The sequence below is a fragment of the Streptomyces sp. NBC_00631 genome, assembly GCF_045206895.1.
In the GTDB taxonomy this organism is placed as follows: Bacteria; Actinomycetota; Actinomycetes; order Streptomycetales; family Streptomycetaceae; genus Streptomyces.
This window is the reverse complement of record NZ_CP107734.1, coordinates 3,029,483-3,143,081: the sequence shown is the minus strand read 5'-3', so window position 1 is coordinate 3,143,081 and position 113,599 is coordinate 3,029,483. Positions and strand designations below refer to the sequence as shown.

Sequence of the window (113,599 nt, the reverse complement as noted above, 5' to 3'; positions counted from 1 at the left end):
CGTCCTCGACCTCCTCGGCGCCTCCAGCCTGGACGCCGAGGAACTCACCCCCCTCCCCGGCGCCGAGGAGCTCTCCTTCCTCCGCGCCCTGCGCGACGCCGCCCTCTGCGAGCGGTACGAGCTGCTGGTCGTGGACCTGCCGCCCGCCCCCCAGGCACTCGGCCTGCTCTCCCTCGCCGAGGAGCTCCGCCGCTACCTGCGCCGCCTGCTCCCGTCCGAGCGGCAGGCGGCCCGCGCCCTGCGCCCCGTCCTCGGCCGCCTCGCCGGCGTCCCGATGCCCGCCGACTGGCTCTACGAGACCGCCGCCCGCTGGGACGCCGAGCTGGCCGCCGTGGAGGCCGTCCTCGCCGACCGCCGCACCGCCGTACGCCTGGTCGCCGAACCCGGCCCGGCCGGCGCCGACGCCGTGCGCGCCGCCCGCCTCGGCCTCGCCCTGCGCGGCCTGCCCGCCGCGACCCTGGTCGCCAACCGCGTGCTGCCCGAGGCCACCCCTCTGCACGCCCTCGTCGCCCAGCAGCGCAAAGCCCTCGCGGAGTGGGGGGAGGCGTACGACGTCACCCCCGTCGCCCACCTCGGCCACGACCCGCGCGGCACCGACGACCTCGCCGCGCTCGCCGTGCCCGGTGTCAACACCACGCCCGCCCCGGTCGAGTGGCCCGTCGCCGACCGGATCGAGGCGGACGGCGTCCTCGTCTGGCACATCCCGCTGCCCGGCGCGATACGGGACGACCTCGACCTCGTCCGCCGCGGCGACGAGGTCGTCATCACCGTGGGCGGCTTCCGCCGGATCGTCGCCCTCCCGTCGGCCCTGCGCCGCTGCACCGTCGCGGGGGCCGCCCTGCGCGACGGCGAGCTGCGGCTGCGGTTCGCGCCGGACCCGGCGCTGTGGCCGCGCTGACGGTGAAACCGGTACGCCCGTTCGGGTAACGTCGTAGAGACGAACCGTAGTCAGGAGTCCGTCATGAGCGAAGAGCGCCCCACAGCTGACGCCTCCGAGGCCGCGGACGAGGTACGGGCGACGGACGACGACGCCTGGGCCACCGCCTGCGCCGAGGACCTGGAGGCCGAGAAGGCCCGCCGCCGCGCCCAGTACGGCCCGCCCCCCGGGTCGGCCGCCGAGGAGCTGCGCAGACTCGTCGACGCCGTCGCCGACAAGCTCTCCGGCATCCAGACCCCGCTGCTCGGGGCGGTCGCCGGACCCGCCGCCCAGCAGGTGGTCCGGCAGGTCGTGCAGCAGGCGAAGAACGCCGTCGAGCCCGTCATAGAGCGCAACCCGGACGTCTTCGACCACCTGGCCGCGGCCGGCAGCGAACTCCTCGCCGCCTACCGTTCCGCGGTCCAGACCGCGGAGACCCGCTGGACCTCCGGCGGCGACGACAAGGGCGAGGGCACCGGCCCGGGCGAGCGCATCGATCTCGACTGAATGCCCTCCTGAGGTCCTGTCGCCGGGTTCCCGCCTGCCGGGCTCCGGGCGGACGACGGGAACCCGACGACAGGGGCTCGGGTACGGTTGGCCGTAGCGGGGCTCGACCGAAACTGAGGGATTCATGGGACTCACCATCGGCGTCGACATCGGCGGCACGAAGATCGCGGCCGGCGTGGTCGATGAGGAAGGCAACATCCTCTCGACCCACAAGGTGCCGACCCCGGGCACGCCCGAGGGCATCGTGGACGCCATTGCTTCCGCCGTAGAGGGCGCCCGCGCCGGGCACGAGATCGTCGGCGTGGGCATCGGAGCCGCCGGTTACGTGAACCGGCAGCGCTCCACGGTCTACTTCGCGCCCAACATCGACTGGCGCCAGGAGCCGTTGAAGGAGGAGGTCGAGGCCCGCGTCGGCCTCCCCGTGGTCGTGGAGAACGACGCCAACGCCGCCGCCTGGGGCGAGTACAAGTTCGGCGCCGGCAAGGGCCACCGCAACGTCATCTGCATCACCCTCGGCACCGGCCTCGGCGGCGGCATCATCATCGGCAACAAGCTGCGCCGCGGGCATTTCGGGGTCGCCGCCGAGTTCGGGCACATCCGCATGGTCCCCGACGGGCTGCTGTGCGGCTGCGGCTCGCAGGGCTGCTGGGAGCAGTACGCCTCCGGCCGCGCCCTGGTCAGGTACGCCAAGCAGCGCGCCAACGCCACCCCCGAGCACGCGGAGATCCTGCTCGGCCTCGGTGACGGCACCCCCGACGGCATCGAGGGCAAGCACATCTCCATGGCCGCCCGCCAGGGCGACCCGGTCGCCGTCGACTCCTACCGCGAGCTCGCCCGCTGGGCCGGCGCCGGCCTCGCCGACCTGGCCTCCCTCTTCGACCCCTCCGCGTTCATCGTCGGCGGTGGCCTCTCGGACGAGGGCGAACTGGTCCTGGACCCGATCCGCAAGTCCTACAAGCGCTGGCTGGTAGGCGGCAACTGGCGCCCGGTGGCCGACGTCATCGCGGCCCAGCTGGGCAACGAGGCCGGCCTGGTGGGCGCGGCCGACCTGGCGAGAGAGCCCGACCCGATCATGTAACGCCGTGCGCTTTCGGGATGCGGCAACCGCAACCCCCCCAGGGGCGCGGGGAACTGCGCGACAAGCCACACACAACCGGCAGTCGCGCACAAACCTCGCGCCCCGAGGTATTGGGCGCGCGGTCCTTTCCCGCGCCGCGTACATTGATCCACATGGCGTCGCTCCCCAACTCCCACACCGAGCCCGACGGTTCCGCCGTCATCCGCGTCCTCAGCTACAACATCCGCTCGATGCGGGACGACACCGAGGCCCTGGCGAGGGTGATCACCGCCTGCGCCCCCGACCTGGTCCTGGTCCAGGAAGCACCCCGCTTCTTCCGCTGGCGCAAGAAGCTCGCCCGCCTCGCCTCGGCATCCGGGCTGGTGATCCTCACCGGGGGCGCCACCGCGGCGGGCCCGGCGATCCTCTGCGATCTGCGCGCCACCGTCGAGCGCACCGAGGACGTCCTCCTCCCCCTCACCCCCGGCCTGCACCGCCGCGGCCTCGCGACCGCCGTCGTCCGATTCGGCGGTGCCCGCCTCGGCGTCACCAGCTTCCACCTCAGCCTCCAGCAGGAGGAGCGCTACGAGCAGGGCGGCATGCTCCTCGACCGGGTCGCCGGCATGGGCGTGGAGCACGCCATCGCCGGCGGCGACCTCAACGACCTTCCCGACGGCCGTACCTTCCGCCGCCTGGCCGACGCCTTCCAGGACTGCCGTGCCGCGGCCCCCTGGGGCGGCGAGCACACCTGGATCCGCGACGCGCCCCACCGCCGTATCGACGCCGTCTTCGCGACGAAGGGCATCGAGGTACTCGGCTGCGGCGTGCCCCTGGACCAGCCAGGCGTGGCCGAAGCGGACCTCGCGCGGGCGACGGACCACCTGCCCGTGCTGGCCGCACTTCGGGTGCCCGCGGCCTGACGGCGTCGAGAGGCACCGCCCTCAGGGTCCCCGCCGTCCCCCGCCCCCGCCGCCGGCCGCGGCCCCTCCCATCCCGGCATCACCGGACCGGCTTCAGCAGCCCGGCGAGGCCGAGAGCGCGCCGGGCAACGCGAAGGCCCGTCCGGCAGTGGTTCCGGACGGGCCCTCGGGCGGCAGCGGACCGGTCAGACGACGGCTCCCCGCCCGGGGTCGCCGTCCTCGTCGTCGTCGGTCTTCATTCTCGTCACCAGGGTCACGAACCCGCCGAGGAAGCCGCCGATGCCCAGCGTCGCCAGCCACCAGGTCATGTCCCAGCCCAGCAGCACCGCGAGCAGCAGCAGGACCGGCCCGCCCGCCACGCCCAGCCAGGCGAACTTGGCCGTGGTGTCGGCCTCCGGCAGCGGCGGCGGCTCGGGCGGCACGAAGTGCCCCTCGTCGTCCTCGTCGAAGTCATCCTCGGACGGCTCCGGCGCCGTGTAGTCACGCGGGCCGCCCACGCCGGGCGCGAAGGAGACGGAACTGCCCAGCGGCCGCACGGGCCGCTGCTCCTCGGCCGCCCCGGCTCCGGTCCCGGCGGCCTCGGCGGCCGGATCGGTCTCGTCCTCCTCCATCGCCGGCAGCGCGAGATCCTTCACCGGCTTGTAGGGCGACGTGCCCGGCGGGTCCGGCGGTTCGTCGCCGTACCCGGCGACGATCGCCGCCCAGGCGGCCTCCTCGTCGAAGGGCACCCCCGTCTCGTCCGGCTCGCGGTCCTCGCGGTCGGAGTCGTGCTCAGCCAACTGCGGCCGTCCCTTCCTTGCCGACACTGGGTGCGAGCCGGCCGATGAAGGCGAGGCTCTCCTCGAAGATCCGGTCCGCGTCATGGTCCAACGTCGCCACGTGGTAACTCTGTTCCAGCACGACCTCCGTTACGTCCGTGGAGGACACCCGGCTCAGGATGCGGGCGGAATCGACCGCCGGAACCACGTGGTCCCGGGTGCTGCGCAGGAGCAGCAGCGGCTGGGTCACCTGCGGCAGTTCCTTGTCCACCTGGCGGAAGAAGTTCCGCAGCGAGTGCGCGCAGTGCAGCGGCACCCGGTCGTACCCGGTCTCCGCGGCGCCCGGCTTGGCGATGTCGCTGGCGATGCCCCTCGTCGTGCGCACGAGATGCCGGGCCACCGGAAGGGCGTACGCCGACAGGCCGTGCACCTTGTTCGCCGGGTTGACGATCACCACGCCCTCCACACCCGTACCGTTTCTCGCGGCCAGCCGCAGGGCCAGGGTGCCGCCCATGGACAGGCCGGCCACGAACACCCGGGAGCAGCGCTCGCGCAGCAGCCGCAGCTCGCGGTCCACCTCCGCGTACCAGTCCTGCCAGCCGGTGACCTGCATGTCCTCCCAGCGGGTGCCGTGCCCGGGCAGCAGGGGCACGGAGACGGTCAGGCCGTGTGCCGCGTGGTGCTCGGCCCAGGGGCGCAGCGACTGGGGCGAGCCGGTGAAACCATGACAGAGCAGGACGCCGACCTCCCCGCCGTCATGGCGGAACGGCTCGGCTCCGGGGAGAACCGGCACCTTCGGTCTCCAATTCATGAGAGGGGGCGGAACTGAGTGAGGCACGGACGACGACTTCGGTTGTGCTTCACCGTACGCGACGGCACTGACACCGACCAGGGTCGTCGGGCCCATTCCCGGCGCTCCGGGTTAAGGTCTGATCCACGGAAACAGGAGGCACTCGGTTGTTGTACGGCGCGATGAAGGTCGCTATCGGGGGACCGCTGAAGGTCACCTTCAGGCCCTGGGTGGAGGGCCTGGAGAACGTCCCGGCCGAGGGCCCGGCGATCCTGGCGAGTAACCACCTGTCCTTCTCGGACTCGTTCTTCCTGCCCGCGGTGCTGGACCGCAAGGTCACCTTCATCGCGAAGGCCGAGTACTTCACCACGCCCGGCGTGAAGGGCCGCCTCACGGCCGCCTTCTTCAAGGGCGTCGGCCAGCTCCCGGTGGACCGCTCCGGCGCGCGCGGCGCCGGCGAGGCCGCGGTGCAGAGCGGCATAGACGTGCTGGAGCGCGGCGAGTTGTTCGGCATCTACCCGGAGGGCACCCGCTCGCCCGACGGCCGTCTCTACCGGGGCAAGCCCGGCGGCCTCGCGCGCGTGGCGCTCGCGACCGGCGCCCCGGTGATCCCGGTCGCCATGATCGACACGGAGAAGATCCAGCCGCCGGGGCAGGTGATGCCCAAGCTGATGCGGCCGGGCATCCGGATCGGCAGGCCGCTGGACTTCAGCCGTTACCAGGGCATGGAGCACGACCGGTTCGTGCTGCGCGCGGTGACCGACGAGGTCATGTACGAGATCATGAAACTCTCCGGCCAGGAGTACGTGGACATCTACGCGACGGCCGCCAAACGGCAGATCGCGGAGGCCGCCAAGGCCGAGAAGGACGCGGCGAGGGCCGAGAAGAAGGCCGCCGAGTCCTAGACCGGCGACCGGGGGACGAGCAGGGGGACCGGGGGGACATGAGCAAGCGGGAACGCGTCATACGGATGTCGGTCGAGCAGCCCCTGTGGCGTGCCCTCACCGGCTACCGCGTGCTGACGCTGCTGTACGCGATCGGCCTGTTCGCCTCGGCCTACGACGAGTACGACCGGGTGGGCGCCGCCATCGCCTACTACGCCGTCCTGACCGTCTGGACCCTGGCGACCCTGCCCCGCGTGCAGAGCGCGGCGGCCTGCACCAAGCGCTTCCTCGCCGTCGACCTCGCCATCGCGCTCACCGGCATCCTGCTGACCCCCTGGGTGGTCACCCAGGGCCACATCGACCGGGGTGGCCCGACCCTGCCGTCGATATGGACCGCCGGCTCGGTCCTCGCCTACGCCCTCAAGGGCGGCTGGCGCTGGGCCGCGTTCGCCTCCACGCCGGTCGCCGCCGCCAACCTGGCCGAGCGGGGCCACCCGGCCCGCGACACCGTCCACAACGTGATCCTGGTCTGGGTCGCCTCCATCGCCATCGGGTACGTCGTCGAGGTCGCCCGCGCCTCCGAGCGCACCCTCGCCCGCGCCCTGGAGATCGAGGCGGCCACCCGGGAACGCGAGCGGCTCGCCCGGGACATCCACGACAGCGTGCTCCAGGTGCTCGCCATGGTGCAGCGGCGCGGCGCGGTCCTCGGCGGCGAGGCGGGGGAGCTGGGCCGGCTGGCCGGGGAGCAGGAGGTGGCCCTGCGGATGCTGGTCTCCGGCGGCCTGGTGCCCCCTTCAAGGCTCTCGGAGGACGAGGCCCAGGGCGCCGTCGTGCGCCTGGTCGAGGAGCCGGACGACAGCGGCCCGGTCGACCTGCGCGCCCTGCTCGCGCCGTATGCCGGGTCCCGGGTCAGCCTCGCCGAGCCCGGCGCGCCGGTGGAGCTGCCACCGGGCGCCGCGCGGGAACTCGCCGCCGCTGTCGGTGCCGTCCTGGACAATGTGCGCAGGCACGCGGGGGACGGGGCACGGGCCTGGATCCTGGTCGAGGACGAGCCCGGCGAGGTCGTGGTGACGGTACGGGACGACGGCCCCGGCATCCCGGAGGGGCGGCTCGCCCAGGCCGAGGGGGAGGGGCGGCTCGGGGTGGCCCAGTCGATCCGGGGGCGGCTGCGCGACCTCGGCGGCAGCGCCGAGCTGCTCTCGGTCCCCGGGCAGGGCACGGAAGTGGAGCTGACGGTACCGAGGGTCTCCCCGGGGAAGGCGGAGCGGCGATGAGCATCAAGGTCATGGTGGTCGACGACCACCCCATGTGGCGGGACGCGGTCGCCCGGGACCTGGCCGAGTCCGGGTTCGAGGTGGTCGCCACCGCCGGGGACGGCGACCAGGCGGTGCGCCGCGCCAAGGCCGCCGCGCCCGACGTCCTCGTCCTGGACCTCAACCTGCCGGCCAAGCCCGGCGTCCAGGTCTGCAAGGAACTCGTCGGCCACAACCCGGCGTTGCGGGTCCTGGTCCTGTCGGCGAGCGGGGAGCACGCCGACGTCCTGGAGGCGGTGAAGTCCGGCGCCACCGGCTATCTGCTGAAGTCCGCCTCGACCGAGGAACTGCTCGACGCGGTCCGGCGTACCGCCGTCGGCGACCCGGTGTTCACGCCCGGCCTCGCCGGACTGGTCCTCGGCGAGTACCGCCGGCTGGCCTCCGAGCCCGCCCCGGCCGCGGACGCCGACCGGCCCGACGCGCCCCGGCTCACCGACCGCGAGACCGAGGTGCTGCGCCTCGTCGCCAAGGGCCTGAGCTACAAGCAGATCGCCGAGCGCCTGGTCATCTCCCACCGCACGGTCCAGAACCACGTGCAGAACACCCTCGGCAAGCTCCAGCTGCACAACAGGGTGGAGCTGGTGCGGTACGCGATAGAGGCCGGGCTCGACGACGACTGAGACGACGACTGATCTGATCTGATCTTCGGGCGGCGCGTAAACCAACCGCCCGACAATTCACCGGAATTGCCCTTCCCGCCCATCCCTGTGTGACCTGGATCACCACTAGCGTGACCCTCACCAGGCAACCGCGGCGAAGGGACATTTCCATGCGGGTCGGAGTACTGACCGGAGGCGGCGACTGCCCCGGGCTCAACGCCGTCATCCGGGGCATCGTCCGCAAGGGCGTGCAGGAGTACGGCTATGACTTCGTCGGCTTCCGGGACGGCTGGCGCGGACCCCTCGAAGGCGACACCGTCCGCCTCGACATCCCCGCCGTACGCGGCATCCTGCCCCGCGGCGGCACCATCCTCGGCTCCTCGCGCACCAATCCGCTCAAGCAGGAGAACGGCATCCGCCGGATCAAGGACAACCTCGCCAAACTGGAGGTCGACGCGCTGATCGCGATCGGCGGCGAGGACACCCTCGGCGTCGCCGCGCGCCTCACCGACGAGTACGGCGTCCCCGTCGTCGGCGTCCCGAAGACCATCGACAACGACCTGTCCGCCACCGACTACACCTTCGGCTTCGACACCGCGGTCGGCATCGCCACCGAGGCCATCGACCGGCTGCACACCACCGCCGAGTCCCACATGCGGGTCCTGGTCTGCGAGGTGATGGGCCGGCACGCCGGCTGGATCGCCATCCACTCCGGCCTCGCCGGCGGCGCCAACGTCATCCTCATCCCCGAGCAGCGCTTCGACGTCGACCAGGTGTGCGCCTGGGTCACCTCCCGCTTCAAGGCGTCGTACGCGCCGATCGTGGTCGTCGCCGAGGGCGCCATGCCCAAGGACGGGGAGGTCGTCCTCAAGGACGGGTCCCTCGACTCCTTCGGGCACGTCCGGCTCTCCGGGGTCGGCGAGTGGCTGGCCAAGGAGATCGAGAAGCGCACCGGCAAGGAGGCCCGGACCACCGTCCTCGGGCACATCCAGCGCGGCGGCACGCCCAGCGCCTTCGACCGCTGGCTGGCCACCCGCTTCGGCCTGCACGCCGTCGACGCCGTCCGCGACGGGGACTTCGGCAAGATGGTCGCGCTGCGCGGCACCGACATCGTCCGGGTACCGATCGCGGAGGCCACGGCCAAGCTGAAGACCGTCGACCTGAAGCTCTACGAGGAGGTCGGGGTGTTCTTCGGCTGACAGCCGTCGGCCGCCTCTCCTCGGCCCGCGCGCCGTCACGGTCACCGTGACGGCGCGCGGGGCCGTGTTCGACATGCGGCTCCGCCGCGTGGGCGCGACCAGCCCCCGCCGGCCGCACCCGAAACTCAAGCCGGAACCGTGCCGGTACCACGCAGCTGTCCCACCAACTCCCGTACGATCGCGGCCCCGTTCAGGGTCAGGACCGACTCGGGATGGAACTGCACCCCGGCGAACCCGGGGCCCCTGAGGGCGTGCACCTCGCCGTTGTCCGCCCGGCTCACCTGCACGCCGTGCGCGGCCAGCTCCCGGGCCGCCTCCCCGTCGCAGCGGGCCACGAAGCTGTTGTAGAAGCCGACCGTCTCCGGGCGCCCGAACAGGTCAACGGCCGTCTGCGTCCCCTGGTAGGGGACCTGCTTGCGGACGATGTCCAGCCCCAGCTCCGCCGCGATCAGCTCGTGCCCGAGGCAGACGCCGAGCACCCCGTGCCGGTGCTCCCGGATCACGGTCGCCGTCAGCTCCCGCAGGAACCGCATCCTCGGATCGTCCAGGTCGGACGGGTCACCGGGCCCGGGGCCGAGCACCACCGGCCCCTCGTGCGCGAGCACGGCCGCCCGCAGCCCCGGCTCGTCGTAGCGCCGGACGGTGACGTCGAGTCCGCCGGCCCGCAGCACATGCGCGAGCATCGCCGTGAACGTGTCCTCCGCGTCCACCACGAGCGCGTGCCCGGCCAGTTCGCCGGTCCGCTCCTGCATCCGCAGCCAGAACGGCGCCAGCGCGGCCCGCCGCCCGTCCAGCGCGGCCCGCACCCGCGGGTCGTCCGCCAGCCGGGGCCGCGTCTCCTCGCCCCGCGGCCGTGACGGTCGTACCCCCAGCGCCGCCAGCACACCCGCCGCCTTGGCGTGCGTCTCCGCGACCTCGCTCGCCGGGTCCGAGCCGCGCACCAGCGTGGCGCCGACGGGAACCCGCAGCCGGCCGTCCGCGTCGATGTCGGCGGTGCGGATCAGGATGGGGGAGTCCAGGGTCTGGGCGCCGGCAGGTTCTTCCCGCCCGCCACCCGCGTACCGGCCGAGCAGGGCCAGCGCACCCGCGTAGTAACCCCGGCCGCCCACCTCGTGCCGTTCGATCACCCGGCAGGCGTTCTGCACCGGGGACCCGGTGACGGTCGCGGCGAACATGGTCTCCTTCAGGACCTCCCGCACGTCCAGCGAGGACCGGCCGCGCAGCTCGTACTCGGTGTGCGCGAGGTGCGCCATCTCCTTCAGCCGCGGGCCGACCACCACTCCGCCCATGTCGCCCACCGTGCACATCATCTTGAGCTCCTCGTCGACGACCATCGACAGCTCCTCGATCTCCTTGCCGTCGGCGAGGAAGCCGAGCAGATGTTCGGGGGTGGGGCCCTCGGCGGGATAGCGGTACGTGCCGCTGATCGGGTTCATGACCACCGTGCCGCCGGACACCCGGACGTGCACCTCCGGGCTCGCGCCGACCAGGGTCCGGTCCCCGGTGTGCACGACGAACGTCCAGTACGCGCCCCGCTCGCCCTCCAGGAGCCGCCGGAACAGGGCCAGCGCGTCGGCGCGTCCGAAGCCCGGGATCTCGCCCTCGTACGTCCGCCGGATCACGAAGTTCGCGCCCTCGCCCCGGCCGATCTCCTCGCGCAGCACCCGGCCGACGATCCGCGCGTACGCGTCGTCGTCGACGTCGAAGCCCCCGGCCTCGACGCGGACGTCGTGGGCGGGGAGGGTCGCGAGGGCCTCGTCCAGTGGAATGTGACCTACCACCGTCGGGGTCAGCGCCAGCAGCGGCGTCCCGTCGTCCCGCACGTCGAACCCCCGCTCCCGGATCTGCCGGTACGGGATCAGGGCGAGCGCCTCCTCGGGCAGGTCGGCGAGCCGGTCGTGGGCGGTGACCGGACCGACCAGGACCTCCACCGTGCTCTCGTCGTGGCCAGGGGTGCGGCGCCGGAGCAGGGCGAAGGGTCGGTCGTCGGCGAGCAGCTGTTGCAGGTCCATGGTTCCTCTGCGTCCTTTGTCAGGTGAGACAGGTGGGAGAGGAACGGCCCCGGGAACGCCGAAGGCCGCCCCTCCGGGCGGCCTTCGCGAAGTCTTGCGTACGCGCAGTCAGTGGGCCGCCGGAGAAGCGGTCCACCACCAGTTCTGGGTCGAATGCGCGAACATGCGGAAAACCCTACCCCACCAACCGCCCTGTCCACAGGACAATCGCTGTGTCTCACCAGTCGAGCCGGAGGAAAATATGGCGACACGACCCCGTAATGTTTACGAGGTGACCGTGAACGCTAAGACCAGCCTTGGCGCTGGCAACACCTGGCGAAACCTGCCCGCGGCGCAGCAGCCCGAGTACCCCGACCCCGAGGCTCTGCGCGCAGTCGTTGCGGAGCTGGAGTCGTATCCGCCGCTCGTCTTCGCGGGCGAGTGCGACCAGCTGCGCGCCCGGATGGCGGCCGTCGCCAAGGGAGAGGCGTTCCTTCTCCAGGGCGGCGACTGCGCCGAGGCCTTCGACGCGGTGTCCGCCGACCACATCCGCAACAAGCTCAAGACGCTCCTCCAGATGGGTGCGGTGCTCACGTACGCCGCGTCGGTGCCCGTCGTGAAGGTGGGGCGGATCGCCGGCCAGTACAGCAAGCCGCGCTCCAAGCCGACCGAGACCCGCGACGGGGTGACACTGCCGACCTACCGCGGCGACTCCGTCAACGGCTTCGACTTCGACGAGGCCTCGCGCATCCCGGACCCCGAGCGGCTGAAGCGGATGTACAACGCCTCCGCCTCGACGCTGAACCTGGTGCGCGCCTTCACCACCGGCGGCTACGCGGACCTGCGCCAGGTGCACGCCTGGAACCAGGACTTCGTGAAGTCCTCTCCGTCGGGCCAGCGCTACGAGCAGCTCGCCCGAGAGATCGACAACGCGCTGAACTTCATGCGGGCCTGCGGCGCGGAGCCGGAGGAGTTCAAGACGGTCGAGTTCTTCTCCTCGCACGAGGCGCTGCTGCTGGACTACGAGTCCGCCCTGACCAGGGTCGACTCGCGCACCGGCAAGCTGTACGACGTCTCGGCGCACATGGTGTGGATCGGTGAGCGCACCCGGCAGCTGGACGGGGCGCACATCGAGTTCGCCTCGAAGATCCGCAACCCGATCGGTCTCAAGCTCGGTCCGACGACGACCGCCGAGGACGCGCTCAGGTACATCGACCGCCTCGACCCGGACCGCGAGCCGGGCCGGCTGACCTTCGTCGTCCGGATGGGCGCGGACAAGGTCCGCGACCACCTCCCCGAGCTGGTCGAGAAGGTCACCGCCTCGGGTGCCACCGTGGCCTGGGTGACCGACCCGATGCACGGCAACACCTTCGAGGCGGCCTCGGGCCACAAGACCCGCCGCTTCGACGACGTGCTCGACGAGGTCAAGGGCTTCTTCGAGGTCCACAAGACCCTCGGCACCCACCCGGGCGGCATCCACGTGGAGCTCACCGGTGACGACGTCACCGAGTGCGTGGGCGGCGGCGACGAGATCTTCGTCGACGACCTGCACCAGCGCTACGAGACGGCCTGCGACCCGCGGCTGAACCGCAGCCAGTCCCTCGACCTGGCCTTCCTGGTCGCGGAGATGTACCGGGACCAGTAGGGCTCCCGGCAGTGCTCTGGGGCGCGGATCACACCGGATCCGCGCCCCTCGCACTTTTGCGGTTCCCCAGGGATGGGTAAGGTTAGGTTTGCCTCACCGGAAAACGGGATGGCAGCAGTGAAGAGACCCATCCTGTCGGGAGGTGAACCGCGTGTACGTCTGCAGCTGCTTCGGCATCACCGAGAGCCAGGTCAAGCGGCACGCCGCGGACGGCGCCTGCACCCCCCGCCAGATAGCGTCCGCCTGCAAGGCGGGCACGGACTGCGGTTCGTGCGTCCGTCGCATCCAGGCGATTCTGGGCCGGGGCGCCTGCCCCCGCCGAGAGCCGGCCGACCAGGGCCGCCCGGTGCTCGCCGCGGTCGACGCCGGCGAGGCGGCCTCCGCGCTCGACGAAGCGGCCTGAGGCCCGGCGCTCAGCTGCTCTCGGGCTGCTCGATGAGCTGCGAGATGTAGAGCGCCTCGCCGAGCTTCTCCACCAGCTCCAGCTGGGTGTCGAGGTAGTCGATGTGGTGCTCCTCGTCCTTCAGGATGTCCTCGAAGATGTTCGCGGACGTGATGTCGCCCTTGTCGCGCATCACCTTGGTCCCGCGCTTGAGGCGGTCGATCGCCTCCACCTCGATCTGCCGGTCGGCCTCGAACATCTCCTTCACGGTCTGCCCCACACGGACGTGGAACAGCCGCTGGTAGTTGGGCAGCCCCTCCAGGAACAGGATCCGGTCGGTGAGCACCTCGGCGTGCTTCATCTCGTCGAACGACTCGTGCCGGGTGTACTTCGCGAGCTTGTACCAGCCGAAGTTCTCCTGCATCTTCGCGTGCAGGAAGTACTGGTTGATCGCGGTGAGCTCGCCGGTGAGCTGCTCGTTGAGGAATTCGATGACCTCGGGGTCGCCCTGCATCGCAGAGGCTCCTTCCGCGTGGGTTCCGTACCGGACGGATGGGACGTCTGCGGCGCATGATTGCACCGGCACCGAAGATCGTCCAGTAAGTGCGGACTTAGTAAGTAAGTGCATGCCTGGTGCCAGTTGAGCGATTTGCAGATCTTTGTGTGGTCTGCCTGGTCAGGTGCACTGCCCGTGGTCTGTCAGGATGGAAGGCATGGGTCATCCGGTGGAACACGCGTCTCGGGAAACCGCGGGAGCCGGGCTTCCGCCGGGGCAGCGGTTGCAGCGCGGCTGGCCGGTCACGCACTACGGCCCGGTGCCCAGGTTCCGGCCCGAGCGCTGGGAGTTCCGGGTCTTCGGCGCCACCGCCGACGGGGGCGCGCGCATCTGGAACCACGAGCAGTTCACGGCCCTGCCGTACGCCACCGTGGTCGCCGACCTGCACTGCGTGACGAAGTTCAGCATGCTCGGCGCGGAGTGGGGCGGGATCCCGGCGCGGACCGTCCTGGAGCTCGCGCCACCCGCCCCCGAGGTCACCCATGTGATGGTCTGGGCGGAGTACGGCTTCAGCTCCAACCTGCGCCTCGCGGACTTCGCCGCCGAGGGCACCGTCTTCGCCACCCACAAGGACGGCGAACTCCTCACCGCCGAGCACGGTTTCCCGGTCCGCCTGGTCGTGCCCCACCTGTACGCCTGGAAGGGCCCCAAGTGGGCCCGCGGCGTCGAGTACATGACCGCCGACCGCCGCGGCTTCTGGGAGGAGCGCGGCTACCACAACATCGGCGACCCCTGGCGGGAGCAGCGCTACTCCTACCAGGAGGGCCCGGGGGACGGCCCGGAACTCTGAGCCGACCGTGGCGGGTGTCAGCCGTCCCGGAGCCGCTTGAGGCGCTCGACGTCCGCCGCGTGCCCCTCCTTGCCGCCGGGCGTCTCGATGACCAGCGGTACGCCCGCGGTCGCCGGGTGGGTCATCAGCGCACGGAACGGGTCCTCGCCGATGTGCCCGGCGCCGATGTTCTCGTGCCGGTCCTTGTGCGCGCCGACGACGTCCTTCGAGTCGTTGGCGTGGATCAGCTTCAGCCGCCCCTCGCCGACGGTCGCCACCAGCAGGTCCAGGGTCTGGTGCATCCCGCTCGGCCCGGTCAGGTCGTGCCCGGCGGCGAAGATGTGGCAGGTGTCCAGGCAGACACCCAGCTTCGGATGGGCGTCCAGCGCCTCGAAGTAGGGGCCGAAGTCCCAGGTCCGCGAGCAGAGCGAGGCGCCCTGCCCGGCGGTGGACTCCAGGAGCAGGAACGGGTCGTCGTCGTGGGTCAGCTCGTCGAGGAGCGGCAGCAGATGCGTCCGTACCTGCTTCAGCGCCACGTCCCGGGCCCGGCCGCCGGTCGCGCTCCCGGTGTGCACCACCACCCCGAGCGCCCCGATCTCCCGGCCGCGCCGCAGCGAGTGCCGCAGCGACTCCACCGACCTCTCCACCGTCGCCTCGGTGTGCGAGCCGAAGTTGATCAGATAGGGGGCATGCACGTACGCCGGGATCGAACCCTCCGCGCAGGCCGCGCGGAACGCCTCGTCCTGCTTCGGGCTGCCCGCCGGGGTGGCCCAGCCGCGCGGGTTGGCGACGAAGACCTGCACGGTCTCGGCCCGCAGCTCACGGGCGTACGACAGCCCCACCGAGTGCAGCCCGCCGGCCACCGGGACATGGCCGCCGACGGGGTTGCGGGCGGGGCCTGACTGCTGACTCTTCACCCGTCAAGGGTGTCACGGCGCGGCCGGCACCCCGTCACCGGATGGTGATGGTGATCGTCGACCCCTTGGGCGCCTGCTCCCCGGCGTCCACCGACTGCTTCTTCACGGTGTCGCCGAACAGCCCGAGCAGCCCGCGGTTCTCCCTGACCTGGAAACCGGACTGCTCCAGCAGCTTGGTCGCGGCGTCGACGCTCGCCCCGACCACGTTCGGCACCTCGACCAGCTCGGGGCCCTTGGACAGGGTCAGCGTCACCGTGTCGCCCTCGGCGGCCTGCGCGTCGCCGGCCGGGGTCTGCCGGGCGACCTGCCCCTGGTCGTACTCGGAGTTGATCTCGGTGGCGGAGACCGTCACCTTCAGCCCGGCCTCCTGAAGCTCCTGCCGGGCGTCCTCCAGGTCGTCGCCGGTGACGTCCGGGACGTCGACCGGGGCACCCTTGCTGACGACGAGCGCGATCGCGGCCCCCGCGTGCCGCTTGGTGCCCGCCCCCGGATCAGTGGAGATGACCGACCCCTTGGGCACGCTCTCGCTGAACTCCCGGGTCACCATGCCCGGTTCGAGCCCGTCGGCGGTCAGCAGCGCCTTCGCCCCGGCCAGCGTCCGGCCCTGCGTGTCCGGCACGTTCACCGTCTCGGGGCCGTCCGAGATGGTGAGCGCCACCGAGTCGTTGCTGCGGATCCGCTCGCCGGCCGCCGGGTCGGTGCTGATCACGGTGCCCCGCTTCACCGTGTCGCTGTAGGCGTGCTCGACCGATCCGACGTCGAGCCCGGCCGCCTTCAGCCGCGCGGTGGCCTGGGCCTCGCTCTTCGACAGCAGCGGCGGGACCTTGGTGAACTGCCCGGAGTTGATGTACCAGACGCCGGCGCCGGCGCCGAAGACGATCAGCACGGCGATGACGAGCGTCACCAGCCCGCGCCGGGACCGGCGTCCTCCGCGTCGCCGGTCAGGAACGGGCGGCGCCTCGAACCTGCTGGTCCGCAGTACCCCCTCGTCCTCCTCGTTGACCGGCAGAGGCCGGGGCACTGTCAGCGACCGGGGTATGACACTGGTCCGGTCCCCGGCGATGTCATGCGCCTGAGCCAGCGCCTGCGGTGGTACGGCGTCCAGCTGCTCGGCACCGAGCGCGTCGCGCGTCTCCCGCAGCAGGGCGAGCAGCGCGACCGCGTCGTACGGCCGGACCTCGGGATTGCGGGCGGTCCCGAGCGCGACCAGCTCGTCCAGCTCATAGGCCAGCCCCGGCACGACGGCGGACGGCGCCGGCACGTCCTCGTGCAGATGCTTGTACAGGACGACCGCGGGCGAGTCCCCGTCGTGCGGCTTCTGCCCGGTGAGCATCTCGTACAGCACGACACCGCACGCGTACACGTCGACACGCGGGTCGGCGGCTCCGCTCTCGACCTGCTCGGGCGCGAGGTACGACACGGTGCCGAGCACGGCGCCGGTCGTGCTGGTCACGGAGTCCACCGACCGCACCAGCCCGAAGTCGGCGACCTTGACCCGCCCGTCGTCCCCTATCAGCACGTTCTCGGGCTTCATGTCCCGGTGCACGAACCCGGCGCGGTGCGCGGCGCCCAGCGCGGCCAGCACCGGCTCCAGGATGTCCAGCGCGGCCCGCGGCTGCAGCGCGCCGCGCTCGCGCAGCACGTCACGCAGGGTGCAGCCGGCCACGTACTCCATGGCGAGATACACATACGACCGGTCGGCCCCCTGGTCGAAGACCTGGACGACATTGGGGTGGGCCAGCCGGGCGACCGACTTGGCCTCCCGGATGAACCTGTCGACGAAGGACGCGTCGGCGGCGAGCGCCGGGTGCATCACCTTCAGCGCGAGGACCCGGTCCAGCCGGATGTCCAGGGCCCGGTACACCGTGGCCATCCCGCCGACGGCGATCCGCGCGTCGACGCGATAACGGCCGTCGAGCACCTGCCCGACGAGGGGGTCCTGAAGGGTCGTATCCACGCAGCGAGTGTACGAGCACCGGCTGACACCCCCACTGGTGAGACCGCTTACCCCGGAGGACTGCAGCGCACCTGTGACGCTTCACACCCGGCTGAAATACGCACCCACCCGCAGGCGCCGATGGTGATCACCCCCGGGCGTGCTTTCTCCCCCTTCCCGCAGCCGCCGACGGCGATCGGCCCCCACGGGAGAGTCCGGCCCTCCAACGAACCGTTTCGGGCGGTGCGTGGGTGGGAGAGCAGACGGGAGCGGACCGGCGCTCAGAACGCGGGGCGCTCGGGGTCCAGCACGGCCAGGCCCTCCGCCGGAGACGACGCCTCCGCGAGGTACCGGCGGGGAATCCGGCCCGCCAGCCGGGCCAGCCGCCCCGCCTCCACCCCGGCCCGCATGGCGAACGCCATCCGCTCGGGATCCTGCGCCCGGGTCACCGCCGACGCCAGCATCACCCCGGCGCACCCCAGCTCCATCGCCAGCGCCGCGTCCGACGCCGTACCGGCTCCCGCGTCCAGAATCACCGGCACCCGGGCGTGCTCGACGATCAGCTGGAAGTTGTGCGGGTTGCGGATCCCGAGCCCGGAGCCGATCGGCGACCCGAGCGGCATCACCGCCGCGCACCCCACGTCCTCCAGCTTCCGGGCCAGCACCGGATCGTCGTTCGTGTACGGCAGCACCGTGAACCCGTCGTCCACCAGCGTCTCCGCCGCGTCCAGCAGCTCCACCGGATCCGGCAGCAGCGTCCGCTCGTCGGCGATGACCTCCAGCTTGATCAGGGAGGTTCCCAGCGCCTCCCGCGCCAGCCGGGCGGTCAGCACGGCCTCCCCGGCGGTGTAGCACCCCGCCGTGTTCGGCAGCACCCGGATCCCCAGCCGATCGAGGACCGACAGCACGGAGCCCCGTACCCCCGGATCCACCCGCCGCATCGCCACCGTGGTCAGCTCGGTGCCGGACGCGACGAGCGCCCGTTCCAGCACCTCCAGGCTGGGCGCACCCCCGGTCCCCATGATCAGCCGGGAGGAGAACGTCGTACCCCCGAGGACGAACGGATCGTCGGCCATGGCTCAGCCTCCCTGCACGGCGGTGAGAACTTCCACGCGGTCACCTTCGGCGAGCCCGGTCGCCGCCCACTGACCGCGCGGCACGACGGTCTCGTTGACGGCCGCGGCCACGCCGGACGGCGCCGCCGTGAGGGACCGTACGAGGGTGTCGAGCGCGGTGCCCGGGGCGATCTCCCGGCGCTCCCCGTTGACGGAGATGGTGACGGAGATGTTCATACGGTCTGCTCCACGAGTACGGCGGGGACGGGGTCGAACCGCTTCGGCGTGAACGGACGGGCCTCCGGCGGCAGCTCGCCGCCGGCCAGCAGCTCCGCCATCACGTCCCCCGTGACCGGTGTGAGCAGCACCCCGTTGCGGTAGTGCCCGGTGGCCAGCAGCAGCCCGTCGAGGCGGGTCGGCCCGAGCAGCGGCGCGTTGTCGGGGGAGCCGGGGCGCAGTCCGGCCCGGGTCTCGGTCAGGGGCAGCTCGGTGATGCCGGGCACCAGCTCGTGCGCGTCGCGCAGCAGCTCGTACACGCCGCCCGCCGTGACCGTCGTGTCCCAGCCCAGCTCCTCGCTGGTCGCGCCGACGACCAGTTCGCCGTTCTCCCGGGGCACCAGGTAGACGTTCCCGCCGCGCACCACGGCCCGTACGGTCCGGCTGAGGAACGGCGCGTACCGCGCGGGCACGGTCAGCCGCAGCACCTGCCCCTTCACCGGCCGCACCGGCGGCCGCACCTCGTCGGGGACGCCCGCCAGCCTCCCGCTCAGGCTTCCGCCGGCGAGTACCACCTGATCCGCGCCCAGCGCCTCACCCGCGCGGGTGACGACACCGGCGGCCCGCTCCCTGACCACCTCCAGCCGCTCCGCCCAGTCGCGGTGGAACACCACCCCGGCCCGCTCGCCCGCGGCCACCAGCGCGGCCGCCAGCCGACGCGGGTCGATCTGGTGGTCGCCGTCCACCCGCAGCCCGCCGCGCACGCCCGGCGCGAGCATCGGCTCCAGGCGCCGGCACTCCCGCCCGGACAGCCATTCGGACTCCAGGCCCGACTGCTGCTGGAGGGCGTGCAGCTCGCGCAGATGGGCCCGGTCGTCGGCGTCCAGCGCGACCGCGAGGGTGCCGCAGCGCCGGTAGCCGAGGTCGTGGCCGGTGAGTTCGGTCAGCTCGGCGGCGAAGCCGGGATAGCGGTGGGCCGAGGCCAGGTTGAGCCCCAGCAGGGTCTGCTCGCCGTAGTGCAGTTCGGTGACCGCGGCCAGCATCCCGGCCGCCACCTGCGCGGCCCCGCCGCCGGGCCCGGGGTCGACCACGGTGACGGCGAGCCCGCGCTGAGCCGTTCGCCAGGCCGTGACCAGGCCGATGATCCCGCCCCCGATGACGAGGACGTCGGACGTACGTGAGGACATGGGCGTCCAGCCCCTCCCTTCGCCGGCATGACCCGGATCAGGTTCGTACGGTCGGAGGCCGCCAGCCTCCCTCTCAGCCCGGTGCGTCCGGGCTCCCGCGTGTGCTTCCCCGCCACCCTAGCCCGCGCGGCTCCACCCTTGTAAGACGGCCTCGGACGGCGCTGTGCAACAGGTCACTCGCCACGACCCCTGACTGACTCTTTGTCAGTTGTCTATCGTTCTTGTCTATGGTGATCAGGTGAGCGAGCAGACGCAGCGACGGGGCACGTCACAGGCACGGCGCGTGGTCGTCGTGGGCGCGGGCATGGCCGGGGTGCAGACCGCCGTCGCCCTGCGCGAGCAGGGATTCACCGGCACCGTCACACTGATCGGCGCCGAGCCGCACCAGCCGTACGACCGGCCGCCGCTCTCCAAGGCCGTGCTGCTCGGCAAGTCGGAGGGCTCCGCCTTCGAGGTCGACTTCGAGGCGCTCGGCATCGAGCTGGCGCTCGGCCGCGAGGCGCTGGGCGTGCGCACCGCCGACCACGAGCTGGACACCGAGGCCGGACCGGTGCCCTACGACGTCCTGGTCCTTGCCACCGGTGCCGAGCCGATCACGCTGCCCGGCACCGAGGGCGTGCCCGGCGTCCACTTGCTGCGCACCCTGGACGACGCCGAGCGGCTGCGGCCCGTACTCGCCCGGCAGCACGACATCGTGGTCGTCGGTGCGGGCTGGATCGGCGCCGAGTTCGCCACCGCGGCCCGCGAGGCCGGCTGCGCGGTGACCGTCGTGGAGGCCGCCGACCGCCCGCTCGCGGGAGCGCTTCCCGCCGAGGTCGCCGCGCCGATGGCCGCCTGGTACGCGGACAGCGGCACCGCACTGCGCACGCACGCGCGCGTGGCGCGCGTCGAGCCCGGCGCTGTGGTGCTCGACGACGGCTCGCGGCTGCCCGCGGGCGCCGTCGTGGTGGGCATCGGCGCCCGCCCCGCCACGGCCTGGCTGACCGGCTCCGGCATCGAGCTGGGCGCGCATCGCGAGGTGCTGGCCGACGACCGCCTGCGCACCACCGCCCCCGAGGTCTACGCGGTCGGCGACTGCGCCTCCTTCCCGTCCGGCCGCTACGGCGAGCGCCTGCTGGTCCACCACTGGGACAACGCCCTCCAGGGCCCCCGCACGGTCGCCGCCAACATCCTCGGCGAGACCGACGCCGTCTACGACCCGGTCCCGTACTTCTGGTCCGAACAGTTCGGCCGCTTCGTCCAGTACGCCGGCCACCACGCCGCGGCCGACCGCATGGTCTGGCGCGGCGACCCGACCGGCCCGTCCTGGAGCGTCTGCTGGCTGCGCGAGGACCGCCTGGTAGCCCTGTTGGCGGTAGGCCGCCCCCGGGACCTGGCCCAGGGCCGCCGCCTGATCGAGGCGGGTACCCGTATGGACGCCGAGGCCCTGTCCGACCCGGCCCGCCCTTTGAAGAACGCGACTACAGCGCCCCGATAGGGGCGGGGCCGTGACATGTGCGGCTCCGCCGCGTGGGCGCGACCAGCCCCCGTGGCGCCGCACCCGAACCACGACCCGTCCCGGCACTGCCATCGCGGCCCGCTCGTCGGAGCGCCTACCCTAGATCCCGTGACCGAGATTGACGCAAAGATCGATGCTCTCGTCCCCGCCTGGCTCAACCTCCCCGACATCGCGGAAATGATGGACGTCGAGGTGACCCGCGTGCGGCAGCTGGTCAAGGAGGGCCAGCTCATCGCCGTCCGCCGCGGTGAGAACAGGGCGCTGCACGTCCCCGCCGCCTTCATCGACGGGGACAAGGTCGTCAAGGGCCTGTCCGGGACCCTGACGCTCCTGCGGGACGACGGCTTCACGGACGAAGAGATGCTGGAGTGGCTCTTCACCCCCGACGCCACCCTGCCCGGCACCCCCGCGCAGGCGCTCAGCGAGAATCGCGGCACGGAGGTGAAGCGCCGCGCCCAGGCGCTCGCCGTCTGAGGCGACCAGTACTGACACAACGGGGGATAACCGATGACCGACACCGCCCGCGCCCAGCTGGCCGACGCCCGGCTCTACCTGTGCACGGACGCCCGCAAGGAGCAGGGCGACCTCGCCGGGTTCCTGGACGCGGTCCTGGCGGGCGGTGTCGACATCGTGCAGTTGCGCGACAAGGGCCTGGAGGCCGGCGAGGAGCTGGAGCACCTCGCCGTGTTCGCCGACGCCTGCGCCCGGCACGGCAAGCTGCTCGCGGTCAACGACCGCGCGGACGTGGCCCACGCGGCCGGCGCCGACGTGCTCCACCTCGGCCAGGGTGACCTGCCGGTCCCGGCCGCCCGCGCGATCCTCGGCCCGGACGTCCTGATCGGCCGCTCCACGCACGCCGAGCCGGAGGCCGCCGCGGCCGCCGTGCAGGACGGTGTGGACTACTTCTGCACCGGCCCCTGCTGGCCCACCCCCACCAAGCCCGGCCGCCCCGCCCCCGGCCTCGGCCTGGTGCGGTACACCGCCGCCCTGGGTACCGACCGCCCCTGGTTCGCCATCGGCGGCATCGACCTCGGCAACCTCGACCAGGTGCTGGACGCGGGCGCCCGCCGGGTGGTCGTGGTCCGCGCGCTCACCGCCGCCGGCGACCCGGGCGCGGCGGCGGCCGAGTTCGCCGAGCGGCTGCGCTCGCGGTAGCGCGCAGGGGGGCGCTGTCCGGAAACTTGTCCAGTATCCGGACGCGAGGTCGACAATTCGGGCAAATATCCCGAGTTCGGTTGGGTGACCGTCCACCCCTGACTAACCTGCGGGTATGGCCCTCGGAACCGCATCCACCAGGACTGACCGCGCACGCACCGTGCGCGACATGCTCGCCACCGGCAAGATCACGTACTCGTTCGAGTTCTCGGCGCCGAAGACCCCCAAGGGTGAGCGGAACCTGTGGAGCGCGCTCCGGCGGGTCGAGGCGGTCGCTCCCGACTTCGTCTCCGTGACCTACGGCGCCGGCGGCTCCACCCGCGCGGGCACCGTCAAGGAGACCGAGCAGATCGTCGCCGACACCACGCTCACCCCGGTCGCCCACCTCACCGCGGTCGACCACTCGCTGGCCGAGCTGCGGAACATCATCGGCCAGTACGCGGACGCCGGGATCCGCAACATGCTCGCGGTGCGCGGCGACCCGCCCGGCGACCCGATGGGCGAGTGGGTGGCGCACCCGCGAGGGCTGACCTACGCGGCCGAACTCGTCCGGCTCATCAAGGAGTCGGGCGACTTCTGCGTGGGCGTCGCCGCGTTCCCGGAGATGCACCCGCGCTCCGACGACTGGGACACCGACGTCCGGCACTTCGTCGACAAGTGCCGCGCGGGCGCCGACTACGCCATCACGCAGATGTTCTTCCAGCCCGAGTCGTATCTTCGCCTTCGCGACTCGGTCGCCGCGGCCGGCTGTGAAACTCCGGTCATCCCGGAAATTCTGCCGGTCACCAGTGTGAAGATGCTGGAACGGCTGCCCAAACTCAGCAACGCGGCCTTCCCGGACGCCCTGAAAGAGCGGATCCTCACAGCCAAAGACGATCCGGCGGCGGTACGCTCCATTGGCATCGAACACGCCACGGAGTTCTGCGCCCGGCTGCTGGCCGAGGGAGTGCCCGGACTGCACTTCATCACGTTGAACAGCTCCACGGCGACGCTGGAGATCTACGAGAACCTGGGCCTGCACCATCCCCCGCAGGCCTAGACCGGCCGCACCGGAGTACGACACACTGCGTAGCGGTCACTGGAGGAGGGGCGTACATGGGCTGGACGGTCCTCTACGTAGCGTTCGGCATCGTCGCACTGTGGTTGCTCGGCGAGGTACTGCTGCAGTACAAGGCGCGGCTGCGCTGGCGGCTGCTCGCCTTCGTGGGCTTCCTCGGGGTCGTCTTCGGTGTCCTGATCCCGTCTGTGATCGTCATCGGCGTGGGCGCGATCGCCTTCGCGGTCGGCCAGACCTACGTCACGCTGTCGTTCCGCCGCGGCTTCGAGGCGGGCTGGGCCGTCAAGCGCCCGGGTGCGGAGGGTGACGGCGGCGGCCTGACCAAGCGCCGCCGCGGCGAGCCGGACCAGGACCCGGGCCTGGAAGCCACCGACCCGGACGCGGCCGACGCCGCCTACGCCGAGCAGCAGGGCGGCTACGCCACGGGCGGCACGCCGTCCTACGGCGGTGACGACTACGACCGTGACGACGTCTTCACCCCGGCGGCCCGCACCATGGAGCCCGGCGCGGCCGAGTCGACCGCGGTGTACGAGCCGCAGCCGTTGCCCGACGACACCGGCTCCTACGGCGTCTACCGCGACTCCGGCTACGCCGCCGGCGACCAGCAGGCCGCCTACGCGACCGCCGGCCAGGACCAGGCGTACGCCGCCCAGGGCACCGACCAGAACTACGCCTACGACTACTCCGGTTACGGCCAGCAGCAGTACGGCTACGACACGAGCGGCGGCCAGCAGCAGTACGCCAACTACTCCGACCCGTACATCGGCAACCAGACCTACGGCGGCGAGGGGTACGACCAGTCGTCGTACGGCACCCAGCAGTACGACCAGCAGGGGTACGCCCAGGGCCAGTACGGCACCGGCGGCTTCGGCGAGACCCCGGCCGGTGGTGTCTGGGTCCCGCAGCAGCGCGCCGACGAGACGTACGGCGGCGAACTCCCGCAGGAGCAGCCGTACCCCTACCAGGGCGACGGACAGGGCCAGGAGAGCCAGCAGGGCAACGGGTACGACGAGCAGCAGTACCGTTTCTGAAGCCGTCCCGAGGAGCCCGGCTCACTGCGAGCCGCGGAACTCCGGCCCCTCCACGATCAGTCCGGCCACCAGCGCCCCCGACATGCCGGCGTGCGCGAGCCCGCCACCGGGGTGTGACCAGCCGCCCACCCGGTACAACCCCGGGAGCCGAGTGGTGTTGGCCGGATGCAGGAAACGTCCCTTGCCGGCGGCGAGGGCGGGAGCCGAGACCTCCCCGAACTCCGGGGTGCCCGTGGCGTGTTCCGGCAGCCGCGTCTCGTGCCAGAGCAGGCGCTCCCGGAGCCCCGGGACGGCGGCTTCGGCGGCTTCGAGGAGGAAGTCCGTGCAGGCCCGGGCCGTGCCGTCCTTCTCCCAGCCGGCCTCGGCCGACAGCACCGCCGACAACACCACGGACTCGTGGTCGTCGTCCGGTCTGAGCGCCGGGTCGTCGGGGCGCAGCACCGTCACCGTGGGGCGCACCGGCCGGTCGCCGCCGGGCGCGGTCAGCAGGTCCAGCTCGGTCTCGCCGTCCGGGGCGTGCACGATCGTGCGGTGCGCGGTACCGGCCCCGGGCCCGCCACGGAGCGCGAGCAGCACGGTGAGGCGGCCCGGGCGCGCCGGCTTCCTGTCGGCCCGCACATCGCCGTCGGCGTCGAGCCGGCACCCCGTCAGCCGCGTGAGCGCGTCGAGCCGCACCGGATCCACTCCGGCCACCACATGGTCCACGTCGATCACAGAGCCGTCGGCGAGCTCCACCCCCGCCGCGCGGCCGTCCTTCGCCAGCACCGCCGTGACCTCGGCACCGAAGACGAACTCGACCCGCCGCTGCACGCACCGCTCGTACACCGCACGCGCCAACTCCCGCAGCCCGCCGCGCACATACCAGGTGCCGAAGGCGTGCTCCAGGTACGGCAGCACGGCCGCGCTCGCCGGCGTGTCACGGGGGTTGAGGCCGTACGCGAGCGCGTGGCTGTTCAGGAGGGCGGCCAGCCGCTCGTCGCGCAGCTCCCACGCGCCGATCTCGGCCAGCGTCGTGGCCCGGCGCGTGCGCAGCAGCTTCTTGTGCGGGATTGACGGGTACGGCTCGCGCTCGGCCAGCACCTGCCAGTTCGGCCACAGCGGCTCCTCCAGGAGCGGGCGGCGGGTGCGGTCCCAGGCCTCCCGGGCCCGCACCAGGAAGTCGCCCCAGCGCTGCCCGGCACCGGCCCCCAGCGCCTCGTCCAGGGCGGTGACGACGCCCGCGCGGGACGCGTTCGGCAGGGACACCTCCGTGCCGTCCGCGAAGACGTGCCGCACCGACGGGTCCACCTGGACCAGTTCGACGCAGTCCTCCAGCGGCTCCCTGCCGGTCTTGACGAACAGATCGCGGTACACGGCCGGCAGCGGCAGCAGTCCGGGGCCGGTGTCGAAGGCGAACCCGTCCCGCTCGAACCGGCGCACCTGGCCGCCGTACGTCTCCGTACGCTCGTACACCGTCACCCGGTGGCCCGCGACGGCCAGCCGGGCGGCCCCCGCCATGGCGCCCATCCCGGCGCCGATCACCGCAATCCGTCCCATGCCCACGACTTTATCGACCGCCACTGACAGTCCGGCCCGGCGGCCCGTCAGCCGGGTGGCCGCTCCACCTGCGCCGCGAGCCGCCGTTCCTCCCGGCGCTGGGCGCGGCGGCGCCAGAACCGCCGGATCCGGGAGACCAGGAACACCAGCACGATCAGGCCGCTCGCCAGCAGCACCGCAGCGATGATCGCCGCCGCCAGCGGATGGAACATCGCGAACGTCACGATCCCGGCGACCCCGAGATCCTCCGCCAGGCTCACCACGATGTTGCTGAACGGCTCCGGCGAGGTGTTGATCGCCATGCGGGTGCCGGCCTTCACGGTGTGGCTGGCCAGCGCCGTGGAACCGCCCACCAGCCCGGCCGCCACGTCCGGGAGCGAGCCGCTGTGCCCGGCGAGCAGCGCCCCGACCCAGGCGCCCGCCACCGGCCGGATCACCGTGTGCACCGAGTCCCACGCCGAGTCGACGTACGGGATCTTGTCGGCGACCGCCTCGCACAGGAACAGCACGCCCGCGACGATCAGCACCTCGGGGCGCTGCAGCGTCTCGGGGACGTCGTCGCTCAGGCCCGTCGCGCCGAAGAGACCGAGCAGCAGCACCACCGCGTACGCGTTGATTCCGCTGGCCCAGCCGCTGGTGAAGACCAAGGGGAGTACCGACACGGACGCGATCGTAACCAGTGGGCGGCCGTACGTCCTGGGCCTGGGTGCGCACACCTGAGTACGCGTACCTAGGCGCCGAGTTGAGTACGCGCGCGGATGGGCCGCGACCTGCGTGAACGAGACAGTGGAGGCACGGAACAGGGCGCGGGTCCGGCACCGCCGACACGGGGCGGCGGAACGGTGACCGCGCCCTTGACCGCTCCTTCCGCCGATTCGCGTCGGCGGAAGCGAGACACGGGGGAGAGGGGACCCGGGGGAAAACGGGGGCGCACGAAAGGCGGGAAGGGCTCAGCCCTTCCCGCTCACCCGTCCCTGCAGCAGCCGGGACAGGGCCGCGTGGACGTCGTCCAGGGAGCGCTCCGGCTGGAAGGACTTCCAGTCCAGGGCCGCCACCAGCACCATCCCGACCAGCGCGGCCGCCGTCAGCTGGACGTCGATCTCGTCGCTGAACTCGCCGTTCTCCACACCCTCGCGCAGCACGCCCTCGACGACCGCGACGGCCTGCTGCCGGACCACCATCAGCGTCGACTGCCAGGCCCGGTTGGTGCGCCACAGCTCCGCCACGTAGAGCTGCGTGAAGGCCGGGTAGCGGTCGATGAAGACGAGGCCCGCGCGGACCATCGCGTCCAGGGCGTCGACCCGGCTGCCGCCCTCCCGGGCGGTCTGCTCCGCGGCGTCTCTCAGGGACGCGGTGAGCAGGCCCACACCGTGCCGCAGCAACTCCTCGAAGAGGACCGACTTGCTCGCGAAGTTGTAGTAGACGGTGCCCTTCGCGACGCCTGCCCGTTCGGCGATCTCGTCCACCGTGGTGGCGGAGAAGCCCTGCTCGGCGATGAGCGTGACGGCGGCCTCGTAGAGCTTCTGCCGGGTGGCCTCACGACGTGTGCTGCCGCCCGTGGTGCTGCTGCTTTCCATGGTTCCGATTCTCACAGGAACGGCGGCCCGAGCGGGCACGGAAGAGGAGGTCATGGCGGCCTCACAGACTCAGTTCGGGATGGAGGCGGTCCAGCGTCCAGACCTGGCGGCGCCGGGCGGACACCGCGGTGAGCGCCAGGGCACCCGCCGTGAACGCCACCAGGACGGCGCAGGCCTGCCACACCGGCCCCAGCCCGCCGCCCGTGATCAGCCGCCGCAGCGCCGCCACGACGTAGCTCATCGGCAGGAACGGGTGGATCGCGTTGAAGAAGCCCGGACTGGTCTGCACGGGATACGTGCCGCCGGCCGAGGTCAGCTGGAGCATCAGCAGGGCGAGGACCAGGATCCGCCCCGCCGCCCCGAAGCGTGCGTTCAGCCACTGGACGATCGCCGCGAAGCAGGCCGCCACCAGGAACAGGAACCCGACCGTCCCGGCCGCGCGCACCATCTGGAGCCCGATCCCCCAGTGCAGTACGGCCATCAGGGCGGTCGTCTGCAGCACCCCGACCGCGACCACCGGCAGCCAGCCCGCCAGCGCGATCCGCCAGGCCGCCGAACCGGCCGCCAGGGCCCGCCGGTTGAGCGGCTGGATCAGCATGTAGGCGACCATCGCGCCGACCCACAGGGACAGCGGAATGAAGTAAGGGGCGAAGCCGGTGCCGTAGTTGGGCGCCTTGTGCAGGTCCTGCGAGGCGAGCTGGACCGGGTCGGCCATGACCCCGGTGCGCCGGTCGCGGTCCTGCTTGTCGTAGTCGGGGATCTTGCGCGCCCCGTCGTGCAGGCCGCCGGCGAGGGTGTTGGAGCCGTCGACGAGCTTGTAGAGCCCGCCGTCGAGGTCGTAGGCGCCGGCCTTGAGCTTCCCTATGCCCGCGTCGAGGCCGGTGGCGCCGGTGGTGGCGGTGCCGAGGCCGGTGTGCAGCTTCGCGGCGCCCGCGGCGACCTGGGCCGCGCCGTCGTTCAGCTTGTTGATCTTCGTGACGGCGTCGGTGACGTCCTCGGAGAGGTGCGGGGCGCGGTCGGCGAGGGCCTGCGCCTGCGTCTGGAGCGTGCCGAGGTTCGCGTCGAGCGTCCTCAGGTCGCCGTTCTGGTCGGCGATCAGCGTGTTGAGGTCGTCGGCGACCGACGCCACGTCGTCCGCCGCGTCCCTGGCCTTCTTCAGGTCGGGGCAGACCGAGTCGGCCGGCGGCTGCGCCGGGCAGCGAGCCGTGTAGATCCCGTCCAGGGTGTCCGCGGCCGCGTGCGCGGTCTTCGCGGCCGCCGGGGCGGTCTTCACGAGGACACCCAGGTTGTCGCGTACGGTCCCGGCCGAGTCGGCGACCAGCCGGGCGGTGTCACCGATGGTCTTCTCGTTCTTCGCCAGGTACGGGCCGACCTTGCCGTAGACGCCGTTGACCTGGTCCGCCAACACCTGGGTGCCGTCCGCGACCTGCCGCGAGCCGTCCGCCAGCGTCCCCGCGCCCGCGTCGAGCTTCCTGATCCCCTTGGCGAGCTTCCCGCTGCCGGTCTTGGCGTCCGACAGGCCGTCCGCGAGGTCCTTCGACCCCTGCTCGGCCTTCCCGATGCCACCGGCGAGCGTGTCGGCGCCCTCGGCGGCCCGCACGGTCTGCCCGTGGATGTCGGAGAACGAGATGAAGATCCGGTCCAGGAAGGACCGGGACGCCTTGGCGGACGCGGCCGAGCGCACCTCGTTGAAGACCGTGCGGGAGATCTGCCCGACGATGTAGTTGTTCGCGTCGTTCGTGCGCACCTGGAGCGCGCCGGTCTCCGGGGAGTCGCCGGCACTGGAGGCGATGCGCGCGCTGAAGTCGGCGGGCATGGTCAGCGACAGGTAGTACGTGCCGTCCTCGACGCCCCGGCGGGCCTCGGCCGCGCTCACCTCGTGCCAGTCGAAGGTCTTGCTGTCCCTGAGCCCGGCGACGATGTCGTCGCCCGCGGTGATCCGGCTGCCGCTCGCGGTCGCCCCCTTGTCGTCGTTCACGAGCGCCACGGGGACGCGGTCGAGGCGGCCGTACGGATCCCAGAACGACCACAGGTACAGCGCGCCGTACAGCAGCGGCAGCACCAGCAGGGCCACCAGGGCCGCGCGTGGCAGCCTGCCCCGTCCGAAGCGCCTGAGCTCAAGCGCGGCCAGTCGCGGCGAGCGCATCGCCGGCCTCCTCCCCTTGTGATGCCTCCGCGTTCCCGGTGCGGACGACGAGAGCCCCCTCCGGTGCCTCCCCGCACACCGCCACCACCGTCGTCCCGGACGCGGCGATCGACGCCAACAGCGTCCGTATCTTGCCCCGTTCGGCCTGCGACAGCTTCAGGTCGGCGTCGTCCACGGCCAGCAGCCGCGGCTTCCCGACCAGCGCCAGCGCCACGGACAGCCGCAGCTCCTCGATCCGCTCCAGATCCCGTACGGCGGTCCGGGGGCCCTTCGGCAGCGACCGAAGGTCGAGCCCCGCGGCGGCCAGGGCGTCGTCGATCCGCTGCTGCGCCCGCGCCCGCCGCTCCGCGCGAGGCCGCAGCAGCGCGCGCAGGGAGTCGCCGAACCGGCGCTGCAGCAGAGCCTGTTCGCGCAGGTGCTCGCCGACGGTCAGGGCGGGTTCGAGGTCGGTGACTCCGGCCATGTTGGCCACCGCGCTGATCCGCCGTACGGCCGCGAGCTGCTTGGGCAGCCGGGCCCCGCCGACGTTCGCGGTGCCCTCGGTTGCCCGCATCCGGCCGGTGAGCGCGAGCAGCAGACACGTGCGGCCGGAGCCGGACGGCCCTTCCACCACGATCAGCGCGCCCGGCCCGGCGTCCAGGCAGACCCCGCGGAACGGCCAGCCCCGCGGGCCCCTGAGCCCGAGGCGCTCGGCTGTGACAGGTACGCCGTGCACAGGTCCCCCCTGCGGCATCGTTTTTGAACTGACTGGTCAGTGCAAAAACTACCCCGAACTCGCGATCGAGGCAAAAGACCAGGTCAGAACGGATTGTCAGTGCCATACCCCACGATGGGCACATACGGCACCCCGTGTGAGGGCGCCGTCACTGAGACGACAGGAGGTTCGTCATGGCCAACTCGTCAGCGGCGGCCGCCCACCGGCGCCGCGCCACCGGCCCTGCCCCCTCACTGACCGGCCCGGCGAGCGATGTGCACCCCGTGCTCCGCCGGGCCACGGCCCCGCCCGCCGCCCTCGACCTGCTCACCCAGGCCCGCGCCGCGCTGGACGAGGCCGAGCTGCTCGACACCCCCAACGAGCGCTACGCGACCGCCCACCTGGCAGCCCTGCGCACCGCGGCCGCCGTGCTCGCCGCCCGCGCCCGCCCCGAGACCTCGCCCCGGCGCCGGGCCCGGATCCGCAGCGCCTGGGAGGTGCTCCCCGAGGTCGCGCCCGAGCTCACCGAGTGGAGCGCCCTGTTCGCCTCCGGCGCCCGCCGCCGGGCCCGCGCCGAGGCCGGCATCCAGGGTGCGGCCACCCGCCGGGACGCCGACGACCTGATACGCGACGTGGCGATGTTCCTCCGCATCGCCGAACGGATGCTCGTCCTCCAGCCGGTGCTGCCCCAGCCGCGCCGAGAGGACGGCGAGCGGCCGGCCGGCGACCCGGGGAGGGAGCTGCCCGACGCGGGATGACCAGGCAAGGCGGCGGCGGCAATCAGGTGCCGAGGCAATAGGGTGGAGAGCGCCTGAAGCCTTCCTTCCTCCCGCACCCGGGCCGGGGAGGCACCGAGTTCGCGCCGCCGGGCAACAGGCGGTGCCGCGCCGAGGAGTCAACTGCCGTGCCGGACCCCACTCGACCCCGCGCCTCTCTCCGTACCGCCGTGGTCTGGGAGGTCCTCCAGGACGCCCTCGACCGCCGGGTCAAGGCATCCGGCCGGGACGCGCTGGACGTCCTGGACACCGGCGGCGGCAGCGGCAACTTCGCCGTCCCCCTGGCCCGCCTCGGCCACCGCGTCACCGTCGTCGACCCCAGCCCGAACGCGCTGTTCGCGCTGGAGCGCCGCGTCGCCGAGGCGGGCGTGGCCGACCGGGTCAAGGGCGTCCAGGGCGACGTCCTCGGCCTGTTCGACGTGGTCGAGCGCGGCGGCCACGACGTGGTGCTGTGCCACGGCGTCCTGGAGTACGTCGACGACCCGGCCCAGGGCGTGCGCAACACGGTGGCCGCGCTGCGCTCCGAGGGCGTCCTCAGCCTCCTCGCCGCCGGGCTCGGCGGAGCTGTGGTCGCCCGTGCCCTCGCCGGCCACTTCAAGGAGGCCAAGCAGGCCCTGGAGGACCCCGAGGGCCGCTGGGGCGAGGGTGACCCGATGCCGCGCCGCTTCACCGCGGAGCAGCTCACCGGCCTGGTCGAGGGCGCGGGCCTGGCCGTCGCCGCCGTGCACGGCGTGCGGGTCTTCGCCGACCTGGTCCCCGGCGTCCTGGTGGACACCGAGCCCGGCGCCCTCGACGCCCTGCTCAAGCTGGAGGCCGCCGCGGCCGAGCTCCCCGCCTTCCACGCCGTCGCCACCCAGCTCCACGTGCTCGGCGAGACACCGGGTGCCGCCGGGGTCTGAGAGGGTCCTGGGACGAGCCCGCTGATCAGGGGCTCGACAGCGGATGGAGTACGCCACAGGCCCCCCGATCGAGGGGTTTGCGCCGTATGATCGAGGGAGATCGCCCGGCATGACGGGGCGGCTCCTGGGGAATGGAAGCTTCAGCGAGCCGGGACTGTCATGGCGGATTTCGGTTGGCCAATTGGCCTAGAGGGGCGGGTTTCACGGGGGCGATTCCCTGCCTATCCTGAAGGGACCCCCCGAGTCGCCCCGGCGACTGCACGATGAGGAGGACGCCGTGCCGCTCTCGGAGCACGAGCAGCGAATGCTTGAGCAGATGGAGCGAGCGCTGTACGCCGAAGACCCCAAGTTCGCGACAGCGCTTGAGGGAAGCGGCCTGCGGACGTACACCCGGCGACGGGTCTACCAGGCGGTCGCCGGCTTCCTCGTGGGTATCGCGCTCCTCATCGCCGGAATGGTCGTGCAGCAGGTCTGGGTGAGCGTGGTGGGCTTCCTCGTCATGCTGGGCTGCGCGGTCCTCGCCGTGACCGGCTGGCGCAAGGCTCCCAAGCCCGGTGAGCAGCCCGCGGGAGGCCCGCAGGCCCGCCGCCAGAACCGGCCGAAGCGCTCCGTGATGGACCGCATCGAGGAGCGCTGGCAGCGCCGCCGCGACGAACAGGGCCACTGACGGCTTCGCCGGGAGGCCGAACAGAGCGTGACTGAGGGGTGACCGCCACCGGGCGGTCACCCCTCAGTCGTTGCCGGCAGGCCGGTGGGCTGGTCGCGCCCGCTACATGGCTGCGGGCAGTCGTGCCGCTGGGGCGGCACGGGTGGGCGCGGCGGCACCCTGCAAGCGCCGGTAAGCGTCCCCACCCCCGCCGCCCCCCGTCAGCCCTCCTGCCCCGACGGCTTTCGCAGGGTCGGCCGAGCCGCCGCCGCCCGCTCCCGCAGCCGGGCCCACCCCGCCGACGCCGCCCACACCGCGCGCACGGCCGACCGCGGAGCGAACAGCACCCGCAGGCGCACGAGGACCCCGGCCATGCCGTTGAACGCGGCGGAGACCTTGCGGACGTCGTCCGCGAGGCCCGCCGTCAGCCGCGGCCGTGGCGCGTACAGCACCTGTTCGACCGCGTCCGCCACCCGGTGCACCGAAGCCCCCGCGGCCGGATCCAGACGGCCGAGCCGGACGATCCGGGCGGCCGCGTTGCGCGGGGTCTGCGACTCGTCCGGCAGGATGCCGAAGTCCCAGGCGGTGTCGGTGAGTTCCAGCCAGACCGCGAGCGTGTGCGCCGCCACGCCCTCGGGCGTGCGGTCGTGGGCCCCGAGCCGGCCGGCCCGCGCCCGTTGCCGGTACAGCAGCGGCGCCAGCGGCACCGCCAGTACGGCGAGACCGCCGAGCGCCCACAGGGCCAGCTGCCACCACGGCGGGCCGCCGTCGGCGCTCTGCGCCGCGGCCGCCGCCGACGGGCTCGCGCAGGCGTCCAGCTTGCGCAGCTGGGCCGTGCAGCTCTCGCTCGCCGAGGCCGAGGCCGATGGCGCCGTCGAGGCGCCCTTGGACGGCAGGGTCTCGTCCGGGACGGAGGAGCCGGGCGTGTCCGACACCGTGTACGACGGCGTCGTGCCCCGGGTCGGGGTCGGCTCGAAGCGGGTCCAGCCCACGCCCTCGAAGTACAGCTCCGGCCAGGCGTGGGCGTCCTTCAGGCCCACCGACACCGTGCCGTCGGCCTGCGGAGTGCCCGGCGCGAAGCCCACCGCGACCCGGGCCGGAATGCCCAGCGTCCGGGCCATCGCGGCCATCGCGAAGGAGAAGTGCACGCAGAAGCCGCGCTTCTGCTTCAGGAAGTTCGCGATCGCGCCCTCGCCCCGGCCGACCTCCACCTGCGTGTCGTACTGGAAGCCGCCGGACACCGCGAAGTAGTCCTGGAGCTTGACCGCCTGCTCGTAGTGGTTGACCGAGCCGGCGGTGACCTCCTTCGCCGTCTTCGCCACCACCGACGGCAGCGAGGAGGGCACCTTGGTGTACTCCGTCTTCATCGCCGCCGACGGCTCCGGCGCCGCGGCCAGCTGCTCCGCCGTCGGCTGCACGTCCAGGCTGGTGACCTGGTAGGTCTCACCGCGCGTGTTCTGCCCGTGGTCGCCGACGAGGGTCATCCCGACGGGCTCGTAGCGCCAGGTGCCGGCCACCTTCACCCCGCTCGGCGGGTACGGCATCGGCAGCCAGTCCTGGGCGTACCAGTCGGCCGCCGTGATCGTCGACTTCACCGTCGTCCGCTTGACGTCGCCGCCGAGGCCGGCCGGGGTCGGGAACTTGCCCGGCACGCCGGTGATGTGCCGCTGGGCCGGCTTCCAGGTGGTGCCGTCGAAGTCGTCCAGGGAGACGATCCGCAGGTAGAGGTCGGAGACGTCGGCGTTGGCGCTGGTCCGCACGGACAGCACCTGGCGGTCCTCGTCCACGTTGAGGCTGTCCCGCAGCGACACCAGCGGGTTGACCGCGGAGATCGTGCCGCCGTTCCCGTCGCCCACGCCGACACCGGTCCCGGCGCCGTCCAGCAGGCCGCCCTGGATCGAGGGCATCGCGAGCGGCACGAAGAGGGCGACGCTCAGCACGGCGAAGCCGATCCGGCGCCCGGTGCGCACCGGGGCCACCGCACCGCTCTCCTGGCCGCCCGGGGTGCGCGGGGCCCCGCCGAAGACCCGGCCCCACTGCGAGAGCCGGTCCCGGCCCTCGGCGAGCAGCAGCATCAGATAGCCGGCCGCCGCCACCAGGAACCACAGCCAGTCGGTCGGCCCGTCGGACAGGCCCGCCGCCACCGAGTAGAGCGCGAGCAGCGGCAGTCCGGCCGGGGCCGCGCTGCGGAAGGTCACCGCGAGCGTGTCCACGACCAGGCCGACGACCAGCACGCCGCCGATCACCATCAGCCGGATGCCGGGCGTCAGCGGCGCGGGTATCGCATACCGGCTGACGTCCTCCGAGCCCTGCTGGAGCAGATCGCCGAAGTAGCGGAAGGTGTCGGGACCGGGGATCATCCCGGCGAGCGCATGGCCCCGGGCGAAGACCATGGTCAGCGTCAGCAGCGTGACCAGGGCCTGCGCGGCCACGGTGAGCGGCCGGGCCAGCGGCACCCGCCGGGCGGCCGCTCCCACGCCGGTCTGGACCGCGACCAGGAACGCCGCCTGGAACAGCCAGGTCATCGGGGAGACCAGGGGCAGCAGGGCGCAGGACGCCATCAGCGTCGCCGCCGCCGCGGTGAGGGCCAGCCGGGCCCGTCCGCTCATCACCGTGCCTCCCCGCCCAGCGCGGCGAGCCCGCTGCGCTCCCGGTCGGCCTGCCGCCACAGCTCGGTCATCGAGGCGCCGCGCTCCACGCCGAGGGCCGTCCAGCCGGCCTCGCGCAGCATCCGCAGCCGCTCCTCGTGCGCGTTGCCGGGCGCGGGCACGTCGGTCGGCTCCCTGACCCAGGCGTCCGGGTCCAGCACGAAGGCGACGGCACCGCCGCTGCGCTGGCGCATCTTCGCGGCCACCGTCGCCTGTTCCTCGTCGAGGTCGCCCAGGAAGGCCACCAGCAGCCCCTCGTTCCCGCCGCGCAGGACGTCGTAGGCCCGGGACAGGCCGGTGCCGTCCGAGTGGTCGATCACGGCCAGGGTGTCCATCAGCAGCCCGGCCGCCTCCGCCGACTCCTGGCCGAAGCCCGCGAAACCGTCGGCGCCCTCGCTGGGCACCGAGCTGCCGGAGTCCGTCAACAGCCGGACCGAGAAGCCGCGTTCGAGCATGTGGACCAGGACCGAGGCGGCACCGGACACTGCCCATTCGAACGCCGAGTCCGGGCCCGCTCCTTCGTAGGCGCCGCCCCGGGTGTCGAGGAGCACCGTGCAGCGGGCGCGCTGCGGCTGCTCCTCGCGGCGCACCATCAGCTCGCCGTAGCGGGCGGTGGAGCGCCAGTGCACGCGGCGCAGGTCGTCGCCGTGACGGTAGCCGCGGGGGATCACGTCGTCCTCGCCGGCCAGGGCCAGTGAGCGCTGCCGCCCGTCGCCGTACCCCTTCGCCTCGCCGCTGAGCCGGATCGGCGGCAGCGGCTCAACCCGCGGGATGACGGTCAGGGTGTCGAACGTCGAGAAGGCACGGGTCAGTTCGCACATGCCGAACGGGTCGGTCAGGCGCAGCTGGAGCGGACCCAGCGGATAGCGGCCGCGCAGGTCCGAGCGGACCCGGTAGGACACCTCGCGGCGGCCGCCGGGCTCCACCCGGTCCAGGACGAAGCGGGGCCGCGGGCCGAGCACGTAGGGCACCCGGTCCTGGAGCATCAGCAGGCCGGTGGGCAGCCGCGAGACGTTGTCCATCCGCAGGTGGACCCGGGCCTCGCTGCCGGCCGGCACCCGTGCGGGGGAGAGCCGGCGGCTGCCCGCCACCCGGTAGCGGGTGCGGTAGAGCACGGTGGCGCAGATCAGCGGCAGTACCGCGAGCAGCAGCCCGACCCGGCGCAGATCGGCCTGGCCGAGTATGTACGCGCAGATCACCGCCGCGATACCGGCCGCGAGGAAGGACCGGCCGCGGGTGGTCAGCCCGGCCAGGGCCGTGCGGATCCCGCCCGTCTCCTCGCGGCCGGCCTCCGCCGGGGCGCTCATCACAGACTCCGCGGAGGCTGCTGGGGATACGCCGGCACGCCCCGGCCGAGACCGCCGAAGCCGGTCTGCTGCTGGGGGGCCGCGGGCACCGGGGTGGACTGCAGGATCTCCTGGACGACCTGTTCGGCGGTGCGCCGGTTGAGCTGGGCCTGGGCGGTGGGCAGCAGCCGGTGGGCCAGCACCGCGACGGCGAGCGCCTGCACGTCGTCCGGCAGTGCGTACTCCCGGCCGCTCAGGGCGGCGGACGCCTTCGCCGCGCGCAGCAGGTGCAGCGTCGCGCGCGGGGAGGCGCCGAGTCTGAGGTCCGGGTGGGTGCGGGTGGCGGCGACCAGGTCCACCGCGTACCGGCGGACCGGCTCGGCGACATGGACCCCGCGCACGGCCTCGATCAGCTTCACGACGTCATGGGCGTGCGCCACCGGCTGGAGGTCGTCGAGCGGGTTGACCGAGCCGTGGGTGTCGAGCATCTGCAACTCGGCCTCGACGCTGGGGTAGCCGACCGAGACGCGGGCCATGAAGCGGTCGCGCTGGGCCTCGGGCAGCGGGTAGGTGCCCTCCATCTCGACCGGGTTCTGGGTGGCCACCACCATGAACGGGCTGGGCAGTTCATAGGTCTGCCCGTCGATGGTGACCTGCCGCTCCTCCATCGACTCCAGCAGCGCCGACTGGGTCTTGGGGGAGGCGCGGTTGATCTCGTCGCCGATCACGATCTGGGCGAAGATCGCGCCCGGTTTGAACTCGAAGTCCCGGCGCTGCTGGTCCCAGATGGACACACCGGTGATGTCCGAGGGCAGCAGGTCCGGCGTGAACTGGATGCGCCGCACCGAGCAGTCGATGGACCGCGCCAACGCCTTCGCCAGCATCGTCTTGCCCACGCCCGGGACATCCTCGATCAGAAGATGCCCCTCGGCGAGCAGTACGGTCAGCGAAAGCCGTACGACCTCCGGCTTGCCCTCGATCACACCCTCAACCGAACTGCGGACCCGCTCCACAGTGGTGGTCAGATCAGTAAGGCTCGCTCGATCGTCATAGGTCGTCACCCGGCCCTCCTCGGCCCGTTATTGCTCGGGCCGGCGCTCCGTCTCGCATCTCCGGCCCACCCCGAATCACGGACACCACGCGTGAATGGTTCCGCGCGACGTCCCACACCGCATTCTTGCTGCCGTTACCGATTCGTGTCACTCGCCTGTGGACAACTGCCCGCACTATGTCGGTCTTACGGCCTTTCGACCACCTATTCGACAGCGGGTCGACAGCTTACGGCGGGCGCGTTCCGGGGCGCACGGTCTGCTCGACGGTCCGAGGTGCCCGGATCGAGGCGGGGAGAAGCAGGGGAGGAGGACGCGGCCCGGCGGCCCCGAGGGGCGGCCGCGGGCCGCGGGTCGTCCGGGGCCCGGCTGCCGGCGGTCGGCGCCGTCGGGCCGCTCGGCCGGGTGAGGCCTCGCGGGCAGCCGGGCGGGGACCCGGTCAGGCCGGGTCGACCTCGCGCAGGAGGCCGGTGCGGACGTCGAAGACGAAGCCGCGGACGTCGTCGGTGTGCAGCAGGAACGGCGAGGTGCGCACCCGCTGCATGGACTGCCGTACGTCCTGGTCGACGTCCCGGAAGGACTCCACCGCCCACGCCGGGCGCTGGCCGACCTCCATCTCCAGCTCGGTGCGGAAGTCCTCGGTGAGGGCCTCCAGGCCGCAGCCGGTGTGGTGGATCAGTACGATGCTGCGGGTGCCGAGCTTGTGCTGGCTGATGGTGAGGGAGCGGATCACGTCGTCGGTGACCACGCCGCCGGCGTTGCGGATGGTGTGGCAGTCGCCGAGCTGCAGGCCGAGCGCCTTGTGCAGGTCGAGGCGGGCGTCCATGCACGCCACCACGGCCACGTGCAGCACGGGCCGGGCGTCCATGCCGGGGTCGGTGAAGGCGGACGCGTAGGTCCGGTTGGCGTCGACCAGGCGATCCGTCACGGAGCCGTCCGTGGTTATGGCGCCTTCGGATCCAGTGGGAACTGCTGCGGAAGTCGTCATAGTCATGACGTTACTGGTCACGGGTGGTCACGGCCTCCTGTGAGAGGGGACAAAGAACGTCATCGTGGCTTGTTGTGAGCGAACCCACACGGAGGGCAAAGCGGGGCCGCCCGGGTGATTCCCGGTGAATCCCTGCCCCGGCCGGGACGCCGTACGCGCCGCGCAGGCCGGTTGATTGACCGCGCGACACGGTGGACTAAAGTGACGCGAAGCGGGAGGCGAGGCTCTCCCCGCTGGTGAAATCCCCTGGAGACCCCGGCGCGGAGTCCGGGCCGTCTCCCCACGTGCGCGGCGCGCGTACCGAGCGGGCGGGGACCCGGCGGTGCGTCCCCCGTGCCGGAACTGAGAGGCCCCCTTGAGCCAGAGTCGACACGTCCCGGTGATGCTCCAGCGGTGCCTGGATCTGCTGGCACCCGCCCTGGAGCGGCCGGGCAGCGTGGTCGTCGACTGCACCCTCGGCCTCGGCGGCCACAGCGAGGCGCTGCTGACCCGCTTCCCCGAGGCCCGCCTGGTCGCCCTGGACCGCGACAGGGAGGCCCTGCGCCTGTCCGGCGAGCGCCTCGCCCCCTTCGGCGAGCGCGCCACCCTGGTGCACGCCGTTTACGACGAACTCCCCGAGGTACTCGAACGGCTCGGCATCGCGCGCGTGCAGGGCGTGCTCTTCGACCTCGGTGTCTCCTCCATGCAACTCGACGAGGCCGGCCGCGGCTTCGCCTACGCTCAGGACGCACCCCTGGACATGCGCATGGACCAGACGACCGGCATCAGCGCCGCCGAGGTGCTCAACACCTACCCGGCCGGCGACCTCGTCCGCGTCCTGTACGCGTACGGCGAGGAGAAGCAGGCCAAGCGGATCGTCTCGGCGATCGTCCGGGAGCGTGCGAAGGAGCCGTTCAGCAACAGCGCCCGGCTCGTGGAGCTGATCCGGGACGCGCTCCCGCAGGCCGCCAAGCGCACCGGCGGCAACCCGGCCAAGCGCACCTTCCAGGCGCTGCGCATCGAGGTCAACGGCGAACTGGCCGTCCTGGAAAGGGCGATCCCGGCCGCCGTGAAGGCCCTCGCGGTCGGCGGCCGGATCGCCGTACTGTCGTACCACTCGCTCGAAGACCGCCTCGTCAAGCAGGTGTTCGCGGCCGGCGCCGCCATCACCGCGCCGCCCGGGCTGCCGGTCGTGCCCGAGCAGTACCAGCCCCGGCTCAAGCTGCTCACGCGCGGTGCCGAACTTCCCACCGAGGAAGAGGTCGCCGAGAACCGCCGGGCCGCGCCGGCGCGTCTTCGGGGAGCCCAGCGCATCAGGGAGGAAGCCGAGTGAGCGAGCGGGGTTTCCGGACCCACCGGAGGACACGTGAGTAGGAAACCCGAGCTGCGGGGGCGGGCGGCCCGGCTCGCCCGGCTCTTTCCGGCCGGCCGGGCCAACCAGGCCGCCCGCACCCCGTTCGTCCTGCTCGTCGTCCTGCTCCTCGGCGGCGGCCTGATCGGTCTGCTGGTGCTGAACTCGGCGCTCAGCGAGGGCTCGTTCAAACTCGACGACCTGCAGAAGCAGACCAAGAACCTCACCGACGAGGAACAGGCCCTGCAACGGGACATCGACGCCTACTCCGCCCCCGACGCCCTCCAGCGCCGCGCCCGCGAGCTCGGCATGGTCCCCGGCGGCGACCCGGCCTTCCTCGACCCGGACGGCACCGTCAAGGGCGTCCCCGGCCCCGCCGCCCTCCGGGAGACCACCGTGCCCCTCGCCCCCGAGGCCCTCGGCACCCCGTCCGCCGGTGCGACGGCCCCGACGCCCACTGCCGCCGCGCCGGCGACCGACCCGACGGCGACCCTCACGCCGGCCCAGAGTCCCACCCCCGTGACGACCCCGACCCCGACCCCCGGCAGGTGACGGAAGTGCCAGACACTTCTGGAGACAGGCAATCGCCGCGCCGCCGCGTGCCCGGCCCTCCCAAGCCGCCCCGCCCCCGGGACCCCAGAGGCGCCGTCCGGCGGCAGCCGGGCCCCGGCGCCCGCCCGGTCCGCCGCCCGGGCGCCCCGCGCCCCGCGGCCGCGCCCCCGCTGCGCCTCGGCAGCCCCCGCCCCCGGCTGCGCATGGTCGGCCTCGCCCTGACCCTGGTGCTGATGGTCTTCGTCGGGCGGCTGCTCCAGGTCCAGGCCGTCGACGCCAGCGCGTACGCGGCGAAGGCCGAGCAGAACCGGTACGTCGTGCACACGCTGGCCGCCGAGCGGGGCGGGATCACCGACCGCAACGGCGTGGCGCTGGCGATCAGCGAGGACGCGTACGACATCACCGCCGACCCCACGATGTTCACCAGCAAGCAGCTCAAGGTGGCCGACGGCCCCGAGCAGGCGGCCGCGCTGCTCGCCCCGATCCTCGGCAAGAACCAGACCGACCTGGTCAAGCTGCTGCGGCCGGCGAACAAGGAGCTGCGCTACGTCCGGCTCGCCACCCGGCAGACCCCGCAGGTCTGGAAGCAGATCAAGGACCTGAAGGCCGCGCTCACCGCCAAGGCCGGGACCGACGACAACACCGTCAACGTGCTGGCCGGTGTCTTCGCCGACCCCAGCAGCCAGCGGGTCTACCCGAACGGCGACCTGGCCGCCGGGATACTGGGCTGGGTCAACGCCGACGGCAAGGGCGGCGGCGGCATCGAGTCGCAGCTCGACAAGGAGCTGACCGGCAAGGACGGCAAGATCCGCTACGCCCAGTCCGGCGGTCGCGAGGTGCCCACCGCGGGCTCCACCGAGACCCCGGCCGTGGCCGGCTCCGACGTCGAGCTGACCATCGACCGCGACATCCAGTGGGCCGCGCAGAACGCCATCACCGAGCAGGTCAAGAAGTCCAGGGCGGACCGCGGCTACGTGGTCGTCCAGGACACCCGGACCGGGCAGATCCTGGCCATGGCCAACTCACCCGGCTTCGATCCGAACGACCTGTCGACGGCCGACGCCGCCGACCTGGGCAACGCGGCCCTCCAGGACGCCTACGAGCCCGGCTCCACCGCCAAGGTGATGTCCATGGCGGCCGTGCTGGAGCGGAACGCCGCCACCCCGCTCACCCACGTGGTGGTGCCCAACCGGCTGCACCGCGGCGACCGGCTCTTCAAGGACGACGTCGACCACGCCACCTGGTACCTCACGCTCAACGGCGTGCTCGCCAAGTCCAGCAACATCGGCACCATCCTGGCCACCGGCCAGCTCGGCAAGACCCAGGAACAGGCCAACCGGGTCCTCTACTCGTACCTGCGCAAGTTCGGCATCGGCAGCTACTCCGGTCTGGACTTCCCCGGCGAGACCAAGGGCATCCTCGCCGCCCCGGACAAGTGGTCGACGTCGCAGCAGTACACGATTCCTTTCGGCCAGGGCTTCTCCATCAACGCCATGCAGGCGGCCTCCGTCTACTCGACCATCGCCAACGGCGGGGTCCGCGTCGAACCGAGCCTGGTGCGCGGCACCAAGGGCGCCGACGGCCGGTACACGCCGGCCGCCCAGCCCAAGAAGACCCGCGTGATCAGCGCGAAGACAGCCAGGACCCTGGCCGAGATGCTGGAGTCCGTCGTGGACGACGAGCAGGGCACCGGCGCCAAGGCGGCCATTCCCGGCTACAACGTCGCCGGCAAGACCGGCACCGCCAACCGAGTGGATCCGGCCACCGGCAGATACCGCGGCTACACCTCGTCGTTCGCCGGGTTCGCACCCGCGGACAAGCCCCGCATCACCGTCTACTGCGCCATCCAGAACGCCACAGCCGGCAGCTACTTCGGCGGCCAGATCTGCGGCCCGATCTACAAGCAGGTGATGGAGTTCGCCCTCAAGACCCTCCAGATCCCGCCGACCGGCGCCAAGGCGGCCGACCTGCCCGTCGACTACAAGCCCTGATCAGCGCGTCAGCACTTCGTACAGACCACCAGGAACGAGCTCGTGACAACGATCACCCCCGATCCCGGGAACCACGGGACGCCGCGCCCCTCGCTTCGCTCCGAAGCGGGTGCGCCCGGTACGCTCACCGCCGTGCCACACGCTGATCAGTCCCAAACCACCCAGAAGGGCGCTTCCGTGACATATCCGGGGCCGCCCAGGCCGGTTCAGAACTCCGCCACACCCCTCGCGGAGCTCGCCGACCAGCTGGGTGCCGCCGCCCCGGAACCCGCGAACAGCACGGTCGAGGTCACGGGCATCACCCATGACTCGCGCGCGGTCCGTCCCGGCGACCTGTACGCCGCCCTGCCGGGCGCCCGGCTGCACGGCGCCGACTTCGTCGCCCAGGCCGCCGGCCTCGGCGCGGTCGCCGTGCTGACCGACCCGACGGGCGCCGAACGCGCCGCCGCGACCGGCCTGCCGGTCCTGGTGGTCGACGACCCGCGCGCGCTGATGGGCGAACTCGCGGCCACCATCTACGGCCGTCCGGGCCGCGACCTGCTCCAGATCGGCATCACCGGCACCTCGGGCAAGACCACCACGGCCTACCTGGTCGAGGGTGGCCTGAAGTCGACCCGCAACACCGGGCTCATCGGCACGGTCGAGACGCGCATCGGCGACGAGCGCATCAAGTCCGAGCGCACCACCCCCGAGGCCACCGACCTCCAGGCCCTGTTCGCCGTGATGCGCGAGCGCGGGGTCGAGGCGGTCGCCATGGAGGTCTCCAGCCACGCCCTGGTCCTCGGCCGGGTCGACGGCTGCGTCTTCGACATCGCCGTCTTCACCAACCTCAGCCCGGAACACATGGAGTTCCACTCCGACATGGAGGACTACTTCCGGGCCAAGGCACAGCTGTTCACCCCGGAACGCAGCAGACGGGGCGTGGTCAACGTCGACGACGAGTACGGCCGCCGGCTCGCCCGGGAGGCCTCCGTACCGGTCGTCACCTACTCCGCCGAGGGCCACCCGGACGCTGACTGGCGGGCCAGCGACGTCCACATCGGCCCGATGGACTCGACGTTCACCGTCACCGGGCCCGAGGGCGTCCGGGTCGCCGCCAAGTCGCCGCTGCCGGGCCCCTTCAACGTGGCCAACACCCTCGCCGCGATCGTCGCGCTCGCCACCGCGGGGCTCGACCCGCAGACCGCCGCCGACGGCATCGCCGGCGTGCCGGGCGTGCCGGGCCGCCTGGAGCGCGTGGACGCCGGACAGCCCTACCTCGCGGTCGTCGACTACGCCCACAAGACGGACGCCGTCGAGTCGGTCCTCAGGGCCCTGCGCAAGGTCACCAAGGGCCGGCTGCACATCGTCCTCGGCTGCGGCGGCGACCGGGACAGGACCAAGCGCGCCCCGATGGGCGCCGCCGCGGCCCGGCTCGCCGACATCGCCGTACTGACCTCCGACAACCCCCGCTCCGAGGACCCCCTCGCCATCCTCGCGACCATGCTCGAAGGCGCCGCCTCGGTGCCCGTGCACGAGCGCGGCGAGGTGCTCCTCTTCGAGGACCGGGCCGCCGCGATCGAGGCCGCCGTCGCCCGCGCGCACCCGGGCGACACCGTGCTGGTCGCCGGCAAGGGCCACGAGCAGGGCCAGGACATCGCCGGCGTGATCCGTCCCTTCGACGACCGTCAGGTCCTCCGCGAAGCCATCCAGAAAACCCAGGGATGAAAATCCAGAAGACCCAGGGGATGAACTTGTGATCGCCCTCTCTCTCGCCGAGATCGCAGCAGTCGTCGGCGGGCAGACGCACGACATACCGGATCCGTCCGTCCTGGTCACCGGCGAGGTCGTCCGGGACTCCCGCGAGGCGGGGCCGGGCAGTCTGTTCGCCGCCTTCGTGGGCGAGCGCGTGGACGGCCACGACTTCGCCGCCCAGGTCGTCGGGCAGGGCGCGGTCGCCGTACTGGCGTCGCGCCCCGTCGGCGTGCCCGCGATCGTCGTGGACGACGTCCGGACCGCCCTCGGCGCTCTCGCCCGGCACGTCGTACGACGGCTCGGCGCGACCCTCGTGGCGCTGACCGGCTCGGCCGGCAAGACCAGTACCAAGGACCTCATCGCCCAGGTACTGCGCACCAAGGCGCCGACCGTGTTCACGCCCGGCTCGCTCAACAACGAGATCGGGCTGCCGCTGACCGCCCTGTCCGCCACCGAGGAGACGAAGTTCCTGGTGCTGGAGATGGGCGCCCGCGGCATCGGACACATCCGCTACCTCACCGATCTGACGCCCCCGAAGATCGGCCTGGTCCTCAACGTCGGCACCGCCCACATCGGCGAGTTCGGCGGCCGTGAGCAGATCGCCCAGGCGAAGGGCGAGTTGGTGGAGGCGCTGCCCGCCGCGGAGGACGGCGGCGCCGCGATCCTCAACGCCGACGACCCGTTGGTGCGGGCCATGGCCTCCCGTACCAAGGCGAAGGTGGTCCTTTTCGGAGAGTCGGCCGAAGCGGACGTACGGGCCGAGAACGTACGACTCACGGACACGGGACAGCCCGCGTTCAGTCTTCACACACCCTCCGGTGCAAGCGATGTGACCATGCGCCTGTACGGTGAGCACCACGTGTCGAACGCGCTCGCCGCGGCCGCCGTCGCCCATGAGCTGGGCATGTCCGCGGAAGAGATCGCCCTCGCGCTCTCCGAGGCGGGCTCCCTCTCCCGCTGGCGTATGGAGGTCACCGAGCGCCCGGACGGCGTGACCATCGTCAACGACGCCTACAACGCCAACCCCGAGTCCATGCGAGCCGCGCTGCGCGCGCTCGCGGCCATGGGCCAGGGGCGCCGCACGTGGGCGGTGCTCGGCAAGATGGCCGAGCTCGGGGACGAGGCGCTCGCCGAGCACGACGCGGTCGGACGGCTCGCCGTCCGGCTCAATGTCGGCAAGCTCGTCGCCGTCGGGGGAGTGGAAGCCTCCTGGCTGCAACTGGGCGCATATAACGAGGGTTCGTGGGGTGAGGAGTCGGTGCACGTGTCCGACGCACAGGCGGCGGTCGACCTGTTGCGCAGCGAGTTGCGCCCGGGGGACGTCGTCCTCGTGAAGGCGTCACGTTCGGTGGGCCTGGAGAGCGTTGCGCAGGCGCTCCTGGAGCCCGGTGCCGAGGGTGTTGATGCCCGATGATGAAGCAGATCCTCTTCTCGGGCGTCATCGGTCTCTTCCTGACGCTGATCGGCACCCCGCTGCTGATCAAGCTCCTCGCCCGCAAGGGCTACGGCCAGTACATCCGTGACGACGGCCCGCGCGAGCACGCCAGCAAGCGTGGTACGCCCACGATGGGCGGTATCGCCTTCATCCTGGCCACGGTCGCCGCCTACTTCCTGTCCAAGGTGATCACCGGCTACACCCCGACCTACTCGGGCCTGCTGGTGCTCGGCCTGATGTGCGGGATGGGCCTGGTCGGCTTCCTGGACGACTACATCAAGATCGTCAAGCGGCGGTCGCTGGGTCTGCGGGCCAAGGCGAAGATGGCCGGCCAGCTGATCGTCGGCATCTCCTTCGCGGTGCTCTCACTGCAGTTCGCGGACGCCCGCGGCAACACCCCGGCGTCCACCAAGCTGTCGTTCATCACGGACTTCGGCTGGACCATCGGCCCGGTGCTGTTCGTGGTCTGGGCGCTGTTCATGATCCTGGCGATGTCCAACGGCGTGAACCTGACGGACGGTCTGGACGGCCTCGCCACCGGCGCCTCCGTGCTCGTCTTCGGCGCCTACACGTTCATCGGCGTCTGGCAGTTCCAGGAGTCCTGCGCCAACGCCGTCACCCTGACCAACCCCAACGCCTGCTACGAGGTGCGCGATCCGCTGGACCTCGCGGTCATCGCCTCCGCGCTGATGGGTTCCTGCCTGGGCTTCCTGTGGTGGAACACCTCGCCGGCCAAGATCTTCATGGGTGACACCGGTTCGCTCGCGCTCGGCGGTGTCCTCACGGGCCTGGCGATCCTCTCCCGCACCGAACTCCTCGTCGCCATCATGGGCGGTCTGTTCGTCCTCATCACCATGTCGGTCGTCATCCAGGTCGGCTCCTTCCGGCTCACCGGCAAGCGCGTCTTCCGGATGGCACCACTCCAGCACCACTTCGAACTCAAAGGCTGGTCCGAAGTCCTTGTGGTGGTCCGCTTCTGGATCATCCAGGGCATCTGTGTGATCGTCGGACTGGGCCTCTTCTACGCAGGATGGGCAGCGGACAAGTGACCTCCTCGGTGTCCCCGGACTTCCAGGGCATGCACGTCACCGTCGCCGGGCTCGGCGTCTCCGGTGTCCCGGCGGCCAAGGTGCTGCACGCGCGCGGGGCGGTCGTCACGGTCGTCAACGACGGCGACGACGCACGCGCGCGTGAGCAGGCCGCCGAACTGGAGGCGCTCGGCGTCACGGTACGGCTCGGTGACGGCGCGACCCTGCCCGAGGGCACCGAGCTGATCGTCACCGCGCCGGGCTGGCAGCCGGACAAGCCGCTCTTCCAGGCGGCCCGCGCGGCCGGTGTCGACATCTGGGGCGACGTCGAGCTGGCCTGGCGGCTCAGGGGCCCCGAGGCGGCCCCGTGGCTCGCCGTCACGGGCACCAACGGCAAGACCACCACCGTCCAGATGCTGGCGTCGATCCTGAAGGCCGCGGGCCTGCGCACGGCCGCGGTCGGCAACATCGGCGTCTCGCTGCTCGACGCGGTCCTCGGGGACCAGGAGTACGACGTCCTCGCGGTGGAGCTGTCGAGCTACCAGCTGCACTGGGCGCCCTCGCTGCGCGCCCACTCGGCGGCCGTGCTGAACCTCGCCCCCGACCACCTCGACTGGCACGGCTCCATGGAGGCGTACGCCAAGGACAAGGGCCGCGTCTACGAGGGCAACCGGGTCGCCTGCGTCTACAACGTCGCCGACAAGCTCACCGAGGAGCTGGTGCGCGAGGCCGACGTCGAGGAGGGCTGCCGGGCCATCGGCTTCACCCTCGGCACCCCGGGGCCCTCCCAACTCGGCGTCGTGGACGGCATCCTCGTCGACCGTGCCTTCGTCGAGAACCGGCACAAGAACGCCCAGGAGCTGGCCGAGGTCTCCGACGTCCACCCGCCGGCCCCGCACAACATCGCCAACGCCCTTGCCGCGGCGGCCCTCGCGCGCGCCTTCGGGGTCCCCCCCACCGCCGTACGGGACGGGCTGCGGGCCTTCACGCCGGACGCCCACCGCATCGCGCACGTCGCCGACGTGGACGGGGTCGCGTACGTCGACGACTCCAAGGCCACCAACACCCACGCCGCGGAAGCCTCGTTGGCGTCATATGAGTCGATCGTATGGATTGCGGGCGGTCTGGCGAAGGGCGCGACCTTCGACGAGCTGGTCGCCAAGTCGGCAAAGCGGCTTCGCGGTGTGGTGCTCATCGGCGCCGATCGCGCCCTCATCCGGGAGGCCCTCGCGCGACACGCGCCGGAAGTACCCGTCGTCGACCTCGACCGGACCGACACTGGGGCGATGCCCGCGGCGGTCCGCGAGGCGCGGCGACTCGCCGTCGCCGGAGACACGGTGCTGTTGGCACCCGCCTGTGCCTCCATGGACATGTTCGCCAACTACAACAAGCGCGGTGACGCGTTCGCTCAGGCCGTTCGCGAACTCGGCGCCTGACCCGGCCGCCTGCCGGGCGACCTTGGGAGGGACGCGTGGAACGCCCGACGTTCAGCGGAGGCGTTGATGCCCGGTAGCCGCACCGGCCGGCCGCCCGTACAGCGAGCGGTCCGCCGGCCCGCCGCGCCCCGCGCCTCCCGCGACAACCCGCTGCGACGGCTCTACACGCGGGCCAACCGGGCCTGGGACCGGCCGCTGACCGCGTACTACCTGATCCTCGGCGGCAGCCTGCTGATCATCGTGCTGGGTCTGGTGATGGTCTACTCGGCCTCCCAGATCACCGCGCTGCAGATGTCACTGCCCGGCTCGTTCTTCTTCCGCAAACAGTTCCTGGCCGCCTGCATCGGGGGCGTGCTGCTGCTCGTGGCGTCCCGCATGCCGGTGAAACTGCACCGGGCGCTCGCCTACCCGATCCTCGCCGGAGCCGTCTTCATGATGGCGCTCGTGCAGGTGCCGGGGATAGGGATGTCCGTCAACGGCAACCAGAACTGGATCTCCCTCGGCGGCTCCTTCCAGATCCAGCCCAGCGAGTTCGGCAAGCTCGCCCTCGTGCTGTGGGGTGCCGACCTGATGGCGCGCAAACAGGAGAAGCGGCTGCTGACCCAGTGGAAACACATGCTGGTGCCGCTCGTGCCGGTGACTTTCCTGCTGCTCGGGCTGATCATGCTCGGCGGCGACATGGGCACGGCGATCATCCTGACCGCGATCCTGTTCGGCCTGCTGTGGCTGGCGGGGGCGCCGACGCGGCTGTTCGCGGGGGTGCTGTCGATCGCGGGCGTGCTCGGTGTGATCCTCATCAAGACCAGCCCCAACCGGATGGCCCGGCTCGCCTGCATCGGCGCCACCGAGCCGAAGACCGGCGTCGCCGACTGCTGGCAGGCGGTTCATGGCATCTACGCCCTGGCCAGCGGCGGGCTCTTCGGATCCGGACTCGGTGCGAGTGTGGAGAAATGGGGCCAACTCCCCGAAGCCCACACGGACTTCATCTTCGCCGTCACCGGTGAGGAACTGGGCCTGGCGGGCACGCTGTCGGTACTGGCCCTCTTCGCGGCTCTAGGCTATGCGGGTATCCGCGTGGCCGGACGCACGGAGGACCCCTTCGTGAGGTACGCCGCGGGAGGTGTGACCACCTGGATCACCGCCCAGGCGGTGATCAACATCGGTGCGGTGCTCGGTCTGCTGCCGATCGCCGGCGTCCCCCTCCCGCTGTTCTCCTACGGAGGTTCCGCCCTGCTGCCGACCATGTTCGCCATCGGGCTGCTGATCGCCTTCGCGCGCGACGAGCCCGCTGCGCGGGCGGCGCTTGCGATGCGGCAACCTCGCTTTGGTAGAAAGCGGGGAGCCGGGGGCCCTCAGGGGCCTCGGAGATGGAACACGATGCGACGGCGTGCCTCGGTGGCGCGCTCGTCCGGAGAGCGGTGAATTTCGGTGCATGTCGTACTCGCTGGTGGGGGGACCGCCGGCCACATCGAGCCGGCGCTCGCCCTCGCGGACGCCCTGCGCAGGCAGGACCCCACCGTGGGGATCACGGCCCTGGGCACGGAGCGCGGTCTGGAGACCAAGCTCGTCCCGGAGCGCGGCTATGAGCTCGCACTGATCCCGGCGGTGCCGCTGCCCCGCAAGCCCACCCCCGAACTGATCACCGTCCCGGGCCGGCTGCGGGGCACCATCAAGGCCGCCGAGCAGATCCTGGAGCGCACCAAGGCGGACTGCGTCGTCGGCTTCGGCGGCTATGTCGCCCTGCCCGGCTACCTGGCCGCCAAGCGTCTCGGCGTGCCGATCGTGATCCACGAGGCCAACGCCCGCCCCGGTCTCGCCAACAAGATCGGCTCCCGGTACGCCGCCAGGGTCGCGGTCTCCACCCCGGACAGCAAGCTGCGGGACGCCCGCTACATCGGCATCCCGCTGCGCCGCTCCATCTCCGTCCTGGACCGGGCGGCCGCCCGCCCCGAGGCCCGGCACCGCTTCGGCCTCGACCCCAACCTGCCCACGCTGCTGGTCTCGGGCGGCTCCCAGGGCGCCCGCCGCCTCAACGAGGTCGTCCAGCAGGTCGCGCCCTGGCTCCAGCAGGCCGGTATCCAGATCCTGCACGCGGTCGGCCCGAAGAACGAACTGCCGCAGGTGCACCAGATGCCGGGAATGCCGCCCTATATCCCGGTAAGTTACCTGGACCGGATGGACCTCGCGTACGCCGCGGCCGACATGATGCTCTGCCGCGCGGGCGCGATGACCGTCGCCGAACTCTCCGCCGTCGGACTCCCGGCCGCCTATGTCCCGCTGCCCATCGGCAACGGCGAACAGCGGCTGAACGCCCAGCCGGTGGTCAAGGCCGGCGGCGGCCTGCTGGTCGACGACGCGGAACTCACCCCGGAGTGGGTGCAGCAGAACGTCCTGCCCGTACTCGCCGACCCGCACCGGCTGTACGAGATGTCCCGCGCGGCAAGCGAGTTCGGCCGCCGGGACGCCGACGACCTGCTCGTCGGCATGGTGTACGAGGCGATCGCCTCAAGCCGATAGGACCGTATGACGAAAGGCAAGTGAGTAGCGTGGCCGGACCGACCACCACCGCCGAACGCGGTGAACGCCGGCAGGAGTCGTCCGGCCCGCCGCTCGTCCGCCGACTGCGGAACCGCCGCTTTCGTAGGATCGTCATTCTGGGGTTGGCCGTTGTGCTCCTCGGGTCCGGCTCCGGCTGGCTGCTGTACGGCTCCCCGTGGCTGCGGGTGCGCCATGTCTCCGTGTCCGGTACGGCCGTTCTCACCCCCGACCAGGTCCTCGCGGCCGCCGACGTCCCCGTCGGAGCGCCGATGGTCTCGGTCGACACGGACCGGATCGAGGCCCGGCTGCGCCGGAGGCTGCCCCGCATCGACGCGGTGGACGTCGTCCGTTCCTGGCCCCATGGAATCGGGCTGAAAGTGGTCGAGCGCACTCCGGTACTGCTCATTGAAAAGGGCGGAAAATTCACCGAAGTGGACAAGAAAGGCGTCCGTTTCGCCACGGTGCCGCAGGCGCCCGAAGGCGTTCCGGCACTGGAACTGAGTCTGCCCCGGTCGGGTTCGGCCACCGCGAGCCTGCGCCGATTCGGCACCGACCGGCTGGTGCGGGAAGCGGTCGAGGTCGCGCGTGCCCTTCCGGCCGCGGTCCGCCGGGACACCCGAACCCTCAAGGTCCGCTCCTACGACGACATCTCGCTGGAGCTGGGCGGCGACCGCGTCGTCGAGTGGGGCAGTTCCGAGAACGGCGCCGCGAAGGCGCGCACGCTCACCGCGCTCCTGAAAGCCGCTTCCGCCTCCCGGCACTTCGACGTGAGTGTTCCCACCGCCCCTGCGTCATCAGCGAGTTGACGCACATCAGCGCAGGCCAGCACCCTGGTTGGGCACTGCTATGCCTGATCACATAGGGTGAAAAGAAAAACGGGAGGTTCGGCGTGTTCGTTGAACGGGCGCCACTTGTCGACTTAGTGTCCTGTTCAGAAGACTCCAGGGAACAGACACACTGGTAACCCTAAACTTCAGGGTTAGGGTTCGGGTCGGCGCTACGGACCGTCCCAATCGGCATCTGCCGTCCCGCGCGGGGCAACCGCACGTGGACGGCAACGTAATTCGAGGCGAGAGGCCTTCGACGTGGCAGCACCGCAGAACTACCTCGCAGTCATCAAGGTCATCGGTGTCGGCGGCGGTGGTGTCAATGCCATCAACCGGATGATCGAGGTCGGTCTCAAGGGCGTCGAGTTCATCGCCATCAACACCGACGCACAGGCGCTGTTGATGAGCGACGCCGACGTCAAGCTCGACGTCGGCCGTGAACTCACCCGGGGACTCGGCGCCGGCGCCAACCCGGCCGTCGGCCGCAAGGCGGCCGAGGACCACCGCGAGGAGATCGAGGAGGTCCTCAAGGGGGCCGACATGGTCTTCGTGACGGCCGGTGAAGGCGGCGGCACCGGCACCGGCGGCGCGCCCGTCGTGGCCAACATCGCCCGCAACCTGGGCGCCCTCACCATCGGCGTGGTCACCCGCCCGTTCACCTTCGAGGGCCGGCGCCGGGCCAACCAGGCCGAGGACGGCATCGCCGAACTCCGCGAAGAGGTCGACACCCTCATCGTCATCCCCAACGACCGGCTGCTGTCCATCTCGGACCGCCAGGTCTCGGTGCTCGACGCGTTCAAGTCGGCCGACCAGGTCCTGCTCTCCGGTGTCCAGGGCATCACCGACCTCATCACCACCCCCGGCCTGATCAACCTCGACTTCGCCGACGTCAAGTCGGTCATGTCGGAAGCCGGTTCGGCCCTCATGGGCATCGGCTCGGCCCGCGGCGACGACCGCGCGGTGGCCGCCGCCGAGATGGCGATCTCCTCGCCGCTCCTGGAGGCCTCCATCGACGGCGCCCGGGGCGTGCTGCTCTCCATCTCCGGCGGCTCCGACCTCGGCCTGTTCGAGATCAACGAGGCCGCCCAGCTGGTCAGCGAGGCGGCCCACCCCGAGGCCAACATCATCTTCGGCGCGGTCATCGACGACGCCCTCGGCGACGAGGTCCGCGTCACCGTCATCGCGGCCGGGTTCGACGGGGGCCAGCCCCCGGCCCGCCGGGACAACGTCCTCGGCTCGTCCTCGGCCTCCGCCCGCCGCGACGAGCCCGCCCCGGCCCGGCGGGAGGCCGAGCGTCCCTCCTTCGGCTCGCTCGGCAGCGTGACCCCCAAGGAGGAGCCGGAGCCGGCGCCCGAGCCGGTCGCCGACATCCCGGTCGCCCCGCCGGTCCCGCCGTCGCGGACCTACACGGACAGCGCGGCCGAGGAACTGGACGTACCGGACTTCCTCAAGTGATCCTTACGACGTGATAGGACAGCGCGAGACCGTGAGCGGCGCGCACTTCGCCTTCACCGACAGGTGGGGCGGGGTGAGCGCCGCTCCGTACGAGGAGCTCAACCTGGGCGGAGCGGTCGGCGACGACCCCGGCGTGGTACGGACCAACCGGGAGATCGCCGCCAAGTCGCTCGGCCTGGACCCCGGCCGGGTGGTCTGGATGAACCAGGTCCACGGAAACGGCGTGGCCGTCGTGGACGAGCCCTGGGGAGACCGTCCGGTGCCCGAGGTCGACGCGGTGGTCACCGCGCGCCGGGGGCTCGCCCTCGCCGTCCTCACCGCCGACTGCACGCCGGTGCTGCTCGCCGACCCGGTCGCCGGGATCGTGGCCGCCGCCCACGCGGGCCGGCCCGGGATGGTCGCCGGGGTCGTCCCCGCCGCCGTACGCGCGATGGCCGGGCTCGGCGCCGAGCCCGCCCGGATCGTCGCCCGCACCGGCCCGGCCGTCTGCGGCCGGTGCTACGAAGTGCCGGAAGCCATGCGCGCCGAGGTGGCCGCCGTCGAGCCGGCGGCGCACGCCGAGACCAGCTGGGGCACTCCGGCGGTCGACGTGAGCGCGGGAGTGCACGCACAGCTCGCGCGCGCCGGGGTGCTCGACCGGGCGCAGTCGCCGGTGTGCACGCTGGAATCGGGCGATCACTTCTCGTACCGCCGGGACCGCACCACCGGGCGGCTCGCCGGCTATGTGTGGCTGGACTGATGAGACATGACGGACCGTAGGGCCGAACTCGCCGGAAACCTGGCGAAAGTGGAGGAGCGCATCGCCGCCGCCTGTGCGGCGGCGGGGCGCAGGCGGGATGAGGTGACCCTGATCGTGGTCACCAAGACCTACCCGGCGAGCGACGTGCGGATCCTGTCCGGGCTCGGGGTGCGCCATGTCGCCGAGAACCGGGACCAGGACGCGGCCCCCAAGGCCGCCGAATGCTCGGATCTGCCCCTTGACTGGCACTTTGTAGGCCAATTGCAGACCAACAAAGTGCGATCCGTCGTGGGTTATGCGGATCTCGTGCAGTCCGTCGATCGTTCCAAGCTCGTGGACGCACTGTCCAAGGAGGCGGTGCGGGCCGGGCGCGAGATCGGGTGTCTCCTTCAGGTCGCGCTCGACGCGGGTGCGAGCGGAAGGGGGGAGCGCGGCGGCGTCGCGCCGGGCGGAATCGAAGAGTTGGCCGCCCTCGTCGCGGGCTCGCCGGGACTGCGGCTCGACGGACTCATGACCGTCGCTCCGCTCACTGGGGAGTACGCGGGGCGCCAACGCGCGGCGTTCGATCGGTTGATGGATTTGTCGACTGACCTGCGCCGAGCCCATCCGGCTGCGAACATGGTCTCCGCAGGGATGAGTGCGGACCTTGAGGAAGCCGTGGCCGCCGGGGCGACACATGTACGCGTCGGCACTGCGGTACTCGGAGTCCGCCCCAGGCTCGGGTAACGTCGCCAGGAAGTCGGACCACAGCAGAAAATATGGTCAATGCCGCCTTAGGCGGGCGCAACGACCGCGTGGATCGCGGGACTTGGCAGTCGTCACCGATCCACCACAGAGCGGAGGACTCAGAGCATGGCCGGCGCGATGCGCAAGATGGCGGTCTACCTCGGCCTCGTGGAGGACGATGGGTACGACGGCCGCGGATTCGACCCCGATGACGACTTCGAGCCCGAACTGGACCCGGAGCCCGAGCGGGACCATCGACGGCACGAGCCGTCGCACCAGTCCCACGGAGCACACCAGTCCCAAAGGGACGATTCGGTACGAGTGGTACAGCCGTCGCCCCCGCGCGAACCGGTGTCGCATTCCGCTTCGCTACCCGCGGAATCGGGACGCCCGGCGCGCATCGCCCCCGTGGCGTCCATCACACAAGAACGCGCAAGCCTGGAGAAGAACGCACCGGTGATCATGCCCAAGGTCGTGTCGGAACGAGAGCCTTACCGGATCACCACGCTTCACCCCCGGACCTACAACGAGGCCCGTACCATCGGGGAACACTTCCGTGAGGGCACCCCGGTGATCATGAATCTGACTGAGATGGATGACACAGACGCGAAGCGACTTGTCGACTTTGCGGCTGGTTTGGTGTTTGGTCTTCACGGCAGCATCGAGCGGGTGACGCAGAAGGTGTTCCTGTTGTCGCCTGCTAACGTCGATGTCACGGCGGAGGACAAGGCCCGCATCGCAGAGGGCGGGTTCTTCAACCAGAGCTGAGACGCAAGACCGGTACAAGGCACGGAACAGGGGAGAGGGAAAGCACGGATCATGGGCGTGTTCCTGGATGTGATCTACATCGCGCTGATGTGCTTCCTCATCGTGCTCATCTTCCGGTTGGTCATGGACTACGTGTTCCAGTTCGCCCGCTCATGGCAACCCGGCAAGGCGATGGTGGTCGTACTTGAGGCCACCTACACTGTCACCGATCCACCGCTCAAGCTTCTGCGGCGGTTCATCCCGCCGCTGCGTCTCGGGGGCGTGGCGCTCGACCTGTCCTTCTTCGTACTGATGATCATCGTCTACATCCTGATCGCCATCGTTGGTCGGCTGTGATGAGCGATGTGACCTACCGTCTTGCCGAACGCCGACGACTACGTTGAGGTGAAGAGATGCCGTTGACCCCCGAGGACGTGCGGAACAAGCAGTTCACGACCGTCCGCCTCCGAGAAGGCTATGACGAGGACGAGGTCGATGCCTTCCTCGATGAGGTCGAAGCCGAACTGACGCGCCTGCTCCGCGAGAACGAGGACCTGCGCGCCAAGCTGGCCGCGGCCACGCGCGCTGCTGCCCAGAACCAGCAGAACATGCGCAAGCCTCCGGAGCCGCAGGACCAGCAGCAGGGCGGCATGCCTCAGGGTGGAATGCCCCAGCAGGGTGGAATGCCTCAGCAGGGCGGAATGCCCCAGGGCATGCCTCAGCAAGGTGGAATGCCCCAGCAGGGCATGCGAGGTCCCGGCGCTCCGGTGCCCGCCGGCATATCGGGCCCGCCGCAGCAGCAGATGGGTGGCCCCATGGGCGGTCCCCCGCAGCTGCCGAGCGGCGCCCCGCAGCTGCCGGCCGGTCCCAGTGGTCAGGGTGGTCCGCAGGGTCAGGGTCCGATGGGCCAGGGCCCGATGGGTCAGGGCCCGATGGGTCAGGGTCCGATGGGTCAGGGCATGGGCCAGGGTCCCGGTCCGATGGGCCAGGGCATGGGCCCGATGGGCGGCCAGCCGCCCATGCAGCAGCAGATGGGTGGCCCGATGGGCGGCCCCATGGGCGGTCCGATGGGCGGCCCCGGTCAGGGCCCCGGTGGCGACAGCGCCGCCCGTGTCCTCTCGCTGGCCCAGCAGACCGCCGACCAGGCGATCGCCGAGGCCCGCTCCGAGGCCAACAAGATCGTCGGTGAGGCCCGCAGCCGCGCCGAGGGTCTGGAGCGCGACGCCCGTGCCAAGGCCGACGCGCTGGAGCGGGACGCGCAGGAGAAGCACCGCGTCGCCATGGGCTCCCTGGAGTCCGCGCGCGCCACGCTGGAGCGCAAGGTCGAGGACCTGCGCGGCTTCGAGCGCGAGTACCGCACGCGTCTGAAGTCGTACCTGGAGTCGCAGCTGCGTCAGCTGGAGACCCAGGCCGACGACTCCCTGGCGCCGCCGCGCACCCCGGCCGCGGCCTCCCTCCCGCCGTCCCCGGCGCCCTCCATGGCCCCGGCCGGCGCGAGTGCCCCGTCCTACGGCGGCAACCCGCCGATGGGCGGCGGCCCGTCTCCCGCTGCCCCGTCCTACGGCGGCCAGCAGCAGATGACGCCGGCGATGACCCAGCCGATGGCACCGGTACGCCCGCAGGGCCCGTCCCCGATGGGCCAGGCGCCGTCCCCGATGCGCGGCTTCCTCATCGACGAGGACGACAACTGACGGCGGCCGCGTAGTACGCCGTAGTCGTCGGCAGGCGTTCAAAAGGGCGGGCCCCGGATCTCGATCCGGGGCCCGCCCTTTTGACGCGCGTTGCGCCCCCAGGAGCGCGGGGAACCGCGCCCGACAAGGACGCCGACCCGCAGGTACGAGAAGGGGCTTGTAGATCAGGGGCGCGGGGAACCGCCCCCTCAAGGGCTCCGACCCGCGCATATGAGAAAGGGCCCGATCCCACCGTGGAGACCGGGCCCTTCTGGTATGAGCCGGTGCCTACGCCTTCCGCAGCCGGAACGTCAGCGACAGCCCTTCGTCGGTGAAGGGAGCGCCGTAACCGTCATCCCCCTCGCCCTGGGAGAAGTCGGTCGCCAGCACCTCGTCGGCGATCAACGAAGCGTGCTCCGCCAGCGCCGCGATCACCGCAGGGTCGGTCGACACCCACCTGAGCGCGATCCGGTCGGCCACGTCCAGCCCGCTGTTCTTCCGCGCCTCCTGGATCAGCCGGATCGCGTCCCGGGCGAGCCCCGCCTGCCGCAGCTCCTCCGTGATCTCCAGGTCGAGCGCGACGGTCGCCCCGGAGTCCGACGCCACCGACCAGCCCTCACGAGGCGTCTCCGTGATGATCACCTCGTCCGATGCCAGCGTCACGGTCTCGCCCTCGACCTCCACCGACGCCGTGCCCTCGCGCAGCGCCAGCGACAGCGCGGCCGCGTCCGCCACGGCGATCGCCTTGGCGACCTCCTGCACCCGCTTGCCGAACCGCTTGCCCAGCGCCCGGAAGTTGGCCTTGGCCGTGGTGTCCACCAGCGAACCGCCCACCTCGGACAGCGAGGCCAGCGAGGACACGTTCAGCTCGTCGGTGATCTGCGTGTGCAGCTCCGGGTCGAGCGCGTCGAAGCCGACCGCGGCGACCAGCGCCCGGGACAGTGGCTGCCGCGTCTTCACGCCCGACTCCGCGCGCGTGGCCCGGCCCAGCTCGACGAGGCGTCGTACCAGAACCATCTGCTTGGACAGCTCCGGGTCGATCGCTCCCAGGTCGGGCTCCGGCCACGCCGCCAGGTGCACCGACTCGGGGGCGCCCGGGGTCACCGGCGCCACCAGGTCCTGCCACACCCGCTCGGTGATGAACGGGGTCAGCGGGGCCATCAGCTTGGTGACGGTCTCCACGACCTCGTGCAGCGTGCGCAGCGCGGCCTTGTCGCCCTGCCAGAAACGACGCCGCGACCGGCGGACGTACCAGTTGGACAGGTCGTCGACGAACGCCGACAGCAGCTTGCCTGCGCGCTGGGTGTCGTACGCCTCCAGGGACTGCGTCACCTGGTCGGTGAGCGCGTGCAGTTCGGAGAGCAGCCAGCGGTCGAGGAGCGGGCGGTCGGCCGGGGCCGGATCGGCCGCGGACGGCGCCCAGTTCGACGTACGGGCGTACAGCGCCTGGAAGGCGACCGTGTTCCAGTACGTCAGCAGCGTCTTGCGGACGACCTCCTGGATCGTGCCGTGGCCGACCCGGCGGGCCGCCCACGGCGAACCGCCGGCCGCCATGAACCAGCGCACCGCGTCCGCGCCGTGCTGGTCCATCAGCGGGATCGGCTGCAGGATGTTGCCCAGGTGCTTGGACATCTTGCGGCCGTCCTCGGCGAGGATGTGCCCCAGGCAGACCACGTTCTCGTACGACGACTTGTCGAAGACCAGGGTGCCGACGGCCATGAGGGTGTAGAACCACCCGCGCGTCTGGTCGATCGCCTCGGAGATGAACTGCGCCGGGTAACGGCTCTCGAACAGCTCCTTGTTCTTGTACGGGTAGCCCCACTGCGCGAACGGCATCGAGCCCGAGTCGTACCAGGCGTCGATGACCTCCGGCACGCGCGTGGCCGTCCTGGCGCACTGGGGGCAGGCGAAGGTGACGTCGTCGATGAACGGGCGGTGCGGGTCCAGCTCCGACTGGTCGGTGCCGGTCAGCTCGGTGAGCTCCGCGCGGGAGCCGACCACGGTGAGGTGGTCGTCCTCGCAGCGCCAGATCGGCAGCGGGGTGCCCCAGTAGCGGTTGCGGGACAGCGCCCAGTCGATGTTGTTGTTCAGCCAGTCCCCGTACCGGCCGTGCTTGACCGTGTCCGGGAACCAGTTCGTCGTCTCGTTCTCCGCGAGGAGACGGTCCTTGATCGCCGTCGTGCGGATGTACCAGGACGGCTGCGCGTAGTAGAGCAGCGCGGTGTGGCAGCGCCAGCAGTGCGGGTAGCTGTGTTCGTACGGCAGGTGCTTGAAGAGGAGGCCGCGCTGCTTGAGGTCTTCGGTGAGCCGTTCGTCGGCCTTCTTGAAGAAGACGCCGCCGACCAGCGGCACGTCCTCCTCGAAGGTGCCGTCCGGGCGGACCGGGTTCACCACCGGCAGGCCGTAGGCGCGGCAGACCTTGAGGTCCTCCTCACCGAAGGCGGGGGACTGGTGCACCAGACCCGTACCGTCCTCGGTCGTGACGTATTCGGCGTTGACGACATAATGCGCCGGTTGCGGGCCGTGCCCGATGGTTCCCTCGCCGGCGCTCGGGAACTCGACGAGTTCGAACGGACGTTGATAGGTCCAGCGCTCCATCTCGGCGCCGGTGAAGGTCTGGCCCGTGGTCTCCCAGCCCTCGCCGAGCGCCTTGGCGACCAGCGGCTCGGCGACGACGAGCTGCTCCTCGCCGTCGGTGGCGACGACGTAGGTGACCTCCGGGTGCGCGGCGACCGCCGTGTTGGACACCAGGGTCCACGGGGTGGTCGTCCACACCAGGAGCGCGGCCTGGCCGGCGAGCGGACCGGAGGTGAGCGGGAAACGGACGTACACGGAGGGGTCGACGACCGTCTCGTAGCCCTGCGCCAGCTCGTGGTCGGACAGGCCGGTGCCGCAGCGCGGGCACCAGGGGGCGACGCGGTGGTCCTGGACCAGCAGACCCTTGTCGAAGATCGTCTTCAGCGACCACCAGACCGACTCGATGTACTCGGGGTCCATCGTGCGGTAGGCGTCGTCCAGGTCGGTCCAGTACCCCATGCGGGTCGTCAGCGCCTCGAAGGCGTCGGTGTGGCGGGTCACCGACTCACGGCACCTGGCGTTGAACTCGGCGATGCCGTACTTCTCGATGTCCGGCTTGCCGCTGAAGCCCAGCTCCTTCTCGACCGCGAGCTCCACGGGCAGGCCGTGGCAGTCCCAGCCGGCCTTGCGGGCCACGTGGTAGCCGCGCATGGTGCGGAAGCGGGGGAAGACGTCCTTGAAGACGCGCGCCTCGATGTGGTGGGCGCCGGGCATGCCGTTGGCGGTGGGCGGGCCCTCGTAGAACACCCACTCGGGGCGGCCCTCGGACTGCTCCAGGGTCTTGGCGAAGATCTTCTGCTCGCGCCAGAAGTCGAGCACGGCGTGCTCAAGGGCGGGCAGGTCGACCTGTGCGGGCACCTGGCGGTACGTCGGCGCTGTCATCTGCGAGCTTCCTCCAACGGACTTGCTGCCTTCCGTCGGAGGGACGAGAGCCTTGCCTTCCGTACGCCGTGTGCGGCGCGCTCCCGCGGTACCACCCTCCTTGGCTCTCCGGACGCCGTACGCGCCGGTGAGCCCCCTCATTGGGGTCGCGAAGCCGGTTCTACTGGCCCTTGCGGGGCGTTCTTCCGGCGGCTCCGGGGTGATCTTCACGTCGCGCTCGCCCCCGGGCTTCCACCGTCCCCGGGTCGCTCTGGGCTGCGTACGCCGCTACTCGTCCCCATCCACGCTTCTCGCTCCGCCCAGTGTACGGCGCCGCACGGACAGCGGCCGACCCGTTTTCCGGGCGCCGGCGGCGCGGGACCGTCCGTCTGCCGAGATGACCCGAATGGCGCGGTACGCGTGTTCGCATCCTGCGATGTCCGGCTCGGCGGATTACCGCGCGGGGAGCTGGGCACAACGCATGCATACCTGCTGCGTGGGGGGTGCGGGGCAGGCGGATCGGGCGGCGTGCCCCGTTGCCGCGGGACTCAAGTCGATTTATCGTCCCAGCACGATACGCGTGCAAGATCACAATATGTGAAGGGGCCGCGGCCATGGTGGCGAAGAAGACCGCGGGGGACGCCGAAAAGAAGAGCACGCGCGCGACAGCGGCGGCTCCTTCCAGGAAGGCGCCGGGCGAGAAGGGCTCCGCCAGGAAAGAGGCCGCAAAGAAGGCACCGGTGGGGAAGGCGGCCGAGAAGGAGGCCGCTGTGAAGAAGGCCGACGGAACCAGGACGGAGAAGGTCCGGAAGCCGGAGAAGAGCACGTCCGGGGCCGCGGCGACGAAGACCGCGGCGGAGAAGAGCACGGCCAAGAAAAGTACGGCCAAGAAAGCGGGCGCGGCGCGGGCCGCGAAGCAGACGGGAGCCACGACGGTGGTTGCGAAGAAGACTCCTGGCACGGCCACGGCGGCGGAGACCGCCGTCCCCAAGGCGCGGCTCGCCGCGGCGGCTCCGGGTGAGCTCGCGGTGCGCCCCGGCGAGGACCCGTGGACGCCGCAGGAGGTCGAGGAGGCGCGCACCGAGCTGACGACCGAGGCGATGCGGCTGCGTGCCGAGATCGAGGCGTCCGAGAGCGCTCTGGCCGGGCTGATGCGGGACTCCGGCGACGGCGCCGGAGACGACCAGGCCGACACCGGCACCAAGAACATCACCCGCGAGCACGAACTCGCGCTGGCCGCCAACGCGCGCGAGATGCTCGAACAGACCGAGCGCGCCCTGCAGAAGCTGGACGCGGGCACCTACGGCCTCTGCGAGAACTGCGGCAACCCCATCGGCAAGGCCCGGATGCAGGCCTTCCCGAGGGCCACCCTGTGCGTGGAGTGCAAGCAGAAGCAGGAACGCCGTTACTGAGCGTCGGGGGCGCCTGGGGCGTGCCGTAGTCTCGTCCCGAGGCAGGCACCTAGGTTTGAGGGACTCACGTGGCAGAGGCGGAACGCATCATCGGTACGCCGGGCACCCCGGACGACGGCGGCGAGCGGACGGCGGCGCCCGGCGCCTCTGACACGTCCGGTGCGGATCAGCAGTCCACCGCGGGACGGCGGCCCGGGCGCGGGCGCCGGATCGCCGTGCTCTTCGCGGTGGCCGCCTTCGCGTACACCCTCGACCTGGTCAGCAAGATGATCGTGGTCGCGAAGCTGGAGCACCATGCGCCGATCGAGGTCGTCGGCGACTGGCTGGAGTTCCACGCGATCCGCAACCCGGGCGCGGCCTTCGGCTTCGGCGGCGCCTTCACGATCATCTTCACGGTGATCGCGGCGGCCGTGATCGTGGTGATCTTCCGGCTGGCGCGCAAGCTGTACAGCTTCCCGTGGGCGGTCGCGCTCGGCCTGCTGCTCGGCGGCGCGCTCGGCAACCTCACCGACCGGATCTTCCGCTCGCCGGGGATCTTCGAGGGCCAGGTCGTCGACTTCATCGCACCCAAGGGCTTCGCGGTGTTCAACCTGGCCGACTCGGCGATCGTCTGTGGCGGCATCCTGATCGTGCTGCTCTCCTTCCGTGGCCTGGACCCGGACGGGACCGTCCACAAGGACTGACGGGGCCGCACGGACCGCACGGACTTGCGTACGGGGCTGTCGGCGGTGTCCGGCATACTCGACGGGTGAGTACCCTTCCCGAGATCCGAACCCTGCCCGTGCCCGACGGCCTGGAGGGCGAGCGCGTCGACGCCGCCATCTCCCGCATGTTCGGCTTCTCCCGTACCAAGGCGGCCGAGCTGGCCGCGGCGGGCAAGGTCCAGGTCGACGGCTCGGTGGTCGGCAAGTCCGAGCGGGTGCGCGGGGGGGCCTGGCTGGAGGTCGAGATGCCCGGGGCGCCCGCGCCCGTGCAGATCGTCGCGGAGCCCGTCGAGGGCATGGAGATCGTGCACGACGACGGTGACGTGGTCGTGATCGTCAAGCCGGTCGGCGTCGCCGCGCACCCCAGCCCCGGCTGGACCGGCCCGACCGTGATCGGCGGTCTCGCGGCCGCCGGCTACCGGATCTCCACCTCCGGCGCCGCCGAGCGCCAGGGCATCGTGCACCGCCTCGACGTCGGCACCTCGGGTCTGATGGTGGTCGCCAAGTCGGAGCGGGCGTACACCTCGCTGAAGCGCCAGTTCAAGGAGCGCACGGTCGACAAGCGCTACCACGCGCTCGTGCAGGGCCACCCCGACCCGACCAGCGGCACCATCGACGCCCCGATCGGCCGCCACCCGCAGCACGACTACAAGTGGGCGGTCACGGCCGACGGCAAGCCCTCCGTGACCCACTACGACCTCATCGAGGCGTTCCGCGCGGCCTCCCTGCTCGACGTGAAGCTGGAGACCGGCCGCACCCACCAGATCCGCGTCCACATGGCCGCCCATCGCCACCCCTGCGTCGGCGACCTGACCTACGGCGCCGACCCGACGCTCGCCAAGCGGCTGCACCTGACCCGCCAGTGGCTGCACGCCGTCCGGCTCGGCTTCGAGCACCCCGGGGACGGCGAGTGGGCCGAGTTCGCCAGCGACTACCCGGCCGACCTGCAGAAGGCGCTCGACCAGGTCCGCGAGGAGACGTACGGATGAGCACGCGCGCGTACCGGGTGCGGGTCGCCGAGGATCCCGCCGACCTGGAGGCCTGCCGCGTGGTGCGCAAGCAGGTCTTCGTGGTCGAGCAGGGCGTCCCCGAGGACTTGGAGTACGACGAGTACGATGCCGTCGCCGTGCACGTCCTGGCGGTCCGCGAGGACGGTGTACCGCTCGGCACCGGCCGGCTGCTGTACGGCGAGCCGGCCGCGGCCAAGACCGGCGGCGACCTGTCCCTGGGCTCCCTGGGCCGGCTCGCGGTCGCCGCGGAGGCCCGCGGCCTCCGCATAGGCGTCGCCCTGGTCCGGGCCATCGAGGAGGCCGCACGCGCGCGTGGCCTGACCGCGGTGGACCTGCACGCGCAGACCCACGCGCTGGGCTTCTACGAGCGGCTGGGCTACGAGCCGTACGGACCGGAGTACGAGAAGGCGGGCATCGCGCACCGGGGGATGCGGCGCGCGCTCTGACCGGGGTCGCATGGCAGGCTTGAGGCCTGCTGTGTGATCGTCGACTCCCGGAGTGCTGGCCGTGGATCAGTTGGCCCTGTTGTTCGTGCTGTTGCTCGGGGCCCTGGTGAGTGTCCCCTTGGGGGACCGGTTCGGACTGCCGGCGCCCGTGCTGATGACGCTGTTCGGGATCGTCCTCGCGGTCGCCGACTTCGTGCCGAACGTGAACATCCCGCCGGAGCTGATCCTGCCCGGCCTGCTGCCGCCGCTGCTCTACGCCGCCGTACGGCGGACCTCCTGGCGCCAGTTCGCGGCCAACAAACGGCCGATCTTCCTGCTCGCCGTGGCCCTGGTCTTCGTCACCACGGTGTGCGTCGCCGTCGTCGCCAACGCGATCGTGCCGGGACTGCCGATCGCGGCCGCGGTCGCGCTGGGCGCGCTGGTCGCCCCGCCCGACCCGGTCGCCGCGACCGCCGTCGCCGGGCAGCTCGGGCTGCCGCGCCGGCTGGTGTCGATCCTGGAGGGCGAGGGGCTTTTCAACGACGTCACGGCCATCGTCCTGTACCACGTGGCCATCGCCGCCGTGGTCAGCCGTGCCTTCTCGCCGTGGCGGGCCGGGCTGGACTTCCTGCTGTCCGCCGTGGTCGCGGTCGTCGTGGGGCTGGTGCTCGGCTGGGGCGCCAACAAGCTGATGGACGTGCTCGGCGACGCGACCCTGCAGATCGGGCTGACCCTGCTCGTCCCGTACGTCTCCTACGTCGTCGCCGAGGAGCTGCACGGCTCCGGTGTCCTCGCCGTGCTCACCACTGCGCTGTTCATCGCCGAGTACGCCACCGACGCCGACGACGTGATGACCCGGCTCGCCGGCTACACCTTCTGGGACATCGTCGACACGCTCGTCACCGGTGTCGCGTTCGGGCTGATCGGCCTGGAGCTGCACAACGCGATCCGCACGGCGGCCGGCCGCTGGGGCGAACTGCTGGGGTGGGCGGCCGCGATCGTCGCCGTGGTCGTCGTGGTACGGCTGCTCTGGCTGCTGCCGGCGACCTGGCTGACCAAGCGGCTGCACGCCCGGCGGGACTACGACGAGGAGATCCCGACCAGCTGGCGGGAGACGATCGTGATGTGGTGGTCCGGGATGCGCGGGGTGGCGTCGGTGGCGCTGGCCCTGGCGATTCCCCTGAAGACGGACGACGGATCGGCCTTCCCGGACCGGGACGAGATCGTCTTCATCGCGTTCGGCGTGATCATGGCGACGCTGGTGCTCCAGGGGCTGACCCTGCCGTGGCTGGTGAAACGGCTGGGGGTACGGGCCGACACCGACCGCGAGAAGGAGATCGAGAAAGAGCTGGCGGTACGGGCGGCGAAGGCGGCACGGCGGCGTCTGAAGGAGATCGAGCAGGTCGAGGAGCTGCCGGACGACGTCACCGAGCAGATGCTGCGGCGGGCCTTCGAGATCGGGTTCCGGATCAGTCCCGATGTGGTGGAGGACGAGCGGCGGGAGGGCCACGAGAAGCGGATGCGGCGGCTGAAGCGGTTGCGGCGGATCCAGCAGGAGATGCTCAGCGCGGCACGGCACGAGGTGCTGGCGGCGCGGAGTGAGCCGGGGGCGGACCCGGAGATCGTGGACCGGGTGCTGAGGCATTTGGACGTCCGCAGCCTGCGCTGAGCGCTCCGCTGGAAGTGCCGTGACGTGCCGTCGGTCGACCGCGGCGCCGTCGTGGCTGGTCGCGCAGTTCCTCCCCCCGGCTCGGCTTTCGCCGGGATGTACAGCGGCAGTAATACAAGTACATGGCGGCTGTGGACAGTCAGAGGCGCCGTCGGCTTTGTACTCGTAGTCTCGGATCATGGCTCGGAACATTGTGATCAGTGGTGGAGGAACCGGGATCGGGCTCGCCGCGGCGCGGGTGTTCGCCGGGGACGGGGATCGGGTGCTGCTGCTCGGGCGGCGCAGAGAGGTGCTGGAGAAGGCGGGGGTGCCCGGGGCGGAGGTGTACGCCGCCGATCTGGCCGAACCCGAGCAGGTGCGCGGAGTCGCGCGCTTCGTCGCGGAGGAGTTCGGCACCGTGGACGTGCTCGTCCACAGTGCCGGAGGGAACGCGGCGTTCGCGCCCGACGCGGAGGGCGGTGACCCGCTCGACGCCGCCGCCCGCGTCTGGAGCGGCAACTTCCGGCAGAACACGCTGACCGCCGTGCTGCTCACGGAGGCGCTGAAGGACCGGCTCGCCGACCCCGGCGGGCGGGTGCTGTTCCTCAGCTCCATAGCGGCTTTCCGGGGCTCGGGGACCGGGTCCTACGCCGCCTCCAAGGCCGCCCTGCATCCCTATGCCCATGACCTGGCCCGGCGGCTGGGGCCGCGTGGGGTCACCGTGAACGTGGTCGCACCGGGGTACATCGAGGACACCGACTTCTTCGGCGGCCCGGTGGAGGAGGCCCGGCGCGCGCAGCTCGTCGCCGAGACGTCGACCGGGCGGGCCGGCACACCCGGTGACGTCGCCGCCACGCTCCACTGGCTGGCCTCCCCGGCCGCCGGGCACATCACCTCGCAGATCATCCAGGTCAACGGTGGTGCCGAGCGCGGCCACTGAGGGCCGCGGGAGCGGTCAGCCGCGGCCGGTGCGGCGCGGTTCGTACAGACGCCGGCCGGCCGCCACCCCGTCCTGGGAGGGGATGATCCCGCCGGGCGGCAGGACCGCGTCGGCGGTGTTGACCCGGGGCAGGGCGTGCGGGTGCTCCGCGCTCAGCCAGGTGATCATCTGCTCCCGGACGGTGACCCGGACCGTCCAGATGTCGTCCGCGTCCTTGGCGGTCACCAGCGCCCGCACCTGGATGGTGTTCGGCGTGGAGTCGGTGACCACCAGGCCGTAGGCCCGCCCGTCCCAGGCCGGGCACTCGCGCAGGATGTCCTGGAGCTTCTCCCGCATCGACTCGATCGGCGCCGAGTGGTCGAGGTGCCAGTAGACGATCCCGGTCATCTGCGGGGTGCCCCGCGACCAGTTCTCGAAGGGTTTGGAGGTGAAGTACGACACCGGCATGGTGATCCGGCGCTCGTCCCAGGTCCGTACCGTCAGAAAGGTCAGCGTGATCTCTTCCACCGTGCCCCACTCGCCGTCGACCACGACGGTGTCACCGAGACGCACCATGTCGCCGAAGGCGATCTGCAGACCGGCGAACATGTTCGCCAGCGTGGACTGGGCGGCCACACCGGCGACGATGCCGAGGAGTCCGGCGGAGGCCAGCAGCGAGGCGCCGGCCGCACGCATGGCCGGGAAGGTCAGCAGCATCGCCGCCACGGCCACCACGCCGACGATCGCCGTCACCACCCGCATGATCAGCGACACCTGGGTGCGCACCCGGCGGACCCGGGCCGCGTCGTGGTGGGCGCGGGCATAGCGGTCGTAGGTCGACTGCACGACGGCCGCCGCGATCCGCACCACCAGCCAGGCGGCCGACCCGATCAGCACCAGGGTCAGGATCTGGCCGACGGCGACCCGGTGCTCAAGGATCAGCTGGGCCTGGCCGTAGGAGCCTCTGAGCAGGGCCGCGCACAGTACCAGCTGGTACGGGATGCGACCGCGGCGCAGCAGGCCCCACAGCGGCGTCTCGCTGTGCCGTGCGTCGACCTTGCGCAGCAGTAAATCGGTCGCCCAGCCGATCAGCAGGGTGAGGACGACGGCGCCGCCGAACACGATCAGCGGGCGGAGTACGTTCTCCATCTCCATGGCTTCGAACGTAACCGGATCTGCGGGGTCCTGAACATGCCGCCGGGTGAGAAGGACGTCACGTCCGGATCGGAGGGCGGTCGGTGCCCTCGGTGACGGCTGGCACCATGGGCGCATGAACATCATGCTCTTTCACTCGACCTATGGCCTCAGGCCCGCGGTGCGCGAGGCCGCGGACCGGCTGCGCGGCGCCGGGCACGAGGTGTGGACGCCGGACCTGTTCGAGGGGCGCACGTTCGACACGGTCGAGGAGGGCATGGAGTTCAACGAGTCGATCGGCAAGGACGAGCTGCTGAAGCGGTCCGTGCTGGCGGCGGCGCCCTACTCCGAGCGCGGGCTGGTGTACGCGGGGTTCTCGCTGGGCGCCTCGGTCGCGCAGACGCTGGCGCTGGGCGACGAGCGGGCACGGGGGCTGCTGCTTCTGCACGGCACGTCGGACATCGCGCCCAGCGCCTCGGTGGCCGAGCTGCCGGTGCAGCTGCACGTGGCCGAGCCGGACGCCTTCGAGACGGACGACTGGCTGAGCGCCTGGTATCTGCAGATGGGCCGGGCCGGCGCCGACGTGGAGATCTACCGGTACCCGGGCGCCGGTCACCTCTACACCGACCCCGGTCTGCCCGACTACGACGCGGAGGCCGCCGAGGCCACCTGGCGGGTGGCGCTCGGCTTCCTCGACACGCTGTAGGCGACGGTCACACCGGGTCGTAGGTGCGCTCGACCTTCTGGGTGCCGCTGCGGGTGCGGTACGACCGCTCCCAGGACGAGGTGGCGTCGGCCTTCGTCTTGTCGGAGAGGACGTAGTAGTCCATCTGCGCCCGCGCGGCCGTGATGTCCAGGATGCCGTAGCCGTGCCGGTCGGTGTCGACCCAGTGCACATGGCGGTTGGCCAGCTGGATGACCGGTGCGGCGACGGTGGAGACGACGCCGGGGGAGACCTTGAGGATGTCGTCGAGGTTGTCGGAGGTCACCGAGGTGACCACGAACTCGGTGGCGGCGGAGGCCGAGAGCGGATAGGTCCCGGCGTCCACGGGCACGTCGTTGGCCCAGGCCATGTGGATGTCGCCGGTGAGGAACACCGTGTTGGTGATCGCGTTGGAGCGCAGGTGGGCCAGCAGCTCGCGGCGGTCGTCGGTGTAGCCGTCCCACTGGTCGGTGTTGAGGGCGAGGCCGTCCTGGGGCAGGCCGAGCAGCTTGGCGAGCGGCTTGAGGAGGTCGGCGGAGAGCGAGCCGATGGCGAACGGCGAGATCATCACCGAGTTGCCGACCAGGCGCCAGGTGGTGTCGGAGGCCTTCAGCCCTGCCTTCAGCCAGTCGAGCTGGGCGCGGCCGGTGATGGTGCGGTCCGGGTCGTCGACCGAGCCGCTGCCCGTGGACACCTGCTGGGAGCGGAAGGAACGCAGGTCGAGCAGGGAGAGGTCGGCGAGCTTGCCGAAGCGCAGCCTGCGGTAGGTGGTGCCGGCGATGGCCGGGCGGACCGGCATCCATTCGAAGTAGGCCTGCTTGGCGGCGGCCTGACGGGCCGTCCAGGTGCCTTCGGCGCCCTCGGTGTGGTTCTCGGCGCCGCCGGACCAGGAGTCGTTGGCGAACTCGTGGTCGTCCCAGATCGCGATGACCGGCGCCTTGGCGTGCAGGGCCTGCAGGTCGGTGTCGGTCTTGTACTTGCCGTGCCGGACGCGGTAGTCGGCGAGGGTGATGATCTCGTGGGTGGGGGCGTGCTCACGGACCACGGTGTCGCGGGTGCCGTACTCGCCGGTGCCGTACTCGTAGATGTAGTCGCCGAGGTGCAGCCAGGCGTCGAGGTCGCCGCGGGCCGCGAGGTGGCGGTAGGAGGCGAAGTAGCCGGCCTCCCAGTTGGCGCAGGAGACGACGCCGAAGCGCAGGCCGGAGACGGTGGCGTCCGTCGCAGGCGCGGTGCGGGTGCGTGCCACCGGGGAGTCGGTGGGGCCGGCCGAGAAGCGGAACCAGTAGTCGGTCGCCGGGGCGAGGCCGCGGATGTCGGCCTTGACCGTGTGGTCGGAGGCGGCGGTGGCGGTGGTGGAGCCCTTGGAGACGACGTTCGTCAGCGCCTTGTCGGTGGCGACGACCCAGCTGACCTCGGTGTCCGGGCCGATCCCGGAGCCCGGCGCGGCGTCGGCGGTCGGCGTCACCCGGGTCCACAGCAGGACGCCGTCGGGCAGCGGGTCGCCGGAGGCGACGCCGTGCAGGAAGGCGGGCGCGTCCGAGGCGGCCCGGGCCGGCAGGGCGGCGGCCAGCGGGGCGGCCAGGACAGCGGTCGCCGCCGCGGCCTTGACGACCGTACGGCGGCGGGGAGAGAGGGTCTGCGCACTCTCGGAAGACTGTGTTGATCTGTTTCGACTGGTCACGACCGCTCAGGTTACTGACCAGTATGAACAAGAGCAGGCGAACCGGGGAAAGTTCGCCTGCTCTTCACGTGGAGCCGGTGATTCCGGTCGGGCGTCAGGCCTTGAGGGCCGCGTCCACCACGGAGTTGAAGGCCGCGACGGTCATCGGCGGGTTGCCGCTGGAGTCGGCCGTCAGGATCTTGCCGTTCATGACGAAGCTCGGAGTGCCCGTGACGCCGTCCTTGTTGGTGTCCCAGGTCTTCGACATGGCCAGCGCCCAGGCGTCGTACTTGCCGGAGTTGACGTCGGCCTGGAAGGACTTGTTGTTCTTGAGCGCCGGGACGGTGTTGGCGACCTCGATGAGGTAGCTGTCGTTCTTGAACTTGTCCGTGGTCTCGTCGGGGTGCCACTTCTTCGAGTACAGCGCGGTCTTGTACTCCAGGAAGGCCTCGTCGCTGACGTTGAGCGCGGCGCCCATGGCGGCCATGGCGTTCTTGGAGCCCTCGCCGCGAGAGCCGATCGTGCCCTTGCCGAGCGCGTCGCCGTCGAGGAACGTGCCGCCGATGTACTGGATCTTGAACTTGCCGTCGTCGATGTCCTTCTTGACCGTCGAACCGACGGTCTGCTCGAACTGGGCGCAGATCGGGCAGCGCGGGTCCTCGTAGACCTTGAGGGTCTTCTGGGCGGTGGACTTGCCGATGATGACGGTGGTGCCGTCGGTGCCCGTGGTGTGGGCCGGGGCGACGACCTTCTCGTCCTTCACGGCCTCCCAGTGGCTGGGCTTGTTGGCCTGGACGACGGCGTAGCCTATGCCGCCCGCCGCGGCCAGCACGGCCACGACCGAGCAGGCCACGATGGCCTGCCGCCTGACCTTGGCGCGCTTGGCCTGCTTCTCGCGCTCGATGCGCAGTCGCTCCCGGGCCGCGTTCTTGGCAGCTGCGCTGTTCCGCTTGCTCATGTTGGTGATCTCCATAGAGGACGCGCACATGTCGTACGCGGGATACGTGTGGGGGACTCGTCGTGCTCGGACGAGGGGCGTGCTCGGGAAGGAGGGGCGCTCAGGCGAAGGGCAGGGCGAGCGCCCCGGAGCACGGCGGTCCGCGCCGTCCCAGGGAGTGCGCGAGGAGCAGGTCACGGGTGGCGGCCGGGCGCGGCGCCGGGCGCGGCAGCCGTCGTACCGGCGCCGGCCGGACCGTGCCCGCGGCGACCGCGAGGAGCAGCGGGCGGAAGGTGGTGGCGGCGACGGCGCGCAGCAGCTGGGTCAGGGCCCGTTCGCCGCGGCGCAGCCAGGCGGCGGCGAGCAGCCCGACGCCGACGTGCGCGGCGAGCAGCAGCCAGGCGGCGGCCGGGTCGGCGTGCGCGAGGGCCGCGGTGGCGCGCGAGCCACCGGTCATCCGGGCCAGCGGGGTGCCGACCGTGCCGCCGTGGCAGAGCACGTCGAAGCCGACCGCGCGCAGCGGGCCGGCGATGGGGCCGCCCGCCCGGCCGTAGCAGGCGTGCTGGCCGGTGGTGAAGACCGTGTCGGCGGCCAGCTCCAGCGGGATCAGCAGGGCCGCGATCCGGCCGAAGCCCCGCTCGCGGCCCGCCAGCGCGTACGCCGTGCCGAACACGCCGGCGGCGACCGCGGCCACCGTTGTGAGCGGCAGCGGGGCCCGGGACAGCAGCACGTGCGACGCGGTGCTGAGCGTCACGACGAAGGCCGTGAACAGCGCCGCGCGCACGGCTCTGAGCTGGGTCCCGGATATGTCCATAGCGGTGGAGAGTCTGTCACGGACTCATGTAAGAGACCCCTAAAAAGGCCCTGAGAATCGGCGAAGGTTACAACCCCGGAATGCGGCCGTTGCGGAAGAGGTCGACGAAGATCTGGTGGTCGGCACGCGCGCGTGCGCCGTAGCTGTGTGCGAAGTCGGTGAGCAGGCCCGCGAGGCCGTCCTCGTCGGCGGCGATCGCCGCGTCGATGGCCCGCTCGGTGGAGAACGGCACCAGGGACTCGCCGGAGGTGTCGTCGGCCGCCGAGTGCATGGACGCCGTGGCCCGGCCGAGGTCGGCGACGACCGCCGCGATCTCCTCCGGGTCGTCGATGTCGCTCCAGTCCAGGTCCACCGCGTACGGCGACACCTCGGCGACCAGCTGCCCCGCGCCGTCCAGCTCGGTCCAGCCCAGCCACGGGTCGGCGTGCGCCTGCAGGGCGCGCTGCGAGATCACCGTGCGGTGGCCCTCGTGCTGGAAGTAGTCCCGGATCGCCGGGTCCGTGACATGCCGGGAGACGGCCGGGGTCTGGGCCTGCTTGATGTAGATCACCACGTCGTTCTCCAGGGCGTCCGTGGCGCCCTCCAGGAGGATGTTGTACGAGGGCAGGCCGGCCGAGCCGATGCCGATCCCGCGGCGGCCCACGACGTCCTTCACGCGGTAGGAGTCCGGACGGGACAGGGACGACTCCGGGAGCGTCTCCAGGTAGCCGTCGAAGGCCGCGAGCACCTTGTAGCGGGTCGCCGCGTCCAGCTCGATGGAGCCGCCGCCGGAGGCGAACCGGCGCTCCCAGTCACGGATCTCCGTCATCGAGTCCAGCAGCTCGAAGCGGGTCAGCGAGCGGGCCGTCCGCAGCGCGCCGAGCAGCGGGCCCTCGGCGGTGTCCAGGGTGAAGGGCGGCACCTCGTCGCTCTTCGCGCCCGTCGCCAGCGCGTGGATGCGCTCGCGGTACGCGTCCGCGTACACCTCGACCAGCTCGGTGATCTGCTCGTCGCTGAGCGCCTTGGCGTACCCGATCAGCGCGACGGAGGCGGCGAAGCGCTTCAGGTCCCAGGTGAACGGGCCGACGTAGGCCTCGTCGAAGTCGTTGACGTTGAAGACCAGGCGGCCGTTGGAGTCCATGTAGGTGCCGAAGTTCTCCGCGTGCAGGTCGCCGTGGATCCACACGCGCGAGGTGCGCTCGTCCAGGTACGGGCCCGTGTATATCCGCCCGCCGCCCGGCCCGGCGTGCTCCGCGTCCAGGTCGTGGTAGAAGAGCGCGGCCGTGCCCCGGTAGAAGGCGAACGCCGAGGCCGCCATCTTCCGGAACTTCACGCGGAACGCGGCCGGGTCGGCGGCCAGGAGCTCGCCGAAGGCGGTGTCGAAGACGGCGAGGATCTCCTCGCCGCGCTGCTCGTCGTTGAGCTGGGGGACCGACATCGCTGGATGCCTCCTGGTACGGGTGATGCCTGACATGTGGCACGGATCTCTCGCCCGGACCAACGTGCGAAGGTCCCCGGGAGTGCCCGCTTTCTCCGGACGAAGGTACGCGGGGGAGCCCGCCGGGTGTCAGTGCCGAGGCATAGGATTCCGCTGTCCCACCAGACTGTCCGCAGCCGGTGGGGAGATCGTCGACGCCCGTTTCCCTTGGAGGCCGAAACCGTGTCAAAGCCGCCCTTCACGCACCTGCACGTCCACACCCAGTACTCGCTGCTGGACGGTGCCGCGCGGCTCAAGGACATGTTCAACGCCTGCAACGAGATGGGCATGACGCACATCGCCATGTCCGACCACGGCAACCTGCACGGGGCGTACGACTTCTTCCACTCCGCCAAGAAGGCCGGGGTCACCCCGATCATCGGGATCGAGGCGTACGTCGCCCCCGAGTCCCGGCGCAACAAGCGCAAGATCCAGTGGGGCCAGCCGCACCAGAAACGGGACGACGTCTCCGGTTCCGGCGGTTACACCCACAAGACGATGTGGGCCGTGAACAGCACCGGCCTGCACAACCTCTTCCGGCTCTCCTCGGACGCGTACGCCGAGGGCTGGCTGCAGAAGTGGCCCCGGATGGACAAGGAGACCATCGCCCAGTGGTCCGAGGGCATCGTCGCCTCCACCGGCTGCCCCTCCGGCGAACTCCAGACCCGGCTGCGCCTCGGCCAGTACGACGAGGCCCTCAAGGCCGCCGCCGACTACCAGGACATCTTCGGCAAGGACCGCTACTTCCTGGAGCTGATGGACCACGGCATCGACATCGAGCACCGGGTCCGCGACGGCCTCCTGGAGATCGGCAAGAAGCTCGGCATCCCCCCGCTGGTCACCAACGACTCGCACTACACGTACGCACACGAGGCGACCGCCCACGACGCCCTGCTGTGCATCCAGACCGGCAAGAACCTCTCCGACCCCGACCGCTTCAAGTTCGACGGCACCGGCTACTACCTGAAGTCCACGGACGAGATGTACGCCATCGACTCCTCGGACGCCTGGCAGGAGGGCTGCGCCAACACGCTCCTGGTCGCCGAGATGGTCGACACCACCGGCATGTTCGAGGCCAGGAACCTCATGCCGAAGTTCGACATCCCCGAGGGCTACACCGAGGTCAGCTGGTTCAAGGAGGAGGTCCGCCGGGGCATGGACCGCCGCTTCCCGGGCGGTGTCCCCGAGGACCGGCAGAAGCAGGTCGAGTACGAGATGGACGTCATCATCCAGATGGGGTTCCCGGGCTACTTCCTCGTCGTCGCCGACTTCATCATGTGGGCCAAGAACAACGGCATCGCGGTCGGCCCCGGCCGAGGCTCCGCGGCCGGCTCGATCGTCGCCTACGCCATGGGCATCACCGACCTCGACCCGATCCCGCACGGCCTGATCTTCGAGCGGTTCCTCAACCCCGAGCGCGTCTCCATGCCCGACGTCGACATCGACTTCGACGAGCGCCGGCGCGTCGAGGTGATCCGGTACGTGACCGAGAAGTACGGCGCCGACAAGGTCGCCATGATCGGCACCTACGGCAAGATCAAGGCAAAGAACGCCATCAAGGACTCCGCGCGTGTGCTGGGCTACCCGTACGCGATGGGCGACCGCATCACCAAGGCCATGCCCGCCGACGTCCTCGGCAAGGGCATCGACCTGGACGGCATCACCAACTCCGCGCATCCCCGCTACAACGAGGCGGGCGAGGTCCGGGGGATGTACGAGAACGAACCGGACGTCAAGAAGGTCATCGACACCGCCAAGGGCGTCGAGGGCCTGGTCCGGCAGATGGGTGTGCACGCCGCCGGCGTGATCATGTCCAGCGAGACCATCACCGAGCACGTCCCGGTGTGGGTGCGGCACACCGACGGCGTGACCATCACGCAGTGGGACTACCCGAGCTGCGAGTCGCTCGGCCTGCTGAAGATGGACTTCCTGGGCCTGCGCAACCTGACGATCATGGACGACGCCGTCAAGATGGTGAAGTCCAACAAGGGCGTCGACATCGACCTGCTGTCGCTGCCGCTGGACGACCCGACGACCTTCGAACTGCTCCAGCGCGGTGACACCCTGGGCGTCTTCCAGTTCGACGGCGGCCCCATGCGCTCCCTGCTGCGCCTGATGAAGCCCGACAACTTCGAAGACATCTCCGCCGTGTCGGCGCTCTACCGTCCGGGCCCGATGGGCATGGACTCGCACACGAACTACGCGCTCCGCAAGAACAAGCTCCAGGAGATCACCCCGATCCACAAGGAGCTGGAGGAGCCCCTCGAAGAGGTCCTCGCGGTCACCTACGGCCTGATCGTCTACCAGGAGCAGGTGCAGAAGGCCGCCCAGATCATCGCCGGCTACTCGCTCGGCGAGGCCGACATCCTCCGTCGCGTGATGGGCAAGAAGAAGCCCGACGAACTGGCCAAGAACTTCACCATCTTCCAGGCAGGCGCCCAGAAGAACGGCTACAGCGACGAGGCGATCCAGGCCCTGTGGGACGTGCTGGTCCCGTTCGCCGGCTACGCGTTCAACAAGGCGCACTCCGCCGCGTACGGCCTGGTCTCGTACTGGACCGCCTACCTCAAGGCGAACTACCCGGCCGAGTACATGGCCGCGCTGCTCACCTCCGTCAAGGACGACAAGGACAAGTCGGCGATCTACCTCAACGAATGCCGCCGCATGGGCATCAAGGTGCTCCCGCCGAACGTCAACGAGTCGGTGCACAACTTCGCCGCCCAGGGCGACGACGTGATCCTGTTCGGCCTGGAGGCGGTGCGCAACGTCGGCACGAACGTGGTCGAGTCGATCATCAAGAGCCGCAAGGCCAAGGGCAAGTACGCCTCCTTCCCCGACTACCTCGACAAGGTCGAGGCCGTCGCGTGCAACAAGCGCACCACGGAGTCGCTGATCAAGGCGGGCGCGTTCGACACCCTCGGGCACACCCGCAAGGGGCTCACCGCCCAGTACGAACCGATGATCGACAACGTGGTCGCGGTCAAGCGCAAGGAGGCCGAGGGCCAGTTCGACCTCTTCGGCGGGATGGGCGAGGAGGAGACCAGCGAGCCGGGCTTCGGACTCGACGTGCAGTTCACCGACGAGGAGTGGGACAAGACCTACCTCCTCGCCCAGGAGCGGGAGATGCTCGGTCTGTACGTCTCCGACCACCCGCTCTTCGGGCTGGAGCACGTGCTCTCCGACAAGGCCGACGCGGGCATCGCCCAGCTGACCGGCGGCGAGCACGCGGACGGCGCGGTGGTCACCATCGGCGGCATCATCTCGGGCCTTCAGCGCAAGATGACCAAGCAGGGCAACGCCTGGGCGATCGCCACCGTCGAGGACCTCGCCGGTTCCATCGAGTGCATGTTCTTCCCGGCGACCTACCAGCTGATCTCGACCCAACTCGTCGAGGACGCGGTCGTGTTCGTCAAGGGCCGCCTGGACAAGCGCGAGGACGTGCCCCGGCTCGTCGCCATGGAGCTGGCCGTCCCGGACCTCTCGAACGCCGGCACCAACGCGCCCGTGATCCTCACCATCCCGGCCACCAGGGTCACCCCGCCGATGGTCAGCCGCCTCGGCGAGATCCTCAGCCACCACAAGGGCGACAGCGAGGTCCGGATCAAGCTCCAGGGCCCGACCAAGACCACCGTGCTGCGGCTGGACCGGCACCGGGTGAAGCCGGACCCGGCGCTGTTCGGCGACCTCAAGGTGCTGCTCGGCCCGTCCTGCCTGGCCGGATAGGGTTTCCGGCCGTACGCGCGCGGAAGGGGCGCACCCGTGGCGGGTGCGCCCCTCCTGTGTGCCTGGGCTTCAACAGCCCGGTGGGACCTGGTCGGTCCGCTCAGTTGTGGCCGAAGCTCTTCTGCTTCTTGCGAGCGACGTCGGCGGGGCTGCCCTGGATGTGCGACACCGGCGAGTCCTGGGGCTCGTGCGACGTACGCTGCCCGTGCTCGTGGGTCTGCTCGGCCTGCGAGGTGCGGTTCTGGGAGCCACCCTTGCGGTTCTTGTTCTTGGCCATGGTGATCTGCCTCCTGTGGGGGATCTAGGGGCCGAATTCAGATTCACATAGGCTGACAACAGGCGCATTTCGGATAATTACCGTCTGTAACAGGGTTTGTCGGAGAGCCAGGTCCCGAAACGCCACGCCGAAGATCGAGTTCGGGCCGTTAACCCCCGCGTGGTCGGGCAGACTCGAAGGAAGCCCCGAAAGCAAACCTCCCGGAAAGAGGGTGAGTCGCGTGGACCGCTGCATCGTCCTGGTGGACGCCGGGTATCTGCTGGGTGCCGCCGCCAGTCTCCTCGCCGGTGAGCCCTCCCGATCCCGGATCACCGTCGACCACGCCGCGCTGATCCAGGCGCTGCGCGACCGCGCGGAATCCGACACCGAGCGTCCACTGCTGCGCATCTACTGGTTCGACGGCGCCCCCGACCGCGTCCCCCAGCCGGAACACCGCCGGCTGCGCGTGATGCCCCGGGTGACCGTCCGGCTCGGCGCACTGACCCGCAGCGACGGACGCTGGGCCCAGAAGGGCGTGGACGCGGCCATGCACGCCGAGCTGACCGAGCTGGCCCGCAACCGCGCCTGCTCCGACGTCGTACTGGTGACGGGCGACGGGGACCTGCTGCCGGGGATGATGGCCGCCAAGGAGCACGGGGTCGCCGTGCACCTGTGGGCCGTGCAGGCCGCCGACGGGGACTACAACCAGTCCGAGGACCTGGTCGCCGAGGCCGACGAGCGGCGGGTCCTGGACCGGGCGTGGATCATCCAGGCCGTCCGGGCCAAGGAACTGACCGCGGTCTGTGCGCCGCCCCCGGTGCCGCGGCCGGAGATCGCCGCGATCCTCTCGGCGCCGCTGCCCGAGTCGTCGCTGACGGCCGCGGCCGTGGCGGAGGCGGAGGCCGAGGAGGCCGACCGGGCTCCCGCGGCGCGCGCGGTGGAGAACGGGTCGGCTGAGCGGATGCCGACGCCGAAGGGGGTGCCGACGCCCAAGGATCTCGCCGCGCTGCGGGCGCCGGGAGCACAGCCGGTCCAGCATCCGGCGACGACCGCCACGCTGCGGTGGTCCTCCGACAAGGGGTGGGTGGACCGGCCGGGGGTCGCGGCGGAGCCGGCGGAGGCGGCCTCCATGCCGACGCTGGCGCAGCTGACCACCGCGGAGCAGCGGTGGGCCGACCGGGAGGAGGACATCACGACCGTCGGCGGGGATCCGTACGAGGTCGGGCAGGTGTTCGCGCGGCGGTGGATGTCGCGGCTCGGGGACCAGAGCCATCTGCAGAAGCTGTCGGGGATGTATCCGCGGATTCCGCACCGGATCGACGGGGAGCTGCTGCGGTACGCGGCGCGGTTCGGGCTGCTGGCGCACAAGGACGACCAGATCGACGAGCACGACCGGTACGCCATCCGGGCGGGGTTCTGGAGAGAGTTCGATGTGCCTGCGGGGGCCGGGGAGCACGCGTCGGCGGAGTGACCGCAAGGGCTGCGGGTGTGATTTCGGGTGCGGGCTGGTCGCGCCCACGCGGCGGAGCCGCATGTTCGATGCAGCCCCGCGCCCCCTTTGGGGCGCCAACTGCCCCAACGGTGAGTAAAGGGGCCCGACCCCGTAGTCTCGTGCCTTGTGAGTACGGGCGTGGGGCAGGCACTTCGGCAGCAGGGTGATGTCGTGTGTGCCGTGCGTGGGCTGACCAAGACCTACGCCGCGGTCAAAGGGCGGCGTGGCGCCCCCGCCGTGCCCGCGGTGCGGGCCACCGACGGGGTGGAGCTCGATGTCCGGCGTGGCGAGATCTTCGGACTGCTCGGGCCGAACGGGGCCGGCAAGTCGACACTCGTACGGCAGCTCACCGGACTGCTGCGGCCCGACACGGGCAGCGTCGAGATCCTCGGGCACGACATCGTGCGGCACCCGGAGCGGGCCGCGCGCATCCTCGCCTACCTCGGGCAGGAGTCCAGCGCCCTCGACGAGCTGACCGTGTCCCTCGCCGCCGAGACCACCGGCCGGCTGCGCGGCCTGGACGTACGGAAGGCCCGCAGCGAGCGCGACGCCGTGCTGGAGGAGCTGGGCCTGACGCCGATCGCCGGTCGGGCGCTCAAGAAGCTCTCCGGAGGACAGCGGCGGCTCGCCTGTTTCGCCGCCGCGCTGGTCGGGGAGCGGCCGCTGCTCGTGCTCGACGAGCCGACGACCGGCATGGACCCCGTCGCCCGGCGGGCCGTGTGGGCCGCCGTGGACCGGCGGCGGGCCGAACGGGGGGCCACCGTGGTGCTGGTCACCCACAATGTCATCGAGGCCGAGACGGTCCTCGACCGGGTCGCCGTCCTCGACCAGGGCCGGGTCATCGCCTGCGACACCCCGGCCCGGCTCAAGGAACGGGTCGCCGGCGAGGTGCGGGTCGAGCTGGTGTGGCGGGAGCATGCGCCGCTGGACGTGCCCGAGGTGGCCGTCCTGCGGGAGCGTGCCGTCGAGTCCGGCCGGCGCTGGACGCTGCGGCTCGCGCCCGAGGAGGCGCGTGCCGCCGTCGCCACGGTGACCGGCGGGGCCGCGTTCGCCGCCCTCGACGACTTCACCCTGGCCACGCCCAGCCTGGAGGACGTCTACCTGGCGCTGGGCGGCGCCGCACGGCAGGGGCTGGTGAAGGCGTGAGGGTGAACGCGAGGGTGAACAGGACGGCGGCCGGGCGCGTACGGACAGACGCGGCAGCGGTACGGGCCGCAGGTGCCGCACGGAAAGGGAGCAGCGCGACGTGAGTGTCGTACCCGCGGAGGTTCTGCCGGGCGGTGCCCTGGCCGTGGATCAGACGGCGTCGGGCGCCCCGGTGGCCGAGCTGGGCCCCCGCGCGCGGCTGTGGCCGGCGCTGGTGGCCGTCTACCGGGCGCAACTGTCCCGGGCCCGGGTGGCCCGGATCCCCCTGCTGTTCGTCGCGACCTTCCAGTCCGTCGGCATCATGATCATGATGCGCGGGGTGGTGGACTCGCGGAGTGAGGCCCAGTCCGTGGTGGCGGGTTCGTCGGTGGTCGTGGTGGCCTTCGTGGCCCTGAACCTGCTGGCGCAGTACTTCGGACAGCTGCGGGCGAGCGGCGGGCTCGACCATTACGCCACGCTGCCCGTGCCGCCGGCCTCGGTGGTGCTCGGGGCGGCCGCGGCGTACGCCTCCTTCACCGTGCCGGGCACACTGGTGACGGCCGTCTTCGGATGCGTGCTGTTCGGGCTGCCGCTCGGGAACCTGTGGATCCTCCTTGCGGTGATCCCACTCGCGGGGGCGGCCCTGGCGGGGGTCGGCGCGGCCTGCGGGCTGCTCGCGCCCCGCCCCGAACTCGCCACGCTGCTCGGCCAGCTGGGCATGTCGGCGGCGCTGCTGCTCGGGGTGCTGCCGCCCGACCGGATGCCGGGGGTCCTCCAGTTCGCGCGCGACCTGCTGCCTTCCACGTACGGCGTCGAGGCCTACGCCCGTACCTTCGGGGCGCGGCCCGACTGGGCCGTCGTCCTCGCTGACCTGGGCGTGTGCGCGGGGGTGGGGGTCGTCTCACTGGCCGTCGCCACCCGTGCGTACCGCAGGGCCGCCGTCCGGTGACGCGCCCCACAGGCCGGCCTGGCACGATGGCATCGTGACCGCACCGTTGACGCCGCCTCCGCCGCCGCACGACCAGTCCTCGCACCAGGCCTGGCAGGCGCCGCCGCCTGCGGGGGAGGCCGCGGGAGAGTACGGACAGCACGGAGAGTACGGACAGGACGGTCCCGGGATGAAGACCGAACTGCGGGAGGCCGCGGTGATCGCCGTCGCGGTGGCGGTGAGCGGGGTGCTGCTCGGGCTGCTGTGGCTGTGGCTGGCGCCGCACGTGCCGTTGGTGGGGGACCAGTCCGGCAAGAGCTGGGCGGTCTACCTCAAGGACAGCGAGGGGGAGCAGGCGGCGGGGGTGGACGGAACGTTCACGCTGCTGGCGCTGGCCTTCGGCGCCGTGAGCGCGGTCGCGGTGTTCCTGTGGCGGCGGCGTGGGGGTGTGCCGCTGGTGGTGGCGCTGGGGGTCGGGGGGCTGCTCGCGTCCTTCCTGGCCTGGCGGCTCGGGGTGTGGCTGGGGCCGGAGCACGATGTGATCGCCCATGCGAAGGCCGTGGGGAAGGGGGTGACGTTCTCGGCGCCGCTGAAGCTCGGGGCGAAGGGGGCGTTGCTGGCGTGGTCGTTGTCGGCGTTGGTGGTGCATCTGGGGTTGATGGCGCTGTTCGGTCCGCGGGACCCGGAGCCGCCGTACGAGGACGGGCCGTACGCCGCTCCACCGGCGTAGGGTTCTCGCCCCCGCCGCCCCTACCCGTCCCGTCCTCCAGGGGGTGGGCCCCCTTCGACCGCCCGTTCCGGGGGCTGCCGCCCCCGGCCCCCCGCATCGGCCTGAACGGCCTCGTCCTCAAACGCCGGACGGGCTGGAGAGTGGGGGTGCGGGTCGGGCGTCGGGTACGGCCTGGTCCTCGGACGCCGGACGGGTTGGAGAGTGGGGGTGCGGGTCGGGCGTCGGGTACGGCCTGGTCCTCGGACGCCGGACGGGCTGGAGAGTGCTACGGGGCTGCAGGGTGGCGGTGGGGTGCGGGAGTCAGGGGCGCGGGGAACTGCGCGGCCGGCCACGGAGGGCCCGCGGTCGGCAGATCGCCGCACCCCCACCCCCCTATGCCGGACGGCGGCCGTGGTTGGAGCGGGCCTTCTTCACGCGCCACTTCCTTTTCCGTGTCTTCTTCGACATGTCTTCCGTACTTAACCCACCACGGAGACTTCGTCGAGAGGTCACGCACGCCCGATGGGGGCCAGGGTCGCGTTCGTGAGGGTGGCCAGGTCGGTCGGGGCGAGTTCCACCTCCAGGCCTCGGCGGCCCGCCGAGACGCAGATCGTGGGGTGGGCCGACGCCGACGCGTCCAGGACCGTGGGGAGTTTCCTGCGCTGGCCGAGCGGGGAGATGCCGCCGCGGACGTAGCCCGTCGTGCGCTCGGCCAGGGCCGGGTCGGCCATCGCCGCGCGTTTGCCGCCGACCGCCGTGGCCAGGGCCTTGAGGTCCAGGGTGCCCGCCACCGGGACGACCGCGACCGTGAGCGCCCCGTCCACGTCCGCGACCAGGGTCTTGAAGACACGGTCGGGGGAGACCCCCATCGCCTCCGCCGCCTCCTCGCCGTAGGACGGGTGGGCGGGGTCGTGGTCGTAGGAGTGGACCGTGAAGTCCACCCCAGCCGTGGTCAGGGCCACCGTCGCCGGGGTGCCGCCGCCCCCGGACTGCTGCTTCTTCGGCTTCTTCGGCATGTCAGGAAAACCCCGGCTCAGTTCAGACTCGTCGGCGCCCGCGTCAGCTCCGCCGCGGGCAGTGACGGCAGGTTACGGATGATCGCCGTCTCGGCGCGAAGCAGTTTCAGCTCGTCGCGCAGCCGGGAGGCCGTGTCGGGGGCCTGGAGCAGGCGCTGCTTGGTGGGGATGTCGTGCATCATCGCGGCGGCGACCAGGTAGGAGACCACGGACGGTTCGTCGGGGAGGTCGACGCCCGTCGAGAGCGAGCGCTCCCGCGCGCCCGCCAGGCGCTTCTGGTACTGGCGGAAGGCCCGCAGGACGCCCTCGGCCAGCGCGCCCGCCTCGTCGCCCTGCTCCTCCGGCAGCTCCTCCAGCTCCGCCGTCAGGAACGGTCCCGACGCGTCGACGGAGAGCAGCCGCACCCGGTTCGTCCCGGTCGCCAGCACCTCGAACGTGCCGTTCGCCCGCTCCCGGATCGTCGCCGCGTCCGCCACACAGCCCACCCGGTGGAAGGACTTGAGAGGCTCGGGTCCGAAGCCTGCCGCCGGGCCCTTCTCGGGCTGGGCCGTCGGGTCCGGCATGCCGGGCGCGCTCGGTGCCACCTCGTGGCCGTCGCGGATCGCCACGACGGCGAACCGGCGTGGTTCTTCCTCGGGCGTCTTCAGGAGGTCGCGCATCATGGCGCGATAGCGCTCCTCGAAGACGTTCAGCGGCAGCACCAGCCCCGGGAACAGCACCGAGTTCAGTGGGAAGAGGGGGAGACGGACGGTGGTCACGGCGCCACAGCCTAGTGGTCATCGGCGCGGACATGTCCGCCGTGCTCGGTCCGTGGGCGTCCCGCGGCACTCGGCGAGGTGATCAGCCCGGCCTCGGGCGGCGGTTGCGAACCGGCCAGCAGATGGTCGCGCAGGCGTACGAAATGGCCCAGCGGGTCGTCGGAGAGCCGGTCCCAGGGGAAGGACGTGACGTACGGGCCGATCAGCCGCAGCTGGGTGCGGGCGTCCTCCCAGCGGTCCAGGCGGACCAGCACGTACATCAACTTGTTGCGGACCTCGGCCGGCCAGGGATCGGCCGCCGGGAACCGCGCGGACAGGGCGATCGCCCGGTCGGCCGCCGCGTCCAGGCGGGCCCGCGGCACCTCGGGGCCGCAGTCGTCGGTGAGGTAGGCGAAGGCCGCGCGGGCCGGCAGGGCCTGGACGAGCGAGTCCGCCGGCGCGTCCTGCGCGGCCAGGTCGGCGAAGTCGAAGCACTCGCGGTGCGAGCCGTGCCAGTACGTGCTCAGATAGCGCAGCGCCGCCACATGGCAGCCGTAGTGGTGCGGGGCGCGGCGGACCGCGGCCTCCCACAGCTCCTCGAAGTACTTGTGGCCGGCGTTCGTCCCGCGCGCGTGGTCGAGCGCGAGCCGCCACGGCACCGGGTCCCGGTCGTCGGCGCGCGCCGCCGCCGTGATCAGGGGGCTGAGCGGGCGCAGGAGTTCCGCCCGGGCGGGGGAGTCCCAGGCGTGGTCCACCGCGAGCTGCGCCTGGACCAGCAGCAGGTCCGGGGCGTGCGGGGCGGCCATGGCCCACCGGTCGAGCCACTCGGCGCGGGAGCGGGCGAAGAGGGCGAGCCGGCGCGCGTACCGGTCCCGTTCCTCCCACTCGGCCGCGCTCCGGGTGCCGGCGAGCAGCTCCGCGGCCGGTTCGTACTCGCCCCGGCCGGCCGCGACCAGCGCGGGAGCGAGCCGCTCGTCGGGCGCGTCGAGGAACACCTCGTCGTCGGCCGGCAGGGCTCCGGCGGCGAGAGGCGAGGCGGTCGTTGCCCTCCGTGCGGAACGGAAGAGCGCGCGCAGCGAAGCCATGACGTCATCCATTGAAAGTCCGCAGGTCGGGGCAGCGCCAGACGGTATGACCAACTCCATGAAAGTTGTACGGTCGGCGGTCAAGGGCGGGTAAAAGGTGACTCCTGCTCATCTGCTCGGTACCTGTCACCGGACCGTCGGCTGACTCACCGGCACCGTTCGGTTACCTCGCGGGCACCGTTCAGCTGCCCCAGCCGCACCAGGGGTCAGCCCCGCCTCAGCAGCCTCGTCGCCCCGGCCGCCACCGTCGTCGCCAGGATCCAGCCCAGCAGGATCATCGCCGCCGCCGCCCACTGCCAGCCGCCGGTGAGCCGCCACTGGCCGGCCTGGCCCAGGTCGATCACCGGCAGCAGCAGGTCCAGGACGAACAGCGCCGGATCCCAGGCCGGGTGACCACCGGAGTTCATCGGCGGATGCGGGGCGTGCGTGAACGCGAGCGTGCCCGCCGCCCACAGCACCGCCATCCACACCGCGGCCCGGCCCGGCCGATAGCCGTAGGCCACCGTCAGGTCCTGCGCGTACCCCCACAGCTTGGCGGCCGGCGGCAGCGTCTCGCGGCGCCGCCGCTGCTTGGCGAGCAGCACCTCGCGCGCGTCCTCGTCCTCGCCCGCGGCCCGCAGCACGGTCGCGAGCCGCTCGTACGGCTCCGGGTTGTACTCGGCGGTCGCCGCCGCCACCCAGTCCAGTCGCCGGGTCAGCGGGAACGGGCCCTGCGGCACCAGGTTCTCGTAGCCGAACCCGCCCATGTGCAGCCGGCCCGGCCCCGGCCAGCTGGTCGCCCGGTCCACCAGGTTGACGATCCGGGCACCCGACAGCAGCACCCCGCCGCGCTGCGGCTCCTCGCCGAGGAACCGCAGCTCCGGAGCCTGCACCCGACGCAGTGACAGCTCCTGGTTGTCCGTGAAGGTGAACCGCGCCCGCTCCAGGTCGATGGCGTCGCCGAACCGCCCGTCGTCCAGCCGTATCCCGCCCTGGCACTCGAACCGCTGGATCCGGGTCCCGCGCGCCGGGGTCGTCCCGCTCTGCCAGGGGCCGCCCACCCCGGCGGGGGTGAGGTAGAGGGTCCGGCCGACGGTCAGCTGGGGCGCGTTCAGCGCGAACCGCCCCTCGGGGTTGTGCAGCCGCGCCCCGCGCAGGCTCAGCGAGACGCCCACCTTGGCGCTGCGCAGGCTCAGCTCCCCGTGCGTCTCCAGGAGCTCCGCCTGCAGGTCCTGGCCGACGGTCATGCCGTCCGCCGCGATCGACCGCCCGCTGCGGTCCCGGTACACCACCGCCTGGTTCAGCAGCAGGTCGGTGCCGATGTGCGCGTCGGTCAGCCGGACCCCGCCGAGGAAGCGGCAGCGCGGCAGATGCAGGTCGCCCTCGGTGTGCACCCGGGCCGCCTCCAGGCGCGGCGCCGCGCAGTCCACGAACCGCACGGTCGTGAAGTACGCCTCCGGCAGCAGGATCTCGTCGTCGAACCGGCAGCCGCGCAGCTCCACGTACGGCTTGACCGTGCCGCCCGCCAGGTCCAGCGTGCCGGTGATCCGGACGCCGGCCAGCTTCAGCGCGGAGACCCGGCCGGCGAGCGCCGGCGGCCCGTCGAGCAGCAGCCAGCAGACGATCCGTGCCCGCACGGTCCGCTCGGGCCCCCACGGGTGGCCGCCGTGCGGGTCGTCCACGTGCATGTCGCCGCTGCTCAGGTCGTACACACTGCCGTTGCGGAACGCCTGCCACATACCGGCCTCGGCCGCGGTCAGATCGTCCGGCAGATCCCCGTACCGGACGTCGTCCCCCTCGGTCACGGCTCTTCCTTCTTCCTCAGCTACTCGTGAGTCATGTTCGGTACAACCGGTGATGCCCGGTGCGTGAGATCCCGAACACAGAAAGTGAGGGTGATCTTCCGGGTTTCAGGCCAGGCTATGTACCGGCCGTCGGCCCGTGTTCTGTATCAGCCATTGATACGTGCGGACGGGTCCCGAGTGCCGTCTGAGAGAATTGATTCCGTGATCTCTCGAATCGATCTGCGAGGCGACGCCCTTCCCGAGGGCCCCGCCCTGCGTGACCTGCTGCCCCGAGCCGACTTCGACGTCTCGGCCGCCCTGGAGAAGGTGCGTCCGATCTGCGAGGCCGTGCATCATCGGGGCGACGCGGCGCTGATCGACTTCGCCGAGAAGTTCGACGGGGTCACGCTGGAGCAGGTGCGGGTCCCGGCCGAGGCACTGTCCCGGGCGCTGGACGAGCTCGACCCGGCCGTGCGCGCGGCCCTGGAGGAGTCCATCCGGCGCGCCCGTCTCGTCCACCGCGAGCAGCGCCGTACGACCCACACGACCCAGGTGGTGCCGGGCGGGTCCGTGACCGAGAAGTGGGTGCCCGTGGAGCGCGTCGGGCTGTACGCGCCGGGCGGCCGGTCGGTCTACCCCTCGTCCGTGGTCATGAACGTGGTGCCCGCACAGGAGGCCGGCGTCGAGTCCGTCGCGCTCGCCTCGCCCGCCCAGGCCGAGTTCGGCGGCCTGCCGCACCCGACGATCCTCGCCGCCTGCGCCCTGCTCGGCGTCGACGAGGTGTACGCGGCCGGCGGCGCCACCGCGGTCGCGATGTTCGCGTACGGCACCGAGTCCTGCCCGCCCGTCAACATGGTGACCGGCCCCGGCAACATCTGGGTGGCGGCCGCCAAGCGCTACTTCACCGGCAGGATCGGCATCGACGCCGAGGCCGGCCCGACCGAGATCGCGGTCCTCGCCGACGCCACCGCAGACCCGGTGCACGTCGCCGCCGACCTGATCAGCCAGGCCGAGCACGACCCGCTCGCGGCGGCGGTGCTGGTCACCGACTCGGTGGAGCTGGCGGACGCGGTGGAGAAGGAGCTGGAGCCGCAGACCGCGGCCACCAGGCACATCGACGACCGGATCGTCCCCGCCCTGAAGGGCCGGCAGTCCGCGATCGTCCTGGTCGACGGCGTCGACGAGGGCCTCAGGGTCGTCGACGCGTACGGCGCCGAGCACCTGGAGATCCAGACCGCCGACGCCCCCGCCGTGGCCGACCGGGTACGGAACGCGGGCGCGATCTTCGTCGGACCCTGGGCGCCGGTCTCCCTCGGCGACTACGCCGCCGGGTCCAACCACGTGCTGCCCACCGGCGGCTGCGCCTGCCACTCCTCCGGACTGTCCGTGCAGTCCTTCCTGCGCGGCATCCACATCGTCGACTACACGAAGGACGCGCTGGCCGAGGTCGCGCAGCACGTGGTGACGCTGGCGGAGGCGGAGGACCTGCCCGCGCACGGCGCGGCGATCAAGGCAAGGTTCGGTTGGAAGGTACCCGAAGGCAAGTGACAGGCATCGACGATCTCCCCGTACGGGACGAGCTGCGCGGCAAGTCCCCCTACGGCGCGCCCCAGCTGGACGTTCCGGTACGGCTGAACACCAACGAGAACCCCTACCCGCTGCCCGAACCGCTGGTCGAGCGGATCACGGAGCGGGTGCGCGAGGCCGCCCGCGACCTGAACCGCTACCCCGACCGGGACGCCGTCCAGCTCCGCACCGAGCTGGCCAAGTACCTGACGAGGACCGGCAACCACCCGCTCTCCATCGAGAACGTGTGGGCGGCCAACGGCTCCAACGAGGTCATCCAGCAGCTGCTGCAGACCTTCGGCGGCCCCGGCCGCACCGCGATCGGCTTCGAGCCGTCGTACTCGATGCACGCGCTCATCTCGCGCTCCACCGGCACCGGCTGGATCTCCGGCCCGCGCAACGCCGACTTCACCCTGGACGTGGCGGCGGCCTCGGCGGCCATCGCCGAGCACAGGCCGGACGTCGTCTTCATCACCACCCCCAACAACCCCACCGGCAACGCGGTCCCGCCCGGGACGGTCCTCGCGCTCTACGAGGCCGCCCAGGCCGCGAAGCCCTCCATGGTCGTGGTCGACGAGGCCTACATCGAGTTCAGCCACGGCGCCTCACTGCTGCCACTGCTCGAAGGCCGGCCGAATCTCGTCGTCTCCCGGACCATGTCGAAGGCCTTCGGCGCGGCCGGCCTGCGCCTCGGCTACCTCGCCGCGCACCCCGCGGTGGTCGACGCCGTACAGCTCGTACGGCTGCCGTACCACCTGTCGGCGATCACCCAGGCGACCGCCCTGGCCGCCCTGGAGCACACCGACACGCTGCTGGGGTACGTCGAGCAGCTGAAGGCGGAGCGGGACCGGCTGGTGACCGAGCTGCGGGCGGCGGGCCTCGACGTCACCGAGTCCGACGCCAACTTCGTGCAGTTCGGGCGGTTCGAGGACCCGCACGCGGTGTGGCAGAAGATCCTCGACCGGGGAGTCCTGGTCCGCGACAACGGCGTGCCCGGCTTCCTGCGGGTGTCCGCGGGAACCCCCGAAGAGAACGACGCGTTCCTCGACGCGGTCCGTGAAGTCAAGAAGGAGCTGGACGCATGACCCGCGTAGGGCGCGTGGAGCGCACCACCAAGGAGACCTCGGTCCTGGTCGAGATCGACCTCGACGGCACCGGGAAGACCGACATCAAGACCGGTGTCGGCTTCTACGACCACATGCTCGACCAGCTCGGCCGGCACGGTCTGTTCGACCTCACCGTGAAGACCGACGGCGACCTGCACATCGACTCGCACCACACCATCGAGGACACCGCCCTCGCCCTCGGCGCCGCCTTCAAGCAGGCCCTCGGCGACAAGGTCGGCATCTACCGGTTCGGCAACTGCACGGTCCCGCTGGACGAGTCCCTCGCCCAGGTCACCGTCGACCTGTCCGGCCGCCCCTACCTCGTCCACACGGAGCCGGAGAACATGGCCCCGATGATCGGCGAGTACGACACCACCATGACCCGGCACATCCTGGAGTCCTTCGTCGCCCAGGCGCAGATCGCCCTGCACGTGCACGTGCCCTACGGGCGCAACGCGCACCACATCGTGGAGTGCCAGTTCAAGGCGCTGGCGAGGGCGCTGCGCTACGCCTCCGAGCGCGACCCGCGCGCGGCCGGAATCCTCCCCTCGACGAAGGGCGCGCTGTAAGCGATGAACAGCCTGTCGACCCTACTGATCGTCGTCGGCCTCTTCCTGGTCGGCGGAATCATCTCCTTCGCCAAGCAGAAGATGCCCACCAGCCTGATCGTGCTGCTCTCGATCGGCGCCGCGATGTGCCTGGTGGCGGGCGTCATGAGGCTGGAGGTGTGGAATTGACCGCTCCCAAGCGTGTGGTGGTCTTCGACTACGGCTTCGGCAACGTCCGGTCCGCCGAGCGCGCCCTCGCCCGTGCCGGGGCCGACGTCGAGATCACCCGTGACTTCGACAGAGCCATGAACGCGGACGGCCTGCTGGTGCCCGGCGTCGGCGCGTTCGCCGCCTGCATGGAGGGCCTGCGCGGGGCGCGCGGGGACTGGATCATCGACCGCCGGCTGTCCGGCGGACGGCCGGTGATGGGCATCTGCGTCGGCATGCAGATCCTGTTCGCGCGCGGTATCGAGCACGGCGTCGAGAGCGAGGGCCTCGACGAGTGGCCGGGCTCGGTCGAGCCGCTCCAGGCCGAGATCGTCCCCCACATGGGCTGGAACACCGTGGACGCGCCGGCCGGCTCCGAGCTGTTCGCCGGCCTGGACGCCGACGCGCGCTTCTACTTCGTGCACTCCTACGCCGTCCACGACTGGACCCTGGAGACGCACAACGCGGCCCTGCGTGCCCCCAGGGTGACCTGGTCGACGCACGGCAAGCCGTTCGTGGCCGCCGTCGAGAACGGCGCCCTGTGGGCCACCCAGTTCCACCCCGAGAAGTCCGGCGACGCCGGCGCCCAGCTCCTCACCAACTGGATCGGAACACTGTGAGCAAGCTCGAACTCCTCCCCGCCGTCGACGTCCGCGACGGCCAGGCCGTCCGCCTCGTGCACGGCGAGTCCGGGACCGAGACCTCCTACGGCTCCCCCCTGGAGGCCGCCCTCGCCTGGCAGCGGTCGGGCGCCGAGTGGCTGCACCTGGTCGACCTGGACGCGGCGTTCGGCACCGGCGACAACCGTGCGCTGGTCGCCGAGGTCACCGAGGCGATGGACATCAAGGTCGAGCTGTCCGGCGGCATCCGCGACGACGCCACCCTCGCCGCCGCGCTCGCCACCGGCTGCACCCGGGTGAACCTCGGCACGGCCGCCCTGGAGACTCCGGAGTGGGTCGCCAAGGTCATCGCCGAGCACGGCGACAAGATCGCGGTGGGCCTGGACGTGCGCGGCACGACCCTCAGGGGCCGCGGCTGGACCCGCGACGGCGGCGACCTCTACGAGACGCTCACCCGCCTCGACAAGGAGGGCTGCGCGCGTTACGTCGTCACCGACATCGCCAAGGACGGCACCCTCCAGGGCCCGAACCTGGAACTGCTGCGCACCGTGTGCGCGGCGACGGACCGGCCGGTCGTGGCCTCCGGCGGCGTGTCGTCGCTGGACGACCTCCGGGCCCTGGCCGACCTGGTACCCCTCGGTGTCGAGGGCGCCATCGTCGGAAAGGCGCTGTACGCCAAGGCGTTCACCTTGGAAGAAGCTCTGGAGGCAGTGTCCCGATGACGTCAGAGGCCGTACGGCGCGTGCAGAGCGGAAGTCCCTGGGAGGAGACCTTCGGTTCCGCCCGCGCCGTCGCGGCGGGCGACCGTGTGGTGGTGGGCGGTACGACGTCCTTCAAGGGCACCGTGCTGTACGGGGAGGGCGACCCGTACGAGCAGGCCAAGGTGGCCTTCGCCACCGCCCTGGAGGCGATCGCGGAGTTCGGGCTCGGACCCGAGTCCGTGATCCGCACCCGTCTCTTCCTCGCGCACGCGCGCGACATGGACGCGGTGGGACGCGCCCACAAGGAGATCTTCGACCGGGTCCGTCCGGTGACCACGTTCGTCGTGGTCACCGGTTTCGTCGACCCGCGCATCCTGGTCGAGGCAGAGCTAGAGGCATACAGAGGAGCCGTGGATTCATGACCCTGGCGGTCCGAGTCATCCCCTGCCTGGACGTGGACAACGGCCGGGTCGTCAAGGGCGTCAACTTCCAGAACCTGCGCGACGCGGGCGACCCGGTCGAGATGGCCAAGGTGTACGACACGGAGGGCGCGGACGAGCTGACCTTCCTGGACATCACCGCGTCCTCCGGCAACCGGGAGACCACCTACGACGTGGTGCGCCGCACGGCCGAGCAGGTGTTCATCCCGCTGACGGTGGGCGGCGGCGTCCGTACCGCGGAGGACGTCGACAAGCTCCTGCGCGCCGGCGCCGACAAGGTGGGCGTCAACACGGCGGCCATCGCCCGCCCGGACCTGATCCGCGAGATCGCGGAACGCTTCGGCCGCCAGGTCCTGGTCCTGTCGGTCGACGCCCGCCGCACCCCCGAGGGCACCTTCGAGGTCACCACCCACGGCGGCCGCCGCGGCACCGGCATCGACGCGGTCGAGTGGGCCCACCGGGCCGCGGAGCTGGGCGCGGGCGAGATCCTGCTCAACTCCATGGACGCGGACGGCACCAAGGACGGCTACGACCTGGAGATGATCACCGCCGTCCGCAAGCACGTCACCGTCCCGGTCATCGCCTCCGGCGGCGCCGGCGCCCTCTCCCACTTCCCCCCGGCCGTCGCGGCGGGCGCGGACGCGGTCCTCGCCGCCTCCGTCTTCCACTTCGGCGACCTGCGGATCGGCGAGGTCAAGCAGACCCTGCGGGCGGCCGGGCACCCGGTTCGCTAGCGCCTCGGCCCTTCGGCTGGGTCAGCTGGATCAGGTTGCCGACCGTGTCGTCGAGGACGGCGGCGACCACCGGGCCCTGGTCCTGTGGTTCGTGCGGGAAGCGGACGCCCAGGGCGCGCAGGCGGTCGTACTCCGAACGGATGTCGTCGACGGAGAAGACGATGGCCGGCAGACCCGCCTCGTACACCGCTCTGCGGTAGGGGTCCGCGAGGGCGCCCTGGCCGGGTTCCAGCAGGAGCTGGAGGTCGGGCTGGGCACCCTGCGGGGCGCCGACCGTGACGAACAGGGTGCCGTCGCCCAGGTCCAGCCGGGTCCGGGTCTCGAAGCCGAGGACGTCGGTGTAGAAGGCGTGCGCCTTCGGCACGTCGTCCACGTACACACTCGTCATCGCGACCCTGATCACCCAGAGCTCCTCAGATGCCGAGTTTCCTGGACTCCTGCAGCTTGGCGATCGCGTTCTCGTCGCCGGCCACCTCCACCCTGGCCGTGCTCTGCCGGCCGAAGGCGAACATCAGCAGCTCGGAGGGCTCGCCGGTCACCGTCACCACGGGGGCGCCGCGGTGGGCGACCGCCGTCTGGCCGTCGGGACGGCGCAGGACCAGGCCCGTCGGCACACCCCGGCCCAGCAGCCGGGCGGTGCGCTCCAGCCGGGACCACAGGGCGTCCTGGAAGACCGGGTCCAGCTCCCGCGGCGACCAGTCCGGCTGGGCCCGGCGGACGTCCTCCGCGTGCACGTAGAACTCGACCGTGTTCGCCGCCTCGTCCACCTGCTTGAGCTGGAACGGCGAGAACCGCGGCGGACCGGTGCGGATGAGCTGGATCAGCTCCTCGTACGGCTTCGCCGCGAACTCGGCCGTCACCTTCTCAAGGCGCGGCGCCAGCTGCTTGATCACCGTGCCCCCGGCCGCGTCCGGCCGGCGTTCTCGCACCACCACGTGCGCCGCCAGATCACGGGTCGTCCAGCCCTCGCAGAGGGTCGGTGCCTCGGGACCGGCGGTCTCCAAGAGGTCGGCGAGCAGAAGCCGTTCACGCTTGGCGAAGGTCGACATACCGCCAGCCTACGACCACACGCACCGTCCGGACAGTGGACACGGAACGTGACTGTCGGTGCCGCGCGGCACAATGGCACCCATGACCAGTACGACCGGTACGACGGGCACCCCCCCGTCCAGTGGCCTCGCCCCGGAGATCGCCGCCCGCCTCAGGCGCAGCGCCGACGGACTCCTCCCCGCCATCGCCCAGCAGTACGACACCGGCGAGGTGCTGATGCTCGGCTGGATGGACGACGAGGCGCTGCACCGGACCCTCACCACCGGCCGTTGCACCTACTGGTCGCGCAGCCGCCAGGAGTACTGGGTCAAGGGCGACACCTCCGGGCACTTCCAGTGGGTGAAGTCGGTGGCCCTCGACTGCGACGCCGACACCGTGCTGGTCAAGGTCGACCAGGTCGGCGCCGCCTGCCACACCGGCGACCGCACCTGCTTCGACGCCGACGTGCTCCTCAAGGACGGCGCCGATTCCGGCGTCCCGTCCTCCGATCAGTAAGGTCTGCCGCCATGGACCTTGAGACCTTCCGCAAGCTCGCGACCGACCGGCGTGTCATCCCGGTCACCCGCAAGCTCCTCGCCGACGGCGACACCCCGGTCGCGCTCTACCGCAAGCTCGCCGCCGAGCGCCCCGGCACCTTCCTGCTGGAGTCCGCGGAGAACGGCCGCACGGCGTATCAATGGTCCCGGTACTCCTTCATCGGCGTCCGCTCCGCCGCCACCCTCACCGCCCGCGACGGCCAGGCCCACTGGCTCGGCACCCCGCCCGTCGGCGTACCGGCCGACGGCGACCCGCTGACCGCCCTGCGCGCCACCATCGAGGCCCTGCACACCCCGCACGCCCAGGACCTGCCCCCCTTCACCGGCGGCATGGTCGGCTACCTCGGCTACGACATCGTGCGCCGCCTGGAGAAGATCGGCCCGGGGGAGCGCGACGACCTCCGGCTCCCCGAGCTGACCATGCTCCTCACCAGCGACCTCGCCGTCATGGACCACTGGGAGGGCTCGGTCCTGCTGATCGCCAACGCGATCAACCACAACGACCTCGACACGGGCGTCGACGAGGCCCACGCCGACGCCGTGGCCCGCCTGGACGCGATGGAGGCGGACCTCTCCCGCCCGGTCGCCCAGCCGCCCGCCGTCCTGCCGCCCTCCGAGCTCCCCGAGTACACCGCTCTGTGGGGTGGCCCCGACTTCCAGGTGGCCGTCGAGGACATCAAGGAGCGCATCCGCGCGGGCGAGGCCTTCCAGGTCGTCCCCTCCCAGCGCTTCGAGACCCCCTGCACGGCCAGCGCGCTGGACGTCTACCGGGTCCTCAGGGCCACCAACCCGTCGCCGTACATGTACCTCTTCCGCTTCGACGGCTTCGACGTCGTCGGCTCGTCCCCCGAGGCCCTGGTCAAGGTCGAGGACGGGCGGGCCATGGTGCACCCCATCGCCGGCACCCGGCCGCGCGGGGCCACCCCGCAGGAGGACCAGGCCCTCGCCGACGAACTGATGGCCGACCCCAAGGAGCGCGCCGAGCACCTGATGCTCGTCGACCTCGGCCGCAACGACCTGGGGCGGGTCTGCGAGCCCGGCTCCGTCGAGGTCGTCGACTTCATGTCCGTCGAGCGGTACTCGCACGTCATGCACATCGTCTCGACGGTCACCGGAAAGGTCGCCGAGGGCCGCACCGCCTTCGACGTCCTCACCGCCTGTTTCCCGGCCGGTACCCTCTCCGGCGCCCCCAAGCCCCGGGCGATGCAGATCATCGACGAACTGGAGCCGTCCAGAAGGGGGCTGTACGGCGGCTGCGTCGGCTACCTGGACTTCGCCGGCGACTCCGACACGGCCATCGCCATCCGCACCGCCCTGCTCCGCGACGGCACGGCGTACGTCCAGGCCGGCGCGGGCATCGTCGCCGACTCCGACCCGGTCGCCGAGGACCAGGAGTGCCGCAACAAGGCGGCGGCGGTCCTGCGGGCCGTGCACACGGCCAACAGGCTGGGCAAGTAGGGCGCTTCTCACCCCACCCCGGGTGACCGTTCGCCACGGGTTCAGGCGATAGTGGAGTACGTGACTGCTGTTCCTCACTCCCGTTCCGAAGCCGGCGAACCCGCCCGGTCCGGCCGCCGCAGCCTCGCCGTCGCGCTGCTCTTCGGCGCGCTCGGCGCGGCCGTGGCCCTGCTGTCCACCCGGCAGCGCTGGGCGGAGGGCACCGCCACGGTGGCCGGTGGCGCCTTCCCACTGACCGCCAAGGGCAGCGACGTCACGGGCGTCCCCGCGGCCCTCGCCATAGTGGGCCTCGCCGCGCTCGTCGCCGTCTTCGCCGTCCGCCGGGCCGGCCGCTTCCTGGTCTCCGGGCTTCTCGCGCTCTCCGGCGCCGGCATCGTCGCCGCGGCCCTGCTGGGCGCGTCCGACGGCTCCGCGCTCGACGACAAGGCCGCCGAGGCCAGCGGGGACACGTCCGCCACGGTCGACGCGCTCAGCCACACCGGCTGGCCGTACGTCGCCGCGGCCGGCGGTGCGCTCATCCTGGTCGCCGGGCTGCTGGCGCTGCGCTACGGCCGGCTGTGGCCGGCCATGTCCGGCCGCTACGAGCGCGGCACGGGGGCGGAGCGGCCGCGCCGGGCGCCGAAGCCGGTGGATCCGGACCGGCCGGAGGACATCTGGAAGGCGCTGGACCGGGGCGAGGATCCCACAGGGGCGTGACGCTTCGCCGGGGCGCCGCATATCAGATACAGCCCCGCGCCCCTTTCGGGGCGTGGAACTTCGGGGCGCTGAAAACGGATGTGGCGAATCAGACGCCACCCCAGCTCCTGGCACGTGGGTGGGTACGGGACAATGGAGGGCGAGCGTCCGGAAGGACACGTACGAGCTCGGGCCCGTACGACACGTACCAGTAACGAGGAGCAAGTCATGGCGGGCAGCAGCCACGGTCACACCCCGGCCGCCTGGACCGGCGTCACCATCGCCTTCATCGGTTTCTGCGTCTCGGGCGCCTTCATGGTGATGGCCCAGCCGGTGGGCTTCTGGGCCGGCATGGCGATCGTGCTCCTCGGTGGCGTGGTCGGCATGATCATGCGCTCCATGGGCCTCGGCCAGCCGAAGCAGAGCGGCGCGATCTCGTACACCACCACCCCGGCCGCCACCCGCGAGCCGGCCGCCGCCGAGAGCTGATCCGCACCGCGTCCCGAGGGGCGCCCCGATTCCTCGGGGCGCCCCTCGCGCGCGTGCGCCGACCGTACGGGGCACAATGCGAGGCGTGAACGCCGACAGCCACAGCGCAGCCGCCCCGACGGTGATGCCCTCCCTGCGGAGCCGGCTGACCGTGCCCGTCTCCGTGCTCGGCGCCGTCGTCGGAGCCTTCGCCTACGTCGGCGCCGTCGACCCCGAGCAGCCCGGCCACTATCCGGTCTGCCCGCTGTACCGGCTCACCGGCCTGTACTGCCCCGGCTGCGGCGGCCTGCGCAGCGCGCACGCGTTCATCCACGGCGACTTCCTGGCCGCGCTGCGGGACAACGCGGCGGGCGTGCTCGCGTACGTGGGCTTCGCCGTGGTGTGGACCGTCTGGGTCATGCGCGCGGTGCGCGGACGGCCCGCCCGGATCGAGCTCAGGCCCGCGCAGATGTGGAGCCTGGGCGTGTTGGTGCTGGTCTTCACCGTTGTCCGGAACCTGCCCTTCGGTGGCTGGCTGCATCCTTGATCAACTGCGAAGGTCCAGGTACTGGGACCGGAGTGCGCTGGATGCGGGGCCTGTGCCGTCCTGCGGATACCATCGATATGACCATGGGTTTTGACTCGACTGGAAGAACCGTCCGGAACCGGAAGGGGGCCGCTCGCGTGAGTGTGCTCGACGAGATCATCGACGGAGTCCGTGCCGACCTCGCGGAGCGGCAGGCGCGCGTCAGCCTCGACGAGCTCAAGGAGCGCGCGGCGAAGGCACCGGCCGCCAAGGACGGCGTGGCCGCGCTGCGCGGTGAGGGCGTCAAGGTCATCTGTGAGGTCAAGCGCTCCAGCCCGTCCAAGGGCGCGCTGGCCGCGATCGCCGACCCGGCCGGGCTCGCCGCGGACTACGAAGCGGGCGGCGCGGCCGTCATCTCGGTCCTGACCGAGCAGCGCCGCTTCGGCGGCTCGCTGGCCGACCTGGAGGCGGTCCGGGCCCGGGTGGACATCCCGGTGCTGCGCAAGGACTTCATCGTCACGTCGTACCAGCTGTGGGAGGCCCGCGCGTACGGCGCCGACCTCGCGCTGCTGATCGTCGCCGCCCTCGACCAGTCGGCCCTGGAGTCGCTGATCGAGCGCGCCGAGTCCATCGGCCTCACCCCGCTCGTCGAGGTCCACGACGAGGACGAGGTCGAGCGCGCGGTGGACGCGGGCGCCAAGGTGATCGGCGTCAACGCGCGCAACCTGAAGACCCTGGAGGTCGACCGCGCCACGTTCGAGCGGGTCGCCCCCGAGATCCCCGACCGCATCGTCAGGGTCGCCGAGTCCGGCGTCCGCGGCCCGCACGACCTGATCGCGTACGCCAACGCGGGCGCCGACGCGGTCCTGGTCGGCGAGTCCCTGGTGACGGGCCGCGACCCCAAGTCGGCGGTGGCCGACCTGGTGGCGGCGGGCGAACACCCCGCGCTCCGGCACGGCCGTCCCTGATCACCCGCTAGGCTGACCCCGATGACTCTCACCGTGACGACCGTGGACCGGTACGCCCGCCTCGCGCGCGGCTGCCGTCCCAGGGGCTGCCGAGCCCCTGCGAGGCGTGTCCACGGCCGCCGGGTGCGCTACGTCATCGGTGATGAGCCAGGGCAAGTGAACGGCATGCGATGGCAGCAGCCGACCGATAGGGGCGCGGGGAACTGCGCGACCAGCCACGACGGGCCCGCAGTCGACTGACCACCCCCACGCCCCACGGCGCACAGTGTTTTTTCATCGGCACTCACCGTGAGGTTTCCGCATGCCCAGCGAGTACTTCTTCCCTGACCCAGAAGGCCAGGTGCCCTCCCCCGAGGGCTACTTCGGCGCCTTCGGTGGCAAGTTCATCCCGGAGGCCCTCGTCGCCGCCGTGGACGAGGTCGCCGTCGAGTACGACAAGGCCAAGCACGACCCCGAGTTCGCCCGAGAGCTCGACGACCTGCTCCTCAACTACACGGGCCGTCCCTCGGCGCTCACCGAGGTCCCTCGGTTCGGGGCGGAAGCGGGCGGCGCCCGGATCTTCCTCAAGCGCGAGGACCTCAACCACACCGGCTCGCACAAGATCAACAACGTGCTCGGCCAGGCCCTGCTCACCAGGCGCATGGGCAAGACCCGCGTGATCGCGGAGACCGGCGCCGGCCAGCACGGCGTGGCGACGGCCACCGCCTGCGCGCTGTTCGGCCTCGACTGCACCATCTACATGGGCGAGATCGACACCCAGCGCCAGGCCCTCAACGTGGCCAGGATGCGCATGCTCGGCGCCGAGGTCATCGCCGTGAAGTCCGGCAGCCGCACGCTCAAGGACGCCATCAACGAGGCGTTCCGCGACTGGGTGGCCAACGTCGACCACACCCACTACCTCTTCGGCACGGTCGCCGGACCGCACCCCTTCCCGGCCATGGTCCGCGACTTCCACCGGGTCATCGGCGTGGAGGCCCGCCGCCAGCTCCTGGAGCGGGCCGGCCGGCTCCCCGACGCGGCCATCGCCTGCGTCGGCGGCGGCTCCAACGCCATCGGCCTCTTCCACGCCTTCATCCCCGACGAGGGCGTCCGCCTCATCGGCTGCGAGCCCGCGGGCCACGGCGTCGAGACCGGCGAGCACGCGGCCACCCTCACCGCCGGCGAGCCCGGCATCCTGCACGGCTCCCGGTCCTACGTCCTCCAGGACGACGAGGGCCAGATCACCGAGCCGTACTCGATCTCGGCCGGTCTGGACTACCCGGGCATCGGCCCGGAGCACTCCTACCTCAAGGACTCCGGCCGCGGCGAGTACCGCGCCGTCACCGACGACGCGGCCATGCAGGCCCTGCGCCTGCTCTCCCGCACCGAGGGCATCATCCCGGCCATCGAGAGCGCCCACGCCCTCGCCGGCGCCCTGGAGGTCGGCAGGGAGCTCGGCAAGGACGGGCTGATCGTCGTCAACCTGTCCGGGCGCGGCGACAAGGACATGGACACCGCCGCGCGCTACTTCGGGCTGTACGACACCGACGCCGAGGTCGCCGCCGACGCCACCGCCACCGCCGAGATCGAGGGGGACGCCAAGTGAGCGGGAACATCCAACTGCTGTCCGACACCCTCGCCGGCGCCAAGGCCGAAGGCCGGTCCGCGCTCATCGCGTACCTCCCGGCCGGGTTCCCGACCGTGGACGGCGGCATCGAGGCGATCAAGGCCGTCCTGGACGGCGGCGCGGACGTCGTCGAGGTCGGGCTGCCGCACAGCGACCCGGTTCTCGACGGGCCGGTCATCCAGACCGCCGACGACATCGCCCTGCGCGGCGGCGTCAGGATCGTGGACGTGATGCGGACGGTCAAGGAGGCCTACGAGGCCACCGGCAGGCCGATCCTCGTCATGACGTACTGGAACCCCATCGACCGCTACGGCGTCGAGCGCTTCACCGCGGAGCTCGCCGAGGCGGGCGGCGCGGGCTGCATCCTGCCCGACCTGCCGGTCCAGGAGTCGGCCCTGTGGCGGGAGCACGCCGAGAAGCACGGCCTCGCGACGGTCTTCGTGGTGGCGCCGAGCAGCAAGGACGAGCGGCTCGCGAAGATCACGGCGGCGGGCAGCGGATTCGTCTACGCGGCCTCGCTGATGGGTGTCACCGGAACCCGTGAATCGGTCGGGGCGCAGGCCCAGGACCTGGTCGAGCGCACCCGGGCCACCGGCACCGAGCTGCCCGTCTGTGTCGGCCTCGGTGTCTCCAACACGGCCCAGGCCGCCGAGGTCGCCGGCTTCGCCGACGGCGTGATCGTCGGTTCGGCCTTCGTGAAGCGGATGCTTGACGCGCCGGACCACGCGGCCGGCGTGGCGGCCGTCCGCGAACTCGCCGGGGACCTGGCGAAGGGCGTGCGCGGACAGGCGTGACCCATACGGGGCATCGCTCTGCACGGCAGAACAATCGGTCACTCGAACGGGTGGACCTGGGACCGGGGAGGCGCGGTGCGCCTCCCCGGTTCGTTCTGGGGGTGTGAGCGAGAAGAATCGTGACGGAAAGCGGACGGCCCGCGAGCGGCTGGCGGCCGAGCGCGAGAAGCATCGGGCCGCGGAGAAGCGGCGGCGCGCGCTGATCGTGGGCGCGAGCGTCGTCTGCGTCCTCGGCCTGGCGGCGGTGATCGGCGTGGTCGCCGCGAACGCGGGCAAGGACAAGAGCGGCGAGAGTTCCGGACCGGTCGTGGCGCCCTCCGGCGCGCAGGGCAAGGACAGCCTCGCGATCCCGGTCGGCAAGGACGGCACCAAGGCGACGCTCACCGTCTGGGAGGACTTCCGCTGCCCGGCCTGCCAGGCCTTCGAGACGGCGTACCGTCCCACGCTCCACGAGCTGGTCGACGCCGGGCAGCTCAGAATCGAGTACCACCTGGTCACGCTGATCGACGGAAACCTCGGCGGCAGCGGTTCCCGCAACGCGGCCAACGCGGCGGCCTGCGCCCAGGACGCCGGGAAGTTCCGGGACTTCCACGACGTGCTGTACGAGAACCAGCCGAAGGAAACGGACGATGCGTTCGCGAGCAACGACAAGCTGATCGAGCTGGCCGGCAAGGTGCAGGGGCTGAACACTCCGGCGTTCCAGAAGTGCGTCAAGGACGGCACGCACAATTCCTGGGTCGTGAAATCCAACCAGGCCTTCCAGGCGGCCAAGTTCAACGGCACCCCGACCGTCCTGCTCGACGGCAAGAACATCTACCAGGACCAGACCATGACCCCGGCCAAGCTGAAGCAGCTGGTCGAGGACGCGAACAAGCAGTAGGAAGGGGTGAGCGTTTCTCACGCCCCCGTTATGGAGCCGTAGCCGGGCTGGTTGCCGTCGGCCCGGTCCGGCACGGTAGCGTCGACCCTGCCATGGAAGAACTTGCCTACATTCCCAGCCCGTCGCGCGGAGTGATCCACCTCGGACCCATCCCGCTGCGCGGCTACGCGTTCTGCATCATCATCGGTGTCTTCGTAGCCGTCTGGCTCGGCAACAAGCGCTGGATCGCCCGAGGCGGGCGGGCCGGCACTGTGGCCGACATCGCGGTCTGGGCCGTGCCGTTCGGCCTGGTCGGTGGGCGTCTCTACCACGTGATCACGGACTACGAGCTGTACTTCAGCGCGGGCCGCGACTGGGTCGACGCGTTCAAGGTCTGGCAGGGCGGCCTCGGCATCTGGGGCGCGATCGCGCTCGGTGCGGTGGGGGCGTGGATCGGGTGCCGGCGCCGGGGCATCCCGCTGCCGGCCTACGCCGACGCCATCGCCCCCGGCATCGCCCTGGCCCAGGCGTGCGGCCGCTGGGGCAACTGGTTCAACCAGGAGCTGTACGGCCGCGAGACGCATCTGCCGTGGGCCCTGCACATCACCTCCTCCGAGGGCGGCCGGATCCCGGGCTACTACCACCCGACGTTCCTGTACGAGTCGCTGTGGTGCATCGGCGTCGCCTTCCTCGTGATGTGGGCCGACCGCCGCTTCACGCTCGGACACGGCCGTGCCTTCGCCCTGTACGTCGCCGCGTACTGTGTGGGCCGCGGCTGGATCGAGTACATGCGCGTCGACGACGCCCACCACATTCTCGGCCTGCGCCTCAACGACTGGACCGCGATGATCGTGTTCCTGCTCGCGGTGCTGTACATGGTGCTCTCCGCGAAGAAGCGGCCGGGCCGGGAGACGGTGGTCGAGCCGGGCGTCTCCGACGCGGAGGCCGACGGTGCCGGCGAGGCCGGGGCTGACGCCGAGGCGGTTGAGGCCAAGGACGCTCCGGAGGCCGAGGCTCCCGGGGACGAGGCCGCCGACGAGGCCAAGGACGAGGTCAAGGACGAGGCCGGGTCGGGGACCAAGAAGAGCTGACCTGCCGCGGTACGACGAAGAGGGCGCCCGGGAACGAACCGGGCGCCCTCTTCGTGTGTGAGCCGTCGGGGAGTTGCGCCGGATCGGCACCGCCGGACAGCGCCGTCGTGGTTCTCGCCGTCGCGGCGGAAGAAGTGGACCGGCGGCGAACACGACGGGCGGGAAAGCTCACCGGCGGGAAAGCTCACCGGCGGAGGGAAGGGGCCGCCGGTGGGTGGGGCCGCCGGTGGGTGGGGGCGGTGGTTGAAGGGGTCAGCGGCGGTTTGTCAGGGAGAGGGTTCTGCGGGCCGCTGCTACTACTGCCGCGTCGATGAAGCTGCCGTCGGGGAGGGCTTGGGCGCCCTGTTCCGTGGTGGCTGCCTTGATGACTGTTTCGGCCTGTTCCAGTTCGGCCTCGGTGGGGAGATAGGCCCGTTCGATGATCGGGAGCTGGCGGGGATGGATCGCGGCGCGGCCCAGGAAGCCCAGGGCCCGGCCGTGGGCGCAGGACGCGGCGAGACCGTTGAGGTCGCGGGTGTCGGGGTGGACCGACTGGGGCGGTGGGGCGAGGCCCGCCGCCCGCGCGGCGACCACGATCCGGGAACGGCACCAGTCGAGGCCGATGTCGTCACGTACGCCCAGGTCGGCCCGTAGGTCCGCCTCGCCCAGGGAGATGCCCCGCAGGGCGGGGTGGGCGGCGGCGATGGCGTAGGCGTGTTCGATGCCGAGGGCCGATTCGAGCAGGGCGTAGAGGGGGAGGGGGGCGGTCCGGGTGGCGAGGTGGCGGATGTCGTCGGGACTCGTCACTTTGGGCAGGCGCAGGCCGTCGAGGCCGGGTCGGGAGAGGAGGGCCTGGAGGTCGGTCCGCGCCCAAGGGGTGTCGAGGGCGTTGATCCGGACGTGCACCGGGACCGGCTGGGGGTGGGTGAGGAGGTCCGCTGTGGCGGCACGGGCGTAGTCCTTGCGGTCGGGGGCGACCGCGTCCTCCAGGTCGATCACCACCACGTCGGTTCCGGAGGCCAGCGCCTTGGTGACGACATGCGGCCGGTCGCCGGGCACGTACAGCCAGGTCAGCGGGAACGGCGCGGTGGTCATACGGCGCCCTCCGCGCGCAGGGCCCGTACCTGGGCCGGCGTCAGGCCCAGCTCGGCCAGGACCTCCTCCGTGTCGGCGCCGTGCGGGCGGCCCGTCCAGCGGATCGCGCCGGGGGTGGCCGAGAGCCGGAAGAGGACGTTCTGCATGCGGAGCGGACCCAGCTCGGGGTCGGGAACCGTGGTGATCGTGTTCAGCGCCTGGTACTGCGGGTCCTCCATGACGTCCCGTACGTCCTGGACGGGCGCCACCGCCGCCTCCGCCTTCTCGAACTCGGCCAGCACCTCGGCACGGGAGCGGGTCGCCACCCAGCCGCCGACGGCCGCGTCGAGGACCTCGGCGTGCGCGGCCCGGCCGGCGCCGGTCGCGAACCACGGCTCGTCGATCAGTTCCGGACGTCCGACCAGTCGCAGCACCCGTTCCGCGATCGACTGGGCCGACGTGGACACGGCGACCCAGCTGCCGTCCGCCGTGCGGTAGGTGTTGCGCGGGGCGTTGTTGGCGGACCGGTTGCCGGTGCGTTCCTGGACGTAGCCGAGCTGGTCGTACCAGGTGGGCTGGGGGCCGAGGACGGCCAGGATCGGTTCGATGATCGCCATGTCGACGACCTGGCCCTCGCCGGTGCGGTCCCGGGCCGCGAGCGCGGTCAGCACGGCGTACGCGGTGGCCAGCGCCGCGATGGAGTCGGCGAGCCCGAACGGCGGCAGCGTCGGCGGGGCGTCCGGTTCGCCGGTGATCGCCGCGAAGCCGCTCATCGCCTCGGCGAGGGTGCCGAAGCCGGGGCGGTGGGCGTAGGGGCCGAACTGGCCGAAGGCGGTGACCCGGGTCAGGACCAGCCGGGGGTTGGCGGCGGACAGCTCCTCCCATCCCAGGTCCCACTTCTCCAGGGTGCCCGGGCGGAAGTTCTCGATGATCACGTCCGCGGTGGCGGCGAGCCGGAGCAGGGTGGCGCGGCCGCCGGGTTTGGACAGGTCGAGGGTGAGGGTGCGCTTGTTGCGGCCGAGCAGCTTCCACCACAGGCCGACGCCCTCCTTCGCCGGGCCGTGCCCCCGGGAGGGGTCGGGCTTGGCGGGGTGCTCGACCTTGACGACCTCGGCGCCGAAGTCGCCGAGCAGGGTGGCGGCGAGCGGGCCGGCGAAGAGAGTGGCGAGATCGAGGACGCGCAGACCGGTGAGGGGCGGGAGCGGGGGCCGGGGGTGGGTCGCCGGGCCCTTGGGTGCCGTGGGTGTCGTACTCATGCGGTGTACTGGGCCTCGATCTCCGGGCGGTACGGCATCGACTCCGTCGCCCCTTCCCGCTGTACGGAGATCGCCGCCGCTGCGGCCGCCCAGGACAGGGCCTCACGGATCGGCTTCTCCTCGGCGAGGGCCACCGCGAGGGCGCCGACGAAGGTGTCGCCCGCGCCCGTCGAGTCCACGGCGGTCACCCGGGGGGCGGGAATGACCATGGGGGCGGCGTCGCGGGTGAGGTAGAGGCTGCCGGCCCCGCCGAGTGTGACGACGACCTGCGGCACCCGGTCGAGGAGCGCGGCCGCCGCGTCGCGCGGGTCGGTGAGGTCGGTGAGGGTGACCGCCTCCCGCTCGTTCGACACCAGCAGGTCGACGCTGTCGAGGAGTTCGGACGGGAGGGGGCGGGCGGGGGAGGGGGTGAGGATGGTCCGGACGCCGTGCCGGCGGGCGGCCTGCGCACCGGCCACCACAGCCGCCAGGGGGATCTCCAGCTGGAGCAGGAGCATGTCGGCGGAGGCGATGACGCCCTCGTCGCCGGGGGCGAGGTGGTCGACGGTGCCGTTCGCGCCGGGGACCACGACGATCGCGTTGCCGCCCTCGTCGTCCACGACGATGTGCGCGGTGCCGGAGGGGCACTCGATCGTGCGCAGCGAGTCCGTGTCCACACCGGAGTGTTCGAGGGTCTCACGCATCCGGACGCCGTAGGCGTCATGGCCGACCGCGCCGATCATGGAGACGGTGGCACCGGCGCGGGCGGCGGCGATCGCCTGGTTGGCGCCCTTGCCGCCGGGGATCGTGCGGAACGCTCGTCCCGTCACGGTCTCGCCGAGCTGTGGGGCCTTCTCGGCGTACGCGACGAGGTCCATGTTCATGCTGCCTAGTACGGCGATGTGGGTCATGAGCGGGTCGCCTCCAGGTGGGTGAGGTGGGCGAGGGCGTCGAAGCCGGTGCCGTCGAAGCCGGCGACGGAGGTGGCGAGTCGGTTCTTGAGCGGGGTCGTCCAGCGGTCCGGGAGGGCGTCGGGGTCACCGGCGAGCAGTCCGGCGACGGATCCCGCCGTGGCGCCGTTCGAGTCGGTGTCCCAACCACCGCTCACCGCACGGCTGACGGAGCCGGTGAAGTCACCGTCGGCGTGGGCGAGGGCGGCGGCGATCAGCGCGGTGTTGGGGATGGCGTGCACCCAGTGGTGGGTGGCGGAGTGGGTGGCGTGGAGTTCGTCGACGACGGTGTCGAAGTCGTCGTGCTCCCCGGCGAGCCGGATCGCGTGGTCGATGGCGTGGGCGAGGCGCGAGTGGGAGGGGACGACGGATCGGCCGGTGCGCAGACAGGCGTGCACGTCGTGGGTGCCGGTGGCGGCGGTGGCGATGACGGCCGCCGTGAACATCGCCGCGTAGACGCCGTTGGCGGTGTGGGTGAGGGTGGCGTCGCGGTGCGCCTGTTCGGCGGCGGCGGCCGGGTCGCCGGGGTTGGTCCAGCCGTGTGCGTCGGCGCGGATGAGGGCGCCGATCCACTCGCGGAAGGGGTTGCGGTGGCGGGCGGTGTGCGGGGGTTCGATGCCGGTGAGCAGGTTGCGGTAGGCGACGCGTTCGGCGGTGAAGGTGCGGCCGGCGGGGAGCTCGTCGAGCCAGAGGGCGGCCACGTCGGTGGTGGTGAAGTCTCTGCTGTGGCGCTGGAGCAGGAGGAGGTTGAGGAGAGGGTAGTTGAGGTCGTCGTCCTCCGGCATGCCGTCGATGTTCTCGGCGAGGGAGGTGGGGGCGGAGCGCCGGTTCCAGGGGTGGGCGGAGAGGAGTTCGGCGGGGACGCCGTGGGCGGTGAAGTAGCGGTTCGGGGGCCAGTTGCCGGTGGCGCGGGCGAGTTCGCGGATGGCGTGGAGGGGGAGCTTCTCCACGGGCTTGCCGAGCAGACAGCCGACGGCTCGGCCCAGCCAGGCGGCGTGGTAGGTGCGGGGGGTGGGGGGCGGCGCGGGGGTGGGGACGCTCACCGGCGCCGGCCGGGTCCCTCCCGCAGAGGAGGGACCCCCAGCGCCCACCCTCTCCCATGCTCGGCTTCGCTCGCGCGGGGGGACCTCCGTCGCCCCTGGGGGCACCTCCCAGGCCCTTGAGGCACTGGGGGAGGCACGACGGCCCGCGGCTGAACTGCGAAGAAGCGGCGGCTGTAGCGCCCCTTCAGGGGCGCGGGGAACTGCGCGATCAGCCCGCGCGCACCCGCAGTCGCACGACGGCCCGCACTGCCCTCCGCGTGGCGTCTTCGGCCACTGCGGACACAGCGCCTTGATCGATTCCAGATCCGTCGGCTCGTTCAACCTGCTCGGCAGGTCCGCGAGTTCGTCGAGCAGGTCCTCCGCCAGCTGGCGGAGATAGCGGGACGCCCGGTGCGGCGAGGCGCCCGACCGCGGCGGCGCGTCCATGCCTCCCGCCGCCCGCCACCTCGCCTCGACGGCCGACGGCTCCCGCCCGTCCTGCCGGGCCTGACGCAGCTCGTGGCCGAGCAGGTCCTCCGGCTGGACCCAGGTCAGGCGGAGCAACTCGGGCCTCCGAGACGGGCGAAGCACTCCTCGTGGACGCGGCGGCCTTCCGTGTCGCGGGTGAAGATCTCGCGGGTCACGGCGGCCAGCGTGCGGGGCGGTTCCCAGAGGTCGAGGCGGCTGGCCTCCGCGACCCGCTTCGACCACTCCTGCGGAACCGGTGAGCCCAGCGCCCCGGCGATCGCGCCCGCCATCGTCGCGATCGAGTCGCAGTCCCGGCCGTAGTTGACGGAACCGAGGACGGCGTGCCGGTAGTCGCCGTCGGCCACCGTCAACATGCCCAGCGCGACGGGGAGTTCCTCGATGGCGTGGAGGCGGGAGGGGCGGCGGGCGCCGAGGGAGGGGGACCGGTAGTCGGGGCCCACCGTGTCGTAGGGGGCGATCGCGGCGCGGACCGGGACGAGCGCCGACTCGAAGTCGGTGTGGTGCGCCGCCGCCTCACAGACCTTCTCGATCGCCTCGCGGGTGCCGTCCTTCGCCACGGACAGGCAGACGCCGACCACGGAGTCCGGTGTCGCGCCGGGCGCCGTCGCCGCCGCCACCGCCGCCGCGAAGACGCCCGCCGCCTCCCTGCCGTACGACGACTGGTGGGCGCCCGCGATGTCCAGGGCCTCGGCGTACGCGGCCCGCGGGTTCGCCGCGTTGACCAGGCCGACCGGGGCCATGTACATCGCCGCGCCGCAGTTGACGATGTTGCCGACGCCGGCCTCGCGGGGGTCGGCGTGACCGTAGTGGAGGCGGGTCGCCAGCCACTTCTCGGCGAGGAAGACGCGGTGCAGGGGAAGGGCCTCCGCCTCCAGTTCCGGGATCCAGCGGGGGTTGGTCATCAGGTCCGGGACCAGGTGGTCGGCGATCGCGTACGCGTCGAGGTGGTCGCGGACCCTGTCGTACACCCGTACCAGCGCATGGGTCATCAGGGTGTCGTCGGTGACGTGCCCGTCGCCCTTGTGGTACGGCGCGATGGGGCGGGCGGTGCGCCAGGTGTCGCCGTTCCAGGGGCCGACGATGCCGTGGACGCGGCCGCCGTGGCGTTCGAGGATCTGGTCGGGGGAGTAGCCCTCGACCGGACCGCCGAGGGCGTCACCGACGGCGGCCCCTACCAGTGCTCCGCTGATCCGGTCGTCGAGCGAAGCTCCGGCGCTTTCTTCTCCTTTGGGCGTCATGCACCGAATCATCCACCTGGACGGGCCGGTTGTGTGGCTTCCAGGAGTTCGGCGAGTTCCACGAGGTCCGTGCCGGTGAGGCGGGGGAGGGCGCAGCCGGAGAGGGTACGGCAGGCGTCCCGCCAGGACGGCGGGATCGACTCGGTGCCGCCGAGGGCGCCGGTGAGCGCCCCGGCCAGGGCGGGGGCCGAGTCGGCGACCCTGGAGAGGCAGGCGGCGGCGGGCACGGCCTCGGCGATCCGGCCGCGTGCGGCGGTGGCGAGGGCGAGGGCGACCGGGACGGTCTCGGCGGCGGCGATGCCGTAGCTGTAGACGTGGTCGACGATTTGGTGTTCGAGGAGAGGGATCAGGGCGAACGCGGTGTCGGTGGCGCCGGCGAGGGTGAGGGCGTGCCGGGCGTTGCGGCCGATCTCGGTGGCCTCGGGGAGTTCGGCGAGGGCCGCGGCCACGCAGGTCTCGACCTCGGCGCCGACGAGGGCGAGGGCGAGGGCCGCGGCCATGGCACGGGCGCCGTGCACTCCGTCGCCGTCCTGGGTGTAGCGGGCGTCGAACTCGGCGAGGTCGGCGGCGCGTTGGGGGTCGCCGGGGTGGGCGACGGCGAGCGCGCAGGCACGGACGCAGGCGGCGTCGTCGAAGTAGTGCGGGTTGTCGTGGCCGGTGGCGGGCGGGCGCAGGCCGGCGGCGAGGTTGCCGAGGCCGGCGCGGACGGAGATGCGGGCGCGCAGGGGGAGTACGGCCGACTCGATCTCCGGGGCGCGTTCGGCCGCGGCGGCGACCTCGGAGGCGACGGCGGTCCAGGTGAGGTCGATGGCGGCGCGGGTACGGAGCTCACGGCTCAGGTCGCCGAGGACGGTGTCGTCGCCGGCGCGCAGGACGGCTTCCGCGGCGAAGGCCGCCCACTCGGCGTCGTCGGAGGGGCCGAGGCGGAGGGGCTCGGGGGGCTGGTTGAGGGCGATGGGGACGGGGAGGGTGGTGGTCGCGTTGTGCTCGGCGAAGGTGTCGAGTTCGCGGGTGAGGCGGCGGGTCCATTCCGGCATCCGGGATGCGCGGTGCCGCGCGGAAGGCCAGCCGGCGGCGTCGCCTGCGGCGAGCCCGATGAGGAGGCCCTCGATACGACGCCGGTTCACCGGAGCCCCTCGCCACAGCCGGCCCCCAGGGGGCTCCGCCCCCTGGCCCCCCGACCCCTCGCCCACCCACTACCTGCCTCGCTCGGCAGAAAAGCCGGCGCAGAGGGTTGTGGCTCGGTCGGCGGAGGGGCTGGTGGGGAGGGTTGTGGCTCGGTGGGTGGAGGGGCTGGTGGGGAGGGTTGTGGCTCGGTGGGGGGAGGTGCCGGGGGCGACGGGCGCGGCTCGGTTGCCCCCTGAGTCGCGTTCGTCAGTAGTTCTGCCACCTCCAGTACATGGTGTCCTGCCATGGACGGCAGGCAGCTGCCCCGGGCCGGGCCGATCGCCGAACTCCACTCGGGTGGGATCGACGTCTCGCCCCGTGTCGCGCCCGCCAGCGCGCCGGCCACCGCGGCCGTGGTGTCCGCGTCGCGGCCCATGTTGACGGCCGTCAGCACCGCGTCCCGGAAGTCGCCGTCCGCCGCCGCGTAGGCGCCGAAGGCCAGGGCCACCGCCTCCGGGGCCAGGTCGGTCCAGGGGTAGCCGCCGATGACCACCGCGGTGCGGACCGCCCGCTCGCCGCGGTGGGCGACCGTCACCGCGCGGCGCAGGGAGCGGGCCGTCCAGGAGTCGTCCGGGATCACCGCGAGGGCCGCCGCGACCACCGCTGTCGGAGGCGCCCCGGCCATCGCCGCCGCGACCCCCGCCGCCACCGCCTGCCCGCCGTAGATGCCCTCGCCCTCGTGACTCACCGAGCCGTCGACGGCGACGAGCCGGGCCGCCTCGACGGGGCGGCCCGCCGCGAAGACGCCGAAGGGGGCCGCCCGCATGGCGAGGCCGTCGCTCCACGCGTGCCGGTGCTGGGCGGAGATGGGGGCGGCCAGGCCCCGGCGGAGGTTCTCCAGGGTGCCCCGCTCGCTGAAGCCGGCGCCCTTGAAGGGGCCCTCGGCGCGGTCGGCGATCCACTCGTGCCAGGCCGCCTCGGCATGCGCCGCGGTCAGCGCCGAGCCGTGGCGGGCGAGGAGGAGGCCGGAGAAGATCGCGTACTCGGTGTCGTCCGTACCGGCGGGGCGGTCGGTCACGTATCCCGTGATGCGCCCCCAGCGGGCGCGGATCTCGGAGGGCTTCATGTTCTCCGCCGGCGCCCCGAGCGCGTCGCCCACGGCCAGGCCCAGCAGCGCGCCCCGAGCCCGGTCGCGCAGTTCGGAGGCGGGCTCGTCGGGAGCGGGGAGCGGCGGTGTGCAGACGATCGATGACATGGGCGGGCCTCTCCGGGAGGGGCTTCGCGCGGGGCGCGGAACCGTTTGCGGATGTGTCCCACCAACGGCGGTTGACCGCAGCCTGAAGGGCCTTCACATCACCCGGTCGACATCTGTGCGGTGCCTTGCACGTGTGAGCGGAAGAGGGTAAAGCCGCAGGTTAGCCGAGCCTTTCCTTGCTGGCGGCGAGGAATGCGTCGACGTAACGTGAGCGTTGTCGAAAGATAGAACTTGTCCAAACTTAGCTTTGCCTCAGCTTATTCGAGGCGTACAGCGAGACTTTTGGGGGACCCCTCATGGCCGTCATCGAGACCCAGGCGACTCTGCACGACGCCCACCGCGACAACCACACCCACCGGGACGTCAACGGCGGTTGGCTGCGGCCCGCGGTCTTCGGTGCCATGGACGGACTGGTCTCCAACCTCGCCCTGATGACCGGTGTGGCGGGCGGGGCCGTCGGTCACCAGACCATCGTCATCACCGGGCTCGCGGGGCTGGCCGCCGGCGCCTTCTCGATGGCCGCCGGCGAGTACACCTCCGTCGCCTCGCAGCGCGAGCTCGTCGAGGCCGAGCTGGACGTGGAGCGGCGCGAGCTGCGCAAGCATCCGCAGGACGAGGAGGCCGAGCTGGCCGCGTTGTACGAGGCGAGAGGTGTCGAGCCGGAGCTGGCGCGGGAGGTCGCCCGGCAGCTGTCCGCCGATCCGGAGCAGGCGCTGGAGATACACGCCAGGGAAGAGCTCGGCATCGACCCCGGCGATCTGCCCTCCCCGCTGGTCGCCGCCGTCTCGTCCTTCGGGTCGTTCGCGCTGGGCGCGCTGCTGCCCGTGCTGCCGTTCCTGCTCGGCGCCACCGCGCTCTGGCCCGCCCTGCTGCTGGCGCTCGCCGGGCTCTTCGGGTGTGGTGCCGTGGTGGCCAAGGTGACCGCGCGGAGCTGGTGGTTCAGTGGTCTGCGGCAGCTCGCGCTGGGTGGTGCGGCGGCCGGTGTGACGTACGCCCTGGGCACCCTGTTCGGGACGGCCGTAGGATAGTGCGACTGGTACCTATGCGTTGGGCCGCATAAGTACCCGTTACTCGCTGGTTTCGAATGCTTAACCACCGGGCATGAGCCGTAAGCGCCGCGGGCAATGACGCCTGCCGGTCACCTGTGGGGTGGCGCGACGCTCACCCCGCCCCCCGTGGGCCGATGGACACGGATCTGTCCGGATCGGTCCCCCACCACCTTGACCGCTTTGCGCGGTACCTCGCCGTAAACCCCTGCGGCGTCCGCATGTTGGAACGGTGTATCCAGTTCCCGAGAATCGCTCCATCATGTAACCTGCGTGAAATTTCGCAACAAAAACGCAGAGGGCCAGCGTCGTCCCTCGGCACCTGCTATATGCCACTGACGACGACGGGAGAGCCGATGCGTACGCCGCGCCAGCCGTCCCAGCACTCCACGAATGGCCAGAACTGGTCGTTCATGGATGCTCGCCCTGCTGCGCAGGGTATGTACGACCCCCGCAACGAGCGCGACGCCTGTGGCGTCGGCTTCGTGGCCACCCTCACCGGCGAGGCGAGCCATGCGCTGGTCGAGCAGGCGCTCACGGTTCTGCGCAACCTGGAGCACCGCGGCGCGACCGGCTCCGAGCCCGACTCGGGTGACGGCGCGGGCATCCTCTCCCAGGTGCCCGACGCCTTCTTCCGCGAGGTGGCCGGATTCGAGCTGCCGGCGGCCGGTTCGTACGCCGTCGGTATCGCCTTCCTCCCGGAGGACGGCACCGGGGACGCCGTCTCGCGGATCGAGACGATCGCGGGCGAGGAGGGCCTCACCGTCCTCGGCTGGCGCGAGGTTCCGGTCGCCCCGGGACTGCTCGGCGCCACCGCCCGCTCCACCATGCCGGCCTTCCGGCAGGTCTTCGTCACCGACCACGCCAGCGAGGGCATCGCGCTGGACCGCAAGGCGTTCGTGCTGCGCAAGCGCGCCGAGCACGAGGTGGGCGTCTACTTCCCGTCGCTGTCCGCGCGGACCATCGTCTACAAGGGCATGCTGACCACCGGCCAGCTGGAGCCCTTCTTCCCGGACCTGTCCGACCGCCGCTTCGCGTCCGCGATCGCGCTCGTGCACTCCCGGTTCTCCACGAACACCTTCCCGTCGTGGCCGCTCGCGCACCCCTACCGCTTCGTCGCCCACAACGGTGAGATCAACACCGTCAAGGGCAACCGCAACTGGATGGTCGCCCGCGAGTCGCAGCTGGTCTCCGACCTGTTCGGCCCGCAGGAGAAGCTGGACCGGGTCTTCCCGATCTGTACGCCCGACGCCTCCGACTCGGCCTCCTTCGACGAGGTGCTGGAGCTCCTGCACCTGGGCGGGCGTTCGCTGCCGCACTCCGTGCTGATGATGATCCCGGAGGCGTGGGAGAACCACGACTCCATGGACGCGGCCCGCCGCGCCTTCTACGGCTTCCACGCCACGATGATGGAACCCTGGGACGGCCCCGCCTGCGTCACCTTCACCGACGGCTCCCAGGTCGGCGCCGTTCTCGACCGCAACGGTCTGCGTCCCGGCCGCTACTGGGTCACCGACGAGGGTCTGGTCGTCCTCGGCTCCGAGGTCGGCGTCCTCGACATCGACCCCGCCAAGGTCGTCCGCAAGGGCCGCCTCCAGCCCGGCAAGATGTTCCTCGTCGACACCGTCGAGCACCGCATCATCGAGGACGACGAGATCAAGGCGAGCCTCGCCGCCGCACAGCCGTACGCGGAGTGGCTGGAGGCCGGCGAGATCGAGCTGAGCGACCTGCCCGAGCGCGAGCACATCGTGCACACCCACGCCTCGGTCACCCGCCGCCAGCAGACCTTCGGCTACACCGAGGAAGAGCTGCGCGTCATCCTCGCGCCGATGGCCAAGGCCGGCGCCGAGCCGATCGGCTCCATGGGCACCGACTCGCCCATCGCGGCGCTGTCCGAGCGGCCGCGGCTGCTCTTCGACTACTTCACCCAGCTGTTCGCGCAGGTCACCAACCCGCCGCTGGACGCCATCCGCGAGGAGCTCGTCACCTCGCTGCGCTCGTCCCTCGGGCCCGCGGGCAACCTGCTCGACCCGAACGCGGCCTCCTGCCGCTCGGTCGTGCTGCCCTTCCCGGTGATCGACAACGACGAGCTGGCCAAGCTCATCCACATCAACGCCGACGGCGACATGCCCGGCTTCAAGGCCGCGACCCTGTCCGGCCTGTACCGGGTCTCCGGCGGTGGCGAGTCGCTCGCCGCGCGGATCGACGAGATCTGCGCCGAGGCCGACGCGGCCATCGAGAACGGCGCCCGGCTGATCGTCCTGTCCGACCGGCACTCGGACGCCGAGCACGCGCCGATCCCGTCGCTGCTGCTCACCGCGGCCGTCCACCACCACCTCATCCGCACCAAGCAGCGCACCCAGGTG

The 113,599-nt window shown here is 71.7% G+C and carries 107 protein-coding genes and 1 riboswitch (2 of these 108 cut by a window edge); of the genes, 68 read left to right on the top strand and 39 right to left on the bottom strand.

The window, feature by feature from the left end; translation table 11 throughout:
• The 4 genes from OHB00_RS14425 to OHB00_RS14410 form a co-directional block, all read left to right on the top strand.
• Positions 1–898: the 3' portion of an ArsA family ATPase gene (locus OHB00_RS14425; RefSeq protein WP_406434911.1), read on the top strand. Its footprint begins 257 nt before the window's first position; 898 of the gene's 1,155 nt are visible here — the last part of the coding sequence; its start codon lies beyond the left edge, outside the window; its stop codon occupies positions 896–898.
• Positions 899–961: 63 nt separating this feature from the next.
• Positions 962–1,423 carry a DUF5304 domain-containing protein gene (locus OHB00_RS14420; RefSeq protein WP_406434909.1) on the top strand — a complete coding sequence of 154 codons (462 nt, stop codon included), beginning with the start codon at positions 962–964 and terminating at the stop codon, positions 1,421–1,423.
• 124 nt (positions 1,424–1,547) lie between these two features.
• A complete protein-coding gene (locus OHB00_RS14415; RefSeq protein WP_406434907.1) occupies positions 1,548–2,501 on the top strand; it encodes an ROK family glucokinase in 954 nt (317 codons plus the stop codon).
• A gap of 152 nt (positions 2,502–2,653) precedes the next feature.
• The gene (locus OHB00_RS14410; RefSeq protein WP_406434905.1) at positions 2,654–3,400 is read left to right on the top strand and encodes an endonuclease/exonuclease/phosphatase family protein; all 747 of its coding nucleotides are present in this window, start codon (positions 2,654–2,656) and stop codon (positions 3,398–3,400) included.
• A gap of 185 nt (positions 3,401–3,585) precedes the next feature.
• Here the strand turns inward: OHB00_RS14410 and OHB00_RS14405 are convergent, their stop codons facing one another.
• Together OHB00_RS14405 and OHB00_RS14400 are read right to left on the bottom strand one after the other, a co-directional pair.
• Complete coding sequence (locus OHB00_RS14405) at positions 3,586–4,179, bottom strand: hypothetical protein (protein ID WP_406434903.1); 594 nt, start codon at positions 4,177–4,179, stop codon at positions 3,586–3,588.
• Positions 4,172–4,951 carry an alpha/beta hydrolase gene (locus tag OHB00_RS14400; RefSeq protein WP_406434901.1) on the bottom strand — a complete coding sequence of 260 codons (780 nt, stop codon included), beginning with the start codon at positions 4,949–4,951 and terminating at the stop codon, positions 4,172–4,174. The genes OHB00_RS14405 and OHB00_RS14400 overlap by 8 nt, the downstream gene beginning before the upstream one ends.
• Positions 4,952–5,130: 179 nt before the next feature.
• Here OHB00_RS14400 and OHB00_RS14395 point away from each other — a divergent pair, with 179 nt between their 5' ends.
• The 4 genes from OHB00_RS14395 (at position 5,131) to OHB00_RS14380 (ending at position 8,943) form a co-directional block, all read left to right on the top strand.
• Entirely contained in the window at positions 5,131–5,853 is a 723-nt protein-coding gene (locus OHB00_RS14395) for a lysophospholipid acyltransferase family protein (RefSeq protein ID WP_406434899.1), read from the top strand.
• A gap of 38 nt (positions 5,854–5,891) precedes the next feature.
• Positions 5,892–7,106, top strand: a complete 1,215-nt coding sequence (gene macS, locus OHB00_RS14390) for a MacS family sensor histidine kinase (RefSeq protein ID WP_406434897.1) — start codon at positions 5,892–5,894, stop codon at positions 7,104–7,106.
• A complete protein-coding gene (locus tag OHB00_RS14385) occupies positions 7,103–7,765 on the top strand; it encodes a response regulator (protein ID WP_383714583.1) in 663 nt (220 codons plus the stop codon). Before macS ends, OHB00_RS14385 begins: the two co-directional genes overlap by 4 nt.
• Before the next feature lie 149 nt (positions 7,766–7,914).
• Positions 7,915–8,943, top strand: coding sequence for a 6-phosphofructokinase (locus tag OHB00_RS14380; RefSeq protein ID WP_406434895.1), 1,029 nt, complete (start codon positions 7,915–7,917; stop codon positions 8,941–8,943).
• 125 nt (positions 8,944–9,068) lie between these two features.
• On the opposite strand, the gene OHB00_RS14375 is transcribed toward OHB00_RS14380, so the two are convergent.
• Positions 9,069–10,955, bottom strand: coding sequence for an anthranilate synthase family protein (locus OHB00_RS14375; protein ID WP_406434893.1), 1,887 nt, complete (start codon positions 10,953–10,955; stop codon positions 9,069–9,071).
• 108 nt (positions 10,956–11,063) lie between these two features.
• Positions 11,064–11,120, bottom strand: coding sequence for a trp operon leader peptide (locus OHB00_RS14370; protein WP_071659820.1), 57 nt, complete (start codon positions 11,118–11,120; stop codon positions 11,064–11,066).
• Between the two features lie 106 nt (positions 11,121–11,226).
• On the opposite strand from OHB00_RS14370, the gene OHB00_RS14365 reads away from it, so the two are divergent.
• Together OHB00_RS14365 and OHB00_RS14360 are read left to right on the top strand one after the other, a co-directional pair.
• Positions 11,227–12,579 carry a class II 3-deoxy-7-phosphoheptulonate synthase gene (locus OHB00_RS14365; protein ID WP_406434891.1) on the top strand — a complete coding sequence of 451 codons (1,353 nt, stop codon included), beginning with the start codon at positions 11,227–11,229 and terminating at the stop codon, positions 12,577–12,579.
• Between the two features lie 142 nt (positions 12,580–12,721).
• The gene (locus OHB00_RS14360) at positions 12,722–12,982 is read left to right on the top strand and encodes a bacterioferritin-associated ferredoxin (RefSeq protein ID WP_406434889.1); all 261 of its coding nucleotides are present in this window, start codon (positions 12,722–12,724) and stop codon (positions 12,980–12,982) included.
• Positions 12,983–12,992: 10 nt separating this feature from the next.
• Here OHB00_RS14360 and bfr read toward each other — a convergent pair whose 3' ends face one another.
• Positions 12,993–13,475, bottom strand: a complete 483-nt coding sequence (gene bfr, locus OHB00_RS14355) for a bacterioferritin (protein WP_406434887.1) — start codon at positions 13,473–13,475, stop codon at positions 12,993–12,995.
• Between the two features lie 199 nt (positions 13,476–13,674).
• Between bfr and OHB00_RS14350 the strand changes: the two genes are divergently transcribed.
• Entirely contained in the window at positions 13,675–14,307 is a 633-nt protein-coding gene (locus tag OHB00_RS14350) for a sulfite oxidase-like oxidoreductase (protein WP_406434885.1), read from the top strand.
• A gap of 17 nt (positions 14,308–14,324) precedes the next feature.
• Here the strand turns inward: OHB00_RS14350 and OHB00_RS14345 are convergent, their stop codons facing one another.
• From OHB00_RS14345 to thiO, 5 genes are all read right to left on the bottom strand, one after another.
• Positions 14,325–15,203, bottom strand: coding sequence for a deoxyribonuclease IV (locus tag OHB00_RS14345; protein ID WP_406434883.1), 879 nt, complete (start codon positions 15,201–15,203; stop codon positions 14,325–14,327).
• A 34-nt stretch (positions 15,204–15,237) separates the two neighbouring features.
• On the bottom strand, positions 15,238–17,160 hold the full coding sequence (gene pknB, locus OHB00_RS14340) for a Stk1 family PASTA domain-containing Ser/Thr kinase (protein WP_406434881.1): 1,923 nt from the start codon (positions 17,158–17,160) through the stop codon (positions 15,238–15,240).
• A 260-nt stretch (positions 17,161–17,420) separates the two neighbouring features.
• Positions 17,421–18,215 (bottom strand): thiazole synthase, encoded by a 795-nt coding sequence (locus OHB00_RS14335; RefSeq protein WP_406434879.1) that lies wholly within the window; start codon positions 18,213–18,215, stop codon positions 17,421–17,423.
• A 3-nt stretch (positions 18,216–18,218) separates the two neighbouring features.
• Complete coding sequence (gene thiS / locus OHB00_RS14330; protein WP_406434877.1) at positions 18,219–18,431, bottom strand: sulfur carrier protein ThiS; 213 nt, start codon at positions 18,429–18,431, stop codon at positions 18,219–18,221.
• Positions 18,428–19,597, bottom strand: a complete 1,170-nt coding sequence (thiO, locus tag OHB00_RS14325; protein ID WP_406434875.1) for a glycine oxidase ThiO — start codon at positions 19,595–19,597, stop codon at positions 18,428–18,430. Before thiO ends, thiS begins: the two co-directional genes overlap by 4 nt.
• Positions 19,595–19,706, bottom strand: a riboswitch (TPP riboswitch). It overlaps the preceding gene by 3 nt.
• A gap of 129 nt (positions 19,707–19,835) precedes the next feature.
• On the opposite strand from thiO, the gene OHB00_RS14320 reads away from it, so the two are divergent.
• The 5 genes from OHB00_RS14320 to OHB00_RS14300 all read left to right on the top strand — a co-directional run bounded on the left by OHB00_RS14320 (position 19,836) and on the right by OHB00_RS14300 (position 24,338).
• The gene (locus OHB00_RS14320) at positions 19,836–21,074 is read left to right on the top strand and encodes an NAD(P)/FAD-dependent oxidoreductase (RefSeq protein WP_406434873.1); all 1,239 of its coding nucleotides are present in this window, start codon (positions 19,836–19,838) and stop codon (positions 21,072–21,074) included.
• A gap of 129 nt (positions 21,075–21,203) precedes the next feature.
• Entirely contained in the window at positions 21,204–21,569 is a 366-nt protein-coding gene (locus OHB00_RS14315; RefSeq protein ID WP_406434871.1) for an Rv2175c family DNA-binding protein, read from the top strand.
• Between the two features lie 33 nt (positions 21,570–21,602).
• Positions 21,603–22,250: a thiamine phosphate synthase gene (thiE, locus tag OHB00_RS14310; RefSeq protein ID WP_406434869.1), complete on the top strand. Its 648-nt coding sequence runs from the start codon at positions 21,603–21,605 to the stop codon at positions 22,248–22,250.
• A 115-nt stretch (positions 22,251–22,365) separates the two neighbouring features.
• Positions 22,366–23,289 carry a methylenetetrahydrofolate reductase [NAD(P)H] gene (gene metF, locus OHB00_RS14305; protein ID WP_406434867.1) on the top strand — a complete coding sequence of 308 codons (924 nt, stop codon included), beginning with the start codon at positions 22,366–22,368 and terminating at the stop codon, positions 23,287–23,289.
• Positions 23,290–23,345: 56 nt separating this feature from the next.
• Positions 23,346–24,338, top strand: coding sequence for a hypothetical protein (locus OHB00_RS14300; protein ID WP_406434865.1), 993 nt, complete (start codon positions 23,346–23,348; stop codon positions 24,336–24,338).
• A 21-nt stretch (positions 24,339–24,359) separates the two neighbouring features.
• Here OHB00_RS14300 and OHB00_RS14295 read toward each other — a convergent pair whose 3' ends face one another.
• From OHB00_RS14295 to OHB00_RS14275, 5 genes are all read right to left on the bottom strand, one after another.
• Positions 24,360–25,874, bottom strand: coding sequence for a phytoene desaturase family protein (locus tag OHB00_RS14295; protein WP_406434863.1), 1,515 nt, complete (start codon positions 25,872–25,874; stop codon positions 24,360–24,362).
• A gap of 47 nt (positions 25,875–25,921) precedes the next feature.
• Complete coding sequence (locus OHB00_RS14290; protein WP_406434861.1) at positions 25,922–26,536, bottom strand: DUF4126 domain-containing protein; 615 nt, start codon at positions 26,534–26,536, stop codon at positions 25,922–25,924.
• Between the two features lie 288 nt (positions 26,537–26,824).
• A complete protein-coding gene (locus tag OHB00_RS14285; protein ID WP_383720216.1) occupies positions 26,825–27,451 on the bottom strand; it encodes a TetR/AcrR family transcriptional regulator in 627 nt (208 codons plus the stop codon).
• A 61-nt stretch (positions 27,452–27,512) separates the two neighbouring features.
• Positions 27,513–29,597 (bottom strand): YhgE/Pip family protein, encoded by a 2,085-nt coding sequence (locus OHB00_RS14280; RefSeq protein ID WP_406434859.1) that lies wholly within the window; start codon positions 29,595–29,597, stop codon positions 27,513–27,515.
• Positions 29,569–30,330 (bottom strand): ATP-binding cassette domain-containing protein, encoded by a 762-nt coding sequence (locus OHB00_RS14275; protein ID WP_406434857.1) that lies wholly within the window; start codon positions 30,328–30,330, stop codon positions 29,569–29,571. The genes OHB00_RS14280 and OHB00_RS14275 overlap by 29 nt, the downstream gene beginning before the upstream one ends.
• A gap of 155 nt (positions 30,331–30,485) precedes the next feature.
• On the opposite strand from OHB00_RS14275, the gene OHB00_RS14270 reads away from it, so the two are divergent.
• The 3 genes from OHB00_RS14270 to OHB00_RS14260 all read left to right on the top strand — a co-directional run bounded on the left by OHB00_RS14270 (position 30,486) and on the right by OHB00_RS14260 (position 32,633).
• Positions 30,486–31,049 carry an SAV_6107 family HEPN domain-containing protein gene (locus tag OHB00_RS14270; protein ID WP_406434855.1) on the top strand — a complete coding sequence of 188 codons (564 nt, stop codon included), beginning with the start codon at positions 30,486–30,488 and terminating at the stop codon, positions 31,047–31,049.
• Between the two features lie 146 nt (positions 31,050–31,195).
• Positions 31,196–31,966: a methyltransferase gene (locus OHB00_RS14265; protein ID WP_406434853.1), complete on the top strand. Its 771-nt coding sequence runs from the start codon at positions 31,196–31,198 to the stop codon at positions 31,964–31,966.
• A 277-nt stretch (positions 31,967–32,243) separates the two neighbouring features.
• Entirely contained in the window at positions 32,244–32,633 is a 390-nt protein-coding gene (locus OHB00_RS14260; protein ID WP_406434851.1) for a DUF3040 domain-containing protein, read from the top strand.
• 200 nt (positions 32,634–32,833) lie between these two features.
• Here the strand turns inward: OHB00_RS14260 and OHB00_RS14255 are convergent, their stop codons facing one another.
• From OHB00_RS14255 to OHB00_RS14240, 4 genes are all read right to left on the bottom strand, one after another.
• Positions 32,834–35,221 (bottom strand): DUF3488 and DUF4129 domain-containing transglutaminase family protein, encoded by a 2,388-nt coding sequence (locus tag OHB00_RS14255; RefSeq protein WP_406434849.1) that lies wholly within the window; start codon positions 35,219–35,221, stop codon positions 32,834–32,836.
• Positions 35,221–36,567 (bottom strand): DUF58 domain-containing protein, encoded by a 1,347-nt coding sequence (locus tag OHB00_RS14250; protein ID WP_406434847.1) that lies wholly within the window; start codon positions 36,565–36,567, stop codon positions 35,221–35,223. The genes OHB00_RS14255 and OHB00_RS14250 overlap by 1 nt, the downstream gene beginning before the upstream one ends.
• Complete coding sequence (locus tag OHB00_RS14245) at positions 36,567–37,607, bottom strand: AAA family ATPase (RefSeq protein ID WP_406434845.1); 1,041 nt, start codon at positions 37,605–37,607, stop codon at positions 36,567–36,569. Before OHB00_RS14245 ends, OHB00_RS14250 begins: the two co-directional genes overlap by 1 nt.
• Positions 37,608–38,034: 427 nt before the next feature.
• Positions 38,035–38,583 (bottom strand): beta-class carbonic anhydrase, encoded by a 549-nt coding sequence (locus tag OHB00_RS14240; protein WP_406434843.1) that lies wholly within the window; start codon positions 38,581–38,583, stop codon positions 38,035–38,037.
• A gap of 355 nt (positions 38,584–38,938) precedes the next feature.
• Between OHB00_RS14240 and rsmH the strand changes: the two genes are divergently transcribed.
• The 16 genes from rsmH to OHB00_RS14160 all read left to right on the top strand — a co-directional run bounded on the left by rsmH (position 38,939) and on the right by OHB00_RS14160 (position 56,812).
• Complete coding sequence (gene rsmH, locus OHB00_RS14235) at positions 38,939–39,895, top strand: 16S rRNA (cytosine(1402)-N(4))-methyltransferase RsmH (protein ID WP_406434841.1); 957 nt, start codon at positions 38,939–38,941, stop codon at positions 39,893–39,895.
• Positions 39,896–39,928: 33 nt separating this feature from the next.
• Positions 39,929–40,465, top strand: coding sequence for a septum formation initiator family protein (locus OHB00_RS14230; RefSeq protein ID WP_406434839.1), 537 nt, complete (start codon positions 39,929–39,931; stop codon positions 40,463–40,465).
• A gap of 47 nt (positions 40,466–40,512) precedes the next feature.
• Positions 40,513–42,456, top strand: coding sequence for a peptidoglycan D,D-transpeptidase FtsI family protein (locus OHB00_RS14225; protein ID WP_406434837.1), 1,944 nt, complete (start codon positions 40,513–40,515; stop codon positions 42,454–42,456).
• A gap of 42 nt (positions 42,457–42,498) precedes the next feature.
• A complete protein-coding gene (locus OHB00_RS14220) occupies positions 42,499–44,163 on the top strand; it encodes a UDP-N-acetylmuramoyl-L-alanyl-D-glutamate--2,6-diaminopimelate ligase (protein ID WP_406434835.1) in 1,665 nt (554 codons plus the stop codon).
• 28 nt (positions 44,164–44,191) lie between these two features.
• Positions 44,192–45,604, top strand: coding sequence for a UDP-N-acetylmuramoyl-tripeptide--D-alanyl-D-alanine ligase (gene murF / locus OHB00_RS14215; RefSeq protein ID WP_406434833.1), 1,413 nt, complete (start codon positions 44,192–44,194; stop codon positions 45,602–45,604).
• The gene (gene mraY / locus OHB00_RS14210; protein ID WP_406445777.1) at positions 45,604–46,674 is read left to right on the top strand and encodes a phospho-N-acetylmuramoyl-pentapeptide-transferase; all 1,071 of its coding nucleotides are present in this window, start codon (positions 45,604–45,606) and stop codon (positions 46,672–46,674) included. The genes murF and mraY overlap by 1 nt, the downstream gene beginning before the upstream one ends.
• On the top strand, positions 46,656–48,089 hold the full coding sequence (murD, locus tag OHB00_RS14205; RefSeq protein WP_406434831.1) for a UDP-N-acetylmuramoyl-L-alanine--D-glutamate ligase: 1,434 nt from the start codon (positions 46,656–46,658) through the stop codon (positions 48,087–48,089). Before mraY ends, murD begins: the two co-directional genes overlap by 19 nt.
• A 66-nt stretch (positions 48,090–48,155) precedes the next feature.
• The gene (gene ftsW, locus OHB00_RS14200; RefSeq protein WP_406434829.1) at positions 48,156–49,511 is read left to right on the top strand and encodes a putative lipid II flippase FtsW; all 1,356 of its coding nucleotides are present in this window, start codon (positions 48,156–48,158) and stop codon (positions 49,509–49,511) included.
• A gap of 6 nt (positions 49,512–49,517) precedes the next feature.
• On the top strand, positions 49,518–50,606 hold the full coding sequence (murG, locus tag OHB00_RS14195) for an undecaprenyldiphospho-muramoylpentapeptide beta-N-acetylglucosaminyltransferase (RefSeq protein ID WP_360513045.1): 1,089 nt from the start codon (positions 49,518–49,520) through the stop codon (positions 50,604–50,606).
• Positions 50,607–50,635: 29 nt separating this feature from the next.
• On the top strand, positions 50,636–51,433 hold the full coding sequence (locus OHB00_RS14190) for a cell division protein FtsQ/DivIB (protein ID WP_406434827.1): 798 nt from the start codon (positions 50,636–50,638) through the stop codon (positions 51,431–51,433).
• A gap of 279 nt (positions 51,434–51,712) precedes the next feature.
• Positions 51,713–52,909, top strand: a complete 1,197-nt coding sequence (ftsZ, locus tag OHB00_RS14185; protein WP_406434825.1) for a cell division protein FtsZ — start codon at positions 51,713–51,715, stop codon at positions 52,907–52,909.
• Between the two features lie 10 nt (positions 52,910–52,919).
• Positions 52,920–53,648 carry a peptidoglycan editing factor PgeF gene (gene pgeF, locus OHB00_RS14180; protein ID WP_406434823.1) on the top strand — a complete coding sequence of 243 codons (729 nt, stop codon included), beginning with the start codon at positions 52,920–52,922 and terminating at the stop codon, positions 53,646–53,648.
• A gap of 6 nt (positions 53,649–53,654) precedes the next feature.
• Positions 53,655–54,374 carry a YggS family pyridoxal phosphate-dependent enzyme gene (locus OHB00_RS14175; RefSeq protein ID WP_406434821.1) on the top strand — a complete coding sequence of 240 codons (720 nt, stop codon included), beginning with the start codon at positions 53,655–53,657 and terminating at the stop codon, positions 54,372–54,374.
• Between the two features lie 126 nt (positions 54,375–54,500).
• On the top strand, positions 54,501–55,142 hold the full coding sequence (locus tag OHB00_RS14170; RefSeq protein ID WP_355707924.1) for a cell division protein SepF: 642 nt from the start codon (positions 54,501–54,503) through the stop codon (positions 55,140–55,142).
• 51 nt (positions 55,143–55,193) lie between these two features.
• A complete protein-coding gene (locus tag OHB00_RS14165) occupies positions 55,194–55,478 on the top strand; it encodes a YggT family protein (protein ID WP_181805458.1) in 285 nt (94 codons plus the stop codon).
• A gap of 56 nt (positions 55,479–55,534) precedes the next feature.
• Positions 55,535–56,812: a DivIVA domain-containing protein gene (locus OHB00_RS14160; protein WP_406434818.1), complete on the top strand. Its 1,278-nt coding sequence runs from the start codon at positions 55,535–55,537 to the stop codon at positions 56,810–56,812.
• Between the two features lie 267 nt (positions 56,813–57,079).
• Here OHB00_RS14160 and ileS read toward each other — a convergent pair whose 3' ends face one another.
• Positions 57,080–60,250 (bottom strand): isoleucine--tRNA ligase, encoded by a 3,171-nt coding sequence (gene ileS / locus OHB00_RS14155; RefSeq protein WP_406434816.1) that lies wholly within the window; start codon positions 60,248–60,250, stop codon positions 57,080–57,082.
• Positions 60,251–60,843: 593 nt separating this feature from the next.
• On the opposite strand from ileS, the gene OHB00_RS14150 reads away from it, so the two are divergent.
• The 6 genes from OHB00_RS14150 (at position 60,844) to OHB00_RS14125 (ending at position 66,368) form a co-directional block, all read left to right on the top strand.
• Positions 60,844–61,641, top strand: a complete 798-nt coding sequence (locus tag OHB00_RS14150) for a TraR/DksA C4-type zinc finger protein (RefSeq protein WP_406434814.1) — start codon at positions 60,844–60,846, stop codon at positions 61,639–61,641.
• Positions 61,642–61,709: 68 nt separating this feature from the next.
• Positions 61,710–62,324, top strand: coding sequence for a signal peptidase II (gene lspA / locus OHB00_RS14145; RefSeq protein WP_406434812.1), 615 nt, complete (start codon positions 61,710–61,712; stop codon positions 62,322–62,324).
• A gap of 65 nt (positions 62,325–62,389) precedes the next feature.
• Positions 62,390–63,334 (top strand): RluA family pseudouridine synthase, encoded by a 945-nt coding sequence (locus OHB00_RS14140; RefSeq protein ID WP_406434810.1) that lies wholly within the window; start codon positions 62,390–62,392, stop codon positions 63,332–63,334.
• Positions 63,331–63,801, top strand: a complete 471-nt coding sequence (locus OHB00_RS14135; protein WP_406434809.1) for a GNAT family N-acetyltransferase — start codon at positions 63,331–63,333, stop codon at positions 63,799–63,801. Before OHB00_RS14140 ends, OHB00_RS14135 begins: the two co-directional genes overlap by 4 nt.
• A gap of 61 nt (positions 63,802–63,862) precedes the next feature.
• Positions 63,863–65,449 carry a Na+/H+ antiporter gene (locus tag OHB00_RS14130; RefSeq protein ID WP_406434807.1) on the top strand — a complete coding sequence of 529 codons (1,587 nt, stop codon included), beginning with the start codon at positions 63,863–63,865 and terminating at the stop codon, positions 65,447–65,449.
• Positions 65,450–65,627: 178 nt separating this feature from the next.
• The gene (locus OHB00_RS14125) at positions 65,628–66,368 is read left to right on the top strand and encodes an SDR family NAD(P)-dependent oxidoreductase (protein ID WP_406434805.1); all 741 of its coding nucleotides are present in this window, start codon (positions 65,628–65,630) and stop codon (positions 66,366–66,368) included.
• A 15-nt stretch (positions 66,369–66,383) separates the two neighbouring features.
• On the opposite strand, the gene OHB00_RS14120 is transcribed toward OHB00_RS14125, so the two are convergent.
• Positions 66,384–67,496, bottom strand: coding sequence for a mechanosensitive ion channel family protein (locus tag OHB00_RS14120; protein WP_406445775.1), 1,113 nt, complete (start codon positions 67,494–67,496; stop codon positions 66,384–66,386).
• Positions 67,497–67,617: 121 nt separating this feature from the next.
• Here OHB00_RS14120 and OHB00_RS14115 point away from each other — a divergent pair, with 121 nt between their 5' ends.
• Positions 67,618–68,187, top strand: a complete 570-nt coding sequence (locus tag OHB00_RS14115; protein WP_406434804.1) for a dienelactone hydrolase family protein — start codon at positions 67,618–67,620, stop codon at positions 68,185–68,187.
• Positions 68,188–68,194: 7 nt separating this feature from the next.
• On the opposite strand, the gene OHB00_RS14110 is transcribed toward OHB00_RS14115, so the two are convergent.
• From OHB00_RS14110 to OHB00_RS14095, 4 genes are all read right to left on the bottom strand, one after another.
• A complete protein-coding gene (locus OHB00_RS14110; protein WP_406434802.1) occupies positions 68,195–69,865 on the bottom strand; it encodes an alkaline phosphatase D family protein in 1,671 nt (556 codons plus the stop codon).
• A gap of 94 nt (positions 69,866–69,959) precedes the next feature.
• Positions 69,960–70,802 (bottom strand): thioredoxin domain-containing protein, encoded by an 843-nt coding sequence (locus OHB00_RS14105; protein WP_406434800.1) that lies wholly within the window; start codon positions 70,800–70,802, stop codon positions 69,960–69,962.
• A gap of 100 nt (positions 70,803–70,902) precedes the next feature.
• On the bottom strand, positions 70,903–71,595 hold the full coding sequence (locus OHB00_RS14100; RefSeq protein WP_406434799.1) for a hypothetical protein: 693 nt from the start codon (positions 71,593–71,595) through the stop codon (positions 70,903–70,905).
• A 67-nt stretch (positions 71,596–71,662) separates the two neighbouring features.
• Positions 71,663–73,012 (bottom strand): DUF2252 domain-containing protein, encoded by a 1,350-nt coding sequence (locus OHB00_RS14095; protein WP_406434797.1) that lies wholly within the window; start codon positions 73,010–73,012, stop codon positions 71,663–71,665.
• A 222-nt stretch (positions 73,013–73,234) separates the two neighbouring features.
• Here OHB00_RS14095 and dnaE point away from each other — a divergent pair, with 222 nt between their 5' ends.
• Entirely contained in the window at positions 73,235–76,774 is a 3,540-nt protein-coding gene (gene dnaE / locus OHB00_RS14090; RefSeq protein ID WP_406434795.1) for a DNA polymerase III subunit alpha, read from the top strand.
• A 100-nt stretch (positions 76,775–76,874) separates the two neighbouring features.
• Here the strand turns inward: dnaE and OHB00_RS14085 are convergent, their stop codons facing one another.
• Positions 76,875–77,051, bottom strand: a complete 177-nt coding sequence (locus tag OHB00_RS14085; RefSeq protein ID WP_406434793.1) for a hypothetical protein — start codon at positions 77,049–77,051, stop codon at positions 76,875–76,877.
• A gap of 220 nt (positions 77,052–77,271) precedes the next feature.
• Between OHB00_RS14085 and OHB00_RS14080 the strand changes: the two genes are divergently transcribed.
• The 4 genes from OHB00_RS14080 to OHB00_RS14065 all read left to right on the top strand — a co-directional run bounded on the left by OHB00_RS14080 (position 77,272) and on the right by OHB00_RS14065 (position 81,305).
• Complete coding sequence (locus OHB00_RS14080) at positions 77,272–78,501, top strand: NYN domain-containing protein (RefSeq protein ID WP_406434792.1); 1,230 nt, start codon at positions 77,272–77,274, stop codon at positions 78,499–78,501.
• Positions 78,502–78,693: 192 nt separating this feature from the next.
• Positions 78,694–79,668: an ABC transporter ATP-binding protein gene (locus OHB00_RS14075; RefSeq protein ID WP_406434791.1), complete on the top strand. Its 975-nt coding sequence runs from the start codon at positions 78,694–78,696 to the stop codon at positions 79,666–79,668.
• 100 nt (positions 79,669–79,768) lie between these two features.
• A complete protein-coding gene (locus tag OHB00_RS14070) occupies positions 79,769–80,596 on the top strand; it encodes an ABC transporter permease (protein ID WP_406434789.1) in 828 nt (275 codons plus the stop codon).
• Positions 80,597–80,630: 34 nt separating this feature from the next.
• Positions 80,631–81,305: an AAA family ATPase gene (locus tag OHB00_RS14065; RefSeq protein WP_406434787.1), complete on the top strand. Its 675-nt coding sequence runs from the start codon at positions 80,631–80,633 to the stop codon at positions 81,303–81,305.
• Between the two features lie 488 nt (positions 81,306–81,793).
• Here OHB00_RS14065 and ybaK read toward each other — a convergent pair whose 3' ends face one another.
• The 4 genes from ybaK to OHB00_RS14045 all read right to left on the bottom strand — a co-directional run bounded on the left by ybaK (position 81,794) and on the right by OHB00_RS14045 (position 85,906).
• Complete coding sequence (gene ybaK / locus OHB00_RS14060) at positions 81,794–82,300, bottom strand: Cys-tRNA(Pro) deacylase (protein WP_406434785.1); 507 nt, start codon at positions 82,298–82,300, stop codon at positions 81,794–81,796.
• 17 nt (positions 82,301–82,317) lie between these two features.
• Positions 82,318–83,058, bottom strand: a complete 741-nt coding sequence (locus tag OHB00_RS14055) for an LON peptidase substrate-binding domain-containing protein (protein ID WP_406434783.1) — start codon at positions 83,056–83,058, stop codon at positions 82,318–82,320.
• Between the two features lie 11 nt (positions 83,059–83,069).
• The gene (locus tag OHB00_RS14050; protein ID WP_406434781.1) at positions 83,070–84,134 is read right to left on the bottom strand and encodes a hypothetical protein; all 1,065 of its coding nucleotides are present in this window, start codon (positions 84,132–84,134) and stop codon (positions 83,070–83,072) included.
• A 194-nt stretch (positions 84,135–84,328) separates the two neighbouring features.
• The gene (locus OHB00_RS14045) at positions 84,329–85,906 is read right to left on the bottom strand and encodes an oxidoreductase (protein ID WP_406434779.1); all 1,578 of its coding nucleotides are present in this window, start codon (positions 85,904–85,906) and stop codon (positions 84,329–84,331) included.
• A 201-nt stretch (positions 85,907–86,107) separates the two neighbouring features.
• Between OHB00_RS14045 and hisD the strand changes: the two genes are divergently transcribed.
• Genes hisD through hisF form a run of 8 tightly spaced genes read left to right on the top strand, consistent with a single transcriptional unit; the run spans position 86,108 to position 91,807 of the window.
• Complete coding sequence (gene hisD, locus OHB00_RS14040; RefSeq protein ID WP_406434777.1) at positions 86,108–87,433, top strand: histidinol dehydrogenase; 1,326 nt, start codon at positions 86,108–86,110, stop codon at positions 87,431–87,433.
• Positions 87,430–88,536 (top strand): histidinol-phosphate transaminase, encoded by a 1,107-nt coding sequence (locus OHB00_RS14035; protein ID WP_406434775.1) that lies wholly within the window; start codon positions 87,430–87,432, stop codon positions 88,534–88,536. Before hisD ends, OHB00_RS14035 begins: the two co-directional genes overlap by 4 nt.
• Positions 88,533–89,126: an imidazoleglycerol-phosphate dehydratase HisB gene (hisB, locus tag OHB00_RS14030; protein WP_046729562.1), complete on the top strand. Its 594-nt coding sequence runs from the start codon at positions 88,533–88,535 to the stop codon at positions 89,124–89,126. Before OHB00_RS14035 ends, hisB begins: the two co-directional genes overlap by 4 nt.
• Before the next feature lie 3 nt (positions 89,127–89,129).
• A complete protein-coding gene (locus tag OHB00_RS14025) occupies positions 89,130–89,294 on the top strand; it encodes a hypothetical protein (RefSeq protein ID WP_406434773.1) in 165 nt (54 codons plus the stop codon).
• A complete protein-coding gene (hisH, locus tag OHB00_RS14020) occupies positions 89,291–89,932 on the top strand; it encodes an imidazole glycerol phosphate synthase subunit HisH (RefSeq protein ID WP_406434771.1) in 642 nt (213 codons plus the stop codon). Before OHB00_RS14025 ends, hisH begins: the two co-directional genes overlap by 4 nt.
• Positions 89,929–90,654: a bifunctional 1-(5-phosphoribosyl)-5-((5-phosphoribosylamino)methylideneamino)imidazole-4-carboxamide isomerase/phosphoribosylanthranilate isomerase PriA gene (gene priA, locus OHB00_RS14015; protein WP_406434769.1), complete on the top strand. Its 726-nt coding sequence runs from the start codon at positions 89,929–89,931 to the stop codon at positions 90,652–90,654. The genes hisH and priA overlap by 4 nt, the downstream gene beginning before the upstream one ends.
• Complete coding sequence (locus tag OHB00_RS14010; RefSeq protein ID WP_406434767.1) at positions 90,651–91,055, top strand: Rid family hydrolase; 405 nt, start codon at positions 90,651–90,653, stop codon at positions 91,053–91,055. The genes priA and OHB00_RS14010 overlap by 4 nt, the downstream gene beginning before the upstream one ends.
• The gene (gene hisF, locus OHB00_RS14005) at positions 91,052–91,807 is read left to right on the top strand and encodes an imidazole glycerol phosphate synthase subunit HisF (protein ID WP_406434765.1); all 756 of its coding nucleotides are present in this window, start codon (positions 91,052–91,054) and stop codon (positions 91,805–91,807) included. The genes OHB00_RS14010 and hisF overlap by 4 nt, the downstream gene beginning before the upstream one ends.
• On the opposite strand, the gene OHB00_RS14000 is transcribed toward hisF, so the two are convergent.
• Both OHB00_RS14000 and OHB00_RS13995 read right to left on the bottom strand, forming a co-directional pair.
• Positions 91,767–92,210 carry a VOC family protein gene (locus OHB00_RS14000; protein ID WP_406434763.1) on the bottom strand — a complete coding sequence of 148 codons (444 nt, stop codon included), beginning with the start codon at positions 92,208–92,210 and terminating at the stop codon, positions 91,767–91,769. The genes hisF and OHB00_RS14000 overlap by 41 nt on opposite strands.
• A gap of 10 nt (positions 92,211–92,220) precedes the next feature.
• Positions 92,221–92,856 carry a TIGR03085 family metal-binding protein gene (locus OHB00_RS13995; protein WP_406434761.1) on the bottom strand — a complete coding sequence of 212 codons (636 nt, stop codon included), beginning with the start codon at positions 92,854–92,856 and terminating at the stop codon, positions 92,221–92,223.
• A gap of 73 nt (positions 92,857–92,929) precedes the next feature.
• Between OHB00_RS13995 and hisI the strand changes: the two genes are divergently transcribed.
• From hisI to lgt, 11 genes are all read left to right on the top strand, one after another.
• Positions 92,930–93,352 carry a phosphoribosyl-AMP cyclohydrolase gene (gene hisI, locus OHB00_RS13990; RefSeq protein WP_406445773.1) on the top strand — a complete coding sequence of 141 codons (423 nt, stop codon included), beginning with the start codon at positions 92,930–92,932 and terminating at the stop codon, positions 93,350–93,352.
• Between the two features lie 11 nt (positions 93,353–93,363).
• On the top strand, positions 93,364–94,851 hold the full coding sequence (locus tag OHB00_RS13985; protein WP_406434759.1) for an anthranilate synthase component I: 1,488 nt from the start codon (positions 93,364–93,366) through the stop codon (positions 94,849–94,851).
• 51 nt (positions 94,852–94,902) lie between these two features.
• The gene (locus OHB00_RS13980; RefSeq protein ID WP_406434757.1) at positions 94,903–95,547 is read left to right on the top strand and encodes a TIGR02234 family membrane protein; all 645 of its coding nucleotides are present in this window, start codon (positions 94,903–94,905) and stop codon (positions 95,545–95,547) included.
• Positions 95,548–95,754: 207 nt separating this feature from the next.
• Complete coding sequence (locus tag OHB00_RS13975; RefSeq protein WP_406434755.1) at positions 95,755–96,015, top strand: HGxxPAAW family protein; 261 nt, start codon at positions 95,755–95,757, stop codon at positions 96,013–96,015.
• Between the two features lie 76 nt (positions 96,016–96,091).
• Positions 96,092–96,541 (top strand): DUF2752 domain-containing protein, encoded by a 450-nt coding sequence (locus OHB00_RS13970; RefSeq protein WP_406434753.1) that lies wholly within the window; start codon positions 96,092–96,094, stop codon positions 96,539–96,541.
• A gap of 137 nt (positions 96,542–96,678) precedes the next feature.
• Positions 96,679–97,488 carry an indole-3-glycerol phosphate synthase TrpC gene (trpC, locus tag OHB00_RS13965; protein WP_406434751.1) on the top strand — a complete coding sequence of 270 codons (810 nt, stop codon included), beginning with the start codon at positions 96,679–96,681 and terminating at the stop codon, positions 97,486–97,488.
• A gap of 21 nt (positions 97,489–97,509) precedes the next feature.
• The gene (trpM, locus tag OHB00_RS13960; protein WP_406434749.1) at positions 97,510–97,728 is read left to right on the top strand and encodes a tryptophan biosynthesis modulator TrpM; all 219 of its coding nucleotides are present in this window, start codon (positions 97,510–97,512) and stop codon (positions 97,726–97,728) included.
• Between the two features lie 61 nt (positions 97,729–97,789).
• A complete protein-coding gene (trpB, locus tag OHB00_RS13955) occupies positions 97,790–99,073 on the top strand; it encodes a tryptophan synthase subunit beta (protein WP_406434747.1) in 1,284 nt (427 codons plus the stop codon).
• Complete coding sequence (gene trpA / locus OHB00_RS13950; RefSeq protein ID WP_406434745.1) at positions 99,070–99,888, top strand: tryptophan synthase subunit alpha; 819 nt, start codon at positions 99,070–99,072, stop codon at positions 99,886–99,888. The genes trpB and trpA overlap by 4 nt, the downstream gene beginning before the upstream one ends.
• A gap of 103 nt (positions 99,889–99,991) precedes the next feature.
• Positions 99,992–100,768, top strand: coding sequence for a DsbA family protein (locus tag OHB00_RS13945; protein WP_406434743.1), 777 nt, complete (start codon positions 99,992–99,994; stop codon positions 100,766–100,768).
• A gap of 92 nt (positions 100,769–100,860) precedes the next feature.
• Complete coding sequence (gene lgt / locus OHB00_RS13940) at positions 100,861–101,838, top strand: prolipoprotein diacylglyceryl transferase (protein ID WP_406434741.1); 978 nt, start codon at positions 100,861–100,863, stop codon at positions 101,836–101,838.
• Between the two features lie 252 nt (positions 101,839–102,090).
• Here lgt and OHB00_RS13935 read toward each other — a convergent pair whose 3' ends face one another.
• The 7 genes from OHB00_RS13935 to OHB00_RS13905 are packed head-to-tail and all read right to left on the bottom strand — an operon-like array spanning position 102,091 to position 110,187.
• On the bottom strand, positions 102,091–102,912 hold the full coding sequence (locus OHB00_RS13935; RefSeq protein ID WP_406434739.1) for an HpcH/HpaI aldolase/citrate lyase family protein: 822 nt from the start codon (positions 102,910–102,912) through the stop codon (positions 102,091–102,093).
• Positions 102,909–104,147, bottom strand: a complete 1,239-nt coding sequence (locus OHB00_RS13930; RefSeq protein ID WP_406434737.1) for a CaiB/BaiF CoA transferase family protein — start codon at positions 104,145–104,147, stop codon at positions 102,909–102,911. The genes OHB00_RS13935 and OHB00_RS13930 overlap by 4 nt, the downstream gene beginning before the upstream one ends.
• Positions 104,144–105,037, bottom strand: coding sequence for a ribokinase (rbsK, locus tag OHB00_RS13925; protein WP_406434735.1), 894 nt, complete (start codon positions 105,035–105,037; stop codon positions 104,144–104,146). Before rbsK ends, OHB00_RS13930 begins: the two co-directional genes overlap by 4 nt.
• Positions 105,034–106,662 (bottom strand): ADP-ribosylglycohydrolase family protein, encoded by a 1,629-nt coding sequence (locus OHB00_RS13920; protein WP_406434733.1) that lies wholly within the window; start codon positions 106,660–106,662, stop codon positions 105,034–105,036. Before OHB00_RS13920 ends, rbsK begins: the two co-directional genes overlap by 4 nt.
• Positions 106,650–107,825: an ADP-ribosylglycohydrolase family protein gene (locus OHB00_RS13915; RefSeq protein ID WP_406434731.1), complete on the bottom strand. Its 1,176-nt coding sequence runs from the start codon at positions 107,823–107,825 to the stop codon at positions 106,650–106,652. The genes OHB00_RS13920 and OHB00_RS13915 overlap by 13 nt, the downstream gene beginning before the upstream one ends.
• An 8-nt stretch (positions 107,826–107,833) precedes the next feature.
• On the bottom strand, positions 107,834–108,952 hold the full coding sequence (locus OHB00_RS13910; protein ID WP_406434729.1) for an ADP-ribosylglycohydrolase family protein: 1,119 nt from the start codon (positions 108,950–108,952) through the stop codon (positions 107,834–107,836).
• Positions 108,949–110,187 (bottom strand): ADP-ribosylglycohydrolase family protein, encoded by a 1,239-nt coding sequence (locus tag OHB00_RS13905; RefSeq protein ID WP_406434727.1) that lies wholly within the window; start codon positions 110,185–110,187, stop codon positions 108,949–108,951. Before OHB00_RS13905 ends, OHB00_RS13910 begins: the two co-directional genes overlap by 4 nt.
• Positions 110,188–110,483: 296 nt before the next feature.
• Between OHB00_RS13905 and OHB00_RS13900 the strand changes: the two genes are divergently transcribed.
• Together OHB00_RS13900 and gltB are read left to right on the top strand one after the other, a co-directional pair.
• Complete coding sequence (locus OHB00_RS13900) at positions 110,484–111,215, top strand: VIT1/CCC1 transporter family protein (protein WP_406434725.1); 732 nt, start codon at positions 110,484–110,486, stop codon at positions 111,213–111,215.
• Positions 111,216–111,589: 374 nt separating this feature from the next.
• Positions 111,590–113,599: the beginning of a glutamate synthase large subunit gene (gltB, locus tag OHB00_RS13895; RefSeq protein WP_406434723.1), read on the top strand. 2,586 nt of this gene lie beyond the right edge of the window; only the first 2,010 of its 4,596 coding nucleotides appear in the window; its start codon is at positions 111,590–111,592; its stop codon lies off the right edge, out of view.

Bases quoted from the DNA above. Each gene is read 5' to 3' on its own strand.
- OHB00_RS14255 (WP_406434849.1), bottom strand. From the start codon at position 35,221: ATGAGCGGACGGGCCCGGCTGGCCCTCACCGCGGCGGCGGCGACGCTG.
- OHB00_RS14270 (WP_406434855.1), top strand. From the start codon at position 30,486: ATGGCCAACTCGTCAGCGGCGGCCGCCCACCGGCGCCGCGCCACCGGC.
- ybaK (WP_406434785.1), bottom strand. From the start codon at position 82,300: ATGCCGAAGAAGCCGAAGAAGCAGCAGTCCGGGGGCGGCGGCACCCCG.
- metF (WP_406434867.1), top strand. From the start codon at position 22,366: ATGGCCCTCGGAACCGCATCCACCAGGACTGACCGCGCACGCACCGTG.
- OHB00_RS14295 (WP_406434863.1), bottom strand. From the start codon at position 25,874: ATGGGACGGATTGCGGTGATCGGCGCCGGGATGGGCGCCATGGCGGGG.
- OHB00_RS13970 (WP_406434753.1), top strand. From the start codon at position 96,092: ATGCGAGGCGTGAACGCCGACAGCCACAGCGCAGCCGCCCCGACGGTG.
- hisB (WP_046729562.1), top strand. From the start codon at position 88,533: ATGACCCGCGTAGGGCGCGTGGAGCGCACCACCAAGGAGACCTCGGTC.
- hisF (WP_406434765.1), top strand. From the start codon at position 91,052: ATGACCCTGGCGGTCCGAGTCATCCCCTGCCTGGACGTGGACAACGGC.
- OHB00_RS14125 (WP_406434805.1), top strand. From the start codon at position 65,628: ATGGCTCGGAACATTGTGATCAGTGGTGGAGGAACCGGGATCGGGCTC.
- OHB00_RS13930 (WP_406434737.1), bottom strand. From the start codon at position 104,147: ATGAGTACGACACCCACGGCACCCAAGGGCCCGGCGACCCACCCCCGG.
- ftsW (WP_406434829.1), top strand. From the start codon at position 48,156: ATGCCCGGTAGCCGCACCGGCCGGCCGCCCGTACAGCGAGCGGTCCGC.
- bfr (WP_406434887.1), bottom strand. From the start codon at position 13,475: ATGCAGGGCGACCCCGAGGTCATCGAATTCCTCAACGAGCAGCTCACC.
- OHB00_RS14095 (WP_406434797.1), bottom strand. From the start codon at position 73,012: ATGTCGGTCCCCCAGCTCAACGACGAGCAGCGCGGCGAGGAGATCCTC.
- OHB00_RS13935 (WP_406434739.1), bottom strand. From the start codon at position 102,912: ATGACCACCGCGCCGTTCCCGCTGACCTGGCTGTACGTGCCCGGCGAC.
- mraY (WP_406445777.1), top strand. From the start codon at position 45,604: ATGAAGCAGATCCTCTTCTCGGGCGTCATCGGTCTCTTCCTGACGCTG.
- OHB00_RS13915 (WP_406434731.1), bottom strand. From the start codon at position 107,825: ATGACGCCCAAAGGAGAAGAAAGCGCCGGAGCTTCGCTCGACGACCGG.
- OHB00_RS14385 (WP_383714583.1), top strand. From the start codon at position 7,103: ATGAGCATCAAGGTCATGGTGGTCGACGACCACCCCATGTGGCGGGAC.
- OHB00_RS13900 (WP_406434725.1), top strand. From the start codon at position 110,484: ATGGCCGTCATCGAGACCCAGGCGACTCTGCACGACGCCCACCGCGAC.
- OHB00_RS14380 (WP_406434895.1), top strand. From the start codon at position 7,915: ATGCGGGTCGGAGTACTGACCGGAGGCGGCGACTGCCCCGGGCTCAAC.
- OHB00_RS14335 (WP_406434879.1), bottom strand. From the start codon at position 18,215: ATGGCCGACGATCCGTTCGTCCTCGGGGGTACGACGTTCTCCTCCCGG.
- OHB00_RS13905 (WP_406434727.1), bottom strand. From the start codon at position 110,187: ATGTCATCGATCGTCTGCACACCGCCGCTCCCCGCTCCCGACGAGCCC.
- OHB00_RS14150 (WP_406434814.1), top strand. From the start codon at position 60,844: ATGGTGGCGAAGAAGACCGCGGGGGACGCCGAAAAGAAGAGCACGCGC.
- OHB00_RS13985 (WP_406434759.1), top strand. From the start codon at position 93,364: ATGGACCTTGAGACCTTCCGCAAGCTCGCGACCGACCGGCGTGTCATC.
- thiE (WP_406434869.1), top strand. From the start codon at position 21,603: ATGACCGACACCGCCCGCGCCCAGCTGGCCGACGCCCGGCTCTACCTG.
- thiS (WP_406434877.1), bottom strand. From the start codon at position 18,431: ATGAACATCTCCGTCACCATCTCCGTCAACGGGGAGCGCCGGGAGATC.
- lgt (WP_406434741.1), top strand. From the start codon at position 100,861: ATGGAAGAACTTGCCTACATTCCCAGCCCGTCGCGCGGAGTGATCCAC.
- OHB00_RS14050 (WP_406434781.1), bottom strand. From the start codon at position 84,134: ATGGATGACGTCATGGCTTCGCTGCGCGCGCTCTTCCGTTCCGCACGG.
- OHB00_RS14105 (WP_406434800.1), bottom strand. From the start codon at position 70,802: ATGAGCAAGCGGAACAGCGCAGCTGCCAAGAACGCGGCCCGGGAGCGA.
- OHB00_RS14165 (WP_181805458.1), top strand. From the start codon at position 55,194: ATGGGCGTGTTCCTGGATGTGATCTACATCGCGCTGATGTGCTTCCTC.
- OHB00_RS14100 (WP_406434799.1), bottom strand. From the start codon at position 71,595: ATGGACATATCCGGGACCCAGCTCAGAGCCGTGCGCGCGGCGCTGTTC.
- macS (WP_406434897.1), top strand. From the start codon at position 5,892: ATGAGCAAGCGGGAACGCGTCATACGGATGTCGGTCGAGCAGCCCCTG.
- OHB00_RS13975 (WP_406434755.1), top strand. From the start codon at position 95,755: ATGGCGGGCAGCAGCCACGGTCACACCCCGGCCGCCTGGACCGGCGTC.
- OHB00_RS14175 (WP_406434821.1), top strand. From the start codon at position 53,655: ATGACGGACCGTAGGGCCGAACTCGCCGGAAACCTGGCGAAAGTGGAG.
- OHB00_RS14025 (WP_406434773.1), top strand. From the start codon at position 89,130: ATGAACAGCCTGTCGACCCTACTGATCGTCGTCGGCCTCTTCCTGGTC.
- OHB00_RS14010 (WP_406434767.1), top strand. From the start codon at position 90,651: ATGACGTCAGAGGCCGTACGGCGCGTGCAGAGCGGAAGTCCCTGGGAG.
- OHB00_RS14285 (WP_383720216.1), bottom strand. From the start codon at position 27,451: ATGGAAAGCAGCAGCACCACGGGCGGCAGCACACGTCGTGAGGCCACC.
- OHB00_RS14415 (WP_406434907.1), top strand. From the start codon at position 1,548: ATGGGACTCACCATCGGCGTCGACATCGGCGGCACGAAGATCGCGGCC.
- thiO (WP_406434875.1), bottom strand. From the start codon at position 19,597: ATGTCCTCACGTACGTCCGACGTCCTCGTCATCGGGGGCGGGATCATC.
- OHB00_RS14250 (WP_406434847.1), bottom strand. From the start codon at position 36,567: ATGAGCGCCCCGGCGGAGGCCGGCCGCGAGGAGACGGGCGGGATCCGC.
- OHB00_RS14395 (WP_406434899.1), top strand. From the start codon at position 5,131: ATGAAGGTCGCTATCGGGGGACCGCTGAAGGTCACCTTCAGGCCCTGG.
- OHB00_RS14085 (WP_406434793.1), bottom strand. From the start codon at position 77,051: ATGGCCAAGAACAAGAACCGCAAGGGTGGCTCCCAGAACCGCACCTCG.
- trpB (WP_406434747.1), top strand. From the start codon at position 97,790: ATGCCCAGCGAGTACTTCTTCCCTGACCCAGAAGGCCAGGTGCCCTCC.
- OHB00_RS14420 (WP_406434909.1), top strand. From the start codon at position 962: ATGAGCGAAGAGCGCCCCACAGCTGACGCCTCCGAGGCCGCGGACGAG.
- OHB00_RS14160 (WP_406434818.1), top strand. From the start codon at position 55,535: ATGCCGTTGACCCCCGAGGACGTGCGGAACAAGCAGTTCACGACCGTC.
- OHB00_RS14170 (WP_355707924.1), top strand. From the start codon at position 54,501: ATGGCCGGCGCGATGCGCAAGATGGCGGTCTACCTCGGCCTCGTGGAG.
- ileS (WP_406434816.1), bottom strand. From the start codon at position 60,250: ATGACAGCGCCGACGTACCGCCAGGTGCCCGCACAGGTCGACCTGCCC.
- murD (WP_406434831.1), top strand. From the start codon at position 46,656: ATGGGCAGCGGACAAGTGACCTCCTCGGTGTCCCCGGACTTCCAGGGC.
- OHB00_RS14410 (WP_406434905.1), top strand. From the start codon at position 2,654: ATGGCGTCGCTCCCCAACTCCCACACCGAGCCCGACGGTTCCGCCGTC.
- OHB00_RS13995 (WP_406434761.1), bottom strand. From the start codon at position 92,856: ATGTCGACCTTCGCCAAGCGTGAACGGCTTCTGCTCGCCGACCTCTTG.
- OHB00_RS14135 (WP_406434809.1), top strand. From the start codon at position 63,331: ATGAGCACGCGCGCGTACCGGGTGCGGGTCGCCGAGGATCCCGCCGAC.
- hisI (WP_406445773.1), top strand. From the start codon at position 92,930: ATGGCACCCATGACCAGTACGACCGGTACGACGGGCACCCCCCCGTCC.
- OHB00_RS14240 (WP_406434843.1), bottom strand. From the start codon at position 38,583: ATGACGACTTCCGCAGCAGTTCCCACTGGATCCGAAGGCGCCATAACC.
- OHB00_RS14300 (WP_406434865.1), top strand. From the start codon at position 23,346: ATGGGCTGGACGGTCCTCTACGTAGCGTTCGGCATCGTCGCACTGTGG.
- OHB00_RS14350 (WP_406434885.1), top strand. From the start codon at position 13,675: ATGGGTCATCCGGTGGAACACGCGTCTCGGGAAACCGCGGGAGCCGGG.
- OHB00_RS14280 (WP_406434859.1), bottom strand. From the start codon at position 29,597: ATGCGCTCGCCGCGACTGGCCGCGCTTGAGCTCAGGCGCTTCGGACGG.
- OHB00_RS14120 (WP_406445775.1), bottom strand. From the start codon at position 67,496: ATGGAGAACGTACTCCGCCCGCTGATCGTGTTCGGCGGCGCCGTCGTC.
- trpM (WP_406434749.1), top strand. From the start codon at position 97,510: ATGACTCTCACCGTGACGACCGTGGACCGGTACGCCCGCCTCGCGCGC.
- OHB00_RS14375 (WP_406434893.1), bottom strand. From the start codon at position 10,955: ATGGACCTGCAACAGCTGCTCGCCGACGACCGACCCTTCGCCCTGCTC.
- OHB00_RS14275 (WP_406434857.1), bottom strand. From the start codon at position 30,330: ATGCCGCAGGGGGGACCTGTGCACGGCGTACCTGTCACAGCCGAGCGC.
- OHB00_RS14115 (WP_406434804.1), top strand. From the start codon at position 67,618: ATGAACATCATGCTCTTTCACTCGACCTATGGCCTCAGGCCCGCGGTG.
- rbsK (WP_406434735.1), bottom strand. From the start codon at position 105,037: ATGACCCACATCGCCGTACTAGGCAGCATGAACATGGACCTCGTCGCG.